Origin of the sequence: Pseudoalteromonas sp. APC 3250, assembly GCF_030407915.1 — a bacterium.
In the GTDB taxonomy this organism is placed as follows: domain Bacteria; phylum Pseudomonadota; class Gammaproteobacteria; order Enterobacterales; family Alteromonadaceae; genus Pseudoalteromonas; species Pseudoalteromonas tetraodonis.
Map to the genome: position 1 here is coordinate 1 of NZ_JASDCM010000003.1, position 115,343 is coordinate 115,343.

General features: G+C 41.0%; 111 protein-coding genes and 2 riboswitches (1 of these 113 running past the window's edge). Of the genes, 82 read left to right on the forward strand and 29 right to left on the reverse strand.

The genetic code is table 11. The features are described from left to right. Window positions 1-108 precede the first annotated feature (108 nt). Window positions 109-274, forward strand: a riboswitch (cobalamin riboswitch). A gap of 36 nt (window positions 275-310) precedes the next feature. Further along, window positions 311-2,161, forward strand: a complete 1,851-nt coding sequence (locus QL986_RS03895) for a TonB-dependent receptor (protein WP_273002734.1) — start codon at window positions 311-313, stop codon at window positions 2,159-2,161. Between the two features lie 66 nt (window positions 2,162-2,227). On the opposite strand, the gene msrA is transcribed toward QL986_RS03895, so the two are convergent. The 3 genes from msrA to QL986_RS03910 all read right to left on the reverse strand — a co-directional run bounded on the left by msrA (window position 2,228) and on the right by QL986_RS03910 (window position 6,995). Next, window positions 2,228-2,764 carry a peptide-methionine (S)-S-oxide reductase MsrA gene (gene msrA, locus QL986_RS03900; protein ID WP_033104041.1) on the reverse strand — a complete coding sequence of 179 codons (537 nt, stop codon included), beginning with the start codon at window positions 2,762-2,764 and terminating at the stop codon, window positions 2,228-2,230. 76 nt (window positions 2,765-2,840) lie between these two features. Continuing rightward, window positions 2,841-5,939 carry an efflux RND transporter permease subunit gene (locus QL986_RS03905; RefSeq protein WP_013464318.1) on the reverse strand — a complete coding sequence of 1,033 codons (3,099 nt, stop codon included), beginning with the start codon at window positions 5,937-5,939 and terminating at the stop codon, window positions 2,841-2,843. A gap of 3 nt (window positions 5,940-5,942) precedes the next feature. Further along, the gene (locus QL986_RS03910; RefSeq protein ID WP_290191231.1) at window positions 5,943-6,995 is read right to left on the reverse strand and encodes an efflux RND transporter periplasmic adaptor subunit; all 1,053 of its coding nucleotides are present in this window, start codon (window positions 6,993-6,995) and stop codon (window positions 5,943-5,945) included. A gap of 247 nt (window positions 6,996-7,242) precedes the next feature. On the opposite strand from QL986_RS03910, the gene QL986_RS03915 reads away from it, so the two are divergent. The 6 genes from QL986_RS03915 (at window position 7,243) to QL986_RS03940 (ending at window position 12,645) form a co-directional block, all read left to right on the forward strand. Further along, entirely contained in the window at window positions 7,243-7,947 is a 705-nt protein-coding gene (locus QL986_RS03915; protein ID WP_036979717.1) for a DUF2982 domain-containing protein, read from the forward strand. Between the two features lie 35 nt (window positions 7,948-7,982). Then, window positions 7,983-8,315, forward strand: a complete 333-nt coding sequence (locus tag QL986_RS03920; RefSeq protein WP_013464320.1) for a hypothetical protein — start codon at window positions 7,983-7,985, stop codon at window positions 8,313-8,315. A 66-nt stretch (window positions 8,316-8,381) separates the two neighbouring features. Beyond that, a complete protein-coding gene (locus QL986_RS03925) occupies window positions 8,382-10,028 on the forward strand; it encodes a DUF1566 domain-containing protein (RefSeq protein WP_290191232.1) in 1,647 nt (548 codons plus the stop codon). A gap of 10 nt (window positions 10,029-10,038) precedes the next feature. Continuing rightward, window positions 10,039-10,554, forward strand: a complete 516-nt coding sequence (locus tag QL986_RS03930) for a DUF1566 domain-containing protein (protein WP_013464322.1) — start codon at window positions 10,039-10,041, stop codon at window positions 10,552-10,554. A 154-nt stretch (window positions 10,555-10,708) separates the two neighbouring features. Continuing rightward, window positions 10,709-11,626, forward strand: coding sequence for an AAA family ATPase (locus tag QL986_RS03935; RefSeq protein WP_138686402.1), 918 nt, complete (start codon window positions 10,709-10,711; stop codon window positions 11,624-11,626). An 11-nt stretch (window positions 11,627-11,637) separates the two neighbouring features. Further along, window positions 11,638-12,645 carry a general secretion pathway protein GspB gene (locus QL986_RS03940; protein ID WP_138686403.1) on the forward strand — a complete coding sequence of 336 codons (1,008 nt, stop codon included), beginning with the start codon at window positions 11,638-11,640 and terminating at the stop codon, window positions 12,643-12,645. 7 nt (window positions 12,646-12,652) lie between these two features. Here the strand turns inward: QL986_RS03940 and QL986_RS03945 are convergent, their stop codons facing one another. Both QL986_RS03945 and putA read right to left on the reverse strand, forming a co-directional pair. Next, window positions 12,653-13,849 (reverse strand): HD-GYP domain-containing protein, encoded by a 1,197-nt coding sequence (locus QL986_RS03945; protein WP_033104047.1) that lies wholly within the window; start codon window positions 13,847-13,849, stop codon window positions 12,653-12,655. A 110-nt stretch (window positions 13,850-13,959) separates the two neighbouring features. Then, on the reverse strand, window positions 13,960-17,763 hold the full coding sequence (putA, locus tag QL986_RS03950; RefSeq protein ID WP_138686404.1) for a bifunctional proline dehydrogenase/L-glutamate gamma-semialdehyde dehydrogenase PutA: 3,804 nt from the start codon (window positions 17,761-17,763) through the stop codon (window positions 13,960-13,962). A gap of 169 nt (window positions 17,764-17,932) precedes the next feature. On the opposite strand from putA, the gene QL986_RS03955 reads away from it, so the two are divergent. Next, on the forward strand, window positions 17,933-18,415 hold the full coding sequence (locus QL986_RS03955; protein WP_016899359.1) for a winged helix-turn-helix transcriptional regulator: 483 nt from the start codon (window positions 17,933-17,935) through the stop codon (window positions 18,413-18,415). Between the two features lie 92 nt (window positions 18,416-18,507). Here the strand turns inward: QL986_RS03955 and QL986_RS03960 are convergent, their stop codons facing one another. Continuing rightward, on the reverse strand, window positions 18,508-19,113 hold the full coding sequence (locus QL986_RS03960) for a TIGR04211 family SH3 domain-containing protein (protein ID WP_013464329.1): 606 nt from the start codon (window positions 19,111-19,113) through the stop codon (window positions 18,508-18,510). A 212-nt stretch (window positions 19,114-19,325) separates the two neighbouring features. Here QL986_RS03960 and QL986_RS03965 point away from each other — a divergent pair, with 212 nt between their 5' ends. Both QL986_RS03965 and QL986_RS03970 read left to right on the forward strand, forming a co-directional pair. Beyond that, window positions 19,326-20,846, forward strand: a complete 1,521-nt coding sequence (locus tag QL986_RS03965) for a CYTH and CHAD domain-containing protein (protein ID WP_138686405.1) — start codon at window positions 19,326-19,328, stop codon at window positions 20,844-20,846. Next, on the forward strand, window positions 20,846-21,523 hold the full coding sequence (locus QL986_RS03970; protein ID WP_138686406.1) for an START domain-containing protein: 678 nt from the start codon (window positions 20,846-20,848) through the stop codon (window positions 21,521-21,523). Before QL986_RS03965 ends, QL986_RS03970 begins: the two co-directional genes overlap by 1 nt. Window positions 21,524-21,592: 69 nt before the next feature. On the opposite strand, the gene QL986_RS03975 is transcribed toward QL986_RS03970, so the two are convergent. Next, window positions 21,593-23,110 carry a carboxypeptidase gene (locus QL986_RS03975; RefSeq protein ID WP_036956780.1) on the reverse strand — a complete coding sequence of 506 codons (1,518 nt, stop codon included), beginning with the start codon at window positions 23,108-23,110 and terminating at the stop codon, window positions 21,593-21,595. Window positions 23,111-23,460: 350 nt separating this feature from the next. Between QL986_RS03975 and QL986_RS03980 the strand changes: the two genes are divergently transcribed. From QL986_RS03980 to mrcB, 3 genes are all read left to right on the forward strand, one after another. After that, a complete protein-coding gene (locus QL986_RS03980; RefSeq protein ID WP_010391070.1) occupies window positions 23,461-23,799 on the forward strand; it encodes a P-II family nitrogen regulator in 339 nt (112 codons plus the stop codon). Between the two features lie 9 nt (window positions 23,800-23,808). After that, window positions 23,809-25,038: an ammonium transporter gene (locus tag QL986_RS03985; protein ID WP_138686407.1), complete on the forward strand. Its 1,230-nt coding sequence runs from the start codon at window positions 23,809-23,811 to the stop codon at window positions 25,036-25,038. Window positions 25,039-25,176: 138 nt separating this feature from the next. Next, window positions 25,177-27,510 (forward strand): penicillin-binding protein 1B, encoded by a 2,334-nt coding sequence (mrcB, locus tag QL986_RS03990; RefSeq protein WP_138686408.1) that lies wholly within the window; start codon window positions 25,177-25,179, stop codon window positions 27,508-27,510. Between the two features lie 65 nt (window positions 27,511-27,575). Here mrcB and hemL read toward each other — a convergent pair whose 3' ends face one another. The 4 genes from hemL to QL986_RS04010 all read right to left on the reverse strand — a co-directional run bounded on the left by hemL (window position 27,576) and on the right by QL986_RS04010 (window position 32,155). Next, window positions 27,576-28,856: a glutamate-1-semialdehyde 2,1-aminomutase gene (hemL, locus tag QL986_RS03995; protein WP_024601882.1), complete on the reverse strand. Its 1,281-nt coding sequence runs from the start codon at window positions 28,854-28,856 to the stop codon at window positions 27,576-27,578. Between the two features lie 37 nt (window positions 28,857-28,893). After that, window positions 28,894-29,910 (reverse strand): aspartate carbamoyltransferase, encoded by a 1,017-nt coding sequence (locus QL986_RS04000; protein WP_013464336.1) that lies wholly within the window; start codon window positions 29,908-29,910, stop codon window positions 28,894-28,896. Between the two features lie 111 nt (window positions 29,911-30,021). Continuing rightward, window positions 30,022-30,456, reverse strand: a complete 435-nt coding sequence (locus QL986_RS04005; RefSeq protein ID WP_010391077.1) for a CopD family protein — start codon at window positions 30,454-30,456, stop codon at window positions 30,022-30,024. Between the two features lie 16 nt (window positions 30,457-30,472). Further along, window positions 30,473-32,155 carry a chloride channel protein gene (locus tag QL986_RS04010; protein WP_016899367.1) on the reverse strand — a complete coding sequence of 561 codons (1,683 nt, stop codon included), beginning with the start codon at window positions 32,153-32,155 and terminating at the stop codon, window positions 30,473-30,475. A 238-nt stretch (window positions 32,156-32,393) separates the two neighbouring features. On the opposite strand from QL986_RS04010, the gene erpA reads away from it, so the two are divergent. After that, window positions 32,394-32,732: an iron-sulfur cluster insertion protein ErpA gene (gene erpA, locus QL986_RS04015; RefSeq protein ID WP_002958911.1), complete on the forward strand. Its 339-nt coding sequence runs from the start codon at window positions 32,394-32,396 to the stop codon at window positions 32,730-32,732. 58 nt (window positions 32,733-32,790) lie between these two features. Here the strand turns inward: erpA and QL986_RS04020 are convergent, their stop codons facing one another. Next, window positions 32,791-32,979: a hypothetical protein gene (locus QL986_RS04020; protein ID WP_013464338.1), complete on the reverse strand. Its 189-nt coding sequence runs from the start codon at window positions 32,977-32,979 to the stop codon at window positions 32,791-32,793. A 361-nt stretch (window positions 32,980-33,340) separates the two neighbouring features. Between QL986_RS04020 and QL986_RS04025 the strand changes: the two genes are divergently transcribed. Then, window positions 33,341-33,580, forward strand: a complete 240-nt coding sequence (locus QL986_RS04025; RefSeq protein ID WP_008111877.1) for a helix-turn-helix transcriptional regulator — start codon at window positions 33,341-33,343, stop codon at window positions 33,578-33,580. A gap of 68 nt (window positions 33,581-33,648) precedes the next feature. On the opposite strand, the gene QL986_RS04030 is transcribed toward QL986_RS04025, so the two are convergent. The 4 genes from QL986_RS04030 to QL986_RS04045 are packed head-to-tail and all read right to left on the reverse strand — an operon-like array spanning window position 33,649 to window position 37,414. Further along, window positions 33,649-35,028, reverse strand: coding sequence for an MFS transporter (locus QL986_RS04030; RefSeq protein WP_016899368.1), 1,380 nt, complete (start codon window positions 35,026-35,028; stop codon window positions 33,649-33,651). Between the two features lie 53 nt (window positions 35,029-35,081). Continuing rightward, window positions 35,082-35,702 (reverse strand): peptidylprolyl isomerase, encoded by a 621-nt coding sequence (locus QL986_RS04035; protein ID WP_024601883.1) that lies wholly within the window; start codon window positions 35,700-35,702, stop codon window positions 35,082-35,084. A gap of 2 nt (window positions 35,703-35,704) precedes the next feature. Then, a complete protein-coding gene (locus QL986_RS04040; RefSeq protein WP_024601884.1) occupies window positions 35,705-36,265 on the reverse strand; it encodes a YajG family lipoprotein in 561 nt (186 codons plus the stop codon). Next, window positions 36,266-37,414, reverse strand: a complete 1,149-nt coding sequence (locus QL986_RS04045; protein WP_013464343.1) for a methyltransferase — start codon at window positions 37,412-37,414, stop codon at window positions 36,266-36,268. It abuts the gene before it with no gap. Between the two features lie 43 nt (window positions 37,415-37,457). Here QL986_RS04045 and QL986_RS04050 point away from each other — a divergent pair, with 43 nt between their 5' ends. From QL986_RS04050 to cyoE, 17 genes are all read left to right on the forward strand, one after another. Then, the gene (locus tag QL986_RS04050; protein ID WP_024601885.1) at window positions 37,458-38,057 is read left to right on the forward strand and encodes an alpha-ketoglutarate-dependent dioxygenase AlkB; all 600 of its coding nucleotides are present in this window, start codon (window positions 37,458-37,460) and stop codon (window positions 38,055-38,057) included. Between the two features lie 69 nt (window positions 38,058-38,126). Next, a complete protein-coding gene (locus QL986_RS04055; RefSeq protein ID WP_024601886.1) occupies window positions 38,127-38,438 on the forward strand; it encodes a BolA family protein in 312 nt (103 codons plus the stop codon). Window positions 38,439-38,547: 109 nt separating this feature from the next. Next, on the forward strand, window positions 38,548-39,741 hold the full coding sequence (gene fabV, locus QL986_RS04060) for an enoyl-ACP reductase FabV (protein ID WP_024601887.1): 1,194 nt from the start codon (window positions 38,548-38,550) through the stop codon (window positions 39,739-39,741). Window positions 39,742-40,096: 355 nt separating this feature from the next. Further along, on the forward strand, window positions 40,097-41,440 hold the full coding sequence (locus QL986_RS04065) for a Na(+)-translocating NADH-quinone reductase subunit A (protein WP_290191233.1): 1,344 nt from the start codon (window positions 40,097-40,099) through the stop codon (window positions 41,438-41,440). Window position 41,441: 1 nt separating this feature from the next. Then, window positions 41,442-42,647, forward strand: a complete 1,206-nt coding sequence (locus tag QL986_RS04070) for an NADH:ubiquinone reductase (Na(+)-transporting) subunit B (protein ID WP_008111893.1) — start codon at window positions 41,442-41,444, stop codon at window positions 42,645-42,647. Next, window positions 42,640-43,389, forward strand: a complete 750-nt coding sequence (locus QL986_RS04075; RefSeq protein WP_024601889.1) for a Na(+)-translocating NADH-quinone reductase subunit C — start codon at window positions 42,640-42,642, stop codon at window positions 43,387-43,389. The genes QL986_RS04070 and QL986_RS04075 overlap by 8 nt, the downstream gene beginning before the upstream one ends. Next, a complete protein-coding gene (locus QL986_RS04080) occupies window positions 43,389-44,021 on the forward strand; it encodes an NADH:ubiquinone reductase (Na(+)-transporting) subunit D (protein WP_006791491.1) in 633 nt (210 codons plus the stop codon). The genes QL986_RS04075 and QL986_RS04080 overlap by 1 nt, the downstream gene beginning before the upstream one ends. 10 nt (window positions 44,022-44,031) lie before the next feature. Further along, on the forward strand, window positions 44,032-44,640 hold the full coding sequence (gene nqrE, locus QL986_RS04085; protein WP_006791490.1) for an NADH:ubiquinone reductase (Na(+)-transporting) subunit E: 609 nt from the start codon (window positions 44,032-44,034) through the stop codon (window positions 44,638-44,640). A 17-nt stretch (window positions 44,641-44,657) separates the two neighbouring features. Continuing rightward, window positions 44,658-45,881, forward strand: coding sequence for an NADH:ubiquinone reductase (Na(+)-transporting) subunit F (nqrF, locus tag QL986_RS04090; RefSeq protein ID WP_013464349.1), 1,224 nt, complete (start codon window positions 44,658-44,660; stop codon window positions 45,879-45,881). Between the two features lie 140 nt (window positions 45,882-46,021). Next, window positions 46,022-47,047: an FAD:protein FMN transferase gene (locus tag QL986_RS04095; RefSeq protein WP_036956789.1), complete on the forward strand. Its 1,026-nt coding sequence runs from the start codon at window positions 46,022-46,024 to the stop codon at window positions 47,045-47,047. A 97-nt stretch (window positions 47,048-47,144) separates the two neighbouring features. Beyond that, window positions 47,145-47,357: a (Na+)-NQR maturation NqrM gene (nqrM, locus tag QL986_RS04100; protein ID WP_010391098.1), complete on the forward strand. Its 213-nt coding sequence runs from the start codon at window positions 47,145-47,147 to the stop codon at window positions 47,355-47,357. 324 nt (window positions 47,358-47,681) lie between these two features. After that, window positions 47,682-48,110, forward strand: coding sequence for a hypothetical protein (locus tag QL986_RS04105; protein ID WP_024601891.1), 429 nt, complete (start codon window positions 47,682-47,684; stop codon window positions 48,108-48,110). A gap of 327 nt (window positions 48,111-48,437) precedes the next feature. After that, entirely contained in the window at window positions 48,438-49,391 is a 954-nt protein-coding gene (gene cyoA / locus QL986_RS04110; RefSeq protein WP_024601892.1) for a ubiquinol oxidase subunit II, read from the forward strand. Window positions 49,392-49,393: 2 nt separating this feature from the next. After that, the gene (cyoB, locus tag QL986_RS04115) at window positions 49,394-51,382 is read left to right on the forward strand and encodes a cytochrome o ubiquinol oxidase subunit I (RefSeq protein WP_024601893.1); all 1,989 of its coding nucleotides are present in this window, start codon (window positions 49,394-49,396) and stop codon (window positions 51,380-51,382) included. Next, on the forward strand, window positions 51,379-52,011 hold the full coding sequence (gene cyoC, locus QL986_RS04120; RefSeq protein ID WP_008111916.1) for a cytochrome o ubiquinol oxidase subunit III: 633 nt from the start codon (window positions 51,379-51,381) through the stop codon (window positions 52,009-52,011). The genes cyoB and cyoC overlap by 4 nt, the downstream gene beginning before the upstream one ends. Continuing rightward, on the forward strand, window positions 52,011-52,367 hold the full coding sequence (gene cyoD, locus QL986_RS04125; RefSeq protein WP_024601894.1) for a cytochrome o ubiquinol oxidase subunit IV: 357 nt from the start codon (window positions 52,011-52,013) through the stop codon (window positions 52,365-52,367). The genes cyoC and cyoD overlap by 1 nt, the downstream gene beginning before the upstream one ends. 9 nt (window positions 52,368-52,376) lie before the next feature. Continuing rightward, on the forward strand, window positions 52,377-53,261 hold the full coding sequence (gene cyoE, locus QL986_RS04130) for a heme o synthase (RefSeq protein WP_008111919.1): 885 nt from the start codon (window positions 52,377-52,379) through the stop codon (window positions 53,259-53,261). A 95-nt stretch (window positions 53,262-53,356) separates the two neighbouring features. On the opposite strand, the gene QL986_RS04135 is transcribed toward cyoE, so the two are convergent. The 4 genes from QL986_RS04135 to QL986_RS04150 form a co-directional block, all read right to left on the reverse strand. After that, window positions 53,357-54,034, reverse strand: a complete 678-nt coding sequence (locus QL986_RS04135; protein ID WP_013464357.1) for a hypothetical protein — start codon at window positions 54,032-54,034, stop codon at window positions 53,357-53,359. Between the two features lie 135 nt (window positions 54,035-54,169). Continuing rightward, window positions 54,170-56,140, reverse strand: coding sequence for a phytase (locus tag QL986_RS04140; protein WP_024601895.1), 1,971 nt, complete (start codon window positions 56,138-56,140; stop codon window positions 54,170-54,172). A gap of 11 nt (window positions 56,141-56,151) precedes the next feature. Continuing rightward, window positions 56,152-57,126 carry a metallophosphoesterase gene (locus QL986_RS04145; RefSeq protein WP_024601896.1) on the reverse strand — a complete coding sequence of 325 codons (975 nt, stop codon included), beginning with the start codon at window positions 57,124-57,126 and terminating at the stop codon, window positions 56,152-56,154. A gap of 64 nt (window positions 57,127-57,190) precedes the next feature. Beyond that, window positions 57,191-59,497 carry a TonB-dependent receptor gene (locus QL986_RS04150; protein WP_024601897.1) on the reverse strand — a complete coding sequence of 769 codons (2,307 nt, stop codon included), beginning with the start codon at window positions 59,495-59,497 and terminating at the stop codon, window positions 57,191-57,193. A gap of 285 nt (window positions 59,498-59,782) precedes the next feature. Between QL986_RS04150 and QL986_RS04155 the strand changes: the two genes are divergently transcribed. Both QL986_RS04155 and QL986_RS04160 read left to right on the forward strand, forming a co-directional pair. Then, the gene (locus QL986_RS04155; protein WP_024601898.1) at window positions 59,783-60,691 is read left to right on the forward strand and encodes a GGDEF domain-containing protein; all 909 of its coding nucleotides are present in this window, start codon (window positions 59,783-59,785) and stop codon (window positions 60,689-60,691) included. Then, a complete protein-coding gene (locus tag QL986_RS04160) occupies window positions 60,675-61,673 on the forward strand; it encodes an AraC family transcriptional regulator ligand-binding domain-containing protein (RefSeq protein ID WP_024601899.1) in 999 nt (332 codons plus the stop codon). Before QL986_RS04155 ends, QL986_RS04160 begins: the two co-directional genes overlap by 17 nt. Here the strand turns inward: QL986_RS04160 and QL986_RS04165 are convergent, their stop codons facing one another. From QL986_RS04165 to ettA, 3 genes are all read right to left on the reverse strand, one after another. Further along, window positions 61,674-62,582 carry a histone deacetylase gene (locus QL986_RS04165; protein ID WP_024601900.1) on the reverse strand — a complete coding sequence of 303 codons (909 nt, stop codon included), beginning with the start codon at window positions 62,580-62,582 and terminating at the stop codon, window positions 61,674-61,676. A 57-nt stretch (window positions 62,583-62,639) separates the two neighbouring features. After that, window positions 62,640-63,002 (reverse strand): PilZ domain-containing protein, encoded by a 363-nt coding sequence (locus QL986_RS04170; RefSeq protein ID WP_016899382.1) that lies wholly within the window; start codon window positions 63,000-63,002, stop codon window positions 62,640-62,642. 137 nt (window positions 63,003-63,139) lie between these two features. Next, the gene (gene ettA / locus QL986_RS04175; protein ID WP_024601901.1) at window positions 63,140-64,813 is read right to left on the reverse strand and encodes an energy-dependent translational throttle protein EttA; all 1,674 of its coding nucleotides are present in this window, start codon (window positions 64,811-64,813) and stop codon (window positions 63,140-63,142) included. Between the two features lie 224 nt (window positions 64,814-65,037). On the opposite strand from ettA, the gene metA reads away from it, so the two are divergent. The 6 genes from metA (at window position 65,038) to QL986_RS04205 (ending at window position 72,243) form a co-directional block, all read left to right on the forward strand. Then, entirely contained in the window at window positions 65,038-65,985 is a 948-nt protein-coding gene (metA, locus tag QL986_RS04180; RefSeq protein ID WP_290191234.1) for a homoserine O-succinyltransferase, read from the forward strand. Then, a complete protein-coding gene (locus QL986_RS04185; protein ID WP_290191235.1) occupies window positions 65,975-67,045 on the forward strand; it encodes a homocysteine S-methyltransferase family protein in 1,071 nt (356 codons plus the stop codon). The genes metA and QL986_RS04185 overlap by 11 nt, the downstream gene beginning before the upstream one ends. Before the next feature lie 9 nt (window positions 67,046-67,054). Beyond that, window positions 67,055-69,685, forward strand: coding sequence for a methionine synthase (metH, locus tag QL986_RS04190; protein WP_290191236.1), 2,631 nt, complete (start codon window positions 67,055-67,057; stop codon window positions 69,683-69,685). A gap of 465 nt (window positions 69,686-70,150) precedes the next feature. Next, the gene (locus QL986_RS04195) at window positions 70,151-70,891 is read left to right on the forward strand and encodes an abortive infection system antitoxin AbiGi family protein (protein ID WP_290191237.1); all 741 of its coding nucleotides are present in this window, start codon (window positions 70,151-70,153) and stop codon (window positions 70,889-70,891) included. A gap of 100 nt (window positions 70,892-70,991) precedes the next feature. After that, on the forward strand, window positions 70,992-71,687 hold the full coding sequence (locus QL986_RS04200) for an aspartate/glutamate racemase family protein (protein ID WP_290191238.1): 696 nt from the start codon (window positions 70,992-70,994) through the stop codon (window positions 71,685-71,687). Window positions 71,688-71,772: 85 nt separating this feature from the next. Then, window positions 71,773-72,243: a hypothetical protein gene (locus tag QL986_RS04205; RefSeq protein ID WP_290191239.1), complete on the forward strand. Its 471-nt coding sequence runs from the start codon at window positions 71,773-71,775 to the stop codon at window positions 72,241-72,243. A gap of 169 nt (window positions 72,244-72,412) precedes the next feature. Here QL986_RS04205 and QL986_RS04210 read toward each other — a convergent pair whose 3' ends face one another. The 5 genes from QL986_RS04210 to flgA form a co-directional block, all read right to left on the reverse strand. Then, window positions 72,413-72,610, reverse strand: coding sequence for a CsbD family protein (locus QL986_RS04210; RefSeq protein ID WP_010391132.1), 198 nt, complete (start codon window positions 72,608-72,610; stop codon window positions 72,413-72,415). Window positions 72,611-72,946: 336 nt separating this feature from the next. Then, window positions 72,947-74,464 (reverse strand): DUF3360 family protein, encoded by a 1,518-nt coding sequence (locus tag QL986_RS04215; RefSeq protein WP_290191240.1) that lies wholly within the window; start codon window positions 74,462-74,464, stop codon window positions 72,947-72,949. 507 nt (window positions 74,465-74,971) lie between these two features. Beyond that, entirely contained in the window at window positions 74,972-75,394 is a 423-nt protein-coding gene (flgN, locus tag QL986_RS04220; RefSeq protein ID WP_016899393.1) for a flagellar export chaperone FlgN, read from the reverse strand. After that, a complete protein-coding gene (gene flgM, locus QL986_RS04225) occupies window positions 75,391-75,681 on the reverse strand; it encodes a flagellar biosynthesis anti-sigma factor FlgM (RefSeq protein WP_016899394.1) in 291 nt (96 codons plus the stop codon). The genes flgN and flgM overlap by 4 nt, the downstream gene beginning before the upstream one ends. A gap of 93 nt (window positions 75,682-75,774) precedes the next feature. Then, window positions 75,775-76,536, reverse strand: a complete 762-nt coding sequence (flgA, locus tag QL986_RS04230) for a flagellar basal body P-ring formation chaperone FlgA (RefSeq protein ID WP_036956800.1) — start codon at window positions 76,534-76,536, stop codon at window positions 75,775-75,777. A 59-nt stretch (window positions 76,537-76,595) separates the two neighbouring features. Between flgA and flgB the strand changes: the two genes are divergently transcribed. The 40 genes from flgB to QL986_RS04430 all read left to right on the forward strand — a co-directional run bounded on the left by flgB (window position 76,596) and on the right by QL986_RS04430 (window position 113,266). Continuing rightward, entirely contained in the window at window positions 76,596-77,015 is a 420-nt protein-coding gene (gene flgB / locus QL986_RS04235) for a flagellar basal body rod protein FlgB (RefSeq protein ID WP_016899396.1), read from the forward strand. Beyond that, entirely contained in the window at window positions 77,015-77,431 is a 417-nt protein-coding gene (flgC, locus tag QL986_RS04240; RefSeq protein ID WP_010391144.1) for a flagellar basal body rod protein FlgC, read from the forward strand. Before flgB ends, flgC begins: the two co-directional genes overlap by 1 nt. A gap of 4 nt (window positions 77,432-77,435) precedes the next feature. Then, entirely contained in the window at window positions 77,436-78,089 is a 654-nt protein-coding gene (locus QL986_RS04245) for a flagellar hook capping FlgD N-terminal domain-containing protein (protein WP_013464380.1), read from the forward strand. An 18-nt stretch (window positions 78,090-78,107) separates the two neighbouring features. After that, window positions 78,108-79,436 (forward strand): flagellar hook-basal body complex protein, encoded by a 1,329-nt coding sequence (locus tag QL986_RS04250; protein WP_036956802.1) that lies wholly within the window; start codon window positions 78,108-78,110, stop codon window positions 79,434-79,436. 11 nt (window positions 79,437-79,447) lie between these two features. Next, window positions 79,448-80,179, forward strand: a complete 732-nt coding sequence (flgF, locus tag QL986_RS04255) for a flagellar basal body rod protein FlgF (protein WP_036956803.1) — start codon at window positions 79,448-79,450, stop codon at window positions 80,177-80,179. Window positions 80,180-80,193: 14 nt separating this feature from the next. Further along, a complete protein-coding gene (gene flgG, locus QL986_RS04260) occupies window positions 80,194-80,979 on the forward strand; it encodes a flagellar basal-body rod protein FlgG (RefSeq protein ID WP_010391154.1) in 786 nt (261 codons plus the stop codon). Between the two features lie 2 nt (window positions 80,980-80,981). Further along, on the forward strand, window positions 80,982-81,704 hold the full coding sequence (locus tag QL986_RS04265) for a flagellar basal body L-ring protein FlgH (RefSeq protein ID WP_013464383.1): 723 nt from the start codon (window positions 80,982-80,984) through the stop codon (window positions 81,702-81,704). A gap of 18 nt (window positions 81,705-81,722) precedes the next feature. Beyond that, window positions 81,723-82,832, forward strand: coding sequence for a flagellar basal body P-ring protein FlgI (locus QL986_RS04270; protein ID WP_013464384.1), 1,110 nt, complete (start codon window positions 81,723-81,725; stop codon window positions 82,830-82,832). Window positions 82,833-82,843: 11 nt separating this feature from the next. Further along, on the forward strand, window positions 82,844-83,305 hold the full coding sequence (locus QL986_RS04275; RefSeq protein ID WP_290191241.1) for a rod-binding protein: 462 nt from the start codon (window positions 82,844-82,846) through the stop codon (window positions 83,303-83,305). A gap of 6 nt (window positions 83,306-83,311) precedes the next feature. After that, on the forward strand, window positions 83,312-84,619 hold the full coding sequence (gene flgK / locus QL986_RS04280; RefSeq protein ID WP_290191242.1) for a flagellar hook-associated protein FlgK: 1,308 nt from the start codon (window positions 83,312-83,314) through the stop codon (window positions 84,617-84,619). A gap of 11 nt (window positions 84,620-84,630) precedes the next feature. Beyond that, a complete protein-coding gene (gene flgL, locus QL986_RS04285) occupies window positions 84,631-85,527 on the forward strand; it encodes a flagellar hook-associated protein FlgL (RefSeq protein WP_028835463.1) in 897 nt (298 codons plus the stop codon). A 26-nt stretch (window positions 85,528-85,553) separates the two neighbouring features. Continuing rightward, window positions 85,554-86,579 carry a hypothetical protein gene (locus QL986_RS04290; protein ID WP_028835462.1) on the forward strand — a complete coding sequence of 342 codons (1,026 nt, stop codon included), beginning with the start codon at window positions 85,554-85,556 and terminating at the stop codon, window positions 86,577-86,579. A 243-nt stretch (window positions 86,580-86,822) separates the two neighbouring features. Beyond that, window positions 86,823-87,662 (forward strand): flagellin, encoded by an 840-nt coding sequence (locus QL986_RS04295; protein ID WP_016899401.1) that lies wholly within the window; start codon window positions 86,823-86,825, stop codon window positions 87,660-87,662. A gap of 124 nt (window positions 87,663-87,786) precedes the next feature. Then, entirely contained in the window at window positions 87,787-89,085 is a 1,299-nt protein-coding gene (gene fliD / locus QL986_RS04300; RefSeq protein WP_290191243.1) for a flagellar filament capping protein FliD, read from the forward strand. 6 nt (window positions 89,086-89,091) lie between these two features. Next, the gene (gene fliS, locus QL986_RS04305) at window positions 89,092-89,478 is read left to right on the forward strand and encodes a flagellar export chaperone FliS (protein WP_016899403.1); all 387 of its coding nucleotides are present in this window, start codon (window positions 89,092-89,094) and stop codon (window positions 89,476-89,478) included. Window positions 89,479-89,704: 226 nt separating this feature from the next. Next, window positions 89,705-90,040, forward strand: a complete 336-nt coding sequence (locus QL986_RS04310; RefSeq protein ID WP_290191244.1) for a hypothetical protein — start codon at window positions 89,705-89,707, stop codon at window positions 90,038-90,040. After that, window positions 90,037-91,326, forward strand: a complete 1,290-nt coding sequence (locus QL986_RS04315) for a flagellar hook-length control protein FliK (RefSeq protein WP_290191245.1) — start codon at window positions 90,037-90,039, stop codon at window positions 91,324-91,326. Before QL986_RS04310 ends, QL986_RS04315 begins: the two co-directional genes overlap by 4 nt. Before the next feature lie 25 nt (window positions 91,327-91,351). Then, window positions 91,352-91,783: a flagellar basal body-associated FliL family protein gene (locus tag QL986_RS04320; RefSeq protein WP_028835459.1), complete on the forward strand. Its 432-nt coding sequence runs from the start codon at window positions 91,352-91,354 to the stop codon at window positions 91,781-91,783. Between the two features lie 9 nt (window positions 91,784-91,792). Beyond that, the gene (locus tag QL986_RS04325) at window positions 91,793-92,515 is read left to right on the forward strand and encodes a FliA/WhiG family RNA polymerase sigma factor (RefSeq protein WP_051440338.1); all 723 of its coding nucleotides are present in this window, start codon (window positions 91,793-91,795) and stop codon (window positions 92,513-92,515) included. A 17-nt stretch (window positions 92,516-92,532) separates the two neighbouring features. After that, window positions 92,533-93,396: a flagellar motor stator protein MotA gene (gene motA, locus QL986_RS04330; protein WP_010391179.1), complete on the forward strand. Its 864-nt coding sequence runs from the start codon at window positions 92,533-92,535 to the stop codon at window positions 93,394-93,396. After that, window positions 93,396-94,394: a flagellar motor protein MotB gene (locus QL986_RS04335; protein ID WP_290191246.1), complete on the forward strand. Its 999-nt coding sequence runs from the start codon at window positions 93,396-93,398 to the stop codon at window positions 94,392-94,394. The genes motA and QL986_RS04335 overlap by 1 nt, the downstream gene beginning before the upstream one ends. Continuing rightward, on the forward strand, window positions 94,387-94,788 hold the full coding sequence (locus tag QL986_RS04340; RefSeq protein ID WP_013464393.1) for a PilZ domain-containing protein: 402 nt from the start codon (window positions 94,387-94,389) through the stop codon (window positions 94,786-94,788). Before QL986_RS04335 ends, QL986_RS04340 begins: the two co-directional genes overlap by 8 nt. Before the next feature lie 33 nt (window positions 94,789-94,821). Beyond that, window positions 94,822-95,727 (forward strand): FliM/FliN family flagellar motor switch protein, encoded by a 906-nt coding sequence (locus tag QL986_RS04345; RefSeq protein WP_290191247.1) that lies wholly within the window; start codon window positions 94,822-94,824, stop codon window positions 95,725-95,727. Between the two features lie 3 nt (window positions 95,728-95,730). After that, window positions 95,731-96,063, forward strand: coding sequence for a FliM/FliN family flagellar motor switch protein (locus tag QL986_RS04350; protein ID WP_055011667.1), 333 nt, complete (start codon window positions 95,731-95,733; stop codon window positions 96,061-96,063). A 4-nt stretch (window positions 96,064-96,067) separates the two neighbouring features. Next, entirely contained in the window at window positions 96,068-96,820 is a 753-nt protein-coding gene (gene fliP, locus QL986_RS04355) for a flagellar type III secretion system pore protein FliP (protein ID WP_013464396.1), read from the forward strand. Then, complete coding sequence (locus QL986_RS04360) at window positions 96,817-97,086, forward strand: flagellar biosynthetic protein FliQ (RefSeq protein WP_013464397.1); 270 nt, start codon at window positions 96,817-96,819, stop codon at window positions 97,084-97,086. Before fliP ends, QL986_RS04360 begins: the two co-directional genes overlap by 4 nt. Continuing rightward, the gene (fliR, locus tag QL986_RS04365) at window positions 97,083-97,862 is read left to right on the forward strand and encodes a flagellar biosynthetic protein FliR (RefSeq protein WP_290191248.1); all 780 of its coding nucleotides are present in this window, start codon (window positions 97,083-97,085) and stop codon (window positions 97,860-97,862) included. Before QL986_RS04360 ends, fliR begins: the two co-directional genes overlap by 4 nt. Before the next feature lie 4 nt (window positions 97,863-97,866). Continuing rightward, a complete protein-coding gene (flhB, locus tag QL986_RS04370; RefSeq protein ID WP_028835453.1) occupies window positions 97,867-98,997 on the forward strand; it encodes a flagellar biosynthesis protein FlhB in 1,131 nt (376 codons plus the stop codon). A gap of 16 nt (window positions 98,998-99,013) precedes the next feature. Continuing rightward, entirely contained in the window at window positions 99,014-101,089 is a 2,076-nt protein-coding gene (flhA, locus tag QL986_RS04375; RefSeq protein ID WP_138764138.1) for a flagellar biosynthesis protein FlhA, read from the forward strand. Between the two features lie 139 nt (window positions 101,090-101,228). Further along, window positions 101,229-101,311, forward strand: a riboswitch (cyclic di-GMP riboswitch). A gap of 95 nt (window positions 101,312-101,406) precedes the next feature. Continuing rightward, complete coding sequence (locus QL986_RS04380; protein WP_028835452.1) at window positions 101,407-102,279, forward strand: OmpA family protein; 873 nt, start codon at window positions 101,407-101,409, stop codon at window positions 102,277-102,279. A gap of 20 nt (window positions 102,280-102,299) precedes the next feature. Next, window positions 102,300-103,613: a sigma-54 dependent transcriptional regulator gene (locus tag QL986_RS04385; protein ID WP_058154328.1), complete on the forward strand. Its 1,314-nt coding sequence runs from the start codon at window positions 102,300-102,302 to the stop codon at window positions 103,611-103,613. 17 nt (window positions 103,614-103,630) lie between these two features. Further along, on the forward strand, window positions 103,631-103,954 hold the full coding sequence (locus tag QL986_RS04390) for a flagellar hook-basal body complex protein FliE (RefSeq protein WP_010391195.1): 324 nt from the start codon (window positions 103,631-103,633) through the stop codon (window positions 103,952-103,954). A gap of 8 nt (window positions 103,955-103,962) precedes the next feature. After that, window positions 103,963-105,690 carry a flagellar basal-body MS-ring/collar protein FliF gene (gene fliF, locus QL986_RS04395; protein ID WP_290191249.1) on the forward strand — a complete coding sequence of 576 codons (1,728 nt, stop codon included), beginning with the start codon at window positions 103,963-103,965 and terminating at the stop codon, window positions 105,688-105,690. Continuing rightward, window positions 105,671-106,690 (forward strand): FliG C-terminal domain-containing protein, encoded by a 1,020-nt coding sequence (locus tag QL986_RS04400; protein ID WP_028835449.1) that lies wholly within the window; start codon window positions 105,671-105,673, stop codon window positions 106,688-106,690. Before fliF ends, QL986_RS04400 begins: the two co-directional genes overlap by 20 nt. 2 nt (window positions 106,691-106,692) lie before the next feature. Further along, window positions 106,693-107,325 carry a FliH/SctL family protein gene (locus QL986_RS04405; RefSeq protein WP_290191250.1) on the forward strand — a complete coding sequence of 211 codons (633 nt, stop codon included), beginning with the start codon at window positions 106,693-106,695 and terminating at the stop codon, window positions 107,323-107,325. Beyond that, on the forward strand, window positions 107,318-108,667 hold the full coding sequence (locus QL986_RS04410) for a FliI/YscN family ATPase (RefSeq protein WP_290191251.1): 1,350 nt from the start codon (window positions 107,318-107,320) through the stop codon (window positions 108,665-108,667). The genes QL986_RS04405 and QL986_RS04410 overlap by 8 nt, the downstream gene beginning before the upstream one ends. Further along, entirely contained in the window at window positions 108,660-109,076 is a 417-nt protein-coding gene (locus tag QL986_RS04415; protein ID WP_290191252.1) for a hypothetical protein, read from the forward strand. Before QL986_RS04410 ends, QL986_RS04415 begins: the two co-directional genes overlap by 8 nt. 48 nt (window positions 109,077-109,124) lie before the next feature. After that, window positions 109,125-111,551, forward strand: coding sequence for an ATP-dependent helicase HrpB (gene hrpB / locus QL986_RS04420; protein WP_290191253.1), 2,427 nt, complete (start codon window positions 109,125-109,127; stop codon window positions 111,549-111,551). Window positions 111,552-111,771: 220 nt separating this feature from the next. Beyond that, entirely contained in the window at window positions 111,772-112,323 is a 552-nt protein-coding gene (locus QL986_RS04425; RefSeq protein WP_290191254.1) for a heme NO-binding domain-containing protein, read from the forward strand. Next, a complete protein-coding gene (locus QL986_RS04430) occupies window positions 112,316-113,266 on the forward strand; it encodes an ATP-binding protein (RefSeq protein WP_290191255.1) in 951 nt (316 codons plus the stop codon). The genes QL986_RS04425 and QL986_RS04430 overlap by 8 nt, the downstream gene beginning before the upstream one ends. Before the next feature lie 76 nt (window positions 113,267-113,342). Here the strand turns inward: QL986_RS04430 and QL986_RS04435 are convergent, their stop codons facing one another. Further along, window positions 113,343-113,564 (reverse strand): hypothetical protein, encoded by a 222-nt coding sequence (locus QL986_RS04435; protein ID WP_008108632.1) that lies wholly within the window; start codon window positions 113,562-113,564, stop codon window positions 113,343-113,345. 191 nt (window positions 113,565-113,755) lie between these two features. On the opposite strand from QL986_RS04435, the gene QL986_RS04440 reads away from it, so the two are divergent. Next, window positions 113,756-114,469, forward strand: a complete 714-nt coding sequence (locus tag QL986_RS04440) for a DUF1499 domain-containing protein (RefSeq protein ID WP_013464411.1) — start codon at window positions 113,756-113,758, stop codon at window positions 114,467-114,469. Between the two features lie 119 nt (window positions 114,470-114,588). Next, a protein-coding gene (locus QL986_RS04445; protein ID WP_013464412.1) for an NAD(P)-dependent alcohol dehydrogenase crosses the window boundary here: on the forward strand, window positions 114,589-115,343 show its 5' portion. Its footprint extends 292 nt past the window's final position; only the first 755 of its 1,047 coding nucleotides appear in the window; it begins with the start codon at window positions 114,589-114,591; its stop codon lies off the right edge, out of view.

A 115,343-nucleotide genomic window follows, 5' to 3' on the forward strand; every position in this document is an offset into this window, starting at 1 on the left:
ACCCCGAACCCCGTATCCAGAACCTTGAATCTTTGGGTTTTTAGATGTTTAGACGTCCGTTGACTTTTTTTAGTAAACAGATAACAATAGCAGCCTATTTTCAAGGTGCTTGCTAAACACTTCAATGGTGTGATTTTTTTAGTAGGATAATCGGGAAGTTGGTGCGTTTTCATTGATGAAGTCAATCCCAACACTGCCCCCGCAACGGTAAAGTTATGCTGTATTAAATTATGGTAACTGAGTCCGGAGACCGGCCTTGATTTAATCTTACTTACTAACATCTTTGCGGTGGGCAAAGATAGGGGACATGATGTTAAATAAAACTGCATTGGGTGTGGCCATTTCGGCTGCACTCTCTATTTCTGTATCTGCTGCAGAACAAACCATTGAAAAAATAACCGTTACTGCGAATAAATTTGAACAACCTATAAATGATGTATTAGCAAGTGTTGCAGTTATCGACCGCGCTGATATTGAAAAAGCTAATTACCGAGACTTACCTGCAATATTAAATACCATAGCTGGGATAGATATTGTTCGTAATGGTGGATTAGGTCAAAAGGCAGATATATTTGTTCGCGGGGCCAGCGCTAAATATACCTTAGTATTGGTTGATGGCGTAAGAGTGAGCGATGCAAGTTCAGGCAGTGTATCGCTGACGAATATTCCAGTTAACAGTATCGAGCGTGTTGAGCTTATTAAAGGGGCAAGAGCTGCTATTTATGGCTCTGATGCGGTAGCCGGAGTAATTAATATTATCACCCGTAAAGCCTCAAATAACTCGCTTTCGGCTACTTTAGGCAGCCATAGCTACAGTAATTATCAGCTTGCTGGTGGGGTTGTAAAAGAGGCGCTTAGCTTTAATTATAATTTAGGCTTCGAAGAGACGGATGGTTTTGATGTAACTGGCAAAGATCCGGCGGCTGAGTACACAAAAGATCATGATGATGATGGCTACAAAAATAAAAACATTGGCTTTAATTTAGCTTATGAACTTGCTGAGCTAGGCCAATTGAGCCTGCAATCTCAGTACAGTGAAGGTGAAGCACAATATGATAATGCATGGGGTAACGATGCCTACGACTTTGAAAATTACACCGCTAAGCTAGGCTGGAACAAAGCCTCTGATGTATATAGCCAAAGTACTTCGGTGAGCGTTTCGCAAGAAGAAAATACCCAAACAGGTACCGATGTGCAGCAAGTGTATAGCACAGAGCGTGTTGAGTTTGAATATCGAGGGCTTTATACCCTTACTGAAGAACTTGATATATCGGGTGGCTTTAATTATTTATCTGAGGATTTATCAAACTCGTCAGCAACGTCATCAGAAGAAAAACGCGATAATAAGGCGTTGTTTATAGGCGCATTTTATAGCCATAACAAATGGTTAGCAAATGCGGTTGTTAGAACCGATGATTATGACTTCCATGGCCGTGCAAACACTTACAGTACAGGACTTGGTTACAAAGCAAATAACTATGTAACACTACGTTTAAATCACGGTACTGCATTTAGAGCTCCTTCGTTAATTAATGCGTTTGTGACTAACAGCCCGTACTATTTACCAAACAATAATATTAAACCTGAAGAAGCCTTAAATAATGAGCTTGGTATAACTTTAGAAACCCAATGGGGCCGTTATGATATTGCTATTTTCGATAACCGTATCAATAATTTGATTAGTAATAATTATGATGCAGACTCAGGTAAATATATTGCCACTAACATAGATAAAGTATCTATGCAGGGATTTGAGCTGTCGGCAGAGTTTTCAGCGCTAGGCTTTGAACACTCGGTTAATTTTAGCTTTTTAGACGCTACAGATGAAAAAACGAATACCGATTTACCACGTAGACCTTCTGAATCGTTTAATTATCAACTCGCTAAAACATGGGGTGATTTTGATGCCAGCTTGGATATGCAATATCGCTCATCGCGTCCTTCGATTGCGTATTATGACTCGGAGCTCGCTGCTTATACGGTATTTAATATAGCAGCCAATTACCAGTTGCTAGATAATTTGTCGTTAGCTGCTCGAATAGAGAATATTACTGATAAAGAATATTTTACTGCTGCGACGGGCTTTGCTGCCAGTGGTAAGCTATTAGGTTATAACAGCGCAGGAAGAACTTTCTTTGTAGGGGCAAATTATCAGTTTTAGTCACTTATCCTAGTTGCCAAGGAATAAATAGCCCAGCTTATTGCTGGGCTATTTATTAAAAGCACTTTATTTCGATAAAAACTCGCTAAATTCGGTTTCAAACTTATGTAATTTGGGTGCAATTAAAATACTGCAATAGCCCTGCTCAGGATTTTCATTGTAATAGTCCTGATGGTAGTGCTCTGCGGGGTAAAAAGTGGTTGCTGGGCTCACCTCAGTCACTATAGGTTCGCTAACATGACTTTGCAGCTCTGCAATAACTGCCTGTGTTTGTACTTGTTGTTGCTCATTATGATAATACACAACGCTGCGGTATTGAGTGCCTATATCGTTACCTTGGCGATTTAGTTGTGTGGCATCGTGTAGGGTAAAAAACATCGCGAGTAAGGTTTCAAAGCTGATAACACTGGCATCAAATTCAACCTTAATTACCTCTGCATGGCCACTGTTGCCAGTGCAAATAGTTTTGTATGTTGGGTTATCAGTATGTCCACCAGTATAACCAGAGCAAACACTGAGTACACCTTTTACACGCCTAAATGCTGCATCAATACACCAAAAACAGCCGCCGCCGAGTGTTGCTACTTGTGTGGTCGAACTCATAAGTACTTCCTCAATTGTTAGGGATATGTGCACTGAATAAAGCGCCGTAACAGCTAGTTACGACGCTCTGAGTGACTTAGATCTCTTTAAGCGGTTTTTCAGCGGCTTGCTTATCAAGTTTTTGTTGTAAAAACTCAGGTGATTGTGTGTTTCGCGCTAGTGCGTAATAAGCGGCTGGCACCACAAACAGAGTTAGTATGGTTGCAACCGTTACGCCGGTAAATACCACCACACCAATTACCATTCTACTTTCCGAGCCTGGACCGGAAGCCAACACCAAAGGTACGGCACTCATAACCGTTGTTAGGGAAGTCATAATAATAGGGCGCAAACGCTGTGTAGCCGCTTGTAAAATAGCCTCACTAAATTCTACGCCTTTATCACGTAACTGGTTGGTAAATTCAACAATCAGTATACCGTTTTTAGCACTTAACCCTATGAGCATAACAATACCTATTTGGCTGTATATATTAAGCGTTAACCCCATACTCCACAGCCCAAACATGGCACCCATTAAACCAAGTGGCACAGTTAACATAATAACAAATGGATGCATAAAACTTTCAAACTGAGCTGCCAGTACTAAAAAGGTCACGGTTAATGCCAGCACAAACACATAGGTCATGGCTGAGGCACCTTCATAAAACAATTGCGACTCACCTTTATAGTCAATGGCACCATCAATGTCGTTTTCCTCTGTGGCAACCTTGTTTAAAAAGTTTAGTGCTTGTTCTAGCGTGTAACCATCAGCGAGGTTGGCACTTAAAGTAATTGCACGCATTCGGTTATAACGGTTTAAACGCGAGGCGGTGGCTTCTTCTTTTAAGCTAATAAGGCTATCAAGAGGAACAAGTTCTCCGCTACGTGATTTTAGGTAAATATTTGAAATATCAGTCGGGTTGGCAAAGTCTTGTTTTGTGCCCTTTAAAATTACATCGTATTCTTCACCGCGGTCAATAAAGGTGGTTACACGGCGTTGGCCAAGCATGGTTTCAAGTGTACGACCCACATCAGAGACTGATACGCCTAAATCAGCGGCTTTATTTTTATCAATACTGACTAAAAACTGAGGGAAGGTTTCTTTATAATCATGATCAATACGCACTAATCCAGGGTTTTTCTCAGCGCGTTTAATAATTCTATCTCGCCAATCGGCAAGTTGAGCATAATCATTACCTTGCAAAACAAATTCAATAGGGCGAGATGAACCACCTCCGCCAATACCACGGCGCATAATAGCAAATGCACGAACGTCGGTGACCTCTTGCATTTTGCCGCTTATTTCATCCATGACTTCCCATGTTGAGCGTTTGCGCTTATCCCAGTCAGCCATGCCAACAATAGCCACGCCGCCACTGCCACCCCAACCTGGGACTCGAACAAGCACTCGACTTAGTTCGCCAGATTCAGAATAAGGCATCAAGCGCTCTTCAATTTTTGCCATATTAGCGGCATTATTTTCATAACTTGCCCCTTCAGGGCCATTCATAAGCACAAAGAAGGTGCCACGATCTTCTTTTGGCGTGAGCTCTGAGGGTATTTGTAAAAATAATGAATAACTAACAAACCCAGCCAAAACTAAGCTCAGCATTAAGCCCCATTTACGGGTCATGTTTGACGCTAAAGCGTTACGGTATCCATTTTCTAATTTAGTAAAAAAACGGTCCATAACTTGGCTAAACTTACTTTCTTTTTCAGAGGCCTTTAACACTTTTGAACACAGCGCCGGAGAGAGTGTCAACGCAGTGATACTAGAGAAAAACACGGCAGCACTTACTGCCATAGCAAACTCTGTAAATAGTGCGCCAATTCGTCCTTCCATAAACACTAATGGTACAAACACGGATATAAGCACTAAGGTGGTGGCTATAATTGCAAAGCCCACCTCACGTGCGCCGCGATAAGCTGCCAATAAAGGCGGCTCCCCAAGTTCTATGCGGCGGTGAATATTCTCTAGCATTACAATGGCATCATCGACCACTAAGCCTATTGCTAACACCAGTGCTAGTAGAGTTAATAAGTTAATTGAATAACCCATTGCTAATAAAAACATAAAACTACTGACTAGGGCGACCGGTACGGTGACCGCGGGAATAAGAGTGGCGCGAATGTTACCTAAAAATATAAAGATAATAAGCACGACTAACCCCATAGAAATTGCTAAAGTTTTATAAACCTCATTAATTGACTCTTTAATAAATACCGAAGAATCATAACTGTCTTCTATGGTGGTGCCTTCAGGTAAATTACGTTTTATTTTTTCCAGTTCACTGCGGGCGTTATCAACCACAGTTAGGGTATTGGCTTTGGCTTGTTTTACAATACCCATACCAATCATATTACGGCCATTACCTCGGAATAAACTTTCATCATCGGCGGCTTCTAGTTTTACGTCAGCCACTTCGCCTAGACGCACTAAATAACCATCTTCACCTCGTTTAATAACTAGGTTTTGAAAATCACGTTGGTTTTTATAGCTGCGTGCAGTGCGAACGGTAAAATCACGATCAACTGATTCGATTTCACCGGCCGGAAGTTCTACATTTTCACTACGCAGTGTTTGCTCAATATCACTAGAGGTAATGCCACGGGCGGCCATCGCTTGGCGGTTAAGCCATACTTTCATGGCATACTTTCGCTCCCCCCCAATGCGCACATTCGATACGCCATCAACAACGGCTAATCGGTCTACAATAAAACGCTGTGCATAATCAGAAAGTTGCAATGAATCCATGGTTTCGCTGTTAAGTACAAACCACGCGATAGGGCTTTCGTCACTATTTGATTTTGATACTTCAGGAGGACGCACTTGTTCGGGTAGGCTATCAAGTGCACGCGCAACACGTTCACGCACATCGTTGGAGGCATCATCTATGTCGCGGCTAATATTAAACTCAATGGTAATGTTTGAGCGGCCATTACGACTCGATGAGTTAATACTTTTAATACCTTCAATGCCCGAAATACGGTTTTCAATAACTTGCGTTATTTTTGTTTCAATAATTTCGGCAGATGCACCGGTATATTCAGTACTAATATTTACAATCGGTGTTTCAATATCTGGATACTCACGCAAAGGCAACATGCTAAAAGCAACTAAGCCAAATGTGAGTAACAGTAAGTTAATAACAATCGCAAAAACGGGGCGTTTGACGCTAGTATCGGTAATTTTCACGTGTTACCCCTTAACGCTTACTTTACTACCTGAGCGAATTTTAATTATTCCCTCGGTAACAATTTGCTCGCCATTACTTAACCCTTTGTCTATCGTAACCCAGCCATTATTTCTACTTGCAACATGTACTTCTTTACGGTTTGCTATGCCATCTTCAATTTGAAAAACGTAATGCTTATCTTGCAGAGGAATAATGGCCTTTTCAGGCACCATCAGCGCTTGGTTACTGCTTAGCTCTAGTGCAGTTTTAAGCAACATACCTGGGCGAAGTAAACCTGATTTATTAGCAAAACTGGCTGTTACTTCTACACTGCGAGTGATTGAGTCGATACGTGAGCTTATATGGGTTACTTTACCGCTGAAGGTTTGATCAGGGTAAGCATCGTTTTGAGTGCGAACAATCATTCCGTTTTTCAATTGAGCTAAATACTTTTCAGGCACTTTAAAATCAACTTTTATAATACTAATGTCATCGAGGGTTGTGATCACAGTACTATTATTAATATACGCACCCACCGATATTTCGCGTTTCCCCAGTAACCCAGAAAAAGGCGCGGTGATGGCCATTTCATTGAGTTTGGTTTTAGCACTTTCAAGTTGTGCTTCGCTGGCATCAACGCGAGCGAGTTGTTCTTCAAGCAATGACTTGGCCGTCGCTTGCGAGCGAGAAAGCTCGGTTAGTCTGGCTAATTGACGTTTTTCTTCTTGTAAATTAATGCTAAGTTCTTTTACTGCAAATTGTTCTTGTTGGTTTTGCAGTTGTACTAATTTTTGTCCTTTGCTGACCAAGTCGCCATCTTCAAAGTAAATGCTAGTGACATAATCGTTTTGGGCGCTTTTAATGTAGATAGCCTGATTAGCACGAGCACTGCCAATGGCTTCAATCATAATTGCGTTTTCTTGCGATCTTACCGTGTGGGCAGAGACTTGCGTTGTCATTGCCGAGTAATTGGCTTGCTCGCCCTGTGATGCGGGAAAATACAAATAAACGCTAAAAATTATTAGTAACGAAATAATAAATGGAAATAAGGCTTTACCTGATTGTTTAGAGTGCATTGTTTTCATACCTGAAAATAGATTATAAGTATTGTACGAAATCAGGACAAAAAAAGGCGGTTATGTATCTCATTAATTTGTGCGTTAAGCGTAAAAATAACTGATACTTAGTCATTGCGCATATTTAACAGTAATAATGGGAGTTAATTGATGAGCTTTAAAACATCATGCAAACGCTGTTTAACGCTGAGAAAGTTAGTATTGTGGGCTATTATTATGTTTATATTTTATATGGCGTTTTTTCAGTATGGCTAATATAAATAAACAAATACTAAAATACCGAGCGCAAGGCGCTAAAAATGGAATTGAAATATTAGTGGTCGGCAGCATTGGCTTGATTATTATCATGCTGTTTAATTTATTACGCCCAGGCGAAATAAGTATTATCGAAATTTTTTTAGTAAGTTTATGTATTGCTGCAATTTTAATTGGCTTTTTTAAAACACAAGAACCTTTTTATAGTATTATTTTAACTGAGCAGCAATTAATATATCAGCATAAGTATGGACAATGGCATTTACACCCAGAGAATTTGCACCATTGTGGTATACCTAAGGTTGATAATGGCATTGATTACCTTGAGCTTAATGCGATTGGTATTAAGTTAAATGATATAGATTCATTCTTGTCTGCTTTAGCCCCAAGAATTGCGGGTAAATTGTTGATAGAGCAGCGACATTTCTTTATGCAAGTTGTTCAAAAAAATTGCAAAAATGGGCATTGCCCATCAGAATGGTTAGTTGAAGATAATAAATATAGGTCAAAAAAAGGAATTGACTATAATGGGCTTATAGCAATGTTTGCTAATAGGGCTAAGCATCTTCAGCTTTTAACAGGGTATGACTTACTGTTACCAGCGAGTGTAATAGAAAGTGATATTTGGGAATTTAGCGCAAATTTAAATAAATGGAAGCGCGATCCCTCTCAGTTTATAAAGTCGCAGTGTGAATAATAATATAAGCACTCACTGCGGGATTAGGAATAACTATGAGCCAAGACAGATCTTTCATTAAAAGTGGTCGAAACACCATAATACATAAAGACAGAAAACTAGATTTAGTGATTGTTAATGGTGAGACTCACCCTAAAATTAAAGTAACAGGCAATGGTCTTGAGCCATTTAAAGAAGAACTGCCAAAAAACCGCCGAGATGCAAAAGAGCGTTACCTCGACGTTGTTTATATTACTAGTGCTGATGTATTTAGCGAAGAAAAACAATTGTTGTTTATTCAATCCTTAGATGGCCGCGAATATAAAGTAGATTACAGTAAAGTTGGCACTAAATTATTTGTTCGTATTCATCAAGATAGCTATTTATAATTTATAATGGCATTTTTTTTGCTTAATAGTTTTATTAGATAATTTTAAGACAAAAAGGTGCTGAGTATGAGAGCAATTTCGTTAATACCACTTATGTCATGCTTGCTTTTGGCTGCATGCGGAGGGGGAGGCGGTGCTGATAACAGTGATATAAAAACATCAGTATTTGCAGGTAACGATCTTCAAGTTGTAGAAAAATCAGAGTTTACTATTTCTGCAAAAGGCTCTCCTGCAGATGGTACATTTACTTGGCAGCGTGTAAGTGGCCCTATTATAGATGTGTTTCCGCTTGAAGGGGCTGAACAAACCATTACTGCACCAGATGTAAAGTCTGACAGTGAACTGGTATTAAGAGTTAGCTATCAAACCTCAGATGGCAGTTTAGTGAATGACGACTTGAGTGTTTTCATTGCCTCTAATAATCAGCTTCCTCTTGCTGTTGTTACTCAAGTTGCTCCTGCAAACTTGCCCTCAGTTTATAAGGATACTGTAACCCTTAGTGGTTTAACTTCCACAGACCCCGATGAAAATGGCGAAATTAGCAGTTATTTGTGGCAATTGTTGTCAGGGCCGGATTTAACAATTGATAGCTATACCAATCCAACGCTTAGTTTTTCTCATCCATTATTAGAAAATAACACCAACTTAAAATGGCAGCTCACCGTAACAGATGATGAGGGCGGAGTATCTGCATCACAATTTGATATGACCCTTAATAAAACAGCCCAGGTAATTATTGCTGATGCAGGCGCTGATCAAACAGTAGAAGAGTTTGATAAGGTTATTTTAGATGCCACAGCCAGTGAAGCGGCAACTCAATCTTATCAATGTAAGTGGCAACAACTTACCGGTAATGCAGAAACCCTGATTGAATCACAGTCATGTACTGCCAGCTTTTTTGCCTCTGATATTGATTTAAATGCAACGCTTAGCTTTGAAGTACAAGTTATGGACTTAAAAGGGCGCACCGACACAGATACCGTATTTATTGATGTAACACCCAAAGCGCTTGGGTTAATAAATGATACAGGAGTAGGAGAGTGTTATAACAATACTCAGCGAATTAATTGTAATAATGATGAATTTCCAGCTCAAGATGCTGATCTTGGGCGCGATAGTTTTGCCAATCGTTTAGGTAAAGTGGGTAAAGGGAATCTGGCTTTTGATTACACCAAACTTAATGAGTTTGCCGATGAGCTTCTCGATGATGCGCAAAACTTTAGCTGTATTCGTGATAATACTACCGGCCTTGTTTGGGAAGTAAAAAGCCCTTATTCCGGGGTGTTACCAAATACCACTTTACGTGATGGGCAAAACCGTTACATTTGGCAAGGGACTGTCAATAGCGGCGATGTAGCGGGTAGTGATAATACCACGTGTCCGAGCAATACTGATTGCGGATTACAAACCTATATTGATGAAGTTAATGCGCTTGATTTTTGTGGTGGTAGTAACTGGCGTTTACCCACTTATACTGAACTTTTAGGTTTAATTGATTACGGTAAACAAGGGCAAAACGTATTGATAGATACTGCATTTTTTCCTAATACACCATCGACTAACACCGAAGGGCATTTACGCTATTGGACCTCACAGACCGCGGTTGATGGTGCCAGTTTATCTCAGGCTTACATTATCGATATGATGGATGGCAACGACTTAGCCTATCCAAAAGATAATGCCGCTTATGTGCGCTTAGTTAGAAATCGTTAAGGTGATTATTATGAAATTAATTAAAGTCTCTATGTTATTAGCCTTAGGATTAAGTCAGTCACTTGCAGCGCAGCAGTGTTATCAGGAAGTCGCGACTAGCGATGATACCGACCGATTTGTGATTAATATTGATGGCACTGTGTCAGATACTAAAACAGGGCTAATGTGGCAGCGCTGTAACTATGGTCAAGTTTATAATAGCGAAACAACTAGCTGCGATGGCGATACTCAACCATTAAACTGGCAGGCCTCACTTAAAGGCGCACTTAATGACACCACGGCAAATTATAACGACTGGCAAGTGCCGAGTATTAAAGAGTTAGCTAGTATAGTAGATCACCGTTGTACCGATCCAAGTATTAATGCGGGTATTTTTTTAGCAACGCAGTCGCAAAATTATTGGTCTAATACCTCGGGTATTAGCAATATAAATTCGGCATGGGTTTATCAATTTTCCAGTGGTTTAAATAGCTTACATGCTAAAACAAGTAACGTATATTTACGCCTAGTACGCTATGAGAAGTAGTTAATTAATATATTAGCGAATCTAAAAATGCTCTTTTATTTACGGTTAGCCTTTTTTATTTACACTATTTTAATAATAAAGCCTGGTTGTAGTTGTCACCCAGGCTATTTTTTTGCCATTATAGACCGTGAATTAACGACCAAGGACTATAAAGGTGTATTTAAGCTATTTTGGTTTACAAGAAAAGCCATTCTCAATTTCGCCTAATCCCCACTACTTATTTTTAAGTGAACGCCACAAAGAAGCATTAGCACACCTTACCTATGGACTAGGTGAAGACGGTGGCTTTGTGCTGTTAACTGGTGAAGTTGGGACGGGTAAAACCACCATAACACGTAGTATGTTAGAGCGACTGCCTGAAAATACCCAAGTAGCCATGATCCATAACCCTGCGTTATCAGAACTTGAACTGTTAGCCAGTATTTGCGATGAATTACAAATAACTTACGACGCCAAAAATGCAACCCTGAAAAGTTTAACGGATGTCATTAAAAAGCACCTTGAGTTTAATAATAAAGCGGGGGGGCATACTATTTTGATTATTGATGAAGCACAATTGCTTGCCCCTAATGTGCTAGAACAACTTCGCTTATTAACCAATATTGAAACCGACCATAAAAAGTTATTACAAATAGTATTAGTAGGGCAGCCTGAGTTACAGGTACTTCTAAAGCGAAATGAGTTAAGGCAGCTGGCACAGCGTATTACTGCCAGATATCACTTGTTAGCACTAACACCAGGGCAAACCATTGCTTATATTCAACATCGGCTGCATATTGCAGGTTGTGACAAGAAAATATTTTCAATGGAAGCAATGCAAATGGTGCATGAGCTAACTGGCGGTGTGCCACGATTAATGAATTTGGTGTGTGAACGCGCATTAGTAGGGGCATTTTCCAAACAACAAGAAATTGTTGGCAGTGATATTGTTAAGCAAGCGGCGAGTGAATCTTTACCTATCGACTTTATTGCCACAAATAATAAGGTGAGTAAAACAGGTTCGATTTGGCCCTATAGCGCTGCTGCGTTAATGCTTTTTGGTGCAGGAATTGGCCTGTCATTTATTCTTTAGTTAGGTGATTCATGTCTTATTTATTAGATGCGTTAAAGCAGTCAAAGCACGATACCATGAGCGCAGAGCAATATGACTTGCAAGCGCAACAATTAAAACAACAACACCAGTTGATGACCTATCGTCGAATTAGTTTTTTACTCGCAGGAAGTTTATTGGCAACGGGTATATTGACCAGTGGCTTTTTTGTCGGGAAGTGGCTGCAACAAGAAAATGTAGCCGTAAAAAATAAGGTTGTCCAAAATGACCTTAGTCAAAAAGACTCAGCAGTGGTAGAAAAACCAACAAGCCCAGAGGAAGTACAAAAAACGGTTGTTCAAGCAGTAACAAACCCTCAAGCGCCCCTTGTTACAACTGCGCCTAACAATTCTGTGCCACTGGCAGGGCAATTGGTTTATGTACAAACCCCAACGGGTGTACAGCAAATGTTGCTTACGACTCAAGGGCAATATTTACCTATGAGCGTTAATCAAGCGTCTCAAGGGCAAGCGCACAATTTCTCGGCGCAGAATAACGTTCCATCTAGTTTTCAATCACAGAGCAACCAACCGAAAAGCGTACCAACTCAAGCAACGAAAAGAACACTCAGTGCCGATGAGTTAAGTAAATACAAAGTGTTAGGTAAACCACTTAATCAAAATGTGCCTGCTCAGCCAGAATCAACCGCTGAACTAGATACGGTTCCCGACACGCTTAAAAATGCGTTTGCGCAAGCCGTTAATGACACAGAAACAACAGCCGACTACGAAGTAACTAAAGGCTCTCGTCATTCATCACGGGTACAACCCGTTGAGCTACTGCCGGATGGCCTACAAAGTATGTTGCCAAGCATTAAATATCAGGCACATATTTATTCGTCGACAGCAGATAAGCGCTGGATAAAACTCAATGGCAGAGAGCTATATGAAGGGGAGTCTATTGGTGCATTGAGGGTGCTAGAAATAGCACCGGATCAGAGCGTACTTGATTTTGATGGCTATGAATTTAGCTTAAAAGCCCTGCAAGATTGGCCACAATAGTGGCCAATTAACTAAAGATAGAGTGCTTATAAAAGCCCTCTAAATCTATATTATATTCTTTGGGTTTCACTGCTGATTCAAGCGTGTCTTGTGTTCTTTTGCTTGATAAGTCAATATCTTGAACTTCAGTGTAACGCCCATGTTTGGCATTAAAAAACGTTTTTACGACTGGTTTTAATGGTGTTGCAGGGTTACTTTGGGTCACCAGCCCCACTTTTTGGCTGGAAAGTTTTACCAGCGTGCCCACAGGGTGAATACCAATACATTGAATAAATTTATTAAGTAGCACGCCATCAAAGCTATCTGGGCAACCTTGTTTTAATATTTTAAACGCCTTAATTGGCTCCATACCCGCTTTATAAACGCGTTCAGCGGTTAATGCATCATATACATCAACAATAGAGGCCATACGAACGTATTGGCTTATTTCATCGCCTTTCTTACCAAAGGGGTAGCCTTTACCATCTAAGCGCTCATGGTGCATACCTGCGATATCAACAGCAATCCCCGTTAATCCTGCGTCTTCTAGTATTTCTTTGCTAAAGCGCGCATGGTTTTGCATCACTTTAAATTCTTCGTCACTGTAGCGACCTGGTTTGTTGAGAATCGCGTCAGGTATTTTTATTTTTCCCATATCATGCAATAGGGCACCTGTTGCAAGTTCTTCAATGATTGGTTTTTCAATATTGAGATGTTTTGCAAAAATACTCATTAAAATAGACACATTTATCGAGTGCTCTAATAAATAGGCATCTTTTTGGCGCATTTGCGTAATGCACGCCAGCGCATCTTGATTTCTAAATACGGAGTCAATAAACCCGCTAGCCAGCTCCCTAAAAGGAGCAACATCAACAGTGCGGCCAGATTCTATATCGCCAAATGCTTTGGTTTGTAAGTTTTTTGCTTCATCATAAAGCTTTTTAGCTTTACTCATTTCTTGCTCAGCGCTGTGGGTTATTAACCATGGATCGCGCTTTTTGATTTCGTGCTTAGTAGCAGGCGTTGGTTGTGTTTCAGATTCTTCAGAGGTGAGCATTTTATCAGGATCGATTTCAACCTCTAAAATGCCAGATTTTATTAATTTATCAATTCCACTTTGAGTTTTAACCCAGCCTTGGTTTTTTATTCTAATATTGCCAGTTTGCTTAACAACTTTTTGTACAAACATACCAGGTTTTAGCTGTGTAGTAGGAATGGTTTTCAAAGTGAACTCTAATTAACAAATATGATTAGAGAAAGTAACAAATAAATTCACATTTAGAAATAAAAAAAGGCATCAAATTGATGCCTTTTTAATTAAATGATGACTATTTTCTATTCATCATCTTCAACAAGCGTCATCAACGAGGTGTTACCGCCTGATGCCGTTGTATCGATACTGATTGTTTTTTCAGTAATTAAGCGCTTAATTAGCGTGTCGTAATACTCTGAGCTGATCACTGGCAGTATTGCGCCTTTACGTTGTGCAAGCTGTTGGCTGAAGTAGCCTAAGCGAGAAGAACGTGCAGCAACTACCGCACCCGCTAGGTGAGGGTGTGCCAATATAGCTTGTAACTGGTTTGGTTTAGCTACTTGGAAAACACCTTCAGCAACGCCGGTTGCAATAAACTTATCTCTAAAGGCAACCGCTTCGTCGTAAAATATTTCAGATGCAACAGTAATTACCGTATTACCAGCCGCTAGTGCGGTAATAATAGACAGTGCCCAAAAGTTAAATGAGGTGCTTTTATCTGCGTAACAAACCACACAACCCCGAGCTTCAAGGTGAAGTGTATTCGACTCACCTGTTGGTCCTGGCAATGTTGTATATTTACGCATGTGCTTTTCTAAGCGGTTTAACTGAGCGCGAGCATCGGCAAGTGTTAACGCTAAATCGTCCGCGAGGTCGTCAATAATTTCAACCGTCGCTACTTTCGCTAATAACTGACGTACCGCAGAAACACGATCATTCAGTGGCGTTGCACGCCAGATTTTTTCATCGCGCATAGAGTTAACCATCAGCTTTTCTACTTGCTCATTTGCGCCACTGTAGTGGTGTAAATCAAGCTCATCTGGCGTTAGGTTAGTCATTTGTACGTTATCTGGTGATGCTTTTTCTTTTATTAGGCGTTGTAGGTAGTTTGGCCCACCGGCTTTAGGGCCAGTACCAGAGAGTCCACGGCCACCAAACGGTTGCACGCCAACAATGGCACCAATCATATTACGGTTGATGTATACGTTACCTGCACGCGACATTTTCGATAAATGTTCACAACGTTCTTCAATGCGAGAATGAATACCCATTGTTAAGCCGTAACCCGTGTTGTTGATTTGGTCGACAACACTATCAAGCTCACTCGATTTAAAGCGGATAACATGCACACACGGGCCAAATACTTCACGTTTCAATACCGATAAGTCTTTAATTTCGTATAAACGTGGTGCAAAGAAAAATGCGCCATTTTCGCTGTTATCAGGAATTTTACACTCATAGTGAAGTGTTGCATTACCCTTTAGGTATTCAACATGGTCGTTGAGTGTTTTAAGCGCTTTTTCATCTATTACTGGGCCTACGTCTGTAGAGAGTAATGATGGGTCGCCAATATGCAACTCAGCAAGTGCGCCTTTAAGCATATCGATAATGCCATCAGCTACGTCTTCTTGAATAAAGAGTACGCGTAATGCTGAACAACGTTGACCTGCACTTTGGAAACCAGAACTGATAACATCATCAACAACTTGCTCAGGAAGCGCTGTTGAGTCAACAATCATACAGTTTTGGCCGCCAGTCTCTGCAATTAAAGGCACCTGAATATCGTTACGTGCTGCTAATGTTTGCGAGATAAGCGTGCCCGTTTCAGTTGAACCTGTAAACATAACAGCTTGAATACGCTCATCAGGAACAATGGTTTTACCTACTTCGCTACCGCGAGCAATGACAGGTTGTACAACGTGCTCAGGTAAACCAACTGATAGCATTAATTCAATGGCACGAAGTGCGATTAAGCTGGTTTGCTCTGCTGGTTTTGCAATAACCGTGTTACCAGTAACAATGGCCGCTGCAACTTGACCCAAGAAAATAGCGAGCGGGAAGTTCCATGGGCTAATACATAAAATAACACCACGGGCTTCAAAGCGCTCATCTTGCGCAAGCTCTTCAGCACGGGCTGCGTAGTAACGACAAAAATCAACGGCTTCACGTACTTCATCAATACCATCTTGTGCTACTTTACCTGCTTCTTTAATACAGATAGCAACAAGCTCATCGTGATGGCGCTCTAAAATATCAGCAACGCGACGTAATAAATTGGCGCGCTCTCTTACCGGTGTTTGTGACCATGATTCAAATGCGGTTTCAGCGTTGGCTAGCAACACTTTCATTTCATCGCTATTTTGTAATTTTATATGGCCAATAATTTCTTTATGGTTTGCAGGGTTTTTAACTGCCAGCGCGCCCTCTGGTACTTGGCTTTCATCAATTAAATGCTCTTCAAACCAAGTGTCTAAATTTTCTTTAAACGGGGTGATCACGTTAATATCAGTTAAGTCCATACCTTTTGAATTGGCACGTTCTTCACCGTATAAATCAATTGGCATTTTTATCTGTGTGTTGTATTTATTACGTAAACCTTGCAGTGTTTCAACAGGATCTGGCAATAATGCTTCAACCGGTTGTGTGGTATCTACAATGGCATTTACAAATGACGAGTTGGCGCCGTTTTCAAGTAAACGACGTACAAGGTAAGCAAGCAGGTCTTCGTGTTGGCCGACCGGTGCGTATACGCGGCACTGAATTTTTTCTTCATCAACGATTTGGTCAAATAAAGATTCACCCATACCGTGAAGACGTTGGAATTCAAAACCTTGGTTATCACCTTTGGCTACTTCTAAAATAGTCGCTGCAGTGTAGGCATTGTGTGTTGCAAATTGCGGGTAAAGTACATCACGTGCTTCAAGCATTTTAATCGCACACGCTTTATATGATACATCCGTGGTTGCTTTACGGGTAAACACCGGGAAATAATCTAAACCATCTTGTTGTGTGGTTTTGATTTCTGTATCCCAGTATGCGCCTTTTACTAAACGCACCATCATTTTTCGACCTACACGAGTTGCTAGGTCGGTTAGCCATTCAATAACAAAAATAGCGCGTTTTTGATAAGCCTGAACCGCTAAACCAAAACCTTGCCAATCGCCTAAATCGTCATCGCTAAATACTGCCTCAATAACATCAAGAGAAATATCTAAACGGTCAGCTTCTTCAGCATCAACAGTAAAGCCGATATCGTATTTTTTAGCGGCAAGGGCTAGTTCTTTTAGTTTTGGAACGATTTCTTCCATTACACGCTCTCTATGAGTGAACTCATATCGAGGGTGAATAGCCGATAACTTTACAGAAATACCTGGGCTTTTTATTGGACCACGGCCATTTGCGGCTTTACCGATAGCATGAATCGCATTCATGTAACTATCAAAGTAACGCTTGGCGTCTTTCATTGTGCGAGCACCTTCGCCTAGCATATCGTAAGAATATACATAGCCTTTTTGCTCTTTTTCAGCAGCACGCTCAATCGCTTCGTTAATGGTACGACCCATTACGAACTGTTTGCCCATTATCTTCATAGCAAAGTTAACAGACTTACGTATAACTGGCTCGCCTAAACGACCAATGGTTTTTTTGAGTATGCCAAACTGTTGCTCTTTAGTCTTATCGTTATAGTTAACCATTTTACCGGTTACTAATAATCCCCAAGACGAGGCATTAACGAATAAAGAGTCACTACTACCTAAGTGAGAGCTCCAATCGCCGTTTGCTAATTTATCACGTATTAATGTTTCTTGAGTTGCTTTATCAGGAACACGAAGCAGCGCTTCGGCTAAACACATTAATACCACACCCTCTTCACTCGATAGTGAAAATTCATTTAATAGCGCATCAACACCGCTTTGACCGTCTTGGTCTTTACGAATGTTTAAAACTATTTGGCGAGCTCTTTCCCATGCACGGCTTCGTGCTTTAACACCGACTTCTGCAAGTGGTAAAATGTGATCAATAACCGCATTTTCATCTATACGGTAGAAGTCACGGATCTTTTGTCTGATCGGACAAGTCGTTGTTAAATCGCCATTGAATAACATAAGCAACCCTCAGGAGTGTTAAGACTTAGGGTAATTGTTAATTACCGCTAAATGTTGTTGGTGTAAAGCGTGCATTCTAATTAAAATCCAGCAGAATATGCTGGTTAATTTTGCCGTTTTACGATAATTTACAGGGCATATTATTAACTTATCCATATAAAATACTGATATGACTAATCCGAATAGATTACGCCTGCTTGATCGTATCGATATATCAATTTTAGACGTTTTGCAGCGCAATGGTAGAATTTCAAATGTTAACCTCGCAAAACAAGTGAATTTAAGTCCTAGTCCTTGTTTAGATAGAGTTAAACGTCTGGAGCAAGAAGGCTACATTGAGGGATATTTTGCAAAGTTAAGCGAGGAAAAGCTCAATCAAAGCTTAGTGGCGCATGTGCAGGTATCGTTAGTCACCTCAAATACAGCGGTATTTAAAGTGTTTCGCGAACACATTCTTAAAATTAAGCAGGTTGTTGAATGTGACATGGTAGCGGGTGGTTACGACTATTTATTAAAAATTCGTGTCTCTAATATGGACGAATACAGAGAAGTATTAGGTGATTTGGTCGATATTCCGGGAGTGGGTACACACCACACTTACATGGTAATAGAAAAAATAAAACAAGATCCTGGACTGCGTTTAGATATGTAACCTTTGAGTACATTATTGCAGGTATAAAAAATTGCAGGCATAAAAAAAGCATCTTTTTGATGCTTTTTTTATGCCTGCAATATAGGTGGCGCTTACGCCCAACCTTCATAGCGTTTTCTGCGCGATAACACAATAGTTAAAATAATTCCTAAGAACAAACCTAAAAATGCAATAGCACCACCATAAGTGAGTAGCTGACGCTTTTCTTTAGCACTGGTTGCTTGCTTTAATTGTTGTTCTTGAGCAAGCGAGTCTTGTAATTGACTTATTTGTGCTAACAGCTGAGCATTTTGTTCGGTTAGCTGTGAGTTTTGTTCTTGTAGTTCAGGTAATTCTACTTGCGCTTGGCGTAATTTATTTTGCATAGCGCTAATTTCGCTGTTAAGCGCTTGATACTGCTGCTTTAAACCAGCTGATTCGCTGATGAATTTAGCCTCTACCCAGCCTTCACGGTCTTTATCATCTTTAACTTTTATAAAACCGTTTTGTTCATCAGATAATAAAGTCAGTTGCGTGCCTGCATCAATAGAACCGAGTAAGCGATAGTCTTTACTGGCGCCTGAACGCATAAAAGTATACAAGTTATCGATTATATAAGCTGTTTTAGCATTAGTAGGCGGCGTTGATTGAGCTTCCTCTGCTTGGCTCATAAACGGGGCGGCTGTTAAAAGCAGCCATAGTAAACAGTGTTTTAGCATTTATCTACCTTGTTAATCTAGCAGTGTCCGTTGTGAACGTGATTTTTATTTCGCATAAGTATATAGATAGTATGGATTTAATAGTTTAATAGCAAGATAGATATTGTAACCAAAGCATTTTGCTTGCGTGTTTATGACTAAAAAATTTGCAATATAGGTCTGCTTTGTTTATTTTGAGCACTTATTAATTTTAAGGGTAATCCGCAAGCCTAATGGATACTGAGATAGAACTGAAGTTTTTGGTATCAGATGACGTCATTCCACTGATCCCCTCGTTAATTACTCAATTTGCAAAAACAGTCACAAACAAGCCTTCTAAAAGTTTGCAAAATGCTTATTTTGATACGCCAAGCAGAGAGCTGAGAGCACTCGATATTGGTTTTAGAACGCGTTGTACAGACGAGCGCTGTGAGCAAACAATTAAGCTTGCAGGAGACGTGGTGGGGGGATTACATCAACGTCCAGAATATAACCTTCCCATAGAAACAAATCGACCTAATTTAATGGCGTTTGATTCATCAATTTGGCCACACGGCATGCAAATTGATGTTATATCACAAAACCTCTACCCTATATTTAGTACTAATTTTATCCGCCGTACGTGGTTAATTGAAACGCAAAATGGTGCCAAAATTGAAGTGGTATTAGATAAAGGTGAAGTGGCCGCCTCGGGTAAAGTGGAGATTATTAGCGAGCTTGAAATAGAGCTCGTCGAAGGTAGCCGAGAAGAGCTATTTGCTTTAGCAGATAAATTAATAAGCCAAAACAGTGTGCGCTTGGGGCTTTATTCAAAAGCAGCAAGAGGCTACCGCCTAGCGGATAACACACCGTTACAACCGAGTAAATCTATCGGTTTTGTTAAACTTACTAAGCAAGCCACTCAAGAGCAAGCACTTATTGAAGCCATGGGCTTTGGTATTCGCTTTGTGCAAAAACATGAGCAATGCTATTTTGATAAGCCAAGTTTAAAAACATTAAAACGTGTGACCGACGGTATTAGTTTAATTCGTCATAACTTTTGGTTATTTGATGATATTGTCAGTAAAGACAGCACCGAGCACCTCAGAACGGAGCTAAAGTGGTTATTGAGTGAATTAGCATGGGTTGAAAATGCCATTCAGTTAAAAACTTACACTTCTAAGCGCCATGCTTTTTATAAAAAAATAAACAGTGCGCCCGCCTTAGCTCAAGTTATTAACGATTTAAAAGAGTTACAACCGAGTATTGATGATATTTTTGCGCTTTTTCATAGTGCGCGTTACAACCGTTTATTGCTGAGCTTAACAACGTGGCTGATAAATAAGCAGTGGCGTAAAGACTGGAGCCAAGCAGAGCTACAAAACGCTGAGCAGCCCGTTATTGATATTGCTCATCGTTTATTTGATAAAGATTGGAAAAATTTACACCGCTTATTGCCTAAAGAGCAAAGTTTAGCGGGCAATGATTATTTAAATTTTCGTACTCAGTTAGAAAATAGCTTACTCAGTGGTAACTGTTTAGGTGCACTGTTTAATAAAGATGAACGATTAGAATTTAGGCTTCCTTGGCTCGATATTTCTCATGGCATGTATGAGCTAAGCACGCTTGATTATTTAAAACAGCTGTGTGGCGGGCAAGAAGATGCTCAACTAGCAAAAATACAACTATGGTTGGAACAAAAGTCTGACTTTTTAGTCAGTGCCATGGAGCAAAGTCGACACGCTTCATTTGATACAGAACCGTATTGGCTTTGATGGCTAAGCACTTTTGCACGCTTAACTTGTTGCAAAAGTGCATTATTCTATCGCTTTTGTGTTTTGTTACAAATGTGTATTCACAGCCCTCTTGGCAGCTTTACGAGAGTAAACAGGGGGTGAGTATTTATTTTCAGCGTTTGAGCGATGATACCTTGAAAATGAAAGCTGAAACGGTGGTTGAAAATACCACAGCAGAAGATTTAATCGCCTTACTCAGTGATACCGATGCTGCTCCCCGCTGGATAGAAAATATTGCTAAAGTAAAATTACTGAAATATTTAAGCCCCTCAGAAAACCTTGTTTACAGCTTTATTGACTCCCATTGGCCCGTTGCAAATAGAGATTTAGTCACGTATTCGTGCTATACAAAACGCAGCGCGTTGCAAACTCAACTTAGTATTCATGCCCGTCCTGATTTTTTACCTCAAACTAAAGGGGTAGTAAGAATAAGCACATTAAATGCGACGTGGTTACTGACTCAGCAAGCGAATAACTTGCATATTGACTATCAGGTTTATGCGTTACCAGGCGGAAGTATACCCAATTGGCTAAATAACCGAGTCGCTCTCAAAAGCACCTTTAACACGCTAATAAATCTAGCTGAAATACTCACGACAAAGCAGTACACAGCAAAGCCAACCGTCATTCGCACCGGTAATTGCACGCATAGCTAATGACCTCAGTTATATACAAAAAAAGTGACCTGAGTGGTCACTTTTTTAATTGTTATAAGCGCATAATCATTAGTATTTAGCGGATTCACCGTCTTTAGGTATAGACTGTTTTATAAACTCGCGTAAATCGTTGTTAGAGCTTTCTAAATCTGCATGACGTAGGTACATCATGTGGCCACTACGGTAGCCTTTAAAGCTTAATCTATTTTGCATTTTACCACTTGGATCTAGTTGCCACATTGTGTATTTAGCATCAAAGTAGTTTGTTGCACCATCAAAATAGCCAGCTTGAACCATCACATTTAAATACGGATTTTGAGCCATTGCTAAACGCAAGTTTTCACCGGTATTGTTTCCGCTTCTATCCCATGGGTGAACGTTACCAAATAAGTTATATTTGATGTCGGTTTTGTAATTAAGCTCTTCACGCAGGTAGTAGTTAATTGCAGGGGTAAAAGAGTGCAGCCACGATGTAAGCTCTGCCCAGTAATCTGGTGATTCACCGGCATCGCGCTTATCAATCCCTAAATAACGAGAATCCAGACGACCAACCATTTGTCCGCGTTCACGTAATAACTCTTTCCAAAAAAACTGTGTCGGAATGTCTAAGTTATTTTGGCTAACAAATGTTTCAGATAGACCTGCATATTCGGCCATTTTTTTAATAATACGACGTTTTTCATCTGGAGCAATAAATCCGCCTTTTGCAAGCGCGGGAATGAGCTCATTAACGGTAAACTGTTCCACTTCAGGTAATAGCTCGTCTAAGTCTTTAGCTTGTAAATCAGCGTTTAATGCCTTGTGGTACCACGCTGTAGCTGCAAAGTAAGGTAAGCGGTTAGCGGCTTTTACAGGACCGTCGCGCTTAATACCAATATCGGTAGGTGAAACGAGTACAACACCGTTAATGTACATCCATTGACTATTTTGTAGCTCATGCGCTAAGCCTGATACACGAGTGGTACCATAGCTTTCACCAATTAAAAATTTAGGAGAGCGCCAGCGTTCATTGCGAGATACAAAAGTATTAAGCCACTCTGCTAGATATTTTATATCGGCATTCACACCAAAAAATAACTCTTTTTGTTTATCCTTTGGTAGAAGGTTACCATCTTTATCTTCAACGACACGCGAATAACCCGTGTTTACAGGGTTTACGTAAACGATGTCGGCTACGTCTAAAACCGAGTAAGGGTTATCTTTAACACCGTAAGGTTGAATAGGGTAGCCTTCGTCGTCAATTTTTAAAACGCGTGGGCCGGTGTATGCTAAATGCATCCAAACTGACGCTGAGCCTGGGCCACCATTAAATGAAATAAGTAATGGGCGCTTTGTTCTATCATCGACCTTATCGCGCGTGTAGTAAGTGTATTGAAGGGTTGCGATGGCGTCTCCCTTGTCATCCCATACCGGTTGTGTGCCAGTTGCTACTGTGTAAGAAAATCGTTCATTATTTATTTTTGCTTTGTGCTGGGTAACCACTTTACTGTCAATATCAATGCGACGTTGATTATCGGCAAACGAGGCGCTACTTAGGGTGAGCGCAATAGCGGCAATGGGTAAAAATAGACTTCGACTAAATTTCATAAGTGACCCTTTTTATTTTATGTACTGCAGTTATAGCGATATTTGAGTAAAAAACAAAAGTAATGAGACTAGCTGCCGATAATAATCGTTGAGTTAGCGAGTAACCACCTCTGTTAAGAATAAACTTTGTTTAATAGTTAGACTTTTTTAAACGCCTTCTTTGTATTTCATTGATATCGCACCAATCCTGCATTTTGCATAAAAAAAGCGCACCTAAATGGTGCGCCTTTTTGTTTTATATATTATTTATTTTTTTAAGTTTATGTTTTTATTATTAATTTAAAAATGGCACAAAGGTTGGATTGTATAGAGGAAATACAATAACAAGCTAGCGTCCTAAGGGGGCCTTTGTGAAAATGATCAGTGCAATAATAAAGCCATTCAAACTAGATGATGTGCGTGAAGCACTCGCTGATTTAGGCATCGAAGGAATGACAGTGGTTGACGTTAAGGGATTTGGACGTCAAAGAGGGCATACTGAGTTATACCGTGGTGCTGAATATCAGGTTGACTTTATACCTAAAATTAAACTTGAAATTGCTACTCGTAGTGAAAATTGCCAACGCGTTGTAGAAACCATTACCAAAGTCGCTGGAACGGGCAAAATTGGTGACGGCAAAATTTTTGTTTACGACCTAGACCAAATCGTCCGTATTCGTACTGGCGAGCTTGATGATGATGCAATTTAAGGGGGCAACATGGAAAATACAATTATAGAGCTGAAATTTTCGCTCGATACGTTTTACTTTTTAATGTCTGGTATCTTAGTCATGTGGATGGCAGCCGGTTTTGCAATGTTAGAAGCGGGTTTAGTGCGCTCTAAAAATACCACAGAAATTCTAACTAAAAATATCGCGCTTTATTCTATCGCGTGTACTATGTTTTTGTTGATAGGCTACAACATTATGTACGTAGATAATGTTGAAGGCGGCGTTATTCCTTCGTTTGGTGGGCTAATAGGTAGCCAAGCGGCAGATGCTAATCATTCATTAGAGTCTGACTTTTTCTTCCAAGTAGTGTTTGTTGCAACGGCCATGTCTATTGTATCTGGCGCCGTAGCAGAGCGTATGAAGTTATGGGCTTTCTTAGTGTTTACAGTAGTACTTACAGGATTAATTTACCCAATTGAAGGTTACTGGACATGGGGTGGCGGCTTCTTATCTGAATTAGGCTTTGTTGATTTTGCAGGCTCTGCAATTGTACATGCAACGGGTGCGGCTGCAGCGCTTGCGGGTGTAATACTACTGGGTGCACGTAAAGGTAAATATGGTAAAAATGGTGAAATTTACCCAATTCCAGGTTCAAACTTGCCACTTGCTACATTGGGTACGTTTATTTTATGGATGGGGTGGTTTGGCTTTAACGGCGGATCACAGTTATTAATTTCAGATAAAGAAAACGCAACAGCGGTAGGTCAAATATTACTTAATACCAATGCTGCTGCAGCTATGGGGGCAATTTCAGCCTTGTTCTTATGTAAACTTTTATGGGGCAAAGCCGATTTAACCATGGTACTTAATGGTGCACTTGCAGGCTTAGTGGTTATTACTGCAGACCCATTATCACCATCACCACTAATGGCGTGTTTATTTGGCTTACTAGGTGGCTCATTAGTGATACTTAGTATTGTCGCACTGGACAAAGCGAAGATAGATGATCCCGTGGGTGCTATTTCTGTTCATGGTGTGTGTGGCATCCTAGGTGTCGTGCTAGTACCTGTTACTAATGCTGAGGCTAGCATTGTTAATCAGTTGATTGGCCTACTATGTATTATTGGTTTTGTGTTTATTGCTTCATTCATTGTATGGGCAATCCTCAAGCAAACCATTGGTATTCGTGTTACCGAAGAAGAAGAGTTAAACGGTATGGATCAACACGATTGTGGTATTGATGCTTATCCAGAGTTTGTATCAGTTAGAAGTAATTAATTAAAAGTATTGTGTGTTCAATCAAAGCCCTACTCTGTTAGGGCTTTTTTGATTTCAGGGGAGGTTAATTTTTCAGGTGCTAGAGTAATGTGATAAGCTCCTCGCGTTAAATTAACCTTCGGAATATATTACACTTAAATGGCTGAAAAAAAGAAAACATCGACCAGTAAACCCTCGACTAAGCGCGCTACAAAGACATCTAAATCATCGGCGCGAAAAAGTGCGACTAAAAAAACTTCAAGCACCGCAAAACGGCCACTTTTTAAAACGTTGTTTTCTATTTTTTGGAAACTGAGTCTGGCGACGTTTATCGCCATTGCACTTTATTTTATTTACCTTGATGCAAAAATAACTCGCCAGTTTGAAGGTAATAAATGGCAACTTCCGGCACAAGTGTATGCTCGCTCAATGACGTTTTTTCCAGGCCAGTTTTTATCAGAGCAAGAAGTATTATGGGAGCTTAAGCGCTTAAACTACACGGCGGTTAATCGCTTAAGCCGGACTGGGCAGTATATTAAAACAGCCAATAGTATTAAGATTTTTCGTCGTGACTTTGAATTTTATGATGGTTTAGAGAGCGCTCATGTTATTGAGTTGCGTTTCTCTGGAGAGAAGGTAGCCAGTATTAAAGATAAGTTTGGCCGTCGCTTAAACACTGCCAGATTAGAGCCTGTACAAATAGCCCGTATTGGTAATGACTCAAAACAAGATAGAGAGTTTGTACCATTAGATAAATTTCCTGACATGCTTAAAAATACCTTATTAGTAGTTGAAGACCGCGATTTTTATGATCATCATGGTGTATCGGTATTTTCAATTTTACGCGCTTTGTATACCAATATTCGCGCAGGGCGCACCGTGCAAGGGGGGAGTACATTAACCCAGCAGCTGGCTAAAAATATTTACCTTACCCGTGAGCGTTCGTTAGTGCGTAAAATTAATGAAGCCTTTATTGCGCTTATTCTTGATTACCGTTACTCAAAAGATCAGATTCTCGAAGCCTATTTAAACGAAGTGTACTTAGGTCAGTCATACAACCAAGGAGTACATGGAATGGGGCTGGCCGCCGAGTTTTACTTTGCCAAACCTGTTGATGAACTCGAGTACGACCAAATTGCCTTGCTGGTGGCTATGGTTAAAGGCCCATCTTATTACAATCCTAGACGTTACAAAGAACGTGCGATGGAGCGTCGTGACCTAGTGCTGCGTTTAATGGTCGATAACAAACTTATTTCTACTAAAGAGTATAGAGCCTCGTTAAAGCGCGCAATTGATATTGCACCAATGAAAGCCAGCTTGCAAAAGTCTTATCCAGGTTACTTAGAGTTGGTTAATCGCGAGCTTAAACAGCTACTACCCGATCAAGACGTATTGGATGCGGGTGTGCGTGTATTTACCTACTTTGATTTACAAAAACAAACCGCGATGGAAGAGTCGATTCAGGCCAGTTTACCTTATTTAGAAAGACGTCCAAATACCAAAGAGTTAGAAGCGGCGATGATCTCCGTTAATGTTGAAAAAGCCGGTGTATCAGCGTTAGTCGCTGGACGTGATGTACGCTACTCAGGATTTAACCGCGTGCTCGATACCAAACGAAATATTGGCTCATTAGTTAAACCTGCAGTGTATTTAAGTGCACTGCAGCTTCCTCATTATAACTTAGCGACGTTACTTGATGACTCGCCTGTTCAAGTCACCAACGAGGAGGGTAACGTATGGCAGCCAGAAAACTTTGATCATCAATACCGTGGTGCCATGCCTCTTTATAAAGCATTTAGCCATAGTATTAATATACCGGCAGTTAACTTAGGGCTTGATGTAGGCGTGGATAAAGTGGCTAACACGCTCAGGGGATTAGGAGCTAAAGGCTATATTAATGAATACCCATCGTTATTATTAGGGGCTATTGAAATGTCGAGCTTTGAAGTGGCACAGCTTTATACCACGATTGCAGCAGACGGTGAATACAGAGAGTTGACGTCTATTTCTGCGTTAACCGACTCTGTTGGTAAAGTACTTTATAAGCACAAAGTAATTAACGAGCAACGCTTTGATAAAGATGCCATGTACATGACCAAATATGCTATGAAGCGAGTAACTAAAGATGGCACCGCTAAGCGCTTAAACTTACATTTTCCGTCAATCCAGTTGGCAGGTAAAACAGGCACTAGTAATGAATTACGCGACAGCTGGTTTGCTGGATTTGATCAAAATACAGTGACGGTTGCATGGATAGGCCGTGACGATAATAAAAGCACCGGCTTAACCGGCAGTGTTGGCGCGCTTGAAACCTATATTCGTTATTTAAAACCGCTAAACCCGCAAGCAATTGCCGATACCCGTCCGCCTTCAATTAGGTGGGCATTTGTAAACGAGCAAACTGGGAAGCAAGCACCACCGGGCTGTGGCAAAGTGATTCAACTGCCACTTAGAGCCAGTGAGTTTAAACCAAGACCAGAATGTATTCGTTAAATAGTAAAAACAAAAAAAGCCCGAAAGGGCTTTTTTTATGGGTAAGCGTTTTTAAAAACTAAACGTTATAGCTTAGCAAAAGCGCGCTCTGCTGCTTCAATCGTTGCTTGAACTTCTTGCTCTGTGTGCGCAGCACACACAAAACCAGCTTCAAACGCTGAAGGCGCTAAATAAACCCCTTCTTCAAGCATTAAGTGGAAGAACTTTTTAAAGCGCTCTAAATCACATTCAGTGGCTTGTTTGTAAGTAGTTACTTTTTCTGCATCGGTGAAGAAAAAGCCATACATACCGCCAGCGTAGTTAGTCGTTAAGGCAATACCTGCTTTTTTAGCTGCGGCTTCAAAGCCTTCACAAATCGCTTTACTAATGGCTTCTAACTTATCATGCACGCCAGGAGCGCTTAGTAGTTCAAGTGATTTTAAGCCTGCTGCCATCGCAATAGGGTTACCTGAAAGTGTACCCGCTTGATAAACAGGGCCTACAGGAGCTATGTAATCCATGATTTCTGTTTTACCACCAAACGCGCCTACTGGCATGCCACCACCAATTACTTTACCTAAACAGGTTAAGTCTGGTTTGATGTTGTAATACGCTTGAGCGCCACCAAGGGCGACACGAAAACCTGTCATTACTTCATCAAAAATAAGCACGGATTGGTATTGATCACATACTTCACGCAGACCTTCTAAAAAGCCGGGCACTGGTGGAATACAGTTCATGTTACCGGCAACTGGTTCAACAATAATACACGCGATTTCATCGGCGTACTTGGCAAAAATCGCTTTCACTTCTTCAATATTGTTAAACGAAACGGTGAGTGTGTGCTTAGCTAAATCTTCAGGAATACCTGGAGAGTTAGGTACACCCATAGTTAATGCGCCAGAGCCGGCTTTTACTAGTAATGAGTCTGCATGGCCGTGGTAACACCCTTCAAATTTTAAGATTTTGTCACGACCAGTAAAACCACGGGCTAAACGAATTGCACTCATTGTTGCTTCAGTACCAGAGCTCACCATGCGTACTTTTTCGATTGATGGTACTAGCTCTTTTACTTTTTCAGCCATTAAAATTTCAGCTTCAGTAGGCGCTCCGTAGCTTAAACCATTTTCTACCGCGTCATGCACTGCTTGTTTAATTTCAGGGTGATTGTGGCCCATAATCATTGGACCCCAAGAGCCTACATAATCGATGTAACGGTTGCCATCAGCATCAAATGTAAACGCGCCCTGTGCTTTAGTAATAAACAGCGGAGTACCACCTACACCATTAAATGCACGCACTGGCGAATTTACTCCACCAGGAATAGAGTCTTGAGCTCGTTTAAATAAGTCTTGGCTAATTGTCATGAAAAATCCTATTGTTTTATCACTTTAAAATTAAAGCTTAGCTGTCGCGTTTGCGGCTAAACCAAGGAACGCTTACTTCATACTGCTCGACTTTGTTTTCTACGCCGAGGGTTAAAGCAAACAGTGCCATACGAATGAGTACGCCATTTTGTACTTGGCGGAATATCGCTAGATTGTCGTTAGCATTTAAGTCGTTATCAAGTTCGTTTGCCTCTAGGCGACTATCGCGAGGAAGCGGGTGCATTAATACTGAATTAGGTTTGCAATGAGTATTATAAATAGACTGGCTAATTCTAAATCCACCACGATACTTATTAGCTTCTTCTTGTGATGGAAAACGCTCTTCTTGGATTCGTGTTTGATAAACGATATCGGCTGCTAAGTTACCTTCCATTTTATCTACCAGTTCAATTTTATGACCGGCATTTTCAACCGCAGATAAAATTGAGTCAGGCATTTGCAAGCCATTAGGGGCAACCATCGAAAACTTAATGTCTTTGTAATGGCACAGTAACTTAGAGAGTGAGTGAACAGTACGGCCATATTTTAAATCGCCGACTAGCGCAATATGCATACCATCGATATTTTGATCGAAGCGGTTAAGTTCACGCTCAATAGTTAATAAATCAAGCAATGCTTGGGTAGGGTGCTCATTGGGTCCGTCACCACCGTTTATTACTGGTACGCTGCAACCTGTTGCAAATTCAGCTACCGAGCCTGAGTCAGGATGGCGCATAGCAACAGCATCAGCATAAGCTGAAATAACTCGTGCGGTATCATAAAGTGATTCGCCCTTAGCAAGCGCAGAGCTTTGCATGCCGGTGGTTTCACGAACTAGTCCACCGAGTAAGTTAAACGCAGTGCCAAAACTAACACGAGTACGTGTACTGGGTTCAAAAAACAGATTTGCTAAAATAGCGCCTTCAAGCACGTTGGTCCGCTTTTGTTTTTTAGCGTATGGCTCCATTTTTTTTGCCACAGCAAATATGCGTTCAATACAGTCTCGGTCGAGTTGATTAACAGAGAGTATATTTTCACCTTGGAAACTGAACATGGGGTTATTCCTAGTTATTCAAAAAGGCGCGATAATCCACAAAGGAGCACGCAATCGCGCGTATTATACAAACTTAGTATGCGACTTGGCAGCGTAATTTATAAGCCTTTGCTAAAAGCTTGGCTTAATAATCGCCAAAGCGACAATAACGAGTAGCGCTAAAACAGGTAGCTCGTTGAAAATACGATAAAACCGATCGCTTTTAGTATTTCTATCGTGTTTAAAATCAGCTAACAATTTGAAACAGTAGCCATGATAAATATATAAAATAATCACCAGCACGAGTTTGTAATGCAGCCACATGCTGTAACGAAACCATTCTCGGCCGTATTCAACAATAGTCAATACGCCAAATACTGCGGTAAGCACCGCAAAGGGTGTAACAAAATAAAGTAGCCGACGTTCCATTACTTTTAGCATTGAGTTACACGATTTTTCTTCACTCATAGCGTGATAAACAAAAAGTCGAGGTAGGTAAAAAATACCGGCAAACCAAGCAATCATAAAAAATACGTGCAAGGTTTTGTAGATTAATAATGCGCTCATATTGTTCTCATTATTGTTAAAGTAGACTGTTACGTATGGTTAAAATATGGTGGATTTGATCCCACCTTAGTAATCCCATAATTTGTTGATTATCTAATAAGTTATATACATAAAGTGCACCACTGCGTTTATCATTCAAAATTTCAAATGCATCTGCAAGGGTGGCTTGGCTGCTAATACCTTGTAAGCTAATGTATTTTATATTGACCGCCTGATCAGACATTAAACTTAAGTCATATTCAGCTAGGCGATAACCATTTTCTTCATCAAATACAATTAATGGTGTTTGACTGTCCATGGCATCTAGACTGTTTTTTATTTGCTCTTTATCGTCGGAGTAGAGCAGTTTAAAGTCTTCATCCATGTCATCCATCACTCCTACTTTCTGTAAGGCTTCAGTGGCGGGAGAGACATGATAGGGAAGCCCTTGAAAGTCTAATTGCTGTAAAAATATGGAGCGGTTACCAAATACCTGTAAAGCTGTAACGTAGGCGGTAGTAATGACGATCATCGCAGGCACAATAATTTCCGGTGACGAGGTCAGCTCCATTACGGTGGTCAGTGCCGCTAAGGGGGAGTGTAGTGTGGCCGCTAATAATCCTGCCATGCCCAGCACCCCGTAAGTGCCGGCTATATCGGTGCCGGGGCTAATAAATTGAGCAAAAAATGCCATTAAAGTACCGGTTAAAACGCCCAGCCCAATAACCGGACCTATCAACCCACCAGGAATACCTAAGCCAATAGCAAATAAGGTGGCTAATAACTTAGCAATTAAAATAGTGGTGAGTAGTTGAATATTTTCAGGTGACTCAACCGCAATAGTGATAGCGCTCATACCCGAGCCCATTGCTTGTGGAACTGCATAGGCAATTAAGCTGGCAATACACCCTGCAATCATTAAACGTGGAAACATACTAAGTGGTTTAAAGGTTTTAATAATTAACATTAAATTCTGATTAAAAGCATAAGCCACCGCGCCTAATCCCATGCCGCATAAAATTAAATAGGGGTAGTGCCACCCACTTAAAGGGGCAATGGTTATTAGCGCAAGTTCTGAGCCTTCACCAAATACAAACTGTGTTGCTAATGCGCCGGTAACGGCTGCAAGCATAATCGGCACAAAAATATGCACTTTGTATTCTCTGAGCACCACTTCCATTACAAAAATAACCGCAGCCAGGGGGGTGTTGAACGATGCAGCAATGCCCGCGGCAACACCACAACCACTGAGGGTACGCATAGCGTTGTGGGGTAAGTGTAGTTTATTTGCTAATATGCTTGCCCCCGCTGCTCCCATATGAACTGAGGGGCCTTCGCGGCCAACAGAAAAACCGCTGATCAGTGCCAGCGCGCCGCCTACAAACTGGTTAACCGTATTATAAAGTGGCATTTGCCCGTAATGACGTTTTATTCTGTGTATTACAAAAGGGATACCCAAGCGGTAATGTTTAAAGCCGGTAAAAGCCGCAAATGTGGCTATCAGAAGTGCAGCAATCAAAGGCATTAATACCCGTTCTAGGGTAGGGAGAGTAGTAAAGTCGTCAGGGGTTTCTAAAAATAAGCTTTGAAAAAATAAAATGGTTAGGCGAAACAGTATAATGAAAAATGCAGCAATTAATCCGGCACTTACGCCCAATAAGCATAATTGTACGGATGTTTTTGGTTTTGCTAATCGACGTCTCAGTCGCTCAAGCCACATGCTTTATTTCCCCGTAGCATTTTTAGGCGTCAAGTTTATCAAAATAGTCTAGGGAAGTCCTTGAGATTTTTAACAACCGATTAATTTAAATTAAATTTATAGTATATTGATTCACAGAACAGATTAAACGCGCATTGTTTTAATTAAAGCTTATAAACGCGAGCTTACTATACTTGATTAAAACACTCAGGTATTAGATAATCTGGTGCATTAGTATAAAGGTATTGAGGGTTATAAAATGTCTGAAGAATTACCCATTAAGTTTAGCGACGCAGCCGCTGTGCGTGTTAAACAGTTAATCGACGAAGAAGAAAACCCAGATCTAAAACTGCGTGTTTATGTCACAGGCGGTGGTTGTTCAGGTTTTCAATACGGTTTTACTTTTGATGAAAAAGCGAATCCTGGCGATTTAGAAATTGTTAAAAACGGGGTTACCTTAGTCATTGACCCAATGAGTATCCAGTATTTAGTTGACGGTGAAGTAGACTACACCGAAGGGTTAGAAGGGGCACGCTTTTTTGTCTCTAACCCTAATGCCACAACAACGTGTGGCTGTGGCGCTAGTTTTAGCGTGTAAAGATACCGTTATTTGAAAAAAAAACCGCTTAATTAGCGGTTTTTTTATGTGTTTAAAATCATAACTCAGTTGGTCTGTATTCTGTTATTTGCATTATTAACACAAAAAAACCAAGTACGAATGCAGAGAAAGCTAAAATATAGATAAAGCCTTTTTTACCCTGTTTGATTGGAATTGCATAATGGCGCAAAAAAAAGTACCAGCCCAAGCATAAAATAATAGGCAGTAAAAAAAGTAGTCTAAACATGATTTAGCCTTTTTAAGCAAATAATAAGTTAATAATAAACGGCTTATATTTAAATGAAACAAAAAAGTTATAAAATATTTAACCTTATTCAGAGTTAGTAAATATTTGTTGTTAAACTTTAATCGCATAATTACTAATTAATCATTCAGATCAACGGTGAATGGTATATAATGTATCCAAGAGTGAAACGGGCAAGGTTTCATTTTTCACAATAATAAAGTGTTAATACATATTTGAGCGTTTTTATTGGTTTAATTGTAAGCGTTTACACTGCGCTTTAGTGAGTGGTTGTAGGTTTACAGTGTTGGCGATGTAAAGTGCTTAGCTATATGTATATTTAAACAACGAGTAGGAGTTGTATATGATGGGTAAAACCGTATCTTCGGAAGAAAATGCAAAATTAACAAAGTGGCTTAAAACTAAACGCCATGAAAAAGGCTACACCATGCGTAGCTTAGCGCAAATCTTGGGTACGCCACATTCTTTTATTGGCAAAATTGAAAATCAGGAACGTCGTTTAGATGTAATTGAGTTTGTTCGCTACTGTAATGCATTAGAAGTCGACCCGTATGAAGCATTAAGCTTAATTAAAGCTGACTAACGCTTTCTTTTTGGCTGTAATCGTAAAGTTAAATTAGCGTCTACAGCCAATACTAGTGCAGGGATGCATTAGGTATTTTTATGATAATTTTGCTCTAGTGAATATAGTTTGTGCCTAATTAGAAATAAAAACACTAATGAGGGTAAAACCATAAGCGCAGTTAATACAAAGAACAATGACCAATTCCCCATTAGCCAATCATCAATAACCACGCCACTGTAACTCGATAATAACGTACGCCCTAAATTACCCAATGATGCCAATAGCGCATAATGGGTGGCGCTAAATGCTCTGTCACACAGCATAGATATAAAAGCAACCATTGCCACTAAAGACCAAGCTTGGGTAAAGCCATCAACTACAATTGCCATTGCATATAAGTGCTCTTGTGGACCAGCTAAGGCAATCCAAGAAAACATTAAGTTAGATGCTGCCATGGCTACGCCACTAATAAATAAGCCTTTCACAATGCCATATTTATGGTTAAAAATACTGCCCAAAAAGGCAAATACAATGGTGATTAACCCCGTGCCGAGTTTTGAGTAATTTGCTATTTGCGTATTACTAAAGCCAACTTCTTTATAAAATACAATCGACATCCGCGCTAAAAATGCTTCACCAATCTTAAATAAGAAAATAAACGCCAGCAGCGCCAACGCGGTTTTAACGCCATTTTTAGCAAAAAAGGTTTTAAACGGATCAACCACGGTAACGCCTAGCCATGCGAGCGTTTTTGTCAGTGGTGTTTGTTTAGTTGCGGCGAGTTTTTCAAGATAAACACGTTCTAGTTCGGCATGTACGGCTTCGCGATTTGATTGTGGCTCTTTAGCCCAAAATACACAGCTAATTAATAACAGCATAATCGCGGATAAAAAATAATACACCTGTGGCCAGTCAATATTTGGCATATCAGCCATGTAAAAAGGCACAGCTCCTAATAAAGCATAGCCAGTCCACCAACCTGAGGTGGCCATTGCAGCAGCCGCGGTGGCTTTGTGAGATTCATTTTCACTAAGGGTGTCTATTCGAAAGGCGTCAATTGCAATATCTTGCGTGGCAGAGGCTATGGCGATTAACAAGCAAAGTGCGGCGGCAACCGCTAGGTTTGCTTTCAAATCAAGTCCTGCAAGTAGCAATGTGCCAAGCAAAATAAAGCTTTGGCAAAACAGTATCCAACTACGGCGCTGACCAAGCCAATTATATAAAAAGGGCAGTTTAGTGCGGTCGATTAAAGGTGACCATAAAAAGTTGATGCTGTAGGCACCAAACACAATGCCAAATAGGCCAATCATGCTGCGGCTCAAACCTTCATCTTTAAGCCATGCCGACATTACTGAGCCAATTAATACCCACGGAAAGCCACTGCTCATTCCAAATATAAAAACATTAATCAAACGTTTATCTTTAAAATAAGAAAAGTATTCGCTAACAGAAAGTGTGCTATTCATAGGGGCTCATTGGCTTATACAAAGAGCAGCTAAGGCTGCTCTTATTAAAAAAGTTATAAAGGAACTTGCTCAAGCACCTTAATATTTAATATAACGACCGGTTTTTCGGGTACAAAGTTGTAGCCAATTTTGTCATTAAATCCGGTTTTTACAGCCATGATTTTATCGAGTGTTTCATAGCCTTCCATCACACTGCCAAACACTGCAAATCCCCAATCACGGCCAGGGTTTAAATGATCGTTATCATCCATATTAAAAAAGAACTGACGCGTTCCTGAGTGTGGTTCACGGTCTTGATAAGCCATCGCAATGCTATACATATCGTTTGTTAAGCCGTTACCGCTTTCATTAAAAATAGGGGCGTTTTCATGTAGACCATCGTAATCTTTATCATAACCACCGCCTTGAATTACAAAGTCACGATCATTTTCTACGTCGCGTTCTACACGATGAAACACACTGCCTTGATAGCTTTTATCCGACACGTACGTTAAAAAATTATTGACCGTAATAGGAGCTCTTGAGCGGTCTAATTCAACCACAATGCTGCCCAACGATGTCACAATTTCTACCCGAGGAAAAATGTTATCTTTTTGCACAAAACGACCCTCTTGAGCCGCTAAGCTACTAACGCTAAATAATAAGCTTACGCAGATTAAAAAAAGTTGCTTCATTGTTAACCTTCTAAAAATGCAATTAATTCTGGGTCAGATACAATGCGGGTAATTAACTGCTCAGTCAACTTATTGAGCTGACCTTCAACTTTTGCCCTATCGTGACCAAGCGGGCCAGATAAATTAGCATTACCGCTGTAGCGTTTACTAAAATTACTGGTCGGGCGAATCACCCGCACTTCAAATTCAATCTTGGCTTCACTGGTATGGCTCATTAGCGTTTCTGTAACTACCGCTTGCAGCGTGCGAATATCTAACTCAAAACGCAATTGCGCTAAATTAGAAATGCTAGCGCCATTGCGACTCAGTGCACTGTCTAGCGCACTTTTAACCGATTCAGTAATACCCGTACTGGCAATGGTTTTGGTTTTGCTCGATTCAATTAGCTTTAAGGTTGCACTGTCACCACGTAAATCAATCACGCTGGTGTTTAAGCTGCTGTTTATTGAGCTTATTTGACCACTTTTATACACAGGGTTGAGAATAAGCTGATTAGGCTGATTGGCACACCCCGAAAAAAACACTAATGTACAACAGCTCAATAATGCTTTTAAGAGTTTCATTTATAACGTCCCACTATTTTTAGTTGCGCTGAGTACCACAAACTTTTTATTAGAGCCTAATAAAGTACAGTTACCAAACATACGGTTTAGTTTGTCGTGGTAATCTAGATGGCGGTTACCAATAATACGCAGCTCGCCACCTTCTTTTAATGTGTCTTTTGCTTGCTTGAACATTTGCCATGCTATGTGGTCGGTAACCGCTTGTGCTTGGTGAAATGGCGGATTACACAATACAATATCAGCGCTTTCACGTTCAAAGTCAGTTAAACAATCATTCTCTATAAAGGTACATTGTTCAAACTTGTCTTCCATGTTGAGCTCAATGTTGAGTCGAGCTGATTCAACCGCCATATATGACTCATCAACAAAACTAATATGAGCATTAGGACAGCGCGCTAATGTCATTAAACCAACTACGCCATTGCCACAGCCTAAATCAATAATATTTTTGGCTTTATTTGTTTGTGGCAAATAATTAAAAAAGAATCGCGCACCAATATCAAGTGAATCACGTGAAAACACATTGGCATGATTGCTTATTGTAAAATCAGTGCCTTCGAGCGGCCAGCTCACTGGGAAATCTGCACCTTTATAACCGCCAGCGGCTTGGCTAATAATTAAACGTGATTTTTTTACTGCGAGGCTTGTTTTCGTCTCACCAATAAAATCTTCAAATGCTTTAATCGTAGAGTTATGCACGTCTTTAGTTTTTGCAGCACCAATAACCGGTGTACCGGGCGCCAGTACTTCGCTTAATTCAGATAGCTGATACTGTAAAAAAGCCAACGTGCGTGGTACTTTTACCAACACTAGGTCTACTTGTTCGGGCAAAGCCGATAAACTATCAAGCTGGCTAAACGCAGTTGTTGCGATTTTGTTTTGCGCTAAGTTATAAGCCGCCGCCTGATGGCTAATATAAGAGTCGTTTACTGAACAAACTGTTAATTGTTGCTTGCTAAAGTAACAGCTAAGTGCACCAAAGCTGTCGTTTAAGATCAGTAAAGAGCGACAATCAGGGTAGTGTTCATTAACATAGTCAATGAGGTATTCGTCTGCTGAATCCCACGCTTGTAAGCTGCGGTTTTTTTGATCCAAAGGAAAGCGTTCAAGAGTAAAGGTGTTATCGCCGAGCGTAGCTTGCGTAGTCATAATAGTTTAATGATCGGTAATCAAATGATAGGTAAATTCTAACATGCAACCGCCAAACGCCAACCCCCAACTGTTACCAAATGGCTTTTCTTATCAAAGTAGGGTGCTTAGTGCGCAAAAAAGCCTCGATTTATTTTATTATTTGCAGCAAAACTTAAATTGGCAACAACCAAATATCACGGTGTTTGGCAAAACGGGGCCAATACCAAGGCTGCAATGTTTTATCAGCGAAGAGAATCTTGAGTACGGCTATTCTGGGCATAAACTCGATTTAGAGCCTTGGCCAGACGTATTACTTGCTATGCGAACACGATTAGAAAATCACCTACAGCAACCGTTTAATTCAATTTTGGTTAATTATTATCGTGATGGCCACGATAGCATGGGCTGGCATAGCGATGATGAGACGCAGCTAGGGCCTGAGCCTACAATAGCCTGTGTATCGCTTGGCGCAGAGCGATTATTTAAACTTAAACACAAAGTAAGTAACAGCATTACTAACATTAAATTACAAAGTGGTAGCTGTTTAATAATGAGCGGCCAAAGCCAACAAAATTACCAGCATGCATTGCCCAAACAAACAACGCTTAAACACCCTCGAATAAGTTTGACGTTTCGCTATATTAATAATAGTTTCAGTTAAATAGCATTAGCCATGGTATAGCCGCAGTTGTTATAGTAAGGACATAACTGAATTTTGAGGATGGTTTTTATGTCAATGCAAGAACAAATACGTAACAAGCTAGCCGATGCGATTGCGTGCAAGCATTTAAATGTGATCAACGAAAGCCATATGCACAGTGCAGGCACTGAATCACACTTTAAAGTGATTGTAGTTAGTGAGGAATTTGCTGGTAAGCGATTATTGCAGCGTCATCGTGAAATTAACGAAATTTTAAAAGATGAGTTAGCAAATCATATTCATGCGCTTGCGATGCACACTTACACCCCTGAAGAATTTACCGAGCACGACGGTGAGGCACCGCAATCACCTAATTGCATGGGCGGCTCAAAAGTTGGATAACAGGTAATAGTGGATTGGTTTGAGCAGTGAGTAACTGATCAGATCAGTTTTTTTTGTTTTAGCCTTTAAACTAGCGCTAATTTTTATTGTAAAAGATATAGGATGATCAATGGTCATTAAGCCTAAAATTCGCGGATTTATCTGCACCAATGCACACCCAGTAGGCTGTGCAGAGCATGTACAAGAACAAATTAATTATGTTAAGCAGCAAGGGGCATTAAAAAATGCACCTAAAAATGTATTAGTTATTGGTGCGTCTACAGGTTATGGCTTAGCGTCTCGCATTACCGCTGCATTTGGAGGTGGCGCTAAAACATTAGGTGTTTTCTTTGAAAAAGAAGGCACTGAGCGTAAAACAGGTTCTGCGGGTTGGTATAATACGGCGGCGTTTCAAGCAGCCGCTGAAGCTGAAGGTTTATGGTCAAAAAATATTAATGGTGATGCGTTTTCTAACGAAATTAAACAAAAAACAATCGACACCATTAAAGCTGAATTAGGTAAAGTTGACTGTATTATTTACAGCTTAGCGTCACCTCGTCGTACTGATCCAAATACCGGCGAAGTGTTTTCTTCAACGCTTAAGCCAATTGGTAATGCGGTAACCACTAAAAACTTAAATACGTCAAAGCGTGAAATTGATGAAGTAACTGTTGAAGCGGCAAACCAAGACGATATCGACAACACCATTAAAGTAATGGGTGGCGAAGATTGGGAAATGTGGATTGACGCACTTAAAGAAGCGGATGTATTAGCAGATAACTTTAAAACCACGGCTTACACTTATATTGGTAAAGAACTAACGTGGCCAATTTACGGTCATGCAACAATTGGTAAAGCCAAAGAAGATTTAGACCGTGCCACTGCTGCTATTAAAGCTGCTACCCAAGATTTAAATGGTGAAGCCTACGTTTCATCGCTTAATGCGGTTGTTACTCAAGCAAGCTCTGCAATTCCAATTATGCCACTTTATATTTCTGCCTTATTTAAAGTGATGAAGGCTGATGGCACTTACGAGGGCACAATTGAGCAAATTCATGCGCTATTTAGTGAGAACTTATACGGTGATTCACCTCGCTTTGACGAGGGCGGGCATTTATTCCAAAACTATAAAGAACTGGAAGATGACGTTCAATCTCGCGTTCAAGCCATTTGGGATAGTGTAGATACAAACTCAATTGATGAGTTAACCGATTATATTGGTTACCATAATGAATTTTTACGCTTGTTTGGTTTTGGTATTGACGCGGTTGATTATGAACAAGATGTAAATCCTGTTGCACCTATTGCCAATATGATTGACTAACTTGTCGCTGATAGCGCATTTTTGAAAAAGTCGCCTTGTGCGGCTTTTTTGTTTTTTAGCTTTGATTTGAAAAAATATTTGCTAATTGTTGGCTAATTTACCACTTTGGTCTAGCTTGTATTTTATTAATTGTTAATTACAAAACTAAATAAACGTTTCTCTCGTATAATTTTCATAAATACACTCGCATAGTCAGCCACAATAATGTTAAAATCAAAGCAATATGTGAGGAGTTTTACTGCGCTGCTTGTTTGGTATTTATAGCGAGTCATTTTATATAGCTTGCAATAATACAAATAGCGGCGTGGTTAGTACGATTTTTCAGTTTCTTTCCGTTAATGTAGTGCAAGTGCGTATGATCAATATAAAAAAAGGTCTGGATTTACCCTTAGAGGGCGCACCTCAGCAAGTTATTCATGATGGTTCTGCCGTCAAACGTGTAGCTGTGCTAGGTGAAGAGTTTATCGGTATGCGTCCAACCATGCATATTCGTGTGGATGACCAAGTCAAAAAAGGCCAGGTACTTTTTGAAGATAAAAAGAACCCAGGCGTATTATTTACTGCACCAGCTTCTGGTACAGTAAAAGAAATTAATCGCGGTGCTAAACGTGTTCTGCAATCTGTTGTTATTGAAGTAAACGGCAGTGAGCAAATCACCTTTGGTTCTTTCTCGGAAACTGAGCTTAACAGCTTAGACCGTGAAAAAGCTAAAGAAGTACTAGTTCAATCGGGTCAATGGGTAGCACTTCGTGCTCGTCCATTTAGTAAAGTGGCGGCGTTGGATGCAAATCCGAGCTCTATTTTTGTGACAGCTATCGATACCAATCCACTTGCTGCAGATCCTGCAGTAATTATTGCTGAAAATGCGAAAGCGTTTGAAGCAGGTTTGGCTGTTGTGTCACGTTTAACCGATGGCAAAGTATTTGTTTGTAAGCAAGCAGGTAGTCAAGTTCCTAGTTCACCTATTGCTCAAGTAGAAGTACATGAGTTTGGTGGCGTGCATCCGGCTGGCCTTGTTGGCACTCATATCCATCACCTTGACCCAGTATCTGCTAGTAAGCAAGTTTGGCACATTGGTTACCAAGACGTTATTGCGTATGGTCACCTTTTCCTTACTGGTGAAATTTACACAGACCGTGTGATTTCGCTTGCAGGTCCGCGTGTTAAGAATCCTCGTTTAGTGAAAACACAATTAGGTGCTTCACTTGATGACTTAGTTGCAGGTGAATTAGAAGACGGTGATAACCGTGTTATTTCTGGTTCTGTACTTGCAGGTGCTACGTCGTCTGGCGTTCATGCATTTTTAGGTCGTTACCATGTTCAAGTATCTGTATTACTTGAAGGTCGCGAAAAAGAATTTTTTGGCTGGATTGCACCAGGTAGTGATAAATTCTCTGTAACGCGTACATTCTTGTCTCACCTTACACCGAGTCGTTTATTTAAAATGACAACGTCTACGGGCGGTTCAAAACGTGCCATGGTTCCACTTGGAAGCTATGAGCGTGTTATGCCACTTGATATTTTGCCAACGCTTTTATTACGTGACTTATTGTCTCGTGATTTAGACAGTGCAATTTCATTAGGTGCGCTTGAATTAGATGAAGAAGATTTAGCGTTATGCACCTTCGTTTGTCCTGGCAAATACGAGTACGGCGCAGCCCTACGCGATTGCTTAACTACGATCGAGAAGGAAGGCTAAAATGGGCTTAAAAACTTTCTTAGAAGATATCGAACCGCATTTTGAACCAGGTGGTAAGCATGAGAAATGGTACGCGCTGTATGAAGCCGCTGCGACTATTTTTTACACGCCAGGTTACGTAAACAAAGGTTCAACTCACGTTCGTGATAACATCGACCTAAAACGCATGATGATTTTAGTGTGGATGGCGACGTTCCCTGCCATGTTCTTTGGTATGTTCAATATTGGTCATCAAGCGGCAATCGCGCTTGGTAATGGTTTTGAACTAGCTAACATTTGGCAAGTAGGTTTATTCCAGTTATTAGGCGGTGAGTTAACCGTTGATGCTGGTTGGGGCGCAAAAATGTTCTACGGAGCATGTTTCTTCCTACCTATTTATGCAACAACCTTTATTGTCGGTGGTTTTTGGGAAGTATTGTTTGCTTCTGTGCGTAAGCATGAAGTAAATGAAGGTTTCTTCGTAACCTCTGTATTATTTGCATTAATCCTGCCTGCAACGATTCCTTTATGGCAAGTTGCGCTAGGTATTACTTTTGGTGTAGTTATCGCAAAAGAAATATTTGGTGGTACAGGTCGTAACTTCTTAAACCCTGCGCTTGCTGGTCGTGCGTTTTTATTCTTCGCATACCCTGCACAAATTTCAGGTGACACAGTATGGACTGCCGTAGATTCATTCTCTGGCGCGACTATGCTTGGTCAAGCGTTTGCTGGTACGTTAAATTACGCGACTGATATTGAGCTTTGGTGGAATGCGTTTTACGGATTCATTCAAGGTTCTATGGGCGAAACGTCTACACTAGCTGTACTTATTGGTGGTTTATTCCTAATTTACGTGCGCATCGCGTCTTGGCGTATCGTGCTAGGTGTATTCCTAGGTATGGTAGTAACCTCATCAATACTAAATACTATTGGTTCTGAAACCAATGCTATGTTTGCTATGCCTTGGTACTGGCATATGGTATTAGGTGGTTTTGCATTCGGTATGTTCTTTATGGCAACTGACCCTGTATCTGCTGCATTCACTGATAAAGGTAAATTAGCATACGGTGCGCTTATTGGCTTTATGGTTATCATGATCCGTGTTGTTAACCCTGCATACCCAGAGGGCATCATGCTAGCAATCTTATTTGCTAACTTGTTTGCACCTTTATTCGATCACTTTGTAGTGCAAGCTAATATCAAGCGGAGGTTGGCACGTAATGTCTAGTAATAACGAATCAATTGGCAAAACGCTAGCTGTTGTTGTCTCATTATGTTTAGTGTGTGCAGTTATTGTATCGCTAACATCTGTACAACTTCGCCCTCTGCAAAAAGCAAATAAAGCAAAAGATATTCAAAGCAATATCTTAGCTGCTGCTGGTATTGGCAAAGTTGATAACGTTGCAGAAACGTTTGAAGCTAAAATCGAAACCCGCTTTGTTGATATGCAAAGTGGTGAGTTTGCTGAGCCGGTAGAAGATTTCGACTTTGAAAAAAGCAAATATGATGCTGATTTAAGCAAGTCTCTTAAAGAGAATGGTATTAAGGACATCGCCGGTATTCAACGTATTACCAAGCGTGCGCCTGTTTACATCTCTAAAAAAGACGATGGCTCTACTGATGCAATCATCCTTCCTATTCAGGGTTATGGTTTATGGGGTTTAATGTACGGTTTTATCTCGCTTGAAAGCGATGGCGAAACTATTAAAGACATTATTTTCTACAAACATAACGAAACACCTGGTTTAGGTGGTGAAATTCAAAACCCACAGTGGACTGCAACGTGGGAAGGTAAAGAGTTACCAATCCAAATCGTTAAAGGGACTGCAGCTGGTGATGAGCATAAGATCGACGGTCTTTCAGGTGCTACATTAACATCTAACGGTGTTGACCATGCAGTTGACTTTTGGACTGGCGAAAATGGCTTTGGCCCTTTCCTTGCGAAAGTACGTAAAGGAGCATTGAACTAATGGCTGATACTAAAGAAATGAAGGCGGTCCTATTCGGTCCAGTTTTCGCTAACAACCCAATCGCATTACAAGTACTTGGTATTTGTTCTGCGCTAGCGGTAACGTCTAGCTTAAAAAATGCATTAATCATGTCAATCGCATTGACATTGGTAACTGCATTCTCTAGCCTTTTTATCTCGACTATTCGTAACCATATCCCATCATCAGTACGTATCATCGTACAGATGACGATTATTGCATCATTAGTAATCGTGGTTGACCAAGTACTACAAGCTTTCTCTTACGCTACGGCAAAAGAGTTATCAGTATTCGTTGGTCTAATCATTACTAACTGTATCGTAATGGGTCGTGCTGAAGCTTATGCAATGAAGTCGCCGCCATTAATGTCTTTCCTTGATGGTATTGGTAATGGTTTAGGTTACTCTGTAGTGCTTCTTACTGTTGGCTTTATTCGTGAGTTATTCGGTAAAGGTTCACTGTTCGGTGTTGATATTATTCCATTAGTACAAAATGGTGGTTGGTACCAACCTATGGGTCTATTGATCTTACCACCGAGTGCATTCTTCATCATTGGTTTATTCATTTGGGTACTTCGTACTTATAAGAAAGACCAAGTAGAAGCTAAAGCGTAAGGGGCGATAAGTGGAACATTATATTAGTTTATTTGTAAAAGCCGTTTTTATTGAAAACTTAGCGTTAGCATTCTTCCTAGGTATGTGTACTTTCTTAGCCGTGTCTAAAAAAGTAACTACATCAATTGGCCTAGGGGTAGCGGTTATTGTTGTATTAGGTATTTCAGTACCGGTTAATAACTTGGTTTACCATGCGGTATTAGCACCAGGTTCACTTGAGTGGCTTGGTTACCCAGAAGCGGATCTTAGCTTTTTACGTTTCTTAACTTTCATTGGTGTTATTGCTGCACTGGTGCAAATTCTTGAAATGGCATTAGATAAGTTCTTCCCACCACTGTACAACGCATTAGGTATTTTCCTACCACTAATCACAGTTAACTGTGCAATTTTTGGTGCGGTAGCCTTCATGGTTGAGCGTAACTATAACTTCGGCGAGTCTGTTGTTTATGGTATTGGCGCTGGTGTGGGTTGGGCGCTTGCAATTACATTACTTGCAGGTATCCGTGAGAAAATGAAGTATTCAGACGTACCAGATGGTTTACGTGGTCTAGGTATTACCTTTATCACTGTTGGCTTGATGGGTCTTGGCTTTATGTCATTCTCTGGTATTTCACTGTAATAATAGCGAGGTCAATCATGGATATTTTCTTAGGCGTTGGTGTTTTTATCGCTATCGTTGTAATACTAGTTTTAATCATCATTGGTGCTAAATCTAAGCTAGTTGCAAGCGGTGACATCATCATCGGTATTAATGGCGATCCAGACAAAGCCATTAAAACATCAGCAGGTAGTAAGCTATTAGGTGCACTATCTGAGTCAGGTATTTTCGTATCTTCTGCATGTGGTGGCGGTGGCTCTTGTGGTCAGTGTCGCGTTCACATTAAAGAAGGTGGCGGTGATATTCTGCCAACTGAACTTGACCACATCTCTAAAGGTGAAGCACGTGAAGGTTGTCGTTTAGCGTGTCAGGTTAATGTTAAAAATGACATGGAAATTGAACTTGAAGAGTCAATTTTCGGTGTTAAAAAATGGGATTGTGAAGTTATCTCTAACGATAACAAAGCAACGTTCATCAAAGAACTTAAGCTACAAATTCCAGATGGCGAGTCAGTGCCGTTCCGTGCGGGTGGTTACATCCAAATCGAAGCGCCAGCTCACCATGTTAAATACGCTGATTTCGATATTCCTGAAGAGTATCGTGGCGATTGGAACCATTTTGGTTTCTTCGACCTGGAGTCAAAAGTAGACGAAGAAACAATTCGTGCTTACTCAATGGCTAACTACCCAGAAGAAGAAGGCATTATTATGCTTAACGTGCGTATCGCTACGCCGCCGCCAAGAAACCTAAGCCTACCATGTGGTAAAATGTCATCGTACATTTGGTCACTAAAAGAAGGCGATAAAGTAACTATTTCTGGTCCATTTGGTGAGTTCTTCGCTAAAGACACAGACGCTGAAATGGTATTCGTAGGTGGTGGTGCAGGTATGGCACCAATGCGTTCACATATCTTTGACCAACTTAAGCGTTTAAACTCTAAGCGTAAAATTAGTTTCTGGTATGGTGCGCGTTCTAAGCGTGAAATGTTTTATGTTGAAGATTTTGACGGCCTAGCTGAGCAAAACGATAACTTCGTTTGGCATACAGCGCTTTCAGATCCGCAACCAGAAGATAACTGGGAAGGCTACACTGGCTTTATCCACAACGTGTTATTTGAAAACTATCTTAAAGACCACGAAGCGCCTGAAGATTGTGAGTTCTACATGTGTGGTCCTCCAATGATGAATGCGGCAGTTATCTCTATGCTTAAAGATTTAGGTGTAGAAGAAGAAAACATCTTATTAGATGATTTCGGTGGCTAATACCCAAACTAAATAAATTTAGTTAAAATACCAGCCTCATAGCACTAAGTGTTATGAGGCTTTTTTATATCAACTGACTGAGTTTGGCTTTACCGCTGATTTTAGTTGATACTCTATTTAACCTTTATAAGTAGGCTATTATGAATCGATTAAGCACAGTTAAAGGCGTGGTAGCCTTATTTTTAATCATATCCACGTTACTTATCACCGGTTGTGGCAATTCACAACACAACGAAGAAGCTTACCTTGAAGGTAAAACGATGGGGACAACTTACCACATCAAGTTTTACGCTGATCAAGTAGACCCTCAAGCAGTACAAGCAGAAATAGATGCGGTTTTAGTTGATATTAACCAGTCTATGTCGACCTATATTGAAGAGTCAGAAATAAACACCTTTAACCGTTTAGGTGCTAATCAAGTAATGCCAATTAGTGATGACTTTAGAGCGGTTATTGCAGAATCTATACGAATTGGTGATTCAACTAAAACACTCGATGTGACTATGGGGCCGCTAATCGATTTATGGGGATTTGGTCCTGATAAAAAACCAACAAAGCGCCCAACGGATGAAGCACTGGCAAATATGGTCAGTAACATTGGTATAGATAAGCTGGTCCTTAATGAGCAAGGGTTAGCTAAAACAGTTGCTGATTTAGAGCTGTCGTTTTCGGCTACAGCAAAAGGCTATGGTATTGATAAAGTTGCTGAGCTATTACAAAGTAAAGGCATTACAGATTACATGGTTGAAATTGGTGGAGAATTGCGTATTGCTGGTACAAAACCAGACAATCAAGCATGGCGAATAGCAATCGAACAACCTGATGCAAATCCGGGCGAGCGCAAAGTACACCGCGTATTAACACCGGGTAATAATGGTATTGCCACCTCTGGCGATTATAGAATTTTTTATACTATGGATGGTGAAACCTATACGCACCTTATTGATCCGATGACAGGCATGCCAATTAAGCACGATTTAGTCTCTGTTACTGTTTTACACCCAAGTGCAATGACGGCGGACGGTTTAGCGACTGCTTTAACGGTAATGGGTATGGAAAAGGCACAACGTTATGCGCAGCAGCATGATTTACCTGTGTATTTAATTGCGAAATCGGCACAGGGGTTAGTCACCTATTCGAGCCCTGCATTTAAGCCTTATTTATAGTCTTTAGGTTTATATCCTTATCATGAGGGTATATAATGCAATGAGCTCAGATATGATGTTTGGGCTCATTTTATTGCTGAACAATAGGGGCTAAGCAATGTCACTTTTTTTTCTAACCTTTGGCTTACTTATTTTAATTGTCGCTGCAATGGCGATAGGCATGATAGTACAAAGAAAATCGATGGCGAGTAGCTGCGGAGGCCTAGGCTCTGTAGGTATTGATAAAGCATGTGATTGCGATGATCCATGTGATAAACGCAAAAAGCGTCTAGCCAAAGAGCAAGTATGGAAAGAAAACCAAATTCTTTAAATAGGGTATCCCTGTTTAAACAAAAAACCTCTCGTAGCTCACTACGGGAGGTTTTTTATTTATATCGGCATAAATAAATCATCAGCCGATAAAATAATCGTGTTTTTATCTTGAACAGAAAATTCTCTTTGTTATACTCATGCCCGAACTTTCAGTAAGTTTTGAAAGTTCTATTGATGCGGATCAAAACTAGCTTGGCAAAATAGTGCTAATGCGTTGAGACTGTATTTCATGTCACTGTATAAGGCTTTACGGCTGCAACCTTTTTTGTTGCCACGGTGTACTCCGAATTTTGTTATTAGTCATTTTAATAGGTTAATGTTTTTGAACTCACTTTCTTTGTTTCATACCAGCGCTTTGCTTACCTTAGGTAAGTCAGTGTTGCATGAGCGCTTTAAAAAAGCGAAAAAGGGCGTGAGTGTGGCTGTAACATTATTAGTTTTTAATGCCGTTATGTTGCTTAGTGGCGCTATTGAGGATGCCTTTAGGCTTGAAGCATTGGTCAGTGATGGCTTTTTTATAGAGCCATTATTACTGACAATTGCCGAATTTTTAGCTCATCCCATCTTATCGTGTCAGTTACTTATTGGCCTTTGTTGGCTATTGTTCCACATGTTTCCAGCGCGTCGTGCTGGGATAATCCTCCGTAAAGCAGCCTTTGCTTATAGCGAGGCTAAAGTTCAGCAACCAGTGCAAGCTGCGCATGGTTGTCGTGCTCCACCTAGCTTTACAGGTTGTCTGTTTACCCATTAATTTTATGGGTATAGGTTACACTTGTGGTATCTAATTATTTATTCTTGCTGTAAATAACGATTACTTTCATTGTAGCTTAGTGTTTTTTACACACTCTCAGCCAACCATACCTCACCCAAGTTAATTTTTATTGCGTTATATTAATGTGTTTAAAAAAGCTGGGTTGGTTCTGCTAGGTGGTTTTATTAAGCCAGTGGTCAATACTTCATGCTTGCATTCGCTCTGCATTATTGTAATTCAATCTTAATTAACTTGGGTTTTTATCAAATATCGTTGCTAAATATTTTTGGCAGCTAATAAAAACTCTTTAGGTTTTAGGATAGTCCCTTGTTAATTCGTAACCTTTTTAATATTGCTTTAGCTAGTATGGCGCTGATCTTATCAGGCTGTAATGGCGGGGTACTCGACCCAAAAGGGCAGATAGGTATTGATGAGAAAAATCTGATCATCATCGCCACTGTGCTTATGTTGTTAGTTGTGATCCCCGTTATTGTGATGACTTTATATTTTGCTTGGAAATACAGAGACACACAAAACCATGAAATTTACGCACCAAAATGGGCTCACTCTAATAAGATTGAGGCTGTTGTATGGGCGGTTCCTATTGTTATTGTTGTTATTTTAGGTGTGATCACCTGGCAGTCAACTCAAGAGCTTGACCCCTATAAACCGATAGAGGGTAAAGGTGAACATCTTACTGTTGAAGTGGTGTCACTTAATTGGAAATGGTTATTTATTTACCCTGAACAAGGTATTGCCACGGTAAACGAATTGGTATTTCCTGCTAATGTTCCGGTTGAATACAAAATCACGTCAGAAAGTACCATGAACTCGTTTTTCATTCCTCAGTTAGGTAGTCAAATCTACTCAATGGCGGGTATGGAAACTAAGCTGCATTTAATTGCTAATGAGCCTGGCACGTTTAAAGGCTTTTCGGCTAATTACAGTGGTGCGGGTTTTACTGGTATGAAATTTAATGCCATCGCAACGCCAACAAAAGCTGACTTCAACCAGTGGGTTGAACAGGTAAAAACTAACGCTAATAACCTTACTCATGCCAATTATGTTGAGCTTGCAAAAGCAAGTGAGAACAACCCAGTCGCTTACTATGGCAAGGTTGATGACGGTTTATTTCATACCATAGTGATGAAATACATGCAGGCGCATGGCGATATGAATAAAAAACATCATGCCATGGGTAAACATCAGCAGATGAGTAATGAGCATCAAGCAATGGGTAATCATTCAATGCCATCATCACACAGCCAGGGCGAGGAATAATCATGTCGTTTTTAGGTAAATTATCTATAGATGCAATTCCGTTTCATGAACCTATTATCATGGTTACCATGGCGGTGATTGCTGTTGTCGGGCTTATTATAGCTGGGCTAATAACAAAATATAAAAAATGGGGTGTGCTTTGGCGTGACTGGATCACCTCGGTTGATCATAAACGCTTAGGCGTTATGTACATTTTATTAGCACTAATCATGCTGTTTCGTGGTTTTTCTGATGCCATTATGATGCGTGCGCAGTTAGCGCTTGCTACCAGTGGCGCGCCAGGTTATCTGCCGCCAGAGCATTACGACCAAATATTCACTGCTCATGGCGTTATTATGATCATCTTTATGGCGATGCCATTTATGATTGGTTTAATGAATATTGTTGTACCACTGCAAATTGGTGCCCGTGATGTGGCTTTTCCATTTTTAAATAATTTAAGTTTTTGGTTTACTGCCAGTGGCGCCATTTTAATAAATTTATCACTTATATTTGGTGAATTTGCCAAAACAGGCTGGGTTGCTTACCCACCGTTATCGGAGTTGACCTTTAGCCCTGGGGTGGGGGTCGATTATTATATTTGGGCTTTGCAAATATCGGGGCTCGGTACGCTATTAACCGCTGTTAACTTCCTAGTGACAGTATTTAAAATGCGTGCCCCTGGTATGACTCTGATGAAAATGCCAATTTTCACATGGGCATGTACGTGGGCAAATATCTTAATTGCGGCATCATTTCCAATTTTAACCGCAGTGCTCGCCATGCTAACGCTAGACCGTTATTTAGATTTCCACTTCTTCACTAATGAAGCAGGCGGTAACGCCATGATGTATATCAACCTGTTTTGGGCATGGGGCCACCCAGAGGTATACATTTTAGTATTACCAGCTTTTGGTATCTTCTCTGAAATAGTGTCGACCTTCACTGGTAAACGTTTATTTGGTTATAAATCGATGGTATATGCCAGCGGTGCCATTTCTATTCTTGGCTTTATTGTATGGTTACACCACTTCTTTACTATGGGTTCAAGCGCTAATGTAAATGCCTTCTTTGGGGTAATGACCATGGTCATTGCTGTCCCTACTGGGGTTAAGTTATTTAGTTGGTTGTTTACTATTTACCGTGGTCGCTTGCGCATTACTGTGCCCGTACTGTGGACGCTTGGTTTTATGGTTACCTTCAGTATTGGTGGTATGACGGGGGTATTACTAGCAATCCCTGGTGCCGATTATGTATTGCATAACAGCTTATTCTTAATCGCTCATTTTCATAACACCATTATTGGTGGCGCAGTATTTGGTTACTTAGCTGGTTTTGTTTTTTGGTTCCCCAAAGCAATGGGCTTTAAGCTTGATGAACGTTGGGGTAAAGCATCATTTTGGTGTTGGTTAATCGGTTTCTTTGTAGCCTTTATGCCATTGTACGTACTTGGCTTTTTAGGCATGACACGTCGCTTAAATCACTCAAATAATCCTGATTGGAATATCTGGCTTTATATTGCTGCAGTGGGCGCCGTGATTATTATGTTCGGTATTATTTGCCAAGTTATTCAGCTTTATGTGAGCTTTAAAAACCGCGAAGCGCTTGATGACACCACCGGCGATCCTTGGAACGGTCACACCCTTGAATGGTCAACGTCATCACCACCACAATATTATAACTTTGCTGAAATCCCGCATGTTGATGATATTGATACATGGACTGATATGAAAGAAAAAGGCCTAGCTTATCAAGGTAAATCTAGCTATAGCCCAATTCATATGCCAAAAAATACCGCATCGGGTGTGCTTATTGCTGCGAGTTTAACGGCGTTTTGTTTTGCCATGATCTGGCATATTTGGTGGCTAGCAGGGCTTGGTTTTATTGGCGCGATTGCGCTGTTTATTAACCGTGCTTACACCAGCGATGTAGATTACTACGTGCAAAACGATGAAATATTACAAATAGAAGGCGCGCATATTGCCAGTAATACGAAGGAGGTAAGCGCATGAGTACGTTATCTGCAACTCAAGGCCATGTAAATTTAGAGCCTCATAGCGTAAGTCATACGCATGAGCATCACGATACCTCTGGCGATACAATCTTTGGCTTTTGGCTTTATTTAATGACCGATTGCCTTTTATTTGCCTCATTTTTTGCAACCTACGCAGTGCTTTATATGAACACCGCAGGTGGTGTATCGGGCAAAGATATTTTTGAGCTTGATTTTGTTGCCGTAGAAACTGCGGCGCTACTTATTAGTAGTATCACTTTTGGTTTTGCCATGATTGCCGCTCAAGGGCAAAAAAAGGCGCTGACGCTTGGTTGGCTCGCGGTCACTTTTTGTTTAGGCGCGGTGTTTATTGGCATGGAAATTTATGAGTTCCATCATTTAATTGTTCATGGCAATGGCCCACAGCAAAGTGCTTTTTTAACATCGTTTTTCTCATTAGTGGGTTTGCATGGTTTACATGTAACTGCAGGCCTTATCTGGATGAGCATAATGATGATAGAAGTGATCAAGCGCGGTTTAGGTAAACAAACCGTCACGCGCCTAAGTTGCTTAAGCTTATTTTGGCACTTTTTAGATATTGTGTGGATTTGTGTATTTACTGTTGTTTATTTAATGGGAGCAATGTAATGAGCCATAGCGAAACGCATGCTTTAGCGAAAATGCAAAGCCAACATCATGATCAGTCACACGGCAGTGTAAAAACCTATCTTATTGGTTTTGTCTTGTCAGTGATTTTAACGGCCATTCCATTTTGGATGGTGATGGAGGGCGATTTTTCAAAAGTCACCACGCTTTTGAGTATCGTTACTTTTGCAATCGTGCAAATTTGGGTGCATTTAAAATACTTTTTACACCTTAATTTCACCACCGATGAAGGCAAAGCGAATACCTTTACCTTCTTGTTTAGCGCGTTGATCATCGTCATGGTGGTTGGACTGTCTGTTTGGATCATTTATGAATCAAACGCAATGATGATGTATTAGAGGTTTCAGATGTTTCGTCGTTATTTAGCTGTTACTAAGCCAGGTATTATTATGGGGAATTTGATCAGCGTTGCCGGTGGTTTTTTACTTGCCGCCCGCGGTGATATAGACCCATGGTTAATGTTGGTTACCTTGGTTGGTTTATCGCTTGTCGTTGCATCGGGATGTGCCATAAACAATGTTATAGATAGAGACATTGATGTTGCTATGGCACGTACTCGCTCACGTGTAACTGTAACGGGCGAAATGTCTGCAAAAGCCGCTTTAAGCCATGGCGTGTTATTAGGGCTAATTGGCTTTGGCTTATTAATCGCCTTTACCACTCAAGCGGCGGTATTTTTTGCCGCCTTTGGCTATGTCATTTATGTAGGGGTGTACAGCCTCTACATGAAACGCAACTCTGTTTACGGCACCTTTATTGGTAGTCTGTCGGGCGCAGTTCCACCTGTTGTTGGCTATTGCGCCGTTACGGGTGTGTTCGATATGGGTGCATTAATACTGTTGGTGATGTTTAGTTTGTGGCAAATGCCGCACTCATATGCGATTGCTATTTTTCGCTTTAAAGATTACCAAGCCGCTAATATTCCAGTATTGCCCGTGGCGCAAGGTGTTAACAAAGCTAAGCGCCATATTGTGCTTTATATTGCGGTATATGCTTTAGTGGTGATGCTATTGCCAATTAGTGGTTATACCGGTGCTGCCTTTATGGCCGTTGCCTGTATTACCAGTTTTTGGTGGTTACTCATGGCACTTAGAGGATATCGCTACAACATAGACACCACCCGTTGGGCACGCCAAGTGTTTGCGTTTTCTATTATTAATATTACCGCTTTGAGTATTGCCATGGCGGTAGATTATCAAACAATTGCGCCACAACTAGTGGCGCTAAACTGATCTTAAACGATCAATGAACCGAGTTAATTCCCAAAGTTAACCAAAGGCTCTGAGCATTGCGAGGAGCCTTTTTTCGTCCCTAAAACAAGGCTAAGTTATTTACTTAAGCTTTCAGCATCATAAAACATCGGTTTCAATGTGCCACAATTTATAAACTTATAATTGAGCTCACCAGCAGAGGGCACTTCAGTTGAGGTGCGAAACTTTTGTAAACAGGCACCACTTAAATCAACAAACATAATATGATGATAGCTTGGTGGCTGAGTTATTTGGTGAATATAAATACGCTCATTATTTTTTAGCGTAACCATATCGTACTGTTGCCATTTTGAGGCTGGGCTTAAATCAGTTAGCTCACGAGTAAATAACTGCTCGCTAAGCTCTATTAATTTATCACTGTAAACTAAGCTACCTCCTTGTCTAAAATCTCCAAGGTATACATCTGCGGTAATCGCGACTTCTTCGCCTCGCATTAAGCGTTGAATATTAAACGGCTTTGATTTTACTGTAACTAACTCAGCGTCACGTACTAAATCTAAAAATGGAATATCAGATACATCTACCTTGTACATAACATGTACATCATAAGGAAGCTCAAAGCTTGGAATGTTAATCGCGTATACACTTGAACCCTTATTAACTAATACCATGGCATGCTCTGCTTCATACTTGGGGTTTAATGGCGGAAGTTCTGGTGGCTCTTCGGCATTAGCAAGCGAGCTGGTACAAAATATAATGCTGATAAATAAATATACGAAGTAGGGTAGCCGCATAATAACCTCAATTAATTTATAGATATAAAGTGTAGTATACATTTATACATAATTATCTTTAGTTATATTTTAGTAAAGCTTAAACGTGATACACACTAAAGCTTTAGCGTGTATCAGTACATTTAGGGTTAGCTATTATCTAATTGCTTTTTTCACTTCGCGCCAGTCAATAATTTTAAAGTTTTGTGGTTGTAGGGGCATGCGATTGTAGCCATCTTGTACTATAAGCATGCCTTCAGGATAACCAGGCACAGCCGTTGCTGTAACGGTTAAACCGTCAGTTTCACCTACGCCATCAATGCCTTTATCTAGGTTTGCAATTACATTAAACTTACCTGCAAAGCTTAGACTAGGCTCTGTGTCATCTGAGATTTTATAAAGCACATAGCTATTATCGCCTTGGCTTGATACTACTAAATAGCGAGCATCATTAGCATGATAAATTTCCATACCTTCAACATCTGCCACCAGTTGCTCATTAACACTTTGTAGCTTTACTGCTTTGTTACCAGCGGTAGGCTCTGCACCGATATACCAAATGCCTGCATCTTCTTCACCTGCAAATAGTTGGCCTAGATTATCATCAGCACTACAGCCTTCAGGTTGGCTTGGTAGAGTAAACTCTCTAACCAGTTCACCACTTAAATTACTTTGCTCACCGGTGAGTTTATACTGCTGAAATAAACCTGATTTATCATTAACAAACACGTAATGGCCAGACTCAGAGGAATACATACACATACCGTAAATCTCAGGTAGGTTAGTGGCTATTTCTGTCACATGGTTTACTTGGTTATCGCCATCTACAGTAAATACGCTAATGCTATTAAGAGTACGGTTACTGGCAGTGATCCACGTATGGGTCTGGTTGTTTATACCTTGATGTTGGCGCACATCAACATTATTTAAACGGCCAACATTAAGCGATTGTACTTTGCTGCCAGCAAGGTCATAAACCATCAAGCCGCGACGTTTATCAGTGCCTAAAATTAAGCTTTTTTTAGCGTCTTGCTCATTAATCCAAATAGCCGGATCATCTGCTGCATCACCAAACGCAGCAACCGGTGTAGTTTGTGCGCTGGCATGAAGGTGAGTCATCGCGACATTGTTTTGTGAAGTCGCTGTTTGCGCTGTGTAGTTAACGTTTGCTTGAATGTAAGCGCCTGTTTCATCATCAATTAATACCAGCTGGGCTTGACTGTCATTGATAAAGCTCGCTGCAACAGACTCTATTGTGTGCTCACCTGCCAGTAACCATTGGCTTAGCTTGTCTGTTTGAGCTTGGTAAGCATAAACCACATTACCATCAGTGGCACTCAGCCATAAAGTACCGTCTTGTGATATCGATAGGGCCCCAATTTCACTGTTTAATTCGCCGTAGGGTTGTACCAAAGCCACAGGCTGCTTATTGGCATCAGATTCTGCATCCGCGTTAATAGCCCACACTCCGAGATCTGCTTCACCCACATACAGAGTTTTGGTGTCATCATTAACAGCACAACCTGAAGCCTCAGTGACCGCAGAGAACTCACGTACTGCGATATTTTTAGCTTGGTTAGTGGCTAAATCATAAATAACCGTTTCGCTGATCAAGCCGCGAACATCCGGCACAAACGCTGATACAGTCTTGGTATTGCTGTTTTTAAATAAACACACTGTATCAGGCTGGGCTTGAGGTGGACTAATGCGGGTGAGTTCATTTAGCTGCCAAGTTCGGCCATTTTTTATAAGCTTAAAAATAGCTACGTTGTCTTGGCTTTTATCAAGGCTGGCGAGTAAAAACTGCTGTGCTGATAATTGCTTTAGTGAAATTGATTCAAAGTTACCGGCTAACAGCACACTGCTTTTCTCGTTATCGGCAAGTAATAAGCCCTGGCTTTCGCTCGCCATTAGCCATTGATTATTACCTAGAGCTGCTGCTTGTGAGCCTTGCATGTTTTGTTGTGGGCCAAATAATTTGGTTTCAATGTCTGTTTTTTCAATATATGTTTTTTTTGCAACTGCTGCATTATTTTGCGTATCGTCATTACTTGTACAGCCGCTTACTGCAGTCATTAGGAGTGCACTGACAAGCACAGCTGAAATTGTATTTAGTTTAAAGTTCATTATTTTATCCTTTACTTATCTATGTGCTTTTCAGTGCTAAAACGTACTTCACCAAGGTGATTAATCGCGCTCATTGTTAGCGTTTCGCCATTGATAGAGACACTTAAAAAGCCCGGTGTTGCTTCTGCGTAGCGGGTAAATTCACGTTGTTTTACAAACCGTGCTTCACTGCCACCACCAGAGACAAAGTGAGCCACCTTGCTATTTTTTGGTTGATTGTATTGCAAGTCGTGCTCGTGCCCTGCGATATAAACGTGCACGTTATGGCGTTCTAAAATAGGTTCTAAAATGTCGCGAAGACCTTGGTTGCGACCAAAGCGTTTACCGCTAGAGTAAAGCGGGTGATGGCCAACAACAATTTTCCATTTTGCGTTACTGCCAGCTAGTTGGGTTTCAAGCCATACCAATTGTGTTTGATAGCTTTGACTTTGGGTTGAGCGGTATTTTTCACGGGTTTTATATTCAGGTTGAATCGGGTTGGTATCTAAAAAAACCATTAACACTTGCTCGTTGTTTTCAAGTGCAAATGTTTTACTGTAGTACCTTGCTGGTAATTGCCAGCGCTGACTTTTTGCTGTGTAGTCAATTTGTGCTTGAGCATTACCAAGGTAATCGTGATTCCCCAAAACAACATACCAATCTTCAAATGTGTGAGGGCCGTGGTATATATTCTCAAAGGCTGATTGCCAAAGAGGATCGTTCACACTTGCCACACCATTTGGGTAAAAGTTGTCGCCGGTCGAGACAACAAAATCGGCATCGGTTTGGTACATGGCGATTTCTAGCTGATGAGCCACCTCTTTTTGATAAAAGTGGCCGTTGTGTCCCCAATCACCAATAACCATAAAGTTAAGGCTATTAGGTAACGTAGTTAACTTGGCTATTTTTTGTTGTTGATATAGCGCATCTTTATAAATAACGGGCTCACCAGCACTAAGCGCTGATGAGCACAGTAGCGCGGCCATTATGAAAGACAATTTAAACATGTTCTATCTCCAAAAAAGCACGCGATGGCTTGCCAATACGTGCTTAAAATGACAATACGTGTGATTAGAATGCGTAACGTAGCATTACTTGAATCACTGGACCTGCTTCTTCAGACTCAAGCTCGTACTCATCAAAGTTACGATTATTTTGATCATCAAGAGAGTCAAACTTGTTGAAAACTTCATCTTTACTGGCATCAAGTAGGTTTGAACCAACTAGGCGAAGCGTTACATTTTCCCAGCGTTTTTCTACGAATAACTCTAAATCAGCACCATAAGAGGTTGTCACTTCTTCACCCACAAAGCGTCCGTATGCATCACCTTGATTACGGTACGTTGCACCAAATGATGCGCCAAGTGTTGGTAAATCTTGGATAAAGCCTACGTTATAAACATAATCAGATTGGTCATTAAATTTACGCTTACCAAAGCTGTCTTCAACTTCACTGTCGAGCCAAGAGTAATTTAAGAAGATTCCAGTGTTAGGCATGTTCAAGGCGCTTAGTGGAGTTGATAAATCAAACTCAACACCTTGAACTGTGCCATCACCAGTATTTTGTGGTTGCAGTACAAATGTGCCTTCGCCTTCAGAGCCTTCAACACCGGTACTGGCAATTTCAATAAGGTCGCTAACGTCACGGTAAAATACGTTTACACCAACAACACCACTTTTACCTAAACGGTATTCGTAACCTAAATCGATACCCCAAGACGATTCTGGTTTAAGGCTTGGGTTACCTAAAAAGTCATTATCGGCGAGCTCTTTTTCAAGTAAGGCGGGTGTCATGTAGTCAAAGTCAGGGCGGCGTAAGCTGCGAGCAACAGAGGCACTGACTCGTCCGTTATCGCTGATGCTATAACGAAAGTGAGCCGACGGTAAGAAAAAGTCATAATCATTCTCGGCAGTTACGCCTTCATTGGTATCAGTAATACTTGAATCAGTTGACTCCCAGCGCACCCCCATCTCCCACGAGAACACATCCGCTTCATGCTTGATTAGCGCAAATAAATCAAAACGGTCTTCTTCTAGGGTATTAACGCCACCAGCCACTGGTTCAAAGGCGTTGTCAAAACCGGCAAGAGTCAGTGGATTCTTAGTAAATTGATCCCAATTGGTAAAGTCTTTTTCAAGCTCATCTTCAGCGACAAAAATAGCGGTATCGCGCTCTTTGCCTTGTATAAAAGCACCAAATTGGATTTCTTTTGAATCACCTACTAGTAAGCTGTGCTGCCATTGTAATGACCATTCTTTATCATCGATATCAACGGTTTCTTCTGCTTCTTCAAATACCATTGGAAGTTCTGAGGTATCAAGCTCAACTTCTTGTTCGTAAACAGACTCTTCAAAGCTGGCGTAACCCACTTTAAATTTACTGGTGCCGCCGAGCAGAGGTAATTCATAGCCAGAATTAATGTTGTAGTTGGTTTGATTAATAAACGAAACGTTTGCGTTATCTGAGAGTAAATTACCCCCTTCAACAACAGAGCCTGACGTTGCCGTTGGGTTGTCGTATTCAAAAGAGCGTTCGTCTTCAGTACGGTCGGTATCAACCCACATAGCACTAATGTCAAACTTACCGTCATTATCAAATACCTTCTCAAAGCTGGCATTTAAAGAGGTATCATCGCCATCACGGGTATCAGATTGATCTTCACGGTTATCAAAATCGTCTGTTGCGTAATTCGGGTTATTTTCAGGGCTATCGCCATAACGTCTGCTTGATTTTTGTTTTGGGTTATAACGACCTTGTAAATTAGCGCCTAACAGTAAACGCCCACCTGCAAACTCAGTGCCGTAAACGCCCGCAAGGCTCTCTTTTATTTCGCCATCATCATAACGTAAGCCACCAGCGCGAATATAACCGCCGTCTAAGCTATAGCCATCGCGTAGTACAATATTAAGCGTACCTGCTATGGCATCGGCAGAGCGGTTGGCACTAGATGAGCGAATAATTTCTACACGCTCAATTAATTCTGCAGGAATACGGTCAACAAAGAATGAACGGTCAGCACCTGCGCCCGGAACTTCCTCGCCATTAATAAGTACTTTTGTGTAAGCAGGGCTTAAGCCTCGCATACGTGCGCCGTCTGATTCCAGTACATCAGATAAAAAAGTAACACTAGGAACACGCTTTAATGCATCACCTGCGGTGAGTGGTTCAAAGCGCTGAAAGTATTCTTGTGAGTATTCAAGCGTGGGCGCTAGTTCTTGCGAGCGGTTGCGATAACCAATCTCGCCATATACCACAAGTTCTTCAGAAACCTTTACTTCAGGTTCTCTTGGTGATGTTTGTTCTTGTGCATTCACGCTAACACTAAATTGGCTCAGTGCTAACGCCGCCACAACAGCATTTAACTTAAATTGTTTCATTGATTTGCTCCGGTTGTCCTTGGTTTGGTGAGCAAACTAAAAAAAGTTAATGACGCTAATGTGACAGTTTTACCGTTAATTCCTGACAAAACGCCAACTTAGTGCTTTTTAAACAGACATTTGAGCTGTTTAAACACGGCTCCAGCGCACTAAAGATGGTTATTACTAGGTTAAATACCTATAAATTTTAATCTCAATGTCATATCAATGAGCCAATATGACCCTGCCGAACACAGCATGACTAAGCTAGCATGCAGACCAACATAGACTAAAGAAGCCACCCTAATGCGATATAACCCATTTACCAGCCATGCAAAATTAACCAACACCATCATTTTATTATTGGTTATTGCTGTAGCAATATGCGCTTACTTTGGCGAACTTAAGCAATGGCAAGACATTGCGTGGCTCGATATTGTTGGTGAGGGCGGTATTGTGTTGATGACACTCAGCTGGATAGTTGCGTTACTTATTTCACGACCGCCAGGCAAAGTAACTACCTTATTAGTGTTAGGTTTAGGTTTGTTTATGTTCTCAGCCACGCTCGATTTACTCGATGAGTGGTTAAAGCAACCTTCACAATTATGGCTCACCTGGTTTGAATCACTGCCAGCGCCGTTTGGTATGTCGCTTACCAGCGCTGGGCTTTATTATTGGCACCAAGAACAGTTTGTTCTAAATCGTCAGTTACGTCGTCGTGAAGCGCATCTGCGAGAGCATGAAAAAGTCTGTCCTGTAACAGGGTTATACCGAGTTAACTACTTACATTCACTCATGCAGCAACAACAAACAGAGCAGCAAGGCGGCACTTTAGGCGTTATTGATATTCGTGATTTTGCAAAGTTTAATGCGCAGTTTGGTTTTAGTGAAGGTGATAGGTTACTAAGAGAAATTAGTGATTTATTAGTAATGAATTGCCGTTTGAATGATGTGCTTTGTCGCTATGCTGGCGATTGTTTTATTGTGCTTATGCCGAATACCAGCCAAAGCCAAGCCAAAGAATTACTAGCGCAAATGAAAGCGGCGCTTAACCATTGTGCGTTTAAAGTCGCAAAAAGCAAAGGCGCACAGTTCCAGCATATTTTAACCGCCACCATGGCAATGGATTTAGCGCAAGATCCAGTGCAGCAAACCAGCCAGTTACATCAACAATTACAACAAGAAAAGGCCCTTGTAGGTGCAGCAGTATATTAGCCTAGATGATAAATACCTCAGCGCGGAGGGAATGATCACTGCGCTGGTGGAGCTTGCTCAAGGGCGAGGGATCCCGCTGCATAAATTGCTGCGTGGTACGGGTATTTTTGAGCAAGATTTATATGATCTATCACAGCGCTTTAGTTTATCCCAGTTATTGGCTTTAATTAGCCAGTTTAAAGCCTTAATGAAGAGTAATGATAGTGGCTTTTTACTGGGTCATCAATTGGTTAATGACGTTAGCCCAGCAGTGCAAAGTGTGCGTTTAAGCCCCAGTTTAGGTATGGCTTTAAAGCAATTACAACAAATTAGTACCGTTATTGCCCCTTTATTATTTACCCGTAAGCATATATTTAAAGACGATTTATATCTGTACTTGCAACCGAGTATCGGTATGGACGAGTCATTAAAAAATTATTGTTTTGAAATATATAGCGCTGCGTTAATGAGCTTGCTTAAACGAGTATGTAATGTGTATCCACATTGTTATTTTGACTTTACCTGTAAACGCCCTCGGCATATTCAAGAATATGAGCAGCACTTAGGCTTACGAATACGGTTTGAACAACCCTATACCCGTTGGCACTTTAATAAACAACTACTTAAGTGCACAAACCCAGAGGCTAGTCAGCTTAGGTGGCAGCAGTGCATAGCGCAAAGTGAGTTACATAAGAATGTATCACAGTCTTTTGTTGAGGCTGTGTGCCAGCGCATTTACCGTGATAAAAACAACAGCCTTGCTAACAGTGCTGAGCATTTTGCCATGAGCTCTGCTACGTTTAAACGTAAGTTAAAACAACACGGTGTCAGTTATTCTCAATTACAAGATGAGCAAAATAAACTTAAAGCTCTGCATTTACTGGGGGTGTGCCAGCAAGGTAATGAACGAGTGGCTGATCGGCTTGCATTTTATGATATTCCTAATTTTCGCCGTGCATTTAAGCGTTGGACAGGTATTACGCCGAGTCAGTTAAAAGTATAATTAAAAACTGGCAGCTTGCTCTATAACAATGCCATGACGTTTTGCTAGGCGCTGATGATCTCTGTCATAGCCTCCACCAATCACAGTGGCTACAGGTGTATTATTTGCAAGGCAACGCTTAAGCACTATGTGGTCGCGCTTTTCTATTCCTTGCCAACTAATATCCAGTTTGCCTAAGCCATCCTCTTGCCAAATATCAACCCCAGCATCATACAAAACCAGATCTGGGTTAAGCTCGTGTAATAAAAATTGTAGCGTATCGTCAACAATACCTAAGTATTCAGCGTCTTGCATATTATTGGCTAAACCAATATCTAAATCGCTAGGAGACTTTCTAAATGGGAAGTTTTTCTCACAATGTATTGAACAGGTAAACGCATAAGGTTGATGAGCCAGCATGGCTGCGGTGCCATCACCTTGGTGAACATCTAAATCAAAAATCAGTACGTTGGTAACTTCACGATTTTGAATTAACGTTTGTGCGGTAAAAGCTAAATCGTTCACCATGCAAAAACCCGAGCCAAAATCACTGTGGGCATGGTGAGTGCCGCCCGCTAAATGGCACGCAAGACCACTTTTAAGCGCTAAACGCGCAGTTTGCAGTGTCCCTAATGGGGCGGTAAATGTGCGGTTCATTAGTGCTTGCGACCAAGGTAGGCCTATACGGCGCATGGCTTTTTCATCTAGGCGATTATGCCATAAATCGTGAATGTAGTTTTCACAGTGCACTATTTCTAACTCTTCAACACGACCATGTGGTGGCTCTATGATATTGCTGCCAGCAAGCCCAAGGGTTTTAACATGCTGGTATAGCTGCGCAAATTTACTCATTACAAAGCGGTGTTTGGGATCAAAACTAAACGAGTAATTAGGATGATAAACTAAAGGTAGATTGGGATTTAAACTCATATCTGCGTCGTTTAATTATTTTTGGTTATGGTAATCAACTTCACGCAGTGCGTCTATTTATGTTTGGTAAATAAGCGTTTCAAGCTCACGGTGTAATAATGTTTCATCAGCAAGGTTTAGTTCAACCAAGCGCTTTAAATGCGTAATGCTGTCTATATCAATGTTATGACATTTAAGACCAATATGGTTTTCTTCTATGTGACGAATAACCACCGGCATTTTTATTTCAATATCGCTTTGTGGCAAGGTAAAACGTAATATTGCTTCGTCATTTTTGTTGCATGTAAAGGCATCGCTTTTAGTGATCAGTGCACCATGTAAAGAAATATCTAATAGGGTACATGCATACTGGGAGCTAGCCGTTTCCAATTGCGCTGCTGTAGAGAACATAATACGAGAAAATTGCCGACGGTTTTGCATAATAATCTTATAAAGTTGTTATTTATAATAAGCATAGCTGGTAATGCTCAACACGCCAATTTGCTCAAAGATAAAAATAGCTCGCATAAAAAAGCCCCGCATAAAATGCAGGGCTTTTAACTTATTCACTGTGGCTGTTAGCCAATTTTTTTGTACTTAATACGCTTAGGCTGTGCAGCTTCTGCGCCAAGGGTCTTTTTAAGCCACTCTTCGTACTCAGTGTAGTTACCATCAAAGAAGTTAATTTGGCCTTCGTCACGGTAATCTAAAATGTGTGTAGCAATACGGTCAAGGAACCAACGGTCATGCGAGATACACATGACACAACCAGGGAATTCTAAAATAGCATTCTCAAGAGCACGTAATGTTTCAACGTCCAAGTCATTGGTTGGCTCATCCAGTAGCACTACGTTGCCGCCTGCTTTTAACAGCTTAGCTAGGTGTAAACGGTTGCGCTCACCACCAGATAAGTCTTTAACAAACTTTTGTTGATCGTTACCTTTAAAGTTAAAACGGCTAACATAAGCACGGCTTGGGAACTCAAAGTTACCAATTTTTAGTACATCTTGGCCATCAGAGATTTCTTGGAATACCGTTTTGCTTTCGTCCATGTTGCCACGGAACTGATCAACAGTTGCCAGTTCTACTGTTTCACCAATGCTGATATTACCGCTATCTGGCTGCTCTTCACCGCTTAGCATTTTGAATAGCGTTGATTTACCTGCACCATTGGCACCAATAATACCCACAATAGCGCCTTTAGGCATGCTAAAGCTTAAATCATCAATTAAAACACGGTCGCCAAAGCTTTTACGTAAGTTGTTTACTTCTAATACTTGGTCACCTAAACGTGGGCCAGGTGGAATAAACAATTCGTTGGTTTCGTTACGTTTTTGGTAATCAGACTGTTGTAGCTCGCTAAACTGTGCCATACGCGCTTTTGATTTAGCTTGACGACCTTTAGGATTTGAACGCACCCATTCAAGTTCTTGTGCAATTGATTTTTGACGTGCTTTTTCAGATTTTTGCTCTTGCTGTAAGCGGGCATCTTTTTGCTCAAGCCAAGACGAGTAGTTACCTTCCCACGGAATACCTTCACCACGGTCAAGCTCTAAAATCCAGCCAGCAACATTATCAAGGAAGTAACGGTCATGCGTTACTGCCACAACGGTGCCTTCGTAGTCATGTAAGAAGCGCTCTAACCAGGCAACCGACTCAGCATCTAAGTGGTTAGTTGGCTCATCGAGAATAAGCATATCTGGTTTTTCAAGTAACAAACGACAAATAGCAACACGACGGCGTTCACCACCTGAAAGGTGCTCAATTTTAGCGTCCCACTCAGGTAAACGCAGAGCATCGGCAGCACGCTCTAAAACGTTATCAATATTGTGGCCATCATGCGCTTGAATAATCGCTTCTAATTCACCTTGCTCTTTTGCCAGTGCGTCAAAGTCAGCGCCTTCCATTGCGTATTCGTTATACACTTCGTCAAGGCGGTTAAGGGCATGTTTTACTTCACCCACAGCTTCTTCAACAATTTCACGAACTGTTTTGCTTTCGTCCAAAACAGGCTCTTGCGGCAAGTAACCAATTTTAGTGCCTGGTTGAGGGCGAGCTTCACCTTCAAAATCTTCATCAACACCTGCCATAATGCGTAGTAATGATGATTTACCAGAACCATTTAGACCTAGCACACCAATTTTTGCGCCTGGGAAAAAATGCAACGAAATATCTTTTAAGATAGTGCGTTTTGGTGGCACAACCTTAGATACTCGACTCATCGAGAATATAAACTTATCAGGTAAAACCATGGAAGAAGCCTTCAATAATAATAAAAATTTCAATGCTGTATTGTAGTGGCTCACAGGTGAAACAGTCAACGAATGGGGCTGTTTTAAAGTACATATTCAATATGTAAAAACCGGGTGAATAAATTTCATTTAGACATCTATACATCTAGAGGTTGATATTTTTGACATTCTGTTCATAATGAGAGCGTATTAATTCTCGGTTTTTATGAGCAGGAGCTTTAAGAATGCCAATTACAGTAGAAGACGAATTGCCGGCTATTGCACGATTACGCCATGAAAACGTGTTTGTTATGCCTAAAACGCGTGCAAAAACCCAAGAAATACGCCCTATGCGCTTGGCTATTCTTAATCTTATGCCTAATAAAGTAGAAACCGAAGTTCAGTTTATTCGTTTGTTGGCTAACTCTCCGCTGCAAGTAAATGTAGAGCTACTGCGCCTTGATACACATCGTAGCAGTAGCAACTCAGAGCAACACTTAGATACCTTTTATCGTTACTTTTCAGAAGTGAAAGACAACAACTACGATGCACTGTTAATTACCGGTGCGCCGCTCGCGCATTTAGAGTATGAAGACGTGGCGTATTGGGATGAGCTCAAAGTGATTATTGATTGGGCCGAACAGCATGTAACCTCTACCTTGTTTTCGTGTTGGGCTGCCCACGCGGCTTTATATCACCGTTATAATTTAAAGCGCGATTTAAAAGACAACAAACTCTGCGGGGTGTTTACCCATCAATGCTACTTTGCTCATGGTGCACTTACCCGCGGCTTTGACGATACCTTTTTAGTGCCGCACTCACGCTATGGGCACATAGATATAAATAAAATAAACGCTTGTGAAGAGCTGGTGGTATTAGCTGGCTCTGAACGAGTCGGGGCGTATTTACTTAAAAATAAATCGGGCAGCCAAGTGTTTATTACCGGCCACCCAGAATACGATGCCGACAGTTTAAAAGCTGAATATGAACGCGATTTACAAAAAAGTCCCGATGCGCCAAAGCCCGAAAACTATTTTCCTGATGACGATGCCAGCAAGCAACCGTCTAAAACATGGCAAAGCCACGCGTTTTTACTGTTTTCAAACTGGTTAAATTATTACGTTTACCAAACCACACCCTATGATATTAACTTAGTTAGCCAAGACGTAAGGACTAACAACTATGCCGAATAATCCTCAAAACAATAAGCATCAAGAGCTGAGCGCTGCGCTCAAACAGCGCATTTTAATTTTAGATGGTGCAATGGGAACCATGATCCAAGCGCATAAGCTTGAAGAGCAAGACTACCGGGGTGAACGTTTTAAAGATTGGCACGTGCTTATTAAAGGCAACAACGATTTATTAAGCCTAACCAAGCCAGAAATTATTACTGATATACACCGCAGCTTTTTAGCGGCTGGTGCCGATATTATCGAAACTAACACCTTTAACTCGACCACCATTTCGATGGAAGATTACGACATGGCGAATATAAGCCGTGAAGTCAATTTAGAGTCGGCTAAGTTAGCTCGCGCTGTATGTGATGAATTTAGCGCTAAAACCCCAGAAAAACCGCGCTATGTAGCAGGTGTTTTAGGGCCAACATCTAAAACCTGTTCGTTATCGCCGGATGTAAACGACCCCGGCTATCGTAATATCACTTTCGATAAGTTAGTGACTGCGTATGTTGAGTCGACCCTTGCGCTTATGGAGGGCGGTGTAGATATAATTTTAATCGAAACCATATTCGACACGCTTAATGCAAAAGCGGCATCGTTCGCGGTAGAAGAAGCGTTTGAACAAGCAGGGCGCACATTGCCAGTGATGATTTCAGGTACTATTACCGATGCCTCAGGCCGTACGCTTTCAGGGCAAACCACCGAAGCATTTTATAACTCTATTCGCCATATTAAGCCGCTTTCAATTGGCTTAAATTGCGCCCTTGGGCCAGATTTACTGCGCCAATACGTTGAAGAGCTATCACGTGTGTGCGAAACCTTTGTCTCTGTTCACCCTAACGCGGGCTTACCCAATGAGTTTGGAGAATACGACTTAGAAGCAGACGACATGGCAAAAGAGATCATAGATTGGGGTAAATCGGGCTTTATTAATATTGTTGGCGGTTGCTGTGGCACTACGCCTGCGCACATTCGTGTCTTTGCTAAAGGGCTTGAAGGCACAGCACCACGAAAATTACCTGAGCTTGAAGTGCGTATGCGTTTATCAGGCCTAGAAGCCTGTAACTTAAATTAGGAGCCGCCAATGACCCAACAAATTGCAGTATTTACCAATGTCGGCGAGCGTACTAACGTAACTGGCTCGGCCATGTTTAAACGTTTGATCATGGAAGAAGACTACGAAACAGCCCTTAATGTAGCTCGCGAACAAGTAGAAAATGGCGCCCAAGTTATTGATATCAACATGGACGAAGCCATGCTGGACTCAAAAGCCGCCATGGTGAAGTTTTTAAACTTAATTGCTTCAGAGCCTGATATTTCTAAAGTACCTATTATGGTCGACTCCTCAAAGTGGGAAGTAATAGAAGCAGGCTTAAAGTGTATTCAAGGCAAGGCCATTGTTAACTCCATTTCACTCAAAGAGGGTGAAGAGCCGTTTATTCGCCAAGCTAAAATTATAAAACGCTTTGGCGCCGCCGCTGTTGTGATGGCATTTGATACCGAAGGTCAAGCCGATACTGCCGATCGTAAGTTTGAAATTTGTGAGCGCAGCTACCGTATTTTAGTCGACGAAATTGGCTTTCCGCCAGAAGACATTATATTCGATCCCAATATATTTGCCGTTGCCACCGGCATAGAAGAGCACGACAACTACGCCGTAGAATTTATTGAAGGCACCCGCCGTATTAAGCAAAATTTACCGCACTGTAAAGTGTCGGGTGGGGTGTCAAACGTATCGTTCTCGTTTAGAGGTAATAACCCGGTACGCGAAGCGATTCACTCGGTATTTTTATACCATGCTATAAAAGCGGGTATGGATATGGGCATAGTAAACGCAGGGCAACTTGCGGTTTACGACGACATCCCCGAAGAACTTCGTAAAGCCGTAGAAGATGTAATTCTTAACACCGACCCCGGTGCGGGCGAGCGCCTTGTTGAACTTGCGCCTAAATATTCAGGCATGGCACAAGCTGAGCGGGTAGAAGATTTAGAATGGCGCACTTGGCCGGTTGAAAAGCGCCTAGAGCATGCTCTAGTAAAAGGCATAACCACCTTTATAGATGAAGATACAGAAGAGTGCCGTGCTGGCGCCGATAAACCTATTCACGTCATTGAAGGGCCACTCATGGATGGCATGAACGTGGTTGGGGATTTATTTGGTGCCGGTAAAATGTTTTTACCCCAAGTGGTTAAATCGGCTCGTGTGATGAAGCGAGCCGTGGCCTACCTTGACCCATTCATTGAAGCCGAAAAAGAGGAAGGCGCCACCAACGGTAAAATTGTTATGGCTACCGTAAAAGGTGACGTGCATGACATAGGTAAAAACATTGTTGGCGTAGTACTACAATGTAATAACTACGAAGTAATCGACTTAGGCGTAATGGTGCCAGCAGATAAAATACTGCAAACCGCGATTGACGAAAAAGCCGATATTATAGGCCTTTCGGGCTTAATTACCCCATCGCTTGATGAAATGGTACACGTTGCCAAAGAAATGAAACGTCGTGGCTTTGAGCTACCGCTCATGATTGGTGGGGCAACCACCTCAAAAGCGCATACCGCAGTAAAAATAGAGCCGCAGTACGACAAAGGCGTGGTGTATGTAAATAACGCCAGCCGCGCCGTGGGTGTGGTGTCTAATTTACTTTCTAAAGATCACAAAGCAGAATTTTTAGCTAAAACCACCGCCGAGTACGACAAAGTACGCGAACAACAAGCACGCAAAAAGCCGCGCTCAAAACCAGTTACCATACAGCGCGCCCGCGATAATGCTGCAAAGCTCGACTGGGATAACTACACACCACCCGTGCCTAAAAAGTTGGGCGTGACCGAATTTAAAAATGTATCAATAGCCACGTTACGTAAATACATAGATTGGACCCCATACTTTATGACGTGGTCAATCGCCGGTAAATATCCGCGCATAATGGACGATGAAGTCGTTGGTGAGCAAGCACGTAGCTTATTTAAAGACGCTAACGACATGCTCGACGACCTTGAAAAGTCAGGTGCTTTGCAACCTTTAGGTGTAATTGGTTTATTCCCTGCAAACCGCGTGGGCGATGATATAGAAATTTACACCGACGAAACGCGAAAAGAGCTATTAACTACCTCATGTCATTTACGCCAGCAAACCGAAAAAACCGACTTTGCTAACTACTGCCTAGCCGATTACATTGCGCCAAAAGGCACACCCGATTACTTTGGTGCGTTTGCGGTAACAGGCGGTTTAGAAGAAGACGACCTCGCCAATGCGTTCGATGCCAAGCAAGACGACTACAATAAAATAATGGTAAAAGCGGTTGCTGATAGGCTCGCCGAGGCCTTTGCTGAATACTTGCACGAACAAGTGCGTAAAGAGTATTGGGGTTATGCACCGGATGAAAACCTGGGTAACGATGAGCTAATCCGCGAAAACTACCAAGGTATTCGCCCAGCACCGGGTTACCCAGCGTGCCCAGAGCACACCGAGAAAAAGAAAATTTGGCAACTACTCGATACCGAAAAGCGCATAGGTATGCAGCTCACCAGCTCGTACGCCATGTGGCCAGGTGCTGCGGTTTCGGGCTGGTATTTCTCACACCCACAAGCTAAATACTACGCCGTAGCGGCTGTGCAAAAGGATCAGGTAGAAGACTACGCTAAACGTACCAATATGACGCTTGCAGAAGCCGAAAGATGGTTATCGCCTAACTTGGGGTATGATCCTGATTAGAAGAGCAGCAGTCAAAAGTTGAAGCGGTCAGTTTTTAGCTGTCAGCTATCAGTTAAAACAAAAACGAGCCAAGGTAGGCTCGTTTTTTGTTCTTAAAATGAGTTTAGGTAAAAGTGTTTTTAGTTTTTTTCGCATAACATTATTAAAAGTAGTTTTGTTGCGAAATAATAAAAACTTTTGAGCCAAAAATGCTCATGAGATGTGTTTATATGCTGAGTAAGCACGGTAGCAAATTTCGATTTTAGCTAACCTTTCGTTTGTTTAATTATTTTTACGAAGTTTAAGCTTGTCATGCTTACCAATAGGGTGAATACTGAACCCTTATTGGTTAAATTGAGGCCAACAGCTTTAATAATGATATATGGACTCCTCATTGCTTAAGCTTATTATCAACTTGGTTACGGCGCATTGTTAAAAATGCACTGACTGAGGAGTCCATATGATTCGTTAGGATGGCGAAAGAATATGAAACCTAAATCACACACCTTATTTCACTTCACTAAAAATATTGAGTTTGTTAAAAATATTTTACTTGACGGTTTTTGGCCTAGGTACTGCCTAGAGGATTTGAGTTGGTATATTTTTGAGTACGATTATGTAGCTTTTCCAATGGTATGCTTTTGCGATATTCCATTATCTAGAATAAGCGAACATGTTGATTTTTATGGCGAGTTTGGTGTAGGTGTAACTAAAGAGTGGGCATTGGCCAATAATTTAAATCCACTGTCATATCTAGCAAAAAATAGTACGTATTGCTCCTCTGTTAATAATTTATTTAAAAACGCAAATTATGAAAATGGTCAAAATGGGTATTACGAAGGTTCAGGAAATGATTTAAACCAAATACTTTCCTTTTTAAAACCATTAGAAGGAAAAATGCTACTTTCTGGATCTCCTGTGGATAAAGAGTTTTACCAAGAAAGTGAATGGCGTTTTGTTCCTAAAAAAACTGATGTGCAGCCTTGGTTGAATAAACAATCTTATGATAATACTGAAGTTCTAGAGCAGTATAATCAGAAGACAAAAGAACTGACCTCTCTAAAAATATCCCCAACAGATATTAAGTATATATTTGTAAAAAATGATAGTGACATCCCTGAGATTATTAACTTTATTCAAACTCAGCTTGATAATTATTCAGGAGTTGAACTAAAAATATTGATGTCTAGAGTTGTGTCACTTGAAAGTATATCCAGTGATTTGTAGTAAGTGTTTTATTAGTGAGTGATAAGAGCATTTTAAATGCTTTAATAAAAACTGTGCACTATTTTGCTTGATTTTAACCACTTTTAAACAAGGCAATTTTATGAAAACAATCGGTATGCTCGGAGGTATGAGTTGGGAGTCGACAGCCAGCTATTACAAAGCGTTAAACCACGGTGTTAAAAATGCGTTAGGAGGGTTGCATAGTGCTAAAATTTGTATGGTGAGCGTCGATTTTGCGGAAATTGAAACGCTGCAGCATCAGGGCGATTGGCAACAAACAGCCACTATACTCACCGAGGCGGCTAAATCTGTAGAGGCTGGTGGTGCCGACTTTTTACTTATTTGTACCAACACTATGCATAAAGTGGCCGATGAGATTGCCAGTAATATTACCATTCCTATTTTGCATATTGCCGATGCCACCGCAGAGCAACTAAAACTCGATAATATTTCGCGAGTAGGGTTGTTGGGCACGCAATTTACAATGGAGCAAAACTTTTACAAAGAGCGTTTAACCAATAAGCATAACATTGAGGTATTAATGCCTGAGCCTAATGAGCGAAAGCGAGTGCACGAGGTTATTTATTCGCAGTTATGCCAAGGGATTATTGATGACGATTCGCGAGCTGATTATGTGCGTATTATAGAGCGCTTATTTGCACAAGGCGCACAGGCCGTTATTTTAGGCTGCACAGAAATCGCCTTGTTGGTAAAGCCACAACATACGCAGGTTCCGCTTTATGATACCACCAAAATACATGCCGAGGCAGCAGTAAAACTAGCGCTGGCTAAATAAATAAGATTGAGCTTAATTCTGTAAATAATCACTTCGGTATGCTTGCATACAGTGATGTTGATAGTAAAGTAATTTGGGGGTAGAGGTGAAAAAGCTTACTATTTATTTGTTACTTTTATTATCTGTTGGATATTCTGCAGTTGCTTTATATTCGCTCATTAATAGTGATATTGAAGATGTTATTATTTGCAGCACTGATGAGAATACTCATTACATCCCAAGTGACGCTTGTGAATATTACTTACTTAATTATAGAGCAGATAAGAGTGATATTGAATCACTTGAATCAGGCGCTGGTCTAGCATTTTTATTTGAAATTAAAGATATAGATAAGCGCGATGCTTATATCGAATACTTTATTTCTAAAGGAATCAAAGTAAATACGTTAAGTCACATAGATGGTTTATCACCTCTACACTCGGCTATTTTGCTTAATGACTTTGGTTTAGTGCAACTTTTAATGGATAAAGGCGCGAGTATTACCATTAAAGAAAAATCACATGGGCTTACACCTTTAGAGTTTATTCATAAACTGAGTGAAAAAATGCTCAGATAGATAGGCAGCTGATATCTGAACTTTTGACGTCGATTTCAAATAATAAACAGGCTGGTTAATTCAAAGAATTACCGAATATGTTAAATCTAGTGATTTTATTATTTACCAACAAAAAAACCGCCAATTGGCGGTTTTTTATTAGCAAGTAAAGCTGTTAACACGCTTTATTTTAATGGCCTTTCTCAAAGTCATTTACTTCGCGCTCGGCTTCCTCTTTCGATTTACCGTATTTTTGCTGAATTTTACCAACAAGCTCGGTACGGCTACCTTCAATTTTATCTAAATCATCGTTGGTAAGATCGCCCCATTTTTGTTGCGCTTTACCTTTAAGTTCTTTCCAGTTTCCTTCGATACGATCGCTATTCATAATTAGCTCCTTATTAAGAGTGATGATTTTTCATTTTAAAAGCGTTACTAATAAAATGATTTTTAACGTTCACTTATAAAGTTGCAAAGGCTATACCAGAAAATAAAACTTTTAATTTTATTTATATATCAACTACTTATGGTTTTTTGATGCGTAAAGTTTTTTAGCTGGTGGCGAGCTTTATAAAAATTCTGCAGGGTGGCTTGTAATTATTGCAGGGACTGTGACTTCAGGGGCTGTTACTTCAAGGGGGATTATTGCAAGTACACTGTGCTGGTTTTTATAAGTATAAAAAAAGCGAGCTATTAAAGCTCGCTTTGCTGTTTAATAAAGGAATTAATGTCTAAAGCTTGGCATTAGCGCAGGAATGCCTGGCAGCATACCTACCAGTGCCATTACACCGGTTAATAACACAAACATTATAAGTGGGATGACCCAGCGACTCATTCGCGATAAATCAGCACTTCTTTCTTTACAGCCAATAAGGCCTAAGTTATCAAGTAGCATAGTTAATGACCAACCAAATGCTGGGTTTACTAAGCTTGATGCAAACACCACAATGGCAGCTGATTGCGTGGTTTTACCTTCACGGGTCATTTCCATACCCGCTTCAAGTAGTGGAATAAACACCCCTACAATTAAGGCAACACACAATACTGGCTGCCAAATAGCTAAGTCCATTGGATAGCCCCAAACACCCGCGATAATACAAAATAACGCAGTTAAAATTGCGCCTGCAGGAATAGGGCGTTTTGCAATAGCAGCAGGAACAATGTAAGTGCCCCAAGATGACGCAAAGTTAGCACCGCCTAATAGCGAGCCAAAGGTTTGTCTTGTTGATGCGCTAAGCATGGTATCGTCAATATTCATGTGTACTTTTTCAGTACGCTCTGGGTAACTAATTTTTTGAAATACTTGATGGCCTAAAAAGTCAGGCGACCACATAGCAACCGCTAAAACTGCAAAAGGAAGTACAACTACAAAGCTTTCAGCGGTTGGTAAACCAAGCATCCAACCAGTGTTTTCCCCCCACCAGTACATAGGGTTCATGTTTGGTAAGCCCGGTGCGGTATGAAACTCAAACGGTGCGCCCAATGCAAAAGCAGTAAAACCACCAATTAAACAGCTCAGTGGCACGGCTAACCAGCGTTTTTTGTAATGCTCCAATAAAGCATAAAGTAAAATTGTGGCTAAGATTACGATAAAAGCAATATGGGTCATTTGAATTTCTTCAGCCCATGCAAACAGCTTTTTAACTTGTGAAATGGTACCCACAAAGCCTAAATAGAGAAGTAGGCCACCACACACCCCTTTACTGGTGAGCTTAGCCATGAGACTGCCGCCTTTACTAAATGCTAATATCAATCCAAAGGCTCCTATGAGCAAACCAAAGGCCATAGGGTGTCCGCCTGCGGCAACCACAATAGGAATTAATGGAATGAGTGGGCCATGAGTACCCGCTAAGTTAGCGGTCGGTAAAATAAAGCCCGAAAATAGTAAAATAAATAGCGAAACAATTAAAAGTTCGTAGCGTACGTTTTCAAGTACAAAGCCATCACTTAAACCCAAAGGGCCTGCAAACGTGGCAGCAATGGCTGCAACCATGACTACTTTACCTATAGTAGCGGCCATCGCTGGAATGGTGTCTTCAAATTCAAAGCGATAATCTCTAAATGGTAAATTTGGACGCCAGCGTTTTGGCTGCATAATTTGCAGTTCGTGCTCTAGGTAAGCGTCGCGGCTTTCAAACTCAGAGCTGGGCTTATGAAGATTTTCATAGCTATCGGACACGGTTTGAGTATCCGCTCCTGGTATAGCATCAGATGAATTATCATCTAGCGGCTTGGTGGTCATGACTTCTCCTGCAACTTAGTTGCTAACTCAAAATAAAAATACAGCTTTTACAAAGCAAATGAACATTGAGTGCGCAGGGTAAAACAGCTTGCTACAGATTGTAATTAGGCAAAAGGTCGTGCATAGCCCAGTTTAACGCTTTGTAAGTGTTAACAAAAATAGCAAAGGGATGTGTTGTAACTGGCTTGTTAAATCTAAAAGCTATTTAAATTCAATGGCTTATGTTTTTGTTTTTACAGTGTGATCTTGCCATGCAGAATAGCAAAAAGGTCATAAAATCAGCAGGTTCAGCAGCAATCATTCTTTAGTCTAATAAAGGTGGCGTTAGCCGCTATTTGCTTATTATAAATACAATTAGCCGCAAAGTTGCACAAAAGCTAACAATACTAAGCTTTAACGGAACGACTATTTTTGGACTCAAGATAGGATTTTGAAAGGTAATAATAGGAGTAAAGTAAAAATATGGCGTAAAGTGACTAAACAAGGGAAAGCCTTTATGGAACGTATTTATAAAGGCATTTCTGGGTACGCTTGTTTGTTTTCACCGCCAGTTAAACGCTGTAACAACCGACGTTGGCTTGACAGTAATTGCCCTGAGCGTTCATTCATTATTTTGCAGGTTTTAGTTTTTAGCTCAAGCTGGTGTAATAATTTTGTAGTGAGCGAGTTTATATCAGCAGGCAGCAACGCGGTTAATTGTGCTAAGCCTTCTTTGCCACCTTGCAGGCCTAAACTCACCAAAAAGCCATCGCGCTGGTTGTGCGATTCATTTAAGCTTTCTAAAAAGCCGAGCATTTTTTTATTGTGTGTTTCTAGTTGCACATTACGTTGGCTTAGCAATTCGTATTGCGTTTCAAGTAATTCAATTAATGCGTCTAGCTTAATAATGTCTTGTTGCAGACTTACAATATACTCTTTTACAGTTTTCATTTTTTATGAAGTTCAACCATAGCGTTAACGGTTTCATCAATATTAATTTTAAATTCACCACTGGCAATTGCCGCTTTCATTTGGGCTACTTTATCCATATCAACGTCTGGCTTTGCAGCTAAATCTTGAAATGTTGAGTCTATTGATTTACTTAATGCACTCACTGAATTTACTTGCTCTTGTTTAGCCGCTACAGGTTGTTGCTCTGGTTTTGCATCCAGTGATGAACGCTGGTTTGTTTTTTGGCTTTGCTCAACCGCAGTGGTTGTTATTGCGCTTATATTCATTGTTTGTTACCTAATTCGTTTATCGAATTTATATTACTTAGTTTATATCAGCGACCAAGTACAAGCATTACTTAACTTTTATTTCGACATTTTTTAAAATGCCGCCTCTGCCACACCTTGCGCAATTACTCTGCCCTGAACTACTTTTTTTGATGATAAATTTTTTACATTAATAACCTCACCAAGCTGACCATCTTCAAGGGCAATGGCTTTAACATTGGCTGAGAAAGTGGCGGTATTTATTTGCAGTGAAATATGCTCATTTTTATTGATTAAATACTGCTTTTCTAGGTATCGGTTGGAGATCACCGTGCCTTTATCAATTTCGCGTTTAACGGTGAGTCCAACTAGCTGGTCAATACCTGTTTCGCCTTGATGGCGGTGCTTACCTAAATCCACGCTTTTATATTCTAAGTCTTGCTTATTAAGCACTTTACCTCGGTTTAAAGTGTGCTTGGCAGCTACTAGGTTTATCCACACACTTACTTTGGCACTGGCCCTAAAACGCCAAGCAGGCGATGGGCAAGATACAGAAATACTTACTCTGCCTGCGGGTGGCGTGTGACTTTGTGAGCGAGTGATTTGCAACTCATCACAGTTTAGGTTTTCGCTACCTTTAGGAATAAATAGCTCTATGTTTTGCTGCTGACTCTGCGAATTAATCGAGTGCAAATAGCTATTTATTTCACTGTGTAAAAACTGCCGAATTTCTTTATCAAAATTAATGGGGGTGGCCATAGCATGAGCTGGCAGTAGTCCAATAGTTAAAAGTAAGCGGAAAAACCAACGCTTCCCTTGGGGAAGTTCAGCTTCCGTATGTTGGGCTGTTTTTTGCTCTTTTTTTATATAAGTCATTGAAAAAATATACTTTTAAAAGTTGGCATAAAGGTTGTTATACACAAGGTAGAAAGTGTATGCGAAGCGCGAAAGCATACAAGAAACAAAAATTAGAGGCAACAATGGAACTATTTGATAAAGCGTTAGGTGTTCACCCTTTTTCAATGAAATTAAGGTTAGACAGAGCAGAAATCATTGCCAGTAACTTGGCTAATGTTGACACGCCAGGGTTTAAATCTCGAGATGTAGATTACCGTCAAATTATGCAAAGTGTTTCATCCAGTTTTTCGCAAAACAGAGAGGTTGATTTTGCTGGCGTACAAACAGATGAACTTAAATATCGCGTTCCTTATCAACCATCAAGTGATGGTAATACTGTTGAGTTAAATATTGAGCAAGCAAAATTTGCTAGCAACAGTATGGATTTTCAAACCAGTTTGACCTTTTTAAATATGAAAATAAATGGCTTACATAAAGTTATTTCAGGGAAATCATAATGTCTTTTAATTCAATTTATGACGCTAGCGGCAGCGCCATGCGCGCTCAAGTTATTCGCCTCGATACCATTGCATCTAACTTAGCGAATGCCGATACCGCAGCCGGTTCAGAAGCCGACGCTTACAAGGCACTTAAACCGGTATTTTCTGCTTTGTACAAACAAACTCAAGACAGCCAATCAATTTCAGCCTCGGTTGATGTACTAGGGATCACTGAGTCAAACCGTGCGGTAGAGCAGCGCTACGAGCCAAACAACCCAATAGCTAACAACGATGGTTATGTATTTTACTCCAACGTAAATGCACTTGAAGAAATGGCCGACATGATGTCTGCAAGTCGCAGCTATCAAACATCTGTTGAAGTAATGGGGCGTGTAAATAGCATGCAGCAAAGCATTCTTAAGTTAGGGCAATAATATTATGCAAGTTAATTCAGCCGTTCCAAGCGCTGCAGACGCCACAAAAAACACCACGAATATTGCCGGTAATAGTTCTGCAGATGAAATGTCGACCATGTTTTTAGAGTTACTCGTTGCGCAAATTAGTAATCAAAATCCATTACAGCCTATGGATGGCACTCAGTATGTAAGCCAGCTTGCAGAGTTTTCGAATGTTGAGTCGTTACAAAGCATTCGCCAAAACACCGCCGATGGATTGGATTATGTGAGCAGCTTAGCGGTGCTTGAAGCCACCAATATGGTTGGCCAAACGGTTGATGTGCAAGCAAGCAGTATTGCCCTTGAGCAAGATGGCAGTGTCTCAGGCATGGTTAATTTAGGTGAAGCCGCAGACTCTGTCACAGTACAACTTTATAACCAAGATGGTGAGTTAGTTGAAGAAAAACAACTGCCTTATTCAGGAGTCGGTTCGCTGCGTTTTGAATTTGAAAACCAAGAAGCCGGTGCGTATGCAGTGAGAGCGTATGCCACTACAGCAGAGGTGCCAAAGCAGCTTGATACTTGGTTAAGCGGTGAGGTTGAGCGTGTTTCTGTAGGTAAGTCGTTAGAAGATATTTTATTGCAAGTCGATGGTTTGGGTAATTTTGGCATCACTGAAATTAATCAAGTGGCATAAATAAGAGGAGTAAATAATATGTCTATGTTCAATATAGGATTAAGTGGTCTTAAAAGTACCCAAACAGGATTAGAAGTAACCAGTAATAATATTGCTAACTCGGGTACTGCTGGTTATAAAAATAACACTGCAGAATTTGCCGCGGTTTATAACGGTAGCCAACGCGGCGGTGTAAAAGTTGCCAATGTTAAAGAAGATTTTGTCACCGGTGGTGAAATTGTGCGCACTGGTAATGCGCTGGATATTGCTATTGATGGCCAAGGGTTTTTTGCCATATCAGAAAACGGCCGAACGGCTTACACCCAAGCAGGTCAGTTTCAGTTAGATAATGACTTAAATATTGTTAATGCCAACGGCGGCAAACTGCAAGGCTTTGGCGTGTCTCAAGTTGATGGTGGTGACCCGACAATTGTACCGGGTGTATTAACCGATTTAAAAATTGAAGCCTCAAACATAGAAGCGCAAGCTAGTACAAACATTAACTTTAACGGTAACTTAAGTTCTTCTAGCGATGTGATTGCTTATCCAACAGCTCCTGCGGTATTTGATCCTAAAGATGGCAGCCAATATAACTTTTCTCAATCTACCGAAGTGTTCGACTCATTAGGTAATAGCCATGTGATGACCCAGTACTTTAACCATACGGGTAGTAATGAATGGCAAGCGATGTTTTTCTTAGATGGTAAACCCCTTACTCAAGGTCAGCTCTCAGCGCTTGGTGCGACGACAGGTTCTCAAGCTATTGATGATGGTGCGGGTGGTTCAATTAACGCCGGAACCATTACACTTAACTTTGATACCGATGGAAAAATGGTGCCGTTTTCAGGCGATTTAACGGCGGTTGATTTAGAAGTGCCTATTACTTCAACACCAGGAAATGCAGAAATAACCAGTGGTGCTGCAGCATTAAATATCGCACTTAAATTTGATGGCACTACGCAGTTTGGTTCAAGTTTCAGTGTTAACGAAAATGATGCCAACGGCTATACCTCAGGAGCGTTTTCTGGTGTGAAAGTTGAAGACGACGGCCGTGTATTTGCAACATTTACTAACGGTGAATCTAAATTACAAGGCCAAGTTGTACTTGCTTCGTTTGCGAACGTTGATGGTTTAGAGCAAGGCAGCAATACCGTGTGGTATCAAACTGAAGAGTCTGGCTCTGCACTCTACGGCGAGCCAGAAAGTGGCTCACTGGGTAAATTGCTATCGGGTTCATTTATGGGCTCAAATGTTGATATTAGTGAGCAGCTGGTTGGTTTAATGTCATTTCAACAAAACTACCAAGCCAACGCAAAAACCATCAGCAGCGCTGATGAAATGATGCAAATTTTATTTAGTAACACCTAAGGAAGCTGAGCGTGGAAAAGTTAATTTATACCGCTGTTTCGGGTGCTGAACTTAATAATACCGCCTTACGTGTTGCTGCAAATAACCTAGCAAATGTTAGCACCGTAGGTTTTAAAGCCGACTTAGAGCAAGCGCAATCAATGATGGTACAAGGCGAGGGCTTTCGTACTCGTTACCACGCGCAACTAACACCAGTAACTACTGATTTATCGTCAGGGCCAATCATGGATACTGGCCGTAATCTTGATATAGCACTAAGCAACGGCGGTTATTTAGAAGTGATGGATGACAATGGCGAACCGGCTTATACCCGCGCGGGTAATTTAGTGGTTGATGCCGATGGCTTTATTACTGTTAATGGCCTACGTGTGCAAGGTGACGGTGGCGATATTCAACTTCCTGAGTTTGGTGATATTGAAATTGGCTCAAACGGCATGATTAACCTAACCCCCATTGGTGGCGGTGTAATTGCAGAAGATGCGCAAATTAAATTAGCCAGCACCGATGCAAACTTAATCAAAGGTGCTGATGGCTTACTCAGAGCTAACGATTTACAGCCTCTTGAGGCCGACGAAACAATCACAGTAAGAACTGGTGCTTTAGAAGGCTCTAATGTGAATGCCGTGGCTGAAATGATCAAAACCATGAATATCAGTCGCCAATTTGAGATGAATGTAAAAATGATGAAGTCTGCTGACGAATTAGCGACCAGCGGTAATAAGCTCATCAGTGGACGTGGATAAACAGGAAGCCAAACATGAATTCAGCATTATGGGTGAGTAAAACCGGTCTTGCAGCGCAAGATTTAAGAATGACAACAATATCTAATAACCTCGCGAACGTGAGCACTGCCGGTTTTAAAAAAGACAGAGCGGTATTTGAAGACTTATTTTACCAAGTACAAAAACAACCTGGCGCGCAGGTAGATGAGCTTAATCAGCTGCCATCTGGGATTCAGGTGGGAACCGGTGTGCGTATTAACGGCACGCAAAAGCAATTTACTGAAGGCAGTTTTGAAACAACCAGCAACCAGTTAGATGTGGCCATTGCTGGGCAAGGTTTCTTTCAAATTGAAAGCCCTGACGGCGAGTTATTATTTACCCGTAACGGTCAGTTTCAACTTAACTCTGAGTCATTACTGGTAAACAGCAACGGCTTACCATTGGCACAAAATATTGCGCTGCCAGAGGGCACCACCAAAGTGAGTATTGGCACCGATGGCACCGTTACTGCGGTAGTGGGTAAAGATGCGCAAGCGGTAGAGTTAGGTCAAATGTTAACGGTTAACTTTGCAAACCCTGCAGGCTTACAAAGTTTAGGTGGCAACTTGTACCGCGAAACAGCGGCATCGGGTGAACCTGTTGAGGGTATCCCTGGCGAAGATGCTTTTGGGGGCTTACAACAATTTACTATTGAAGGCTCAAACGTGAGCGTCGTTGATGAAATGGTGAGCATGATTGCCGTACAGCGCGCTTACGAGATGAACGCTAAAGTAGTCTCTGCGGCAGATGAAATGCTGCGCTTTATAAACCAAAACGTATGATTATGATGAATAAGTTAACATTATTTTTGCTGCTTTTAGGTGTTGCTGGTTGCAGCAACACTCCATCAAAAACTCAAATGGTGGAATGTGAAGTGGTGTATGGGGAAGTGAAATGCCCACAAAATACCACTCAAAAATCAGTTCAAGACTATGAAATAAGCCAAGATGCCTATGCACAGGGTTTGAATCAGCAAGATGGTAGCTTATTTCAAGATAACTATATGTTTTCTTTGTATGCAGATAAACGTGCTTACCGGGTTGGCGATATTTTAACTGTGGTGCTGAACGAGCGTACGCAATCGAGTAAAAGTGCCGATTCGAGTTTAGATAAAAGTACCGACTTGGATGTTTCGGTGCCAGTAGCTGGTGCACTCAATGTAGCTGATTTTAATTTGGGTATAGGCTCGAGTGCTAAGTTTGACGGTGAAAGCAGTGCCAGCCAGCAAAACTTCCTCAGTGGCGCTATTACTGTACGGGTTAATCATGTTTTATCTAATGGGTCGCTGGTTATTAAAGGGCGTAAGCAAATTAAGCTCAACCAAGGTGATGAATACATTGAAATTGAAGGGTTGGTTCGCCCAGGCGATATTGATGTAAGTAACCGTGTTTCGTCGCTTCGTATTGCAGAGGCACAAATAAGTTATACCGGCAAAGGCACTTTGGCAGATGCGAATCGCCCAGGTTGGTTTACCACTTTATTTACCCGATTCTTAAATCCGTTTTAAGGGATTACTGAGGTTTTAATGAAATATTTACTATTAATGCTAGTGTGCTTTTTTAGCCTATTAGCGCCTGCAACTGTAGCCGCCAAAGCACGTCCATTATTAGATATTGTTGATGTGCTAGGTGTGCGAGAAAACCAACTGGTAGGTTACGGACTAGTGGTAGGTTTACCGGGGTCGGGCGATAAAGCCCAAGTGAAATTTGCCGGCCAATCGTTAAGTAATATGCTAAAGCAATTTGGTGTCTCTGTAGATGAAGAACGATTACCAAAATCTAAAAATATTGCCGCCGTTGCGGTACATGCTACGTTGCCGCCAATGGGAAGCCCAGGCCAAGCCATTGATGTAACTGTGAACTCATTAGGCGATGCAAAAAGCTTACATGGTGGTAGCTTAATGTTGACCCCGTTAAAAGGGGTTGATGGCAAAGTGTATGCGCTAGCACAAGGTAACTTAGTGGTAGGGGGTATTAATGCCAGTGGAAAAAGTGGCTCCTCGGTGACTGTCAATGTGCCTACTTCGGGGCTTATTCCCAATGGCGCCATCATTGAGCGCAGTGTTACGGCTATGTATGAAAGCCAAAGCGATGTGATTCTTAATTTAAAAGATCCAAATTATCAAACTGCTCGCAATGTCGTGCGCGCAATAAACAAAGTATTTGGACCCGATGTGGCCACTGCTGAAAATTGGGCGCGTTTAGTGGTCAGTGCGCCAAGCGATGCCAATAGTCGCAACACGTTTATGTCGATGCTACAAGACATTAGTGTAGAGCAAGGCTCTGAGCGTCCTAAAATCGTATTTAATAGTCGCACCGGTACTGTAGTAATGAACGATACTGTACGGGTGAATCAGGCGGCCGTTAATCATGGCAATTTAACCATTACCATTAGCGAACAAGAGCAAGTGTCGCAACCTGGGCCGTTTTCAAATGGCCAAACCACAGCTACACAATCAAGTGATATCACGGTAGATCAACAACAACGAAATATGCTGCTGTGGCCTGAAGGCACCTCTTTAGATGAAATAGTTAAAGCGGTAAATGCACTTGGCGCAACGCCAGCCGAGCTTATGTCGATATTAATTGCACTTGATAATGCTGGGGCTTTAGAAGCCGAGCTATTAGTTATTTAAAGGAAATAGCCATGAAAATAGAGTCATCAACCCAATTATCTCAGTCATTAGCGATAGACCCCACTCACCTAGAAAACATTACCGGCAACAGTGAAGCAGGCGTAAAGCAAGCGGCAGAGCAGTTTGAAGCGATTTTTTTACAACTCGTATTAAAAAGCATGGACAGCACCACCAAAACTATGGCCGGTAACAATGGTTTTTTTAATAGTAACGAGCAAGCCCAATTTAGAGACATGCATAACGCCCAAACTGCGCAGCACTTGGCCTCAACTCATCAACTGGGTTTAGCCGAAGCGATTATTAAGCAGTTTGATGAGAAAATTACCCCGATAGAAAATACATTTAAGAATAGCCAAACCTTGGTCGCTAATGATCATCATAAAAATGCTGAAAATGTTGAACCCACCAAAAGCTATGATATTTATGCAGGGTCGGCGTTTGTTCAGCCATTGAATGCTAATACGATTAGGTAGTTAATTATGTCTATGTTAAATAACGCGTTAAGCGGCCTCAATGCAGCAAATATTGCGCTGACTGTGTCAGGGCAAAATGTGGCGAATGCAGCCGTTGAAGGTTACTCGCGTCAGCAAGCTCAATTTAAAACCTCTAATGTATATTTAGGCGGGGTTGAGGTGGCATCGGTTGACCGGGTTGTTGACGCCTTTTTAAATGATGATATTTGGCGTACTAATTCAGATACCCGTTATTATGAAAACAAACAGTCATATCTAGGTTTTATTGAGCAAATAATTGGTACCGACTCACTCAACTTAAATAACTCTCTTGCCAGCTTAACGGATGCACTTAATGCTGCGGCAACAAAGCCCGATTCACAAGCCTTTAGGCAGCAATTTTTATCTTCAGCCGAAGGCTTTATGCAAGATATTGCGCAAATTAATGGCGCACTGGCAGGCCAAGCAACAAAGTTAAATGCACAAATGAGTAACGTGGCGCTTAATGTGTCTTCTATAACTAAGCAAATAGCTGAAATTAACAGTAGCATTGGGTTAGCAACAGCAAATAATCAATCAACCGCAGAGCTGAAAGACAACCGAGAGCGGTTAGTAAACCAGTTATCTGGGCATATTGGTGTATCTATTGTTGAGCGAGATAATGGCTTTATTGATATTAGTACCTTAAGTGGTGCCCCGCTGGTGGTAGGTAGTAAAGCCGCCTCAATCTCAGTAAATGGTACTACAGTTACAAGCGAGTTTATTGGTCAAGAATTTACTCTTGATAAAAACGTCGGCGGTCAATTTGGTGGCTTGATCAGTGTTGATAACGATGTAATTAAACCAACCCTTGCAACCTTAAACGACCTAGTTGCCGACCTTGCTGATGATATGAACGGTGCACTGCAAAGTGGCTTTGATTTAAATAACGACCCCGGTGAAGCACTGTTTACTTACAATCCATTAAATCCATTAGGGACAATTGAGATAAACCCTGCGATCACACCCGATAAGCTTGGCTTTAAAGACAGTAGTACCTCAGGACCGGGCGATAACTCTAATATTGCAAATATTGTTGCCTCAATGGCAGGAAAAGGCGATAAATTTACGTTATTAGTGGGTGAGCTTGCCATTACCAGTAAACAAAACCTAAACAGTATTACCACGGCCACTAATTTGAGTGAAAACGCCATTGCTGCACGCGATAGCTTTAGTGGTGTAAACCTTGATGAAGAGGCGGCAAGCTTAATGCATTTTCAGCAAATGTATAGTGCCAATGCCAAAGTGATCAGCACCGCAGATCAAATGTTTAAATCTTTACTGCAAATGTTTTAAAGGGCAATATTATGAGAGTTAGTAGTCACCAGTTTCATTTAAATTCAATTAAAAACATTCAAAGTAATACTGAAAACTTTAACGAAAAGTCGATTCAGCTGGCAACCAATAAGCGAATTCTTAAGCCGTCTGATGATCCGCTTGGTACTGTGATGATTATGAATTTAGGTTCAGAAATTAAATCGCTAGAGCAATACAAAACTAATATGGATGCGGTTAACTTTTCATTAGGTCAACAAGAAGTGCAGCTTTCGGCCATAGTTAATCAAATATATTCATTGCAAAGTTTAATTACCACCGCGGCGGATGGCTCTATGGGTGAGTCAGAAATTAAAGCACTAGGCCAAGAAATGAGTGTGGCCTTTCCTGCGATTGTTGACTTACTGAATGCAACCGACAGCGATGGGAAGTATTATTTTTCGGGTAGTAAAACCGATGAAAAACCGTTTCAAATTGATGCTACGGGGAATTACGTTTATGCCGGGGACGATATTGTCAGAGAGGTCGCTGTATCTGACGACTCAAGTGTAAAAAATAATATTGTGGGTAATGATTTAGACCCTGGTGCGGGCTTTTTAAATGCAATGCAAGACTACCTTGTAGAAGTAAATAATCCGCCAGCGGGTGGCGTTGGCAATCAATCACGGGTGATGATAGATAAATTAGCTGACTTTTTAGGTACTATTAGTAGCCAAGTGACCACTATAGGCTCTACTATGGCTTCGCTTGATTCTATTACTACTAGTAATCAAGATATCACCACATTTACGGTTAATTTGCAGGATGATTTAAGTGCTGTTGATTATCCAGAAGCGTTTATTTCGATGAATGAATCTATGGCGGCGTATGAGTCGTCAATGCAGGTTTACTCAACGGTAAGTAAACTTTCATTGTTTTCATACATTTAAAATTTTAATACTGTCAGGAACTAACTATGCTGGTTAAAAGTAGCGAAAAGGCGCAAGCAATTGACTTGGTTAATACCAATAAATCGGATGCACTCGTTACATCATCAAAAGATTCTGCTAATAATTTGTGGAAAAACAAAATTGTTGCCAGAGAGGAGCAAGTTAAAGTACTGACTGATTGGGCGCAGCGCGGAGCGCTTAGTCAGGCGTTGGCAAAAGCTGAGCAAAGCGAAAGCACAATACGAAATTTGTACATGGGGCTTGAAAAGTTAGCGCAACAATTAAATACCCAAGCTGCTAACTCTCAGCCACAACCTATGCAACAACAAAAGATTAAAGTGCAAATAGCGTCACTACAGGGCATAGCAAATAAAAAAGGTTCAGGGCTTGATACCCAGCTAAAAATAACCGATCCAAATCGTGCTATTACCAAACAGCTTAATGCAAATATAGATCTACTTAGCGCACGCCCACATGAAGAAAACATCCAGCTAGTAATGGGGCGTTCGGGCAAATCATTAAGCTTAAAGCTACCCGCCTATCAAGACGAAAAAACCAATTTAACCACCATTCAAAATGCGTTTGCACCACATCATATTAATGTTGAGCTCAATCGTGAAAATCGCCTGCTTTTTAGTGCGCAAAAAGAAAATGCATCCCCACTTTTAGAGCCTTGGGTGATGAGTGGTCAAGGTGTGCGCGTTGCGGCGGGTAACCCGATTTCGTTGCAGCTTAATGATTTAGATAACCCACTTAATGAGCTTGCTAAAATAGCGGATAAAAATGCCTCTATTGCACAGCATCGTGAACAAATTCAAAGTGCGCAGCGTCATTTAAAGGCCAATTTAATAAAAATTCAGGCACAAAAACAGCAATTACAAAGCCAACTAGAGCAGCTTGACTCTGCTAGTTCATTAGGCAATACCGATGAACTACTTGCTTTAAGTTTAGGGGTTAAACAGCATATGCAAAACCCGAGTGTAAATAGTGTGGCTGCGATTATGTCGCAAGCAAACATTACTCGTAATATGGTGCAATACTCTCTCACTTAATTTTTTAATGCAGCAATCTAGTATTGCTGCATCGTTTTTTATTTCTGCTATTCCACTTATCTGCTTTTAGCCAGTCTAAAACGCTTAATTTACCTTTTTTGAACACATTGATTAAAAAAATAAAAAAATAAAAAAATAATTAGAAAAAAGTTTATGTAATTAAAAATATGGTCGCTCTTAGTTATTAGAAGGTGATTTAGGTTCACTAATTACTTTAGCTATTAATTCAAAGAGGAAATAAACATGGCTTTATCAATTCAATCAAACATGGCTTCAATGTCAATCCAAAATCAACTTGGTCGTAGCAACAACGATTTGTCTACAGCACTTGAGCGTTTAGGTTCTGGTTTTAAAATTAACTCTGCAAAAGATGATGCAGCTGGCCTACAAATCGCTTCACGCTTAAACGCACAAGTACGTGGTCAAGACGCTGGTTTATACAACGGTAACAACGCTATGTCTATGATGCAAACTGCTGAAGGTGCGTTTGATGAAATGACTAACATTGCTTACCGCATGAAAGAACTTGCTACTCAAGGTTCAAGTGATACAAACGGTGCAAAAGAGTGGGCTGCACAAAGTGCAGAATACACAGCACTAGCTACTGAGCTTACAAACATCATGACTAATACGTCGTTTGGTGATGGCACTAAACTTTTAGCAGCTGCTGGTAAGTTTGGTGCAGGTGCGGTTAATTTCCAAGTAGGTTCAAGTGCAGCAGAAACCCTTAATGTTGATATTTCTACAGAGCTAGGGAATGTGACAACGGCTATTGGTAATGCTGCTGCATTTACAGACGTTGCAACAGCACAAGCGCAGATTGCGTTTGTTGATACTTTGGTTGGCGAAATTGGTACTGCACGTTCAACGCTTGGTGCATCAATGAACCGTCTTGACCATACAATGACTAACGTATCTAACATGAAGCAAAACACTCAAGCTGCTGTAGGTACGTTAATGGACGCTGATTTTGCTGCTGAAACATCAAACATGACTAAGCAACAATTGCTAATGAACTCTGGTATTTCAGTACTGAGCACAGCTAACAGCACAACACAAATGATTGGTTCACTACTTCGTTAATAGTGATTAATCAATTAAGTATGCATAGCTACACCTAAGGGTGTAGCTATTATTGTTTATAGTCATAAGTAAAAAAATTTACCCTAGATTTTTTTGCTTATAACTAAAATGCTTGGAGATTAAAATGAGCTCTGCAATAGGAATCAATCCTGGGCAATTAGCCTCACAATATACACAAATTGAGCGTAGCGCTAAAGATCAGCAATTAAGTACTAAAAGTAGCCTTTTTAGCAATCAAATTAAGGCGTTTGATAGCCTGAAAAGTAATTTATCAAGCTTTTTTGATGACTTACAAGCTAGCTTAAAAGACACCAGTAGTTTATTTTCCAACACAGCCACAGTGAGCAATCCATCGGCATTAGGTGTGAGTGCAACTGGCACAGCAGCCAGCGGCGAGTACGATGTATTTGTGGAGCAATTAGCGCAAGCACACCAAGTTGCATTGAGTTTTGACCCGGCTAAAGCTTTAACCACTGATGGTGAGTTAAGTATCGATTTGGCAGGCAGTGCGTTTAGTATTGATTTTGCAAGCCTTGGCGCCGATGCATCATTAACTGATGTTGCTAATGCTATCAACTCGCATGTTGATAATAGCGGTGTTAAAGCCTCTGTTGTGCGCTCTGGCACAGAAACTTTTTTAACTTTAACCAGTGCTGAGCCGGGTGCTGCTAATCAGGTGGGTGTAAGTTTTACTCCAGCTGCGGATGCCAATGGCATTGATATCACCAATGCCATAGCAAACAAACAAGATTTAACCTTAGCGCAAGATGCGATTGTTAAGCTAGGGGCTAATTCAGCACTGACAATCACTTCAAGCAGTAATAAACTCGATACGGTTATTGATGGGGTGACGATTGATTTAACGTTGGCGCAGTCGCCGGGCGATCAGCCAATTCACATATCAATTAACCAAGATCAAGAAAGCTCTAAAGAAAACATCCAAAGTTTTGTAGATAAATTTAATTCGCTCACCAATGGCATTACCAGTAACCAGTACTTAAAAAGAGATAATATGGCTGCCGGCCTTGCTCGCTCTTTACGTAACGATTTTCAGGGTACGTTTGAAGGTAAAACCTTGTTCTCTGTGGGTATTGAGTTTGATCGTAGCGGTAACTTAAAAATAGATAATAAAAAACTTGAAGAAGCCATGGCGACTAACCCTGAGCAGTTAACCAGCATGCTTACAGGTGAAAACGGGTTGTTATCTAAGCTGGAAACCCGCGTAGAGCCTTTCACTAAAAGCTATGGTTTGATGACGGATAAAAAGCAATCATTGCAGGCGAGCTTAAATATAGTCACTAGGCAACAAAAAGATCATGAAGTGTCGATGGAGCAAGTGTACCAACGTTACTTGTCGCAGTTTACACAAATGCAACAGACTATTGCGCAATTAGAATCTACAATGGGTCAATTTGGAGGCTAAACATAGATGTTAGATTTAAATGATGGTTTTTCAGCCTATAAAAGCACATCGGTAGATGCAAAAGCGGCCAGTGCTGATATTCATAAACTGGTGTTAATGTTATTTGATGGTTTTTCGGATGAGCTTGAAAGAGTAACCGGCCATATAAAACAAAAAAGACATGATAAAAAAGCCGAAAGTATTGAAAAGCTAATGCGCATTTTAGGCGGGCTTGAGGCCTCATTAGACCTTGAAAAAGGCGGTGAAGTAGCGCAAAACATGCAAAACCTTTATCAGCATTGTGGGCAAGCGTTATTGCAAGCGAGTATAAAAAACGACTTGAGCTATATTGATTCCACCCGTGTGGTGATGAACAACCTGCAAGAAGGGTGGCAAGGGTTAGGCACACAATAAACGTATTAGAACCAGCTACCCTTAGCTGGTTTTTTCATTTTTAACACGGCTATTTTTTTACTTCCTCTACTGCTTAAATAATCTTTCTATTTATTATTAATAGCACATCACTTCCTTCCGGTGTGGAAGTTCCGCTTCCGCCTTTTTGGGTTTTTATTTTATTTATTAATATAAAACAACAACTTAAAATTGGCTTGCTTTTTGCTAAAAGAAATATGAACTTATAATGAATTCAGTATTGCTAATGGAACACTCTCAAAAATACGCAGCGCAAAAAATGGAACAATTACTTAGCACCATGGAAGATGCTATCCATGAGAGTAATTGGTATGAGGTTAAATCAGCCGATAAGCAGTTACTTGCGCTTTATGCACAGTTACAAAGTATGCCTTGGTTTAGCTCAATGAAAACTGAACAAGACAATCTAAAAGCACGCTACGCGGACTTAATTGAGCTGGTTAGTCAAAAGCAAGCAGCTATCAAAGTGCAAATGCAGCGCCATCAAGAGGATAAAGAAGGCTTACTGGCATATGAAAAAGTACAACAAGGACTGTCATTATGAGTATCCAAGCAAATACTATGGCGACAAAGACTGACTTTGGCAGTGCCACTAATAAACCAACCATATTAAAAAGTAGTACGCCTGCAGATGCGCAAGAACTACAGAGCGAGCTTGAGCCGTTTACGCTTTCTTCAAAGCAACAGCAAACAAAACAGCAAAATGTGCAAGGTGAACAACCTCAAGAAAGTTCAGAACAACTAGCGCAAGAAGATGCCAGTGCAGAAACACAAGAAATAATAAATCCGTATTTTTTTAGCACCGCAAATTATAATCTTGATACCAATAAAATAAGCGCGCCTGTCAAAACCTTACTAAATCCAAATAGTAACCTTGGTGTAGATAGCGAAGTAATGGCTGAGGAAGCACCAACAGCACAGCTTGTGGCTAATGAACAGCTGCAGACCACGCATTTAGAGACTCAGAGCGAAGACAGTTTTGTAACTCAAGAGCCTGCTAAAACTACGCCTGTGCAAAACATTGCAATGAACATAGCCACCACGGCTGCGCCTACTGCGGCGATAAATGTAACGCCAGCAAATGCAGTAGTTAATAAAGAATTAAATACACTCGAAGTAGACAAAGCACCACAAACACTATACTCGCAAGCGCTTTTGAATCGATTAAATCAACCTTCGGTAGTGTTGAACACTTATGCACAAGCGCAATCAAGTAGCCTAACCAGTGAGCAAGTAGCCATACAACCGAGTGTGTCGCTGAGCAAACTTGAGCTTGCGGCATTGTCACAAAGTGCGCAATCGAAAATGGTCTTTACAGAAAGTCGCGAGAGTACGGGTCAAAAATCAACATTAGTGAATGCATTTTCAGCGTCCGCACCCGCGCCAGAGAGCTTTGAGTGGCATAAAGAAAAATTAAAAGAGGCTCCCAGTGAATGGGGGCAGCGCTTATTACATGTACTTGGCGACAAGGTAAAACTGCAAATAGGCCAACAACTACAACGCGCGCAAATTAGATTAGATCCTCCTAATTTAGGCAGTATTGAAATATCGATAAATATTGAAGGTGATAAAACCTCAGTCAGTTTAACTACGAGTAATGCGCAGGTGAGAGATGCTATAGCACAAACTTTAGATCAGTTGCGTCAGTCATTATCACAAAACTCATCCACCACAGTGGATGTTAATTTAAGTGATAAACAGCAGCAGTCGCAACAGCAGCTTGAAAATAACGAGATTGCAAATAATCAAACCGAGTCGCCCTCCCATAGTGATACAGCCAGCACTCACTCAGCAAAATCGCCATTAGATTGGTTAGATTTATTAGTATAACTACCTTGGATTAAGAGAGATAAAAGTGAAAAAAATAATAATAGCCCTAACCGTATTAGCACTTATTGCGGCTGCATTTTTTGCGGGACAGTTTTTTAACGACAGTGACTCATCTCAAGAGAGTAAACAAGCTGACATTAGTAAAGTTGAATATCACGAAATGGAGCGCTTTATTATAAGCGTATCAGATGACTCAATTGCCCGTTATTTAGTGCTCGACTTAGTACTTGTTACTTCGCCATCAGTTTACAACACAGGAACAGAGGCCATGGAGCCGCTAGTGAGAAATGTACTGGTAAAACAGTTTGCCAACATGAGCCATAGCCAAGCAAAAGCTGTTTTTAAGGATATCGATGCGGTTCAAAAAGACTTACTCGAGCAGTTTAATTTGGTTTTAGCGAATGCGGTTTCGGTTCGTCTAGATAATGTACTCATTACGAATGTCTTTATTCAATAGGCTATCGCTATGATGCTGCAAGAGGAGTGGGGCGAGCTAGTCACCGAGCCGCCAGTGATATTCACACCGCAAAAAGAGACGCAACTATTATCGCAGTACTCTTTTTTAGTTAATAGAGCGGCTGCGCATATGCGCACTCAAGTAGGCGTTATTGTTGATAACGATGATATTTATCAAATAGGCATTATTGCCTTGCTGTCGTCTATTCGTCGCTATGGCCGCGACTTAGATGAAAAGTTTGCTGCATTTGCGTTTAAGCGTATTCGTGGAGCCATGCTAGATGAATTTCGACGTGTTGATTGGCGACCGCGTCAACTAAGGCAGCAGTCTCATCAGCTTCGTGATATGAGCCGCTCACTTCAAAAGCAGCTTGGTCGTGATGCAACAGACACCGAAATGTGTGAAGCATTAGGCATAAGCCATAAAGAGCTTATTCAACTGCACTACAGTGAGCAAGCCGAGGCATTTGATAGCCTTGAAGCGCTATTAGAAGCTAACCCTAATTTAGCGCTTACCAGTGCCCATACACACGACAAGGAAGAGACAGCAGCTACGCTAAAAGCGGCCATGAGCAAGCTCAATACCCGAGAAAAGCTGCTCTTACAATTGTATTACATGCACGAAATGAATATGAAAGAAATAGCATTAACACTCGATTTAACAGAGGCACGTGTTTGCCAACTTCATAAACAAGCACTTGAAGCGCTCACACAAGCGCTTCAAAAAATCTAATACCTAAGGAATAAAGAATGCAAAGAGTTATAGGGTTAATAGTGGTACTTGCAACAGTATTAGGTGGTTTTGCGTTTGCCGGCGGTAACATTGCCACTATGTGGCAGCCATACGAATTTTTAATCATTTTTGGCGCTGGCTTAGGAGCGCTAATTGTGGGTAATTCAAAATATGTACTGACAGAAATGCTATCGCAATTAAAGTATCAATTTATTAGTGGTAAAGGAACCGATACCTCTGAGCTTTACCACGACCTGCTACTGGTTATTTACTCTTTATTAGATTTAGCCAGAGTGAAAGGCATAAAGGGCCTAGATGAGCATGTTGAAAACCCCGAAACCAGCTCTATTTTTCTTGCCTACCCAAAAGTGTATGAGTTCCCTCAGTTAGTCACTTTTATTTGCGATAACTTACGTTTGTTTAGTATGGGAAAAATCAACTCGCATGACTTTGATGCCATGTTAGAGCAAGAAATTTACACCATTGAAGAACAGCGCCTTAAACCATCTCACTCACTGGCTAATATTGCTGAAGCCATGCCTGGTTTTGGTATTTTGGCAGCGGTAGGCGGCATTATTATCACCATGCAGCATCTTGATGGGCCTTTAAGTGAAATTGGCTACCATGTAGCAGCCGCGCTAGTAGGAACCTTTATTGGTATTTTTGCCTGTTATTGTTTAATTGCACCGCTTGCTTCTGCGATGGAGCAGTATGTAAAAAAACAAGTGGCAATGTTTGAGTGTGTGCGTGCCATGTTAGTGGCTCATGCCAAGGGCCACGTGCCAATTGTAGCGACCGACTCAGGTAGAAAATTAATTAATGAAGAAATTAAACCGACCTTTACCACTATGGAAGAGTGGATCACTAACAAGGCGGCTTAATGATGGAAAACAAAAATCAAGAAATCGTCATCAAACGCTCTCGTAGAAGAGCAACCGAAAAACCGCATGGTGGCGCATGGAAAGTCGCCTTTGCTGATTTTACCTTAGCGATGATGGCGTTTTTTATGGTGATGTGGATTATGGCGATCACCAATGAATCTGAGCGTGAAGAAATTGCACACTACATGCGAACTCACTCAATTTTTGATGGTGGCCCTGCTATTTTTGACCCTCAAAACAGCCCATTTCCCGTTGATTTAGGGGGGTCTCCTTCAGTAATTAAGCACTTAGAGTCGGGAATTACGCCGCCGGACTCTCCAAGGCCAGGAATCAGTGAAGTGTTACAAGTGCCCGATGGAACCGTTGAGCCTAAAGCAGGACAAGGCGAGAAGTTAAATTCAGCCATTGATAGCCAATTTGAAGCCTCATCTGAGCTGAGTTTATTACTTGAAAGCATTGATGAACTTAGTAAAGAAGAGTTATTAAAAAATAACTTATTAGTTGAAGAAGTGCCTTTAGGGCTAAGAGTGATTATTAGAGATGACAAACATCATCAAATGTTTGAACGCTCAAAGTCGCAAATGACTCCGTTTTTTGAAGATCTGTTTTTATACCTTGGCGGCTTAGTAAAAGACATTAATAACAAAATTATTATTTCTGGGCACAGCGACGCCAGCCTGTTTATTGATGGTAGCTCTCGTAATTGGGATATTTCTGGCGATAGGGCGCAACAGGCCAGAAAAGTGATGACCATGGGCGGAATGCCATCAAGCCAAGTGTTGCAAGTAAATGCATTCTCATCTAATCGACCACTTAACAAAGAAAACCAAAAAGCCAGTGAAAACAGACGGGTTGAACTACTTATTTTAACTAAAGATGCAGAGGGAAAATTTAATCAGTTGTTTGATGATAGCAATATTAATAACCCAGTAAAAAAATCTGCCAGTGCGGCAACTGCTAATAAACCTGTGCTACGCCTTGAAGAGAATTATGAGTAACCAATCAGAAACTAAACGAAGTTACAAAAGATGGAATTTAAACCTCAAAGATAATTACGAGCCAGAGTCAGTTCAGCTTGGCGGGGTGGGCGTACAGTTACTTCGTCGCTGCTTTATTGATATTCCACTTTGTCATGGCGTTGCAAAAGACATTAGCGTAGGAGGTGTGGGTTTATTAGTCCCTGCTGAAAAGGCTATTCCTGACAAATTTATTGTGGTTTTTGATAAAGCCAATCGATTGACTGGCAAGGTAACGTACCGCCGCGAAGTAAGTGACAAGTTAGTGTTTTTAGGGGTTGAGTGGATAAGTAAAAATGAGCGCTTACGCAGCGATATTGTTAATCATTTACAGTTACAAGCCCAATTAAAAAAAGCAAAAAAAACCAATGCATAGGCAACATAGAAATGAATCAGGAAATACAGTGATATGAGTAAAACGTTAAGCGCTAAAGCAAAGTTAATTAAAGCGAAAGATTCTGAGCATATTACTCCATTTGCACTAACGCTAGAGCAAAGAGCCTACGAACACGCGCAGCAAAAAGCAGCGCAAATAAACGTCAATATTCGTAAAGCATTGGAGTTAGAACTTGCCCAATTATTTAACGACAGCCGCTTTGATGTAGAAATTTCGCCTTGTTCGCATTCAACTATTAATAGTTGGTTTAAAGAATCGCCTAGAATATTTCTTGCCTGTCCTTTATTTGCACCCACTCAAGGCGAAGCTTTCTTAGCGCTTGATTTTCAAAGTGCTCATAAAACAGCTGATTTATGTTTAGGCGGGCAATTCAATAATTCAGATAATTCAAGCCACGATTACTCACCTACCACGAATGAATTGAGTGCAACAGAGAGCCGTATTTGTGGCCGTTTATTACAACGCCAAGTGCAAGGTATTCAGGGCTTATTATTTAGAGAACGCTCTGCGCTATTAGGTGAAATACAAAAATCGCATGCTTTACCAGAAGCATTGCAACATTTAGCTTTTAAAGTGCGGTTTATATTAGAAAGCCAAGTAATAAGTTGGTTTTTATGGCTACCAATTAGCTTTTTTTGCGCAGCCGATAGCGAGCAAGACCCAGCAAGTAGCGACACACTCAATACCGATATGTGGGCACAGTTTGCAGTGCAAGGTCAGATTGAAATGGCAAAGAAAAAAGTCACTTTAAAGCAATTAAAAGCTTGTGTGGCCGGCGGTGTATTACCGATTGAGCTTAATGAAGCGGCGCTATTTAACCTAGGGCATAAACAAATATTTAAAGGCCAAGTCGTTGAGCAAGAGGCTGGCTTAGCATTTCAAATCACACAATTATCAAACAATACAACGAGTAATTAAATTATGAACGAAAACCTTGATAGCGCCTTAGCGGGCTTAGAGCTTGATGCTTTTGATGGATTTGATGACAAATCTGCTGATAAAACGAACGAAGGCAATATGTCATTTTTTCAAGACGTTCCTTTGTTAGTGACTCTTGAAGTGGCAAGTACTGAAATTACCTTGGGCGAGCTTAGCCAAGCCAAAGAAGGCGACGTGCTTAAACTAGATAAAGTAGCCGGCGAAGCGCTTGATGTAAAGGTGAATGGGGTGTTTTTTGCTAAAGCAGAAGTCGTGATGGTTGAAGGGCAGTATGGTTTGAAATTTGCTCAAACAGATACCGCAAAGGATCAGTAAAAAAATGAATAAACGCGTAATTTTTAAAGTTAGCCTACTGTTGATCATGTTGTTTATACCAAGCTGGCTAAATGCAGAAGAACTTACGCTGTTTTCGCTAAAAGATACGGCCGACGGACAAGACTATAGCGTTAAACTGCAAATACTTTTGTTAATGACGGTATTGAGCTTATTACCTGCGCTATTAATGGTTTTAACGTCTTTTACGAGGATTATCATTGTATTGGCGATTTTACGCCAAGCAATGGGGTTACAACAAAGCCCGCCGAATAAAATTTTAATTGGCATCTCACTGATGCTCACCATGTTGATTATGCGACCGGTTTGGCAAGATATTTATCAAAACGCGTATACGCCTTTTCAGCAGCAAACCATAGGATTAGAAGACGCTTTACTCACCGCTGAAAAGCCTTTACGTGCTTTTATGCTCAGACAAACCCGTGAAAGTGAGTTGCGCCAAGTGCTGCTAATTGCCAATGAGCCAACGACACTCACCGCCGAAGAAATTCCGTTTGAAGTGTTAATGCCTGCGTTTGTATTAAGTGAGCTTACTACCGCTTTTCAAATTGGCTTTATGTTGTTTATTCCTTTTTTAATTATTGACTTAGTGGTCAGTAGTGTATTGATGTCTATGGGCATGATGATGCTATCGCCGCTGATCATTAGTTTACCGTTTAAGCTCATGGTATTTGTACTTGCCGATGGCTGGTCAATGATAGCGGGTACACTGGCGGCTACATTTGGAATGTCACCATGACCCCAGAAATGTCGGTAGAGCTTATTTCAAGCGCAGTTTATACCATTATCAAGCTCATTTTAGTGCTTATTGTACCCGGGTTATTGTTGGGTATTGTGGTCGCTATTATTCAAGGTGCTACTTCTATCCAAGAGCAAACTCTGACGTTTTTACCGCGTATGTTATTAACCTTGTTAATGGTGGTATTTGCAGGCCATTGGATGCTACAAATTTTGATTGATTGGTTTGATAAGCTCAAATTTATGTTACCTGGGGTATTTGGTTGAGCTCATTACTCTCTTTAACGTCTACTGATTTAGTCAGCTGGATGGGCACGCTTTGGTGGCCATTTGTGCGTTTTTCTGCACTTTTATGGTCTATGCCGGTATTTGATAATCCGGCAGTAACGCCGCGCTCACGTATTTTAGTGTCTATGATGTTGGCTTTTTTAGTTGCTCCGCAGTTACCGCTAGCCCCTGCTATCGACTTGTTTTCTTTAGATGCCGCCATTTTAACCTTCGAGCAAATTATTTTTGGGGTAATGATGGGTCTATCACTGCGTATTTTGTTTGAAGTAATGGCAATGATAGGGCTGATATTATCCATGCAGATGGGTTTGTCGATGGCGCTTGTTATGGACCCCGGTAGTGGTAACCAAGTTGCCCTGTTAGGGCAATTATTTTGGATTATGTGTGCCTTATTATTTTTTGCTGTTGATGGCCACCTGATAACTCTACAAGTTATGGTGGAGAGTTTTCATAGTTTTCCGATTGGGCGCAGTATTTATGAGTTTGATATTCAATCGATCATTATGCTATTTGCGTGGATGTTTTCCTCTGCATTACTGCTTTCGCTACCAGGGATAGTCGCCATGTTATTGGTTAACTTAACCTTTGGTGTAGCAAGCAGAGCAGCGCCGTCATTGAATATTTTTGTGCTGGGTTTCCCTATGTCGCTGTTGATGGGCTTTTTCTGTGTATTTATGACCTTAGAGTACACCGGAAGCGCATTTTCAAGGCTAACGTATCATGTGCTAACAACCTTTGCACAGGCGATGAGGTAGCGGTATGTCTGAAAATAGCTCGCAAGAAAAAACAGAACAACCCACAGAGAAACGGCTAAAAAAAGCCAAAGAAGACGGCCAAGTTGCGCGCTCAAAAGAGCTTAACACCGCTATTTTATTAATGGTTAGTATTGCTGGGCTATTGTGGTTTGCCAATTTATTTTACAGCTTATTTGTTAACTTAATGAACAGCACCATGGTGCTGGATCACACAATTATAAATAACAAAAAAATGATGCCCATCGCATTGGGTGACGCCATTATGAATATGCTATCCACCCTTACGCCGTTTTTATTATTAAGCTTTTGCGCAATGTGGATCACTGGGTGTTTACCGGGTGGGTTTGTGTTTTCAAAAAAACTGGTCGCACTAAAAATGAGCAAGCTCAACCCATTAACCGGGTTAGGCAAAATGTTTGGTAAACAGTCGTTAGTTGAGCTGCTTAAATCGATATTAAAAATAACCTTACTGGCGATTTGCTTATATACCTTTTTAACCAAGCTGTGGATGCAGCTCATGGTATTACAAAACTTAGATATCAAAGTGGCGATAGGCCAAGGTATTGAACTGTTATTTTTATCGTTAATGATCACGGTAACTTTACTACTTTTTATTGCAGTTATTGATGTGCCTTTTCAGCAAAAACAGATTGCCGATAAAATAAAAATGACCCACCAAGAGGTAAAAGAAGAGCGTAAATCTTCTGACGGTAGCCCTGAAATTAAAAATAAAATTAGGCAAATACAGTATCAGCAATCAAACCGAAAAATTGAAGAGCGCGTTCCCACTGCCGATGTCATTGTCACCAATCCAACTCATTATGCTGTGGCAATAAAGTACAGTGAAGAGGCAGCTAAAGCCCCTTATGTTGTCGCCAAAGGCGTGGATGAAATGGCGCTGAGAATACGCGAAGTGGCCCGTATGAATAACAAAGAAATAATAGAAATCCCCGCATTAGCACGGGCTATTTATTTCTCGACCCGGGTCGACCAAGAAGTGCCCAACGGCTTATACAGCGCAGTTGCCTATGTACTGACCTATGTATTGCAACTAAAAGCATACAAGCAAGGACGTGGGCAAGCACCCGCAGCCTTACCTGAATTAACAATCCCTAAAAACTTACAGAAACCTTAGATGTTGGAGTTATAATTTGAACTGGCGCAGTTTTACTCAACCTTACACCGCTATTCCTATTTTGCTGTTAGCTGTTTTGTCGATGGTTATTTTGCCATTACCAGGATGGCTATTAGATGCATTATTCACTTTTAACATTGTATTGTCGGTGATTGTATTGTTAGTGGCGGTATCTACTAAAAAGCCGCTCGATTTTTCTGTATTTCCGACTATTTTGTTAGTCGCCACCTTGATGCGTTTAACACTAAACATTGCCTCAACACGTGTGGTATTGCTGCATGGCCATGAAGGCTCCGATGTGGCAGGTCGCGTTATCCAAGCGTTTGGTGAAGTGGTTATAGGCGGTAACTACGTCGTTGGTATTGTGGTGTTTGTTATTTTAATGGTGATTAACTTTGTGGTTATTACCAAAGGCGGTGAGCGTATTTCTGAGGTGGCTGCACGCTTTACTCTAGACGCTATGCCCGGTAAACAAATGGCAATTGACGCGGATTTAAATGCTGGATTAATTGGCCCTGAGCAAGCAAAAGAGCGACGCAGCACCATAGCCCAAGAGGCCGATTTTTATGGCTCTATGGATGGTGCCTCAAAGTTTGTGCGCGGTGATGCCATTGCCGGTTTAATTATTTTAGTGATTAACCTACTCGGTGGTGTATCAATAGGTGCTTTTCAACATGGTTTAAGTTTAGCCGAAGCGTTTCAACGTTTTGCCCTATTAACCATAGGTGATGGCTTAGTTGCACAAATCCCCTCGTTGCTGTTAGCCGTTGCTGCTGCAATTATTGTTACGCGAATGAACGATGAAGGTGATGTGAGTGAAGCAGTCGGTAAGCAGTTACTTGCCTCTCCGCGTGTTATTTTTACCGCCGCTTTAATCATGGTCACGCTTGGTATTGTGCCAGGGATGCCAACTGTCGCCTTTTTAGCATTTGCTGCGCCATTGTTTTATGTTGCTTGGCGATTGCAGCGCTCTCTCCCCGATAACTCCTTAATTGAAGCAGAGCAGATGACCGACACCATTTTAAGTGAGCAACAAGCTCACTTAGAGTGGGGAGATATTTCTCATGTTGATAAGCTGTCGGTTGAGCTTGGCTTTCGTTTGGTTTATTTAGCAGATAAAGACAAAGGGGAAGAGCTGGTAAAAACCTTAAGAGGTGTGCGTAAAAATCTCTCTGAACAACTTGGGTTTTTATTACCGGAGATCAGAATAAAAGATAACCTGAAACTAAATCCACAAGAATACAAAGTAAACTTAGCGGGTGTACCCGTTGCCAGTGCCAATGTGAATGCCAAAGAGTTACTGGCGTTAAATACCGGGGATGTATATGGCTCGCTAGATGGTGAAATAACCACCGACCCTGCTTATGGGCTTGAAGCTGTATGGATAAAAGATGACAGCAAAACCCAAGCGTTGAATATGGGCTACTCAGTGGTAGATTTAGGCACCATTATTGCCACACACACTGGTAAGGTGATCAAAGAGCATTTAGATGAGCTATTCAGTTATGAGGATGTACAAAAACTCAATGAGCGTTTAAAAGAGATTTCACCTAGCTTAGCGGAAACCTTCGAAAAAGCCTTACCCACTAACTTGCAGCTTAAAGTCATTCGTTTATTGCTTAAAGAGCACATTAGCATTAAAGATATTGTCACCATTGCAGGCACTTTAATTGACAGTGTTGAGGTAACTAAAGATCCTATTCTACTGGTTTCAGATGTGCGCTGTGCTTTGCAAAAAGTATTAGTAAAACAGGTAATGGGTAATCGTGATGAACTCAGTGCTTACAGCTTAGATGAAAAACTAGAAAGTACCTTACAAAGCTCACTCGACCAAGCGATGCAAGCAGGCAAAGTTGTACTGGATAGTTTTGCGGTTGACCCTAATTTACTAGGCCAATTTCAACGCACTATGCCACTGATTGTCGAAGATATGAAATCAAGAGGGGTAACACCTACATTAATTGTGGTGCCACAGTTACGACCCTTGCTGGCACGTTACGCCAAAACCTTTACTAAAGGCAGCTTAGTAGTTCTTTCTTATAATGAAATTCCAGATACCATTCGTGTTGATATACTCGGATCGTTGGGATAATTAGTTAGATTTCATCTATAAAATGAACTTAGCATGAATTTTGTAAGTAATATTTGCAATTAATTCTATTTAACTATAGTCTATTGTTTTTATTATACATAGTTACTAGTTTTTATGTTGGTAAAAAACAATGCATAAGTAAATTAAATGGCAAACTATGCGAAAGCATAGGACGCAAAGCTTCCAGTCTAAGGCAATCGCTACGATCGTGGGGTTACATTAACTTAGTGATATTAATTAATACCTTGTTTGTATTTGTTGTATTTCGCTATTCATTTAAAAAACTTAATTGTTCTCTAAACTTATACGGAATACTCATGAACGGATTTCCTAACATTATTAAATTTGCACTTCCTTGTGCATTATTTTTAACGCAATCAGGGCAGGCTGCAGAACAAAATCTGGTCCAAAGTTATGAAAACTCGACTTGGACTGTTAAGGGCGATTCTTTCGCTTGTTCGCTACAACAGCGCTTTGAAAATTATGCGTTGCTTGAAGTTAAAACCGTGCCAGCACAGCAGCAACAACTTGTGTTTACTTGGCTTTTAAAAGATAAGCCAATAACCCGCTTGCACGTTTCATCACGCAAAGCCGATTGGCAATCAGCAAATACAGTACTCACCCCACTTAACTTCACATCAACAGATATCGAAGACAATAAAGTGCAATTTTCAGCGGATGTAAGTGCTTTACTTCGTTTAATTAAGCAAGGTGGTTGGTTAGACACTTTAGTCAGCTTTAAAGATGAGCAGTTGCGCCTAACGTTTACCAATACCCATAGCGATGAAATAGTTGCAGATTATCAACAGTGTTTAAATAACCTTTCTCCGCTTTCTTGGGAGCAAGCACGTGATCATCAGTTACAGTTTGCCAGCGGGCAGCGCACGGTAACAGCTGAAAAAGACTTAAAATTTCTAAAGGATTTAGTGCGTTATATTTCTTTAGACAATCGCGTTAGTAAAGTACTTGTGGATGGCCACACCGATAATACAGGCTCGCCGCTATCTAATCGGCTGCTTTCAAAAGAAAGAGCGGATGACGTAGCTTCAAGACTCATTGAATTTGGTTTACCCAAAGACATGTTAGAAGTGAGAGCGCATGGTCAACGCTACCCCATTATTAAAAATTCAAAGCAGGGCGCATCGTCTAATCGCCGTGTTTTAGTTCGTCTTTTCAGACACTCAAGTTAATTGCATCGTAAGGGAATTATATGAGTCAAAGATACCTCTTATGGATCAGTGAACAACAGCCAACGCCTGAAATTCAGCAAGTTGTATTTGCCGAAAATTTTAAGTTTTTGCATACAAACTCCATCAGCGATGCGGTTAGTCACTGTCTTATTAATAAACCTGAGCTCGTGTTTGTTGATGCTGATACTCAACAACTCGAGCTGGTTGAATTAGTAAAATTACTGCGCAAAACATGCCCAACTTCACAAATTGTGACTTTAGTGGATTCATCGCAAAGTGAAATTGCTTCAAAAACAATTAATACCGGTGGCGCTGTTGATTATCTCTTAAAACCTTTCTTTGCTGAACAGCTTAAAAAAACAATCAGAAACACTGATTCAATGAAGCATGGGTTTGAAGATTTAATCGCTGTTTCTACTAAATCACAGCAAGTATTACGTTTAGCCAACCGCGCTGCACATACCTCAGCAGGCGTGTTAATCACCGGCGAGTCTGGAACAGGTAAAGAGAAGCTCGCGCACTTTATTCATAAAGCTTCAGATCGCAAAGATAAGCCATTTATTGCAGTTAACTGTGCTGCTATCCCAGAAAATATGCTCGAAGCTATGTTATTTGGATTTAATAAAGGTGCGTTTACCGGCGCTGTAAATACCCAGCCAGGCAAATTTGAATTAGCCAATGGCGGTACTATTTTACTCGATGAAATTACTGAGCTACCGCTCGATTTACAAGCTAAGTTACTGCGCGTATTGCAAGAGCGCGAAGTTGAAAGACTGGGTAGTCATCAAAAAATCAATTTAGATATACGCATTATTGCCGCCTCCAACCGCGTACTGCGTGAACAGGTTGAGCAAGGCGCTTTTCGTGAAGACTTATTTTATCGTTTAGATGTATTACCACTTAGTTGGCCTGCACTTCGGGATCGTGTTGATGACATCATCCCATTGGCTTATCACTTTATCAAAAAATATGGCAACTCTGAGTTTCATATTAGTAAACAAGCAGAAGATGTGATGCTTTGTTACAACTGGCCAGGGAATGTGCGTGAAATTGAAAACGTAATCCAACGCGCCTTAGTGATGGCAAGAGGGGCAGAGATTCAGGTTGAAGACTTAAATTTACCGCAATGCTCACCGGCGGCGGCAGCTTATTGTGCCACCCAGTTAAAAGAAAATAAAAAGCAGGCAGAATTTGATTACATATACAGTTTGTTGAGTCGATTTAAAGGGCATCGCACCCAAACAGCACAGGCGCTTGGGGTAACTACCCGAGCATTAAGATACAAAATTGCCGCAATGCGTGAATGCGGTATTGATATTGATGCAATTGCATAATTTGAAGGAAAAATAAAATGTCGCCAATTGAAAGTCAACAAATGATGCTGGGCAAAATGATGGACATGCAAAAAATTGCAGGTCCAGAAAGTATAGAGCCGGCTGCTATCAGTAATCAAAATGTAAATATTAGTGAAGACTTTAAACACGTTATTCGCTCTATCAACGCCCAACAAAATATAGCTGGTGAGATGGTAAAAGCCGTTGATACCGGTGAAAGTGAAGACGTAGTCGGGGCGATGATTGCCAGTCAAAAAGCAGGGCTTAGTTTTTCTATGCTAATGGAAATGCGCAATAAAGTGCTCAATGGCATTGATGATGTCATGCGCATGTCACTGTAGAGGCTGATATGAAAGGAGAATTAGCAAAAGTACCTGAGCAAAATGAGAGTAACCTAAAAGAAAGAGTGGTTAATCTCTCAAATAAATTAAATTTTGGTAGCTCAGGTGACAGAAGTGTCGCGACCATTGCTCTACTAGCGACATTAGTAGCGGCAACCATAGTCCTTATTTTATGGACATCGGCTAAAAACTACGTGCCGCTCTACGGTAACCAAGAAAGCTACGATAAAGCCAATATTTTAGAGATTTTAGATAAAGAGCAAATCACGTTTCGCATTGATACCGATAGCGGTAATATTTTGGTTCCTCAAGAAAAGCTGGCGGATGCACGTATTACGCTTGCAGCCAGAGGAATAAAAGCCTCTATGCCTGAGGGAATTGAAAATATTAGCGATAAAGTGTCTATGGGCACCAGTCAATTTATCGAATCTATGCAATACCAACATGCCTTAGAAGGTGAGCTGGCGCGCACCATTATTAACATGCAAGGTATTCGTAACGCGCGCGTACATTTAGCGGTACCTAAACGCAGCTTGTTTGTTGGTCGTACTGAGCAAAAAACCGCAGCGTCTGTGATGGTTGATTTAGCGCCAGGCCATGAGCTAAAACCAGAGCAAGTGGAAGCTATTATTGCACTGATTATTGGCAGTGTACCAGGGCTTGATTCTCGTTCCGTGTCGGTGGTGGATCAGCGCGGTAAATTACTCAGTGGCGATTTATTCGATACTACGCCAGTGGGTAAAGAAACCGATAAAAAACTCGCCTTTATTGAAAAAGTTGAACGCAATATAGAGCAACGCGCCTCTATAATGTTGTTGCCAATTTTGGGTGAAGGTAATTTTAGAATTCAGGTTTCTAGTGATGTTGATTTTAGTGTGGTTGAAGAAACACGCGAAATGGTTGACCCACAAAATGTATTAACACAAGAGTTTATTAAATCTGATAGCACCATGGATCAGCTGGCGGCGGGCATTCCGGGTTCTTTAGCTAATGAGCCACCTGTGCCCAATGAACAAGCTGAAGATGAAAACAACGAGCGTACTTCACAACGAAGTGAGAGCAAGCGACAGTTTGAAAATGGCCGCTCAGTGACTCACACCCAATTTGAAGTAGGCCGTATTAAAAACATGAGCTTATCGGTACTTATTAATGAGCAAGTAGCAGGTACTGCCGATGGCTGGAGCGAAGAAAAGCTCGCTTCATTAGGTGAAATGGTAAAAAAAGCCACGGGGTTTAACGACGCACGCGGCGATCAATTCAACATAACCAGCTTTGCCTTTGTAGAACAAAAAACACTCGCCCCAGGTGAAGGCCTTGAGTGGTGGCAAATGCCAGAGCTTAAAGAGTATGCCCGTTATATTGTTGGTACTTTAATTAGTTTATTGCTGATTTTATTTGGCGTACGTCCTTTAGTTAATCACTTAATTAAAGGCAAAAGTAACGAAGCAAACAACGCCATAGCAACCACAGATAATGAGGTTAAGTCAGCCTCTGCAACAGAAAGACAAAGTAGTCCGCTTGATGAAGCCATTAATGCGAAATCGCAAATAGAAAACTTAACTGCCAAAGAGGGCGCAAGCGAACATCAAAATATGTCGTTACCGCAAATAGGCAATGACTTTGAAGAACAGATAGCGCACATGCAGTTACTTGCTAATAAAGAAACCGAGCGTGTCACATCGGTAATAAAATATTGGGTAGAACAAGGAGTTGAAATTGAATCAAGAAAAGCTTGATAAAGGCTCACAATTACCGGCGTTAGATCGCGCCGCTATTTTATTGCTAAGTATGGGCGAGGAAAACGCCGCCAGTGTTATTCGTAAATTAGGCCGCCGTGAAGTGCAGGCTATTTCTGAGCGCATGGCTAAAATTTCAAACGTTACTCAACATGATGTTGCAGGCACCTTGAGTGAATTTTTTGATTGCTACCGCAATGAAAGTGGCGTCAATGGTGCATCGCGTGTGTATTTAGAGCGAGCACTCGATAAAGCCGTCGGTAGAAAGCTTGCCAAAACTATGCTTGATGATATTTATGGTGGTGCCATGAATGACGATTTACGTCGTTTAGAGTGGATCCCGCCTGAACTTATCGTGCGCTTTTTAGAGCAAGAACACGTGCAAATGCAGGCGCTGTTTTTGGCTTTTTTACCGCCAGAGCAAGCCTCTGCCATTATTGTGCTGTTTCCAGAGTCTAAACACGATGACTTACTTTATCGTATTGCGAGTCTTCGTGAAGTGAGTGAACACGTTATTGATGATGTACGCTTAACGCTTGAGTCGTGTATTGAATTTGTTGGTCGCCAAGTGGGCGCACAGGTTAATGGTGTCGATAAAGCAGTTGAAATTATGAATCGTTATAACGGTAATAAGAGTCAAATTATCGAACTAATGAAAAAACATAACACTAACGTGGCTGATGAAATACAAGAAAAAATGTACGATTTTGACAGCTTAATTAAGCAAACAGACGAGACATTAACCTTGTTGCTTAATGACATTCCTGATGAGTTATGGACGATGTCATTAAAGGGTGTGAACAGTGAGTTTTTAGCGCGTGTTTTAGGTGCACTACCTAAACGTTTAGCGCAAGTGTACCAACAGCAAATTGACGGCTTAAGTGCACAACCATTGAGCAAAGTGATTGCCGCCAGAAAAGAAATTATGTCGATTGTCAGAGACATGAGCAAACAAGGTGATATTGAATATCGCTTATTTGAAGAAGAGACTGCAGGCTAACTATGAGTCAAGCATTTAGGTTTCCCACTTTAAATAAAAATGAGCAACATCAAACGCTGCAAGAGCGTTTAGATGCTGCTCAGCGTGTTGGTTTACAGCAGGGCTATGAAGAAGGGCTCGCGCAAGGGGCTGCCAATAAGCAAAGCGAATTAGAGCAGCAAATGGAGCAACAAATAGAGTTGCGTGTTGCTGAGCGTCTTGAAGTGCAAAAAACACAGCTTATTGAACGTTTTAACACTTTATTCGACAAAGCGAATAACGAACTACTTAACTTTAATGATGAGTTTAAACAAGACATCGCCTTGATGATAAGCACGTTAGCAGAGCACGTTATTGACTGCGAGCTAAAAGTACGCCCCGAAATACGCGCACAGCTGATTGAAAAAGCCATTACCTTGCTTAGCAATCGCGATGTAGTAACAAAAGTTATGATCTCAGGGGCTGATCGCCACTGCTTTAATGATGCGCGTTTAGCTGAATTTTCGGTGCCGGTTTACTTTGATGAGGCTCTGATCAGTGGAGACGTTGAACTGGTGGCAGAGCAACAAACACATCGGTTTTCTTTTTCAGAGCGCCTACAAAGCTTACTGGGTGAAGTGATACCTGAAATACTCAAAGCGCAGCCACATGACTAACCCCCTACACACTAGTTTAAAATCTGCGCTGACAGCGCTAACCCCGCCTGAATTAGTTAAAAGCTATGGTCGTTTAACACGAGTCAATGGTTTAACACTTACCGCGACGGGTGGGCAATTCGCTATGGGCGAAAAGTACCAAGTTGAGAGTGTTGACGGTCACTGGTATGACGCTGAAGTTGTGGGTTTTAATCAAGATGAAGCCTATTTAATGCCCTTGAAAAAAATACAAAATTTATATTCTGGTGGGCGAGTCAGACCAGTTATAAAAAACAGCCATGTGGCTATTTCAGAAAAGCTATTAGGGCGAGTAATTGATGCGCAAATGCAACCCATTGATAACTTAGGCCCACTTGAACAAGACAGCACAATGAGTGCTTGTAAATTGGGTAACGATTATTCTTTAACGCCACTGGAGCGCAAAGGCGTTACCGAGCCGTTAGATGTGGGTATTCGCGCTATTAATAGCCTATTTAGTGTGGGTAAAGGCCAGCGGTTAGGATTATTTGCAGGTTCGGGTGTGGGTAAAAGTAAATTACTTGGCATGATGACCCGTTTTACCTCGGCCGATGTAGTTATTGTAAGCCTAGTCGGTGAGCGTGGTTGGGAAGTAAAAGATTTTATTGAGCAAAGCCTAGGTAAAGAAGGGCTAAAAAAGGCCATTGTAATAGCATCACCGGCGGACGATTCTCCCTTATTGCGTATTAAAGCGGCCGAGCTTAGTCATAAACTGGCGGCCTATTTTAGAGATAAAAATTCAAATGTATTGCTGTTGATGGACTCATTAACCCGCTATGCGCAAGCACAGCGAGAAATTGGCTTATCGGTAGGTGAGCTGCCTGCATCCAAAGGATACCCGCCATCGGTATTTAGTAAATTAACCCAGCTGGTCGAGAGTTCGGGTAATAGTGAAAAAAGCAAAGGCAGCATGACCGCCATTTATACAGTATTAGCTGAGGGGGATGATCAACAAGATCCAATAGCCGATAACGCCCGAGCAATTCTTGATGGCCATATAGTATTGGATCGCACCTTAGCAGAAAAGGGGCACTATCCGGCCATTAATATTGGTTCATCGATTAGCCGAGTAATGCCAAATATAGTGAGCGATGAGCAATTGAGCTTTTGTTATAAATTGAAAAAACTTTATAGCCGCTATATGCAAGTACATGAGCTTATTCCTTTAGGGGCGTATCAGGCAGGTAAAGATCCGGAACTCGACAGTGCGGTAAATTTGTATCCACAAATCGAATCATTTTTATGCCAAGGATTGAACGAACAAGTGGATTTTTCACAGTCAGTGAATCAGTTAAATGCAGTGATGGGTGAACTGAATGCTTAATAAATTTTTAGGATTACAACAACAAAAATTAGATAAAATGCTGGCCGAGCAAACTCAATTACAACAAAGAAGTAACTTAGAGCAGCAGCGACTATTGCAGCTACAGCAGCACATAAACAGTATGGATAAAAACCAGCAAATGAGCTCGGCGCTAAGCTTACAAAATTTATCAGGGATGAAACGCATTTTGTCTGGTTTGTCAGCGCAGCAACAAGCGCGGATTAATGATTCACAGCAAGATGAATTACTTCAACAGCAAGCTTGTTTTAAGCAAATGAGCTTTACCAAAGGCATAGAAGGGATAGTAAGCAACAGGCACCGCGCTTTTCAAAGCCAAGCGCAGCAACAAGAAGCTAAAATATTAGATGAAATGATCAGCCAAGCACATAGTCGTACCCTACATAAATAACTGCTAATTTTTGCTACAATGGCGACAAAGTAATTTAGGGTAAATAGCGTGCTGCCGGTTCAAGAAATATATAACTCACTTATTGATGCATTAAAAGCCAACCCAATCACCTTACTGCAAGCGCCGCCTGGTGCAGGTAAATCAACGTGGTTGCCATTACAGCTTATGCGCGATGGGCATTATAAACACATAGTGATGTTGGAGCCGCGGCGCTTAGCTGCACGTAATATTGCCAATTACCTAGCCCAATGCCAAAACGAATCCCTTGGACAAAGTGTTGGTTTACGGGTGCGAGGTGAGAGTAAAGTAAGTGCGAACACGCGCCTTGAAATAGTCACCGAAGGCATGCTGACACGCATGTTACAAAATGACCCTGAGCTCAGTGATGTTGATTTACTGATTTTTGATGAGTTTCATGAGCGCTCTATCGCAGCAGATACCGCGCTGGCTTTTGCTTTAGAATCGCAAGCGGCGCTGCGTGAAGATTTAACCATTATGCTGATGTCGGCCACCCTCGATAGCGATCGTTATACTGCGTTTTTTAATTGTCCAGTAATTCAGTCAAGCGGGCGAAGTTACCCGATTGACGAAATATATTGCCCAATAAAAGATGAAAGCCGCTGGCTTGATGCCATCCCCGCTATTATAAAACAAGCACTCAATGAGCAAACCGGCAGTGCGCTAGTATTTTTACCCGGCCAACGAGAAATACTGCGCGTGCAACAAGCATTGAGCGACTTACCTAGTAACTGCCTAGTCGCCACTTTATTTGGTGAGCAAGATAAAGCCAATCAACAAGCTGCAATAGCACCTGCGCCTCAAGGGATGCGAAAAGTAGTACTGACCACCAATGTTGCCGAAACCAGCTTAACCATTGAAGGCATTCGAATTGTGATTGATAGCGGCAAGCGCCGTGCAGCCAGCTTTAATTTAAAAACCGGTGTAACTGAGCTGACGACTCAAAGTATATCTCGTTCATCGGCAGTACAACGCGCAGGGCGTGCAGGACGAATAGAACCAGGGGTTGTGTATCGTTTAGGTTCAAAACAAACTTTTGAGCGACGAAACAGCCACGATAACCCTGATATTCTTACCTCAGATATTAGCCAACTGATGCTTGAGGCGAAGCAGTGGGGCGCAAGCATTAGTGAACTCACCTTACTTGACCCGCCGAGTGAGCAACAATGCAACCAAGCTACCAATTTATTATCTATGCTTGAAGCGATAGATAGCCACGGTAAGCTCACCGCACTGGGGAGTAAAATGTTGGGCTTTGGTGCTGATATTCGCCTAGCGCATATGTTACTAAAAGCGCAAATGCTAGAACCACAGTTAAGCGGAATTTATCGCTTAGCTATTTATTTAGTCGCCTTACTAGAAAGCCGAGTTAACACTGCCAATGAGCTTAATCTAGCACTGCATAGTCAACAGCAGCGTCCGCATCCTGTGTATAAGCAACAATTAAATTATTGGTTAAAACGCTTAAAATTTACCGACAGCAAAACAGACTTAAACACCGATCATTTAAGCTTATTAGTGTCGCTTGGCTATCCAGATCGGATCGCTAAAAAACGCGGTAATGGCTACTTACTTGCTAATGGCGCAGGCGCCGAGCTAAACCCTGACTACTGGCATAATGACGAATATATAGCTATTGCCAGTATGGGCGGACACAAAGGCGGGCGAGTTTTTGCGGCCACGGCGCTAAATCCAGTAGCGCTTAAAGAGTATTTACCGCATTTATTCACTGAGTTGACCCGCTGCGAGTTTGATGAAAAAGCTGCTAGGTTTATTCATCAAGATGAAGTAAAACTTGGAGAAATTACCCTTAGCAGCCAACCAAGTAAACATAAGCTTGATAAAACAGAGCGTGCCAAGGCATGGCTTAGTGTGTTTGCCAAGCAGGGCTTTTCACTGTTTTACGAGCAAAAAGAAAGTGAGCAGTTACTTATTAGAATGTGCCTAGCCAGCAAATTGATGCCAGAACAGTTTCCTGTTATTAATCAGCAGCAGCTCATTGAAACAGCAGGTGATTGGTTAGGAGTATACCTTGAAGATATTAAAACCCTTGAGCAACTTAAAAAGTTTAATTATTTTGAGGCACTACAAAACTGTTTTAATTGGCAACAGCAAAGCGAGCTAAAATCTTTACTCCCACTGCGACTAACAGTACCAAGTGGCTCTAACATAAAAATTGAATACCAACTTGATGGACCTGCCAAGCTTAGTGTGCGCATGCAAGAGGTATATGGTTTAACCAGTACACCTATGCTAGCTAACGGTAAATTAGCATTGCTAATGGAGTTGTTATCGCCAGGCAAGCGTTCACTACAGTTAACCCAAGACTTAGCACATTTTTGGAATAGTAGTTACCGCGAGGTACAAAAAGAGATGAAAGGGCGCTACCCCAAGCACTTTTGGCCAGACGATCCTGCCAATAGCCTTGCCACCAATAGAGTAAAAAGCAGAATGTGATCACGCTTCCTTAATGTCACTTAATGTTAAATGTTGACCATACAAATAACGAACATTTTTGGGCGTTTTACAAGCGACTAAACTATTATTACTTTAATGCTGATATTTTACTGGGTAAGACTTATTACCCTAGTGTACATATGAGCAGTAAGGTAGCAAGCGTTTGTAACTAATTGAAGATGCAGCTAACAATCTAAAAGTGATAATAGAGGGAACATGCATGAAAGGCGTTATCTTTAGAGGGCTTGAGGCACTGGTTATTGAAAAATGTGGCATGGCAGCATGGGACGACTTGCTTGAAAAGAATGCACCGGAGGGTCGTGTTTATATTTCTGCAGAAAGTTATCCAGATGAAGAAATAGTTGGTTTGGCACAAGATGTAGCAACTGCACTTTCTATGTCTATGCCAGAGGTATTAAAGGCCTTTGGAGAGTATTTATTTTCTCACTTAAAGGCACGTCATCCAGGCATTGTTGCTAACTTTAATTGTTTTGCTGATCTCATTATTAGTATTGATAAAGTAATTCATGTTGAAGTAGCTAAGCTTTATCATGAGCCTAATTTACCTGAAATTGACGCCCAAATTATTGAAGACGGGTTTATTTTAATGCGTTACAACTCTAAGCGACAGCTTTGTATGTGCGCCGAAGGGCTTATTTTTGGTGCTGCGGCTCATTATGGGGTTGATGCTAAACTTAATCATGCTCAGTGCATGCATGATGGGTTTGATTCGTGTTTAATTGAAATAAAATATGAGACTCCCCATGGCTGAAGACGACTACAATTATAAAAAAGCGTATTTGCGCGAAAAATCAGCCAGAGATCAATTAGAAACCCTACTAGAAGACAAAACACGGGCATTGTTTATTGTTAATCAAGAGCTGGAAGAAAAGCTCGAAACGGTCAAAAACCAACAAATAACCTTAATGCAAAGTGAAAAAATGGCCACGCTAGGGACACTCTCTGCTGGGATGGCCCACGAAATAAATAACCCGCTTGCTTATATAACCAGTAATGTAGAAAGTATAAAATTTATAAAGCCCGTGCTGGTTTCGTTAATGACGGCGGCTCAAAAATTTGTAGATAAATCGATTTCAGTATCGCAGTTGGAGTCTATTTTAGTTCAGCTCAATCAAGAGAACGATTTAAGCTTTATTGTGGACGATATTGATGACTTAGTTGATGATACCCAAGAGGGATTAGAGCGTATCGCTCATATTGTTAGTAACCTTGTCGACTTTGCAAGCCTAAAAGACAACGTAACTGCAATGGCAGATATTACAGAATCACTCAATGGCACACTAAAACTACTCGACAACCAGCTAGGGACGTGTGCTATAGAGTTACACATTGAAAAGTTACCTCTAACACGGTGTAATATATCATCGATGAAACAACTGTTTGTAAACTTATTAATTAATGCCAAACACGCCTGCGACGATTTGCGCGATCAGCAAGGAAAAATAAGAGTTAAGCTGTTTGCCAATGAAAACAATATTTACATAGAGGTAGCAGATAACGGCTGTGGAATGGACGCTGATACACTTAAACAAATGTTCGATCCCTTCTTTACCACTAAACCCGTAGGCCAAGGCACTGGTATGGGAATGGCTATAGTTTACAATGTACTTAAAGAGCACAATGGCACTATAGAGGTTGAAAGTGAAGTAGGTATGGGGTCTTTAATACGTTGTGTAATACCTATTGCTACATAACTTTGTAAGCTTAAAGTTTACAATGTAGGCATGGCTACAAAGTGTGTTGTGGTTATTGAGCGAAGGTATAAGTATCTTAACTCGATACTTCTTGTCCGCCGTGTTGCTCGGCTAAATCATCAAGTTCGGCAACGGTATAATCAAATCCGCTTTCATCATATTCGTAGCTTACTTTAACGCTGTCGCCGCCATTAAAAAGACGTGTTTTTACGTCATTGACTGGCCAATCTTTTAATTCGTGTAAAAAGCGGTTGGCTACTTGTGATGACTCAAACCGGTAACTAATCTCTGTTTTCATAAATAATAATACCCTGATAATTTTACCCCCGTAGTTTGTTGATTTTTACCAAGGAGTCAAGTTATCTACTTTAAAAGGGCAATAAATTATGACTTTATAGATACTTATCGGTCATAGTAATCTAAATTGGAGTGTTAACAGTATAAAGCTGTTTAAAAAACAATAACCATATAACAATAACGGAGTAGGCAATGAAACATTTAGTGACCTTAGTTGGGCTTATCGCTTTTTTAATGGTGGTACTACCGGGACCTCTTTATAAATTTAATATTGTTGAACTAGGTACTGCCTTTGCTGGTTTTAGATTAGGCGTTTATGTTGGTGGGGCAGCATTAGCCTTATTATTAGTTCAAGTGCTATTCATGCGTAAAACAGTGAGCCTAACCAGTGCAGTGGTCACGGTTATTTTTGCAGCTGTTGCGATTGCAATGCCGATTAACATGATGAATACAGCAAAAAGTGTTCCGCCAATTCATGATATTTCTACCGATTTAATTAACCCACCTAAGTTTGTTGCGGTTGTGCCTTTGCGTGCTGATGCACCTAACCCTGTTGCTTACGCGGGTGAAGAAACGGCAGCGCAGCAACGTGAAGCGTACCCAGAACTAAAACCGCTCGAGTACAACCAAACCCAAACAGAGCTGGTGGCAGCAATTACTAAAGCCATGGAAAACTTAGGCTGGGAACTGGTTAATAGTGATGTTAATAATGGCATTGTTGAAGCAACAGACACCACGACCTGGTTTGGCTTTAAAGACGATGTTGTGGTTCGTATTAACGATAAAGGCAGTAAGCGTGTGGTCGACATACGTAGTAAATCACGCATTGGTAAAAGTGATTTAGGTAAAAATGCACAGCGTATTAAAACACTGATTGACGAGTTAAATGCCGTTGTTGTGGAATAATTGAATACTAATAAACAGCCCTGCACTTTATGGGGCTATTTGCAGTTGCACATGATCAGCTTATGTTCATAGCTGACAATGCATACTGTGGATGATTTTTAATAAACTATGGAGTTATTATGAAAACAGTCGGATATGCAGCAAAAAGCCAAGGTTCTGAGCTTACAGAGTTTTCTTTTGAGCGCCGCGATTTACGAAATAACGATGTAGCAATAGAAATTTTATATTGTGGTGTGTGCCATTCAGACTTACACGCAGTGCGTAACGACTGGGGGGGTAGTAATTACCCATTAGTTCCTGGGCACGAAATTGTAGGTAAAGTAATATCAGTCGGTAGTGATGTAAAAAAATACAAACAAGGCGATACCGTTGCCGTAGGGTGTATGGTTGACTCCTGCCAAAGCTGTGACCAATGTGATAATCACGAAGAGCAATTTTGTCGTGAAGGCATGGTCGGTACTTACAGCGGGACCGATAGAGTTAACGGCGAAATGACTCAAGGTGGTTACTCTAAACACGTTGTAGTACGCGAAGAGTTTGTATTATCAGTGCCTGAAAACTTAGAATTATCGCGCGTGGCGCCGTTACTTTGCGCCGGTATTACTACTTATTCACCATTACATAAATGGGGTGTAAAAACAGGTAGCCGTGTTGCAGTGGTAGGTCTTGGTGGATTAGGTCATATGGCGGTTAAAAATGCAGTAGCAATGGGTGCAACCGTTACTGTTATTGGTCGTACTGAGTCTAAAAAAGAAGATGCAATTAAGCTCGGCGCACAGCATTATTTAGTATCAAACAATGATGATGAAATGAAAAATGCGCAGTCAGCGTTTGATGTCATTATTGATACCGTGCCTGTAAAGCATGACTTATC

Bases quoted from the DNA above. Each gene is read 5' to 3' on its own strand.
- QL986_RS03895 (WP_273002734.1), top strand. From the start codon at position 311: ATGTTAAATAAAACTGCATTGGGTGTGGCCATTTCGGCTGCACTCTCT.
- msrA (WP_033104041.1), bottom strand. From the start codon at position 2,764: ATGAGTTCGACCACACAAGTAGCAACACTCGGCGGCGGCTGTTTTTGG.
- QL986_RS03910 (WP_290191231.1), bottom strand. From the start codon at position 6,995: ATGCACTCTAAACAATCAGGTAAAGCCTTATTTCCATTTATTATTTCG.
- QL986_RS03915 (WP_036979717.1), top strand. From the start codon at position 7,243: ATGGCTAATATAAATAAACAAATACTAAAATACCGAGCGCAAGGCGCT.
- QL986_RS03920 (WP_013464320.1), top strand. From the start codon at position 7,983: ATGAGCCAAGACAGATCTTTCATTAAAAGTGGTCGAAACACCATAATA.
- QL986_RS03925 (WP_290191232.1), top strand. From the start codon at position 8,382: ATGAGAGCAATTTCGTTAATACCACTTATGTCATGCTTGCTTTTGGCT.
- QL986_RS03930 (WP_013464322.1), top strand. From the start codon at position 10,039: ATGAAATTAATTAAAGTCTCTATGTTATTAGCCTTAGGATTAAGTCAG.
- QL986_RS03940 (WP_138686403.1), top strand. From the start codon at position 11,638: ATGTCTTATTTATTAGATGCGTTAAAGCAGTCAAAGCACGATACCATG.
- putA (WP_138686404.1), bottom strand. From the start codon at position 17,763: ATGTTATTCAATGGCGATTTAACAACGACTTGTCCGATCAGACAAAAG.
- QL986_RS03955 (WP_016899359.1), top strand. From the start codon at position 17,933: ATGACTAATCCGAATAGATTACGCCTGCTTGATCGTATCGATATATCA.
- QL986_RS03960 (WP_013464329.1), bottom strand. From the start codon at position 19,113: ATGCTAAAACACTGTTTACTATGGCTGCTTTTAACAGCCGCCCCGTTT.
- QL986_RS03965 (WP_138686405.1), top strand. From the start codon at position 19,326: ATGGATACTGAGATAGAACTGAAGTTTTTGGTATCAGATGACGTCATT.
- QL986_RS03970 (WP_138686406.1), top strand. From the start codon at position 20,846: ATGGCTAAGCACTTTTGCACGCTTAACTTGTTGCAAAAGTGCATTATT.
- QL986_RS03975 (WP_036956780.1), bottom strand. From the start codon at position 23,110: ATGAAATTTAGTCGAAGTCTATTTTTACCCATTGCCGCTATTGCGCTC.
- QL986_RS03985 (WP_138686407.1), top strand. From the start codon at position 23,809: ATGGAAAATACAATTATAGAGCTGAAATTTTCGCTCGATACGTTTTAC.
- mrcB (WP_138686408.1), top strand. From the start codon at position 25,177: ATGGCTGAAAAAAAGAAAACATCGACCAGTAAACCCTCGACTAAGCGC.
- hemL (WP_024601882.1), bottom strand. From the start codon at position 28,856: ATGACAATTAGCCAAGACTTATTTAAACGAGCTCAAGACTCTATTCCT.
- QL986_RS04000 (WP_013464336.1), bottom strand. From the start codon at position 29,910: ATGTTCAGTTTCCAAGGTGAAAATATACTCTCTGTTAATCAACTCGAC.
- QL986_RS04005 (WP_010391077.1), bottom strand. From the start codon at position 30,456: ATGAGCGCATTATTAATCTACAAAACCTTGCACGTATTTTTTATGATT.
- QL986_RS04010 (WP_016899367.1), bottom strand. From the start codon at position 32,155: ATGTGGCTTGAGCGACTGAGACGTCGATTAGCAAAACCAAAAACATCC.
- erpA (WP_002958911.1), top strand. From the start codon at position 32,394: ATGTCTGAAGAATTACCCATTAAGTTTAGCGACGCAGCCGCTGTGCGT.
- QL986_RS04020 (WP_013464338.1), bottom strand. From the start codon at position 32,979: ATGTTTAGACTACTTTTTTTACTGCCTATTATTTTATGCTTGGGCTGG.
- QL986_RS04025 (WP_008111877.1), top strand. From the start codon at position 33,341: ATGATGGGTAAAACCGTATCTTCGGAAGAAAATGCAAAATTAACAAAG.
- QL986_RS04030 (WP_016899368.1), bottom strand. From the start codon at position 35,028: ATGAATAGCACACTTTCTGTTAGCGAATACTTTTCTTATTTTAAAGAT.
- QL986_RS04035 (WP_024601883.1), bottom strand. From the start codon at position 35,702: ATGAAGCAACTTTTTTTAATCTGCGTAAGCTTATTATTTAGCGTTAGT.
- QL986_RS04040 (WP_024601884.1), bottom strand. From the start codon at position 36,265: ATGAAACTCTTAAAAGCATTATTGAGCTGTTGTACATTAGTGTTTTTT.
- QL986_RS04045 (WP_013464343.1), bottom strand. From the start codon at position 37,414: ATGACTACGCAAGCTACGCTCGGCGATAACACCTTTACTCTTGAACGC.
- QL986_RS04050 (WP_024601885.1), top strand. From the start codon at position 37,458: ATGCAACCGCCAAACGCCAACCCCCAACTGTTACCAAATGGCTTTTCT.
- QL986_RS04055 (WP_024601886.1), top strand. From the start codon at position 38,127: ATGTCAATGCAAGAACAAATACGTAACAAGCTAGCCGATGCGATTGCG.
- fabV (WP_024601887.1), top strand. From the start codon at position 38,548: ATGGTCATTAAGCCTAAAATTCGCGGATTTATCTGCACCAATGCACAC.
- QL986_RS04065 (WP_290191233.1), top strand. From the start codon at position 40,097: ATGATCAATATAAAAAAAGGTCTGGATTTACCCTTAGAGGGCGCACCT.
- QL986_RS04070 (WP_008111893.1), top strand. From the start codon at position 41,442: ATGGGCTTAAAAACTTTCTTAGAAGATATCGAACCGCATTTTGAACCA.
- QL986_RS04075 (WP_024601889.1), top strand. From the start codon at position 42,640: ATGTCTAGTAATAACGAATCAATTGGCAAAACGCTAGCTGTTGTTGTC.
- QL986_RS04080 (WP_006791491.1), top strand. From the start codon at position 43,389: ATGGCTGATACTAAAGAAATGAAGGCGGTCCTATTCGGTCCAGTTTTC.
- nqrF (WP_013464349.1), top strand. From the start codon at position 44,658: ATGGATATTTTCTTAGGCGTTGGTGTTTTTATCGCTATCGTTGTAATA.
- QL986_RS04095 (WP_036956789.1), top strand. From the start codon at position 46,022: ATGAATCGATTAAGCACAGTTAAAGGCGTGGTAGCCTTATTTTTAATC.
- nqrM (WP_010391098.1), top strand. From the start codon at position 47,145: ATGTCACTTTTTTTTCTAACCTTTGGCTTACTTATTTTAATTGTCGCT.
- cyoB (WP_024601893.1), top strand. From the start codon at position 49,394: ATGTCGTTTTTAGGTAAATTATCTATAGATGCAATTCCGTTTCATGAA.
- cyoC (WP_008111916.1), top strand. From the start codon at position 51,379: ATGAGTACGTTATCTGCAACTCAAGGCCATGTAAATTTAGAGCCTCAT.
- cyoD (WP_024601894.1), top strand. From the start codon at position 52,011: ATGAGCCATAGCGAAACGCATGCTTTAGCGAAAATGCAAAGCCAACAT.
- cyoE (WP_008111919.1), top strand. From the start codon at position 52,377: ATGTTTCGTCGTTATTTAGCTGTTACTAAGCCAGGTATTATTATGGGG.
- QL986_RS04135 (WP_013464357.1), bottom strand. From the start codon at position 54,034: ATGCGGCTACCCTACTTCGTATATTTATTTATCAGCATTATATTTTGT.
- QL986_RS04140 (WP_024601895.1), bottom strand. From the start codon at position 56,140: ATGAACTTTAAACTAAATACAATTTCAGCTGTGCTTGTCAGTGCACTC.
- QL986_RS04145 (WP_024601896.1), bottom strand. From the start codon at position 57,126: ATGTTTAAATTGTCTTTCATAATGGCCGCGCTACTGTGCTCATCAGCG.
- QL986_RS04150 (WP_024601897.1), bottom strand. From the start codon at position 59,497: ATGAAACAATTTAAGTTAAATGCTGTTGTGGCGGCGTTAGCACTGAGC.
- QL986_RS04155 (WP_024601898.1), top strand. From the start codon at position 59,783: ATGCGATATAACCCATTTACCAGCCATGCAAAATTAACCAACACCATC.
- QL986_RS04165 (WP_024601900.1), bottom strand. From the start codon at position 62,582: ATGAGTTTAAATCCCAATCTACCTTTAGTTTATCATCCTAATTACTCG.
- QL986_RS04170 (WP_016899382.1), bottom strand. From the start codon at position 63,002: ATGCAAAACCGTCGGCAATTTTCTCGTATTATGTTCTCTACAGCAGCG.
- ettA (WP_024601901.1), bottom strand. From the start codon at position 64,813: ATGGTTTTACCTGATAAGTTTATATTCTCGATGAGTCGAGTATCTAAG.
- metA (WP_290191234.1), top strand. From the start codon at position 65,038: ATGCCAATTACAGTAGAAGACGAATTGCCGGCTATTGCACGATTACGC.
- QL986_RS04185 (WP_290191235.1), top strand. From the start codon at position 65,975: ATGCCGAATAATCCTCAAAACAATAAGCATCAAGAGCTGAGCGCTGCG.
- metH (WP_290191236.1), top strand. From the start codon at position 67,055: ATGACCCAACAAATTGCAGTATTTACCAATGTCGGCGAGCGTACTAAC.
- QL986_RS04195 (WP_290191237.1), top strand. From the start codon at position 70,151: ATGAAACCTAAATCACACACCTTATTTCACTTCACTAAAAATATTGAG.
- QL986_RS04200 (WP_290191238.1), top strand. From the start codon at position 70,992: ATGAAAACAATCGGTATGCTCGGAGGTATGAGTTGGGAGTCGACAGCC.
- QL986_RS04210 (WP_010391132.1), bottom strand. From the start codon at position 72,610: ATGAATAGCGATCGTATCGAAGGAAACTGGAAAGAACTTAAAGGTAAA.
- QL986_RS04215 (WP_290191240.1), bottom strand. From the start codon at position 74,464: ATGACCACCAAGCCGCTAGATGATAATTCATCTGATGCTATACCAGGA.
- flgN (WP_016899393.1), bottom strand. From the start codon at position 75,394: ATGAAAACTGTAAAAGAGTATATTGTAAGTCTGCAACAAGACATTATT.
- flgM (WP_016899394.1), bottom strand. From the start codon at position 75,681: ATGAATATAAGCGCAATAACAACCACTGCGGTTGAGCAAAGCCAAAAA.
- flgA (WP_036956800.1), bottom strand. From the start codon at position 76,536: ATGACTTATATAAAAAAAGAGCAAAAAACAGCCCAACATACGGAAGCT.
- flgB (WP_016899396.1), top strand. From the start codon at position 76,596: ATGCGAAGCGCGAAAGCATACAAGAAACAAAAATTAGAGGCAACAATG.
- flgC (WP_010391144.1), top strand. From the start codon at position 77,015: ATGTCTTTTAATTCAATTTATGACGCTAGCGGCAGCGCCATGCGCGCT.
- QL986_RS04245 (WP_013464380.1), top strand. From the start codon at position 77,436: ATGCAAGTTAATTCAGCCGTTCCAAGCGCTGCAGACGCCACAAAAAAC.
- QL986_RS04250 (WP_036956802.1), top strand. From the start codon at position 78,108: ATGTCTATGTTCAATATAGGATTAAGTGGTCTTAAAAGTACCCAAACA.
- flgG (WP_010391154.1), top strand. From the start codon at position 80,194: ATGAATTCAGCATTATGGGTGAGTAAAACCGGTCTTGCAGCGCAAGAT.
- QL986_RS04265 (WP_013464383.1), top strand. From the start codon at position 80,982: ATGATGAATAAGTTAACATTATTTTTGCTGCTTTTAGGTGTTGCTGGT.
- QL986_RS04270 (WP_013464384.1), top strand. From the start codon at position 81,723: ATGAAATATTTACTATTAATGCTAGTGTGCTTTTTTAGCCTATTAGCG.
- QL986_RS04275 (WP_290191241.1), top strand. From the start codon at position 82,844: ATGAAAATAGAGTCATCAACCCAATTATCTCAGTCATTAGCGATAGAC.
- flgK (WP_290191242.1), top strand. From the start codon at position 83,312: ATGTCTATGTTAAATAACGCGTTAAGCGGCCTCAATGCAGCAAATATT.
- flgL (WP_028835463.1), top strand. From the start codon at position 84,631: ATGAGAGTTAGTAGTCACCAGTTTCATTTAAATTCAATTAAAAACATT.
- QL986_RS04290 (WP_028835462.1), top strand. From the start codon at position 85,554: ATGCTGGTTAAAAGTAGCGAAAAGGCGCAAGCAATTGACTTGGTTAAT.
- QL986_RS04295 (WP_016899401.1), top strand. From the start codon at position 86,823: ATGGCTTTATCAATTCAATCAAACATGGCTTCAATGTCAATCCAAAAT.
- fliD (WP_290191243.1), top strand. From the start codon at position 87,787: ATGAGCTCTGCAATAGGAATCAATCCTGGGCAATTAGCCTCACAATAT.
- fliS (WP_016899403.1), top strand. From the start codon at position 89,092: ATGTTAGATTTAAATGATGGTTTTTCAGCCTATAAAAGCACATCGGTA.
- QL986_RS04310 (WP_290191244.1), top strand. From the start codon at position 89,705: ATGAATTCAGTATTGCTAATGGAACACTCTCAAAAATACGCAGCGCAA.
- QL986_RS04315 (WP_290191245.1), top strand. From the start codon at position 90,037: ATGAGTATCCAAGCAAATACTATGGCGACAAAGACTGACTTTGGCAGT.
- QL986_RS04325 (WP_051440338.1), top strand. From the start codon at position 91,793: ATGATGCTGCAAGAGGAGTGGGGCGAGCTAGTCACCGAGCCGCCAGTG.
- motA (WP_010391179.1), top strand. From the start codon at position 92,533: ATGCAAAGAGTTATAGGGTTAATAGTGGTACTTGCAACAGTATTAGGT.
- QL986_RS04335 (WP_290191246.1), top strand. From the start codon at position 93,396: ATGATGGAAAACAAAAATCAAGAAATCGTCATCAAACGCTCTCGTAGA.
- QL986_RS04340 (WP_013464393.1), top strand. From the start codon at position 94,387: ATGAGTAACCAATCAGAAACTAAACGAAGTTACAAAAGATGGAATTTA.
- QL986_RS04345 (WP_290191247.1), top strand. From the start codon at position 94,822: ATGAGTAAAACGTTAAGCGCTAAAGCAAAGTTAATTAAAGCGAAAGAT.
- QL986_RS04350 (WP_055011667.1), top strand. From the start codon at position 95,731: ATGAACGAAAACCTTGATAGCGCCTTAGCGGGCTTAGAGCTTGATGCT.
- fliP (WP_013464396.1), top strand. From the start codon at position 96,068: ATGAATAAACGCGTAATTTTTAAAGTTAGCCTACTGTTGATCATGTTG.
- QL986_RS04360 (WP_013464397.1), top strand. From the start codon at position 96,817: ATGACCCCAGAAATGTCGGTAGAGCTTATTTCAAGCGCAGTTTATACC.
- flhB (WP_028835453.1), top strand. From the start codon at position 97,867: ATGTCTGAAAATAGCTCGCAAGAAAAAACAGAACAACCCACAGAGAAA.
- QL986_RS04380 (WP_028835452.1), top strand. From the start codon at position 101,407: ATGAACGGATTTCCTAACATTATTAAATTTGCACTTCCTTGTGCATTA.
- QL986_RS04385 (WP_058154328.1), top strand. From the start codon at position 102,300: ATGAGTCAAAGATACCTCTTATGGATCAGTGAACAACAGCCAACGCCT.
- QL986_RS04390 (WP_010391195.1), top strand. From the start codon at position 103,631: ATGTCGCCAATTGAAAGTCAACAAATGATGCTGGGCAAAATGATGGAC.
- fliF (WP_290191249.1), top strand. From the start codon at position 103,963: ATGAAAGGAGAATTAGCAAAAGTACCTGAGCAAAATGAGAGTAACCTA.
- QL986_RS04405 (WP_290191250.1), top strand. From the start codon at position 106,693: ATGAGTCAAGCATTTAGGTTTCCCACTTTAAATAAAAATGAGCAACAT.
- QL986_RS04410 (WP_290191251.1), top strand. From the start codon at position 107,318: ATGACTAACCCCCTACACACTAGTTTAAAATCTGCGCTGACAGCGCTA.
- QL986_RS04415 (WP_290191252.1), top strand. From the start codon at position 108,660: ATGCTTAATAAATTTTTAGGATTACAACAACAAAAATTAGATAAAATG.
- QL986_RS04425 (WP_290191254.1), top strand. From the start codon at position 111,772: ATGAAAGGCGTTATCTTTAGAGGGCTTGAGGCACTGGTTATTGAAAAA.
- QL986_RS04430 (WP_290191255.1), top strand. From the start codon at position 112,316: ATGGCTGAAGACGACTACAATTATAAAAAAGCGTATTTGCGCGAAAAA.
- QL986_RS04435 (WP_008108632.1), bottom strand. From the start codon at position 113,564: ATGAAAACAGAGATTAGTTACCGGTTTGAGTCATCACAAGTAGCCAAC.
- QL986_RS04440 (WP_013464411.1), top strand. From the start codon at position 113,756: ATGAAACATTTAGTGACCTTAGTTGGGCTTATCGCTTTTTTAATGGTG.